Origin of the sequence: Kribbella sp. NPDC050459 (assembly GCF_040655315.1) — a bacterium.
GTDB lineage: Bacteria > Actinomycetota > Actinomycetes > Propionibacteriales > Kribbellaceae > Kribbella.
In genome coordinates this window covers 170220-280963 of the sequence record NZ_JBFAJQ010000001.1, presented here as the reverse complement: position 1 = coordinate 280963, position 110744 = coordinate 170220, and the positions used below count along the sequence as shown (strand labels likewise).

Below are 110744 nucleotides of genomic sequence, written 5' to 3'. Positions count from 1 at the left end.
AGCCTCACTCGCGACACCCGGTCCGCGAGCAGCCCTTGATCACCTGCGTGCCTTGGCCGCGAAGTCGACCGTGACGTTGCTGACCGCAACCAAGGACAGGGAGCACAGCCAAGCCGCCGTCCTGGCAGCACTTCTGCAGAAGACGCACTGACGCGGTCGACCGGGTCTACCTCGTGCTCGACGTACCAGAGCTCGTCGTGGACGAAGAACCGTGCCGGGCCGGCGCATACCGAGTGGCGAGACGGGCCAGTGCGACGGCGGCGACCAGGAGGCCGAAGTCGCGCAGGGCGACGTCGTAGAAGCCTGAGAGGGTCAGCAGGTTGAGGATGATGCCGGCGAGCCAGGCCGCGACGAGCAGGGCGCCGTAGCGCGGGATGACGGCGACGGCGATGCCGGCGACGATCTCGATCACCCCGACGAGGTACATCGCGTCCTGGCCGGAGCCGGGGACGAGGTCGTTGATCCAGGGGGCCAGGTAGTTCGGCCAGTCGGTCAGCAGGTTGGCGAACTTGTCCAGGCCGAAGACGACCGGCGCCACCGTGAAGACGGTTCGCAGGGCCAGGAAGGCTTGGTACGCCGGATCCGACAGCGACTCACGGCCGGTGGTGCGGGCTGTGCGCCCCTCAGTGCTCATGATCGACTCCTTCTAAAGTAGACGTATTTTGACTTTAGAAGGGGCCACCGTTTTCGTCAATGGGACTTGGCTTTAGAGTGGGTCGGGTGAACGACTCCAGGGACGCCCGGATCTCGGCGGTCGCAGCGTTGGAAGAACCGACGCGGCGCCTGCTGTACGACCACGTCGTACGCCAGGCCGATCCGGTGACGCGGGACGAGGCGGCCGCCGCGCTGGAGATCCCTCGCTCGACGGCTGCCTTCCACCTCGACAAGCTGGCCGAGGAGGGGCTGCTCGAGGTCGTCTTCGAGCGCCGCACCGGCCGCACCGGCCCGGGAGCAGGACGACCTTCGAAGCTGTACCGACGCTCCAGCGAGTACATCGGCGTCTCCCTGCCCGAGCGCCGCTACGACCTGGCCGGCAGCCTCCTCGCAACTGCCCTCGAGGACGTCGAGGCCTCTGGCGAAACCCCACGGGCTGCCCTCGACCGTCGCGCCCGCCAGTTCGGCATCGACCTTGCCGCCGCCGTCGGCGACACATCCGACCCGACCAGCTCACGCGCACTCATGCGTCTGCTCGAGGAGCAAGGATTCGAACCGCGCAGTCAGCGGGACGCGATCGTCCTCGGCAACTGCCCGTTCCACACTCTCGCCCGACAGCACACCGACCTGGTCTGCGAGATGAACCTCTGCCTCCTCGAAGGTCTCGTCTCAGGCCTCGGCATCACCGGCCTGCAAGCCCACCTTCGGCCGACCCCGGGCTACTGCTGCGTTCGCCTCGAGAGCGACGCGTAGGGCCACCAGAGGCGGAACGCCGAATGGGGTCCCGCGTCTGCTTGGCCAACGCTTCCTGATTGAGCCGGTACTCCCGTGCGGCAACTCGGATCGTGATGATGACCACCATCACCCCGAGCAGCATCAACAGAACGATGTCACTGCCACCCCATGCCTTCATGCTCACAATTCCTTCCTTCACGTCAGCTCCGGCTTCATCATCGCTACATGCTATGTAGCGTAAATAGCCGGTACTCGCCCGTGGCCATTCGGGCCAAGGCAGCTTCGACGTCGTTCAGTACCCTCAGCGCGCCGGCGGCCAAGTGGGCCTGGACCTCGATCCGCGCCGCGGTGCAACTCTCCTGGAACTCATTCAAGTTGCGCGAGGCAAACAAGTCCCGCGGTTGATTCCGGCGGAAGATGCGGTGTTCCTGCAGCCTGAGTTTCAGTTCAGCCAGCTCATGTTCCGATAGCTGACGCTTGTCCAGGGCAACAGTCTGTGCGGTGGCCATTGTCAGCCGTCCGGCCGGCTGTTGGACCGGGCTGCCGGCGGGATGATGACCACCGGGACAGTGGACTCATGGGCGACCTGCTGGCTGACTGAGCCGAGCAGCAGCCCGGCGAATCCGCCCCGCCCTCGCGAGCCGACGACCAGCAACGTCGCGTCCCGCGCGGCTGCGAGCAGAGCGGGCGCGGCGGGACCCTGGACGATCCGTCGTTCGGGCTCGCGGGCCAGTCCGGTGAGATCCACCGTCGCCAGGCTGTCGGTCATCGTCTTGTGTGCCGTCTCCACGAGACTCGCAGGATCGGCGAGCAGCGGAGCATACGGCGACATCAGCGCCGCCGTGGGTTGCTGCCAGGCGTGGACGACGACAAGACCTGCGCCACGCGCTCTTGCCTCGGCGACCGCCCATTCGAGTGCTTGTCGAGCACCCTTGCTGCCGTCGACGCCGACAACGATCTTCTCCATTGCGATCCTCCTAGACGTGGTTCGTACGCTTCGAGCGCGTCCTGGCCGAGGCCCGCTCCTGCGCCCGATGGGCGAGCCCGATACCTCCGAGGCAGATCAGGGGTGCTGCCACCCCGACGATGATCAGCAGCACCAGGTCGATCGCATCGAACGTCGACGTACTCATGTGACCTCCTCCTAACATTTTCGATACATAATCTGTAGCGCATATCGCCGCACGTCTGTTCTGGGCAGACTGGGCCCATGCCACCCACCACGAGCGGCCGCGGCCGGCCCCGGCTCGAGTCGACCGACCAGCGCATCTTCGAGGCGGCGCGCGAACTGCTCCGCCTGAAGGGGCCGGCCGCGGTGAACATCGACTCCGTCGCGACCCTCTCCGGTGTCGCCCGGACGACGATCTATCGCCGCTACCGCAGCCGGGACGAACTGATGCACGCGATCCTGGAGCACCTCATCGACCCGGCACCCCTGGCGCCTGACCTTCCCGTCGGCGAGAAGCTGCGATGGGTCATGGAGCGCATCAGCGACATCCTGGAGAACCGGCTCGGACCGGGCGCCACCGCGGCGATCATCGCCGACAGTGATCCCGAGTTCTCGACGGCTGTGCGGTCACGACTCGCCACTCGACTGAGCTCGCTCGCCGACCTGATGACCATCGACATGAAGGCCGGACGCCTGCAGCCGACGATCGATCCCGACACGGTTCTCGGCGTACTGGTCGGCGCCTACCTCGCAGAGGTCCTCAGGTTCGGCTCGCCGCGCAAGGGATGGATGGACCGCGCCGTCGGCCTTCTGGCTCCGGCCGTGGTGAAGAACTGACACCAGCCAGGAATGCCTGACTGCGCCACACCTGCGGCTTGTCTCGGTACCGTCGCGCGGCAACTCTGACCATCAGGAACACCGCCGTCGCGCCCACCGGCAGCACGAGGATTGTTTCCATCCCGCTCGAGATCGTCATACCCATGCCCCTTCTCGCGTGTGGTCACTGAAGCTTTTCGATACATCTAATGTAGCGTAATTGGCGGCAGATCCATTCCCGGGACCGGCCTATGGCTCAGATCACACGGGATTCAGAGGTTGCTGTCCGACGTGGGGAAGCCATCGGGCAGTGGCGCCGCAGGGCCCGCATCCGTCCCGACGGCCGCGTCACAGTCCAGCCCGAGGGTGTACGCCGCCATCGAGATCGAGCCGGCGGCATGTCCGTCGACGAGCAGATCGAACGGCTCGTCGTCGGCGAGCCCGGCCGCGTAGAGCAGCGGCAGGAAGTGATCCGGGGTGGGAACTGCGTGACCGAAGTCAGGATGGGCGTCGAGAGCTGCCACCTCCGAGGGTGAAGCCTCGAGCAGCTCGCGTGCGGCCTCGTCGAAACGGAGTGCCCAGACGTACCCCGAGTCCGGCTTGCGGTAATCGACGGCGCGCAGATTGTGGACGATGTTGCCACTGCCGACGATGAGAACGCCCTCATCGCGCAGCGGACTCAGCCTGCGGCCGAGTTCGAGGTGGTGATCGAAGTCCTTGAACGCGTTGAGAGACAGCTGAACGACCGGGATGGAGGCGTCCGGGAAGGCGTGCAGCAGGACCGACCAGGTGCCGTGGTCGATCCCCCAACTGTCGATGTCCTGCCCCACCCACCGGGGCTTGCAGACGTCCGCCACGAGTTCCGCGACCTCGGGCGCACCGGGCGCCGGGTACTGCACATCGAACAACTCCTGCGGGAATCCGTAGAAGTCGTGGATGGTGCGGGGACGCGGCATCGCGGTCACCGCGGTCGCATTGGTGTACCAGTGCGCGGAGATCACCAGGATCGCGCGCGGCCGCGGCACCGACGCCCCGAAAACCCGCCAGGCCTCGGTGTAGCGGTTCGTCTCCAGCGCGTTCATCGGGTTGCCATGGCCGAGAAAAGCAACGGGCATCCTGGTCTCGTTCACGGTCATCTCCCGACTCGACTCCAGCCCGACACTACTCCGCCTTGACGGGGTGGTTGGCGCGATCTAACGTACAACCAAATGGTTGTAGATGTGGACGAGTTGCTGCATGCCTTGGCGGATTCGACGCGGCGGGACATCGTGCGACGGTGTCTCGGCGAGGCGGCGTCGGTATCGCGCCTGGCCGCGGCGTACCCGATGAGCTTCGCCGCGGTGCAGAAGCACGTTGCGGTGCTGGAGCGCGCCGGTCTGGTGTCGAAGGAACGGCGTGGGCGGGAACAGCTCGTGCGGAGCCGGATCGACGCCGTACGGCAGGCCCGGGACGCGCTCGACCAACTCGAGTCCACCTGGCGTGCACGAGTCGAACGGATGTCGGATCTGCTGTCCGGCGAAGGAGATGAGCAGCATGAGCGTGACGAGCGTTGACAAGGACTTCGACGCGTTGACCCTGACCCTGGTCGCCGACTTCGAAGCGTCGACCGAGCAGGTCTGGGACTTGTGGGCGGACCCGCGGAAGCTGGAGAAATGGTGGGGACCGCCGACGCATCCGGCCACCATGATCGACCACGATCTGACGCCTGGCGGCCGAGTGTTCTACTACATGACCGGACCGGAGGGTGACAGGTTTCACGGCACCTGGCGGTTCACCGCGGTGGACGCACCGAAGTCGCTGGAGTTCGTCGACTACTTCGCGGATGCCGAGGGCAGGGTCGACGATGCCCTCCCACCGAACACGGTGCACGTCGAGCTCTCGCCGTACGCCGGTGGTACCCGGATGGAGCTGCGCGCCGCATTCGACACCCGCGAGCAGATGGATCAGCTGCTGGCCACCGGGATGGCCGAAGGCCTTCAGCAGGCCGCGACGCAGATGGACGCGTTGGTCGCCTAACCGAAGGGACTTCGTCGGCATTCCTGGCCGAACTCAGTAGGTGACAACCGAAGGACGTCCGGCGCGGAGGTCTTTCAGCAAGGCGACGTCGCGCGCGTGCGTCGGCGTTTCGACCAGGAGCGGGACGTCACGGAGGGACGGCACCGCCAGCACGGATTCCACACCCGTCAAGCCGATCGTGCCGAGCCCGATGGATTCGTGACGATCACGGCGCGAGCCGACCGGATCTCGGCTGTCGTTGACATGGACGAGCCCGATCCGCTGCGGCCCCAGAGCCGTCAACACACTCTCCATCGCCGCGACGTCCATGAGATCCTCGCCGGCCGCATGCAGGTGACAGGTGTCCAGGCACAGCCCGATGCGCTCGTCGTGGAGGGCAGCCAGGTACTCGATGCTGCTCTCGAACGTTGACGCCGCCGCCGCGCCCGCACCCGCCGTCGGCTCGATCAGGAGCTGCACCTCGTCCCAGCGGTCGACGACAGGCAGGACGAGGTCGCGCAAACCGCCGAGCACCTCCCCGCGGCGGCTCTCCGTCACGAGCGAACCGGCATGAACGACCACGGCACCGGCCCCGAGCGCCGCGGCCCGTCGCATGGTCACCTCGAGCAGGTCGGCCGAACGCTCCACCACGAGGCCGGACGGTGAGCACAGGTTGATCAGGTGCGGAGCGTGGACGACGACGGCAAGGTCTCGCTCCCTGCAGGCGGTACGGAACGCCTCGTCGGCTGCCGGGTCGACCGCTGCCCGCGCCCAGCCGCGGGGGTTGCCGGCGAAGAACTGGATGATCTCGGCGCCGATCAGGTCCGCCTCCCCCACCCCGGTCTTCACCAGCCCACCCGCCACGGCCACATGGGAGCCGATCCTGGACACCACCGTCAGCACCCTCCGGGAATCGTTGTTGACTTCAGGGTACAGAACTCTCTAGTTTTATACCTCCAGTTACACAACACGTGAGGACGAACGTATGGGCAGGCCGATGAGCTTCGACACCGACGACGTCGTCGACAAGGCCGTCGAGGTGTTCTGGCGCCAGGGATTCGGCGCGACGACGCCGCAGAACCTGGTCGACGCGCTCGGGATCGGCAAAGGCAGCCTCTACAACACGTTCAAGAGCAAGCATCAGCTCTTCCAGCTCGCGATGCGCCGCTACAGCGAGCTGCGCCTGGCGGAACTGACCGAAGGCCTCGACGGGCCGGGCGCCGTGCGACCCAAGCTGCGCCGAGCCGTTCACGGACTGGCCGGGATCAGCGAGCATCAGCGCGGCTGCCTGGTCGTCAACGCGGTCGCCGAGCTGGGTACGTCGACGCCGGAGGTCGCGGAGGTCTCGAAGGAGCTGTTCAGCCGTATCGAGGACAGGTTCGAAGCCGCGATCGAGCGCGGCCGGGTCAGCGGCGAGCTCCAGGCGGACACCGAACCGCGCGACGCCGCCGGCGCCCTCCTCGCGGCGGTGATCGGAACCAACGTCCTCACAAAGACTGGTCGCGGCCCCGGGCACCTCAGCCGGCTGCTCGACGCCGCCCTCGCCGCCCTCTGACGTGGCGAGCACCGACAATCGGCCATTGCCCGCGCTGCGCGGGCTCGGCCCGAACTGGTACGCCGTGATCATGGGGACCGCCATCATTCCCGGCGCGGGTATCGGACTTCCGCACCAGTTCCCCGGCGCGCTCCGGGTCTGGCAGCTCCTGACCGTACTGACGTTCCTCGAGCTCGTGGTGCTGGTCGTCGCCCGAGGCATCCACTGGTACCTGCACACCGGCCAGGCGCGCGCCGATCTCCTCGATCCGGCTGTCGCGCCGTTCTACGCCTGCGTGTCGCTGGCGTTCCTCGCCACCGGACTCGTGTCCTACTCCGTCGGACACACCTTCCTGCCGACCGGCCTGGCGATCGGCGTGAGTGCGACGCTCTGGGTCATCGGCACGGTGGTGGGCCTGGTCTGTTCGGTGGGGCTGACGGTGCTGATGATCGTCAAACACCAGCTGAGCACGATCGGTCAGTCGCCCGCCTGTCTGCTGCCGCCCACCGGGCCGATGGTCTCGGCAGCCTTTGCCCAGCCACTGCTCGACCACCTGCCCGCTGGGCAGAACAAGGCGCTGTTCGTGCTGACGCTGTACGGGATGTTCGGCGTCAACCTCGTGATGACGCTGGTGGTGCTGCCGCTCGTCGTGCAGCGCCTCCTCGTCCACGGCCCGCTCCCGGTCCAAGCCACACCGATGCTGTTCATCGGCATCGCGCCGTTCGGGCAGGGAGTCAATGCTCTGGGCAATCTCGGCGACCAGGCCACGAAGGCCGGGCTGCCCGCTCCGTTGGACGCCGGGCTGCAGGCCATGTCGATCGCTGCCGGCGTACCGATCATGGGCTTCGCGCTGCTCTGGGCGGCGATCTGTGTGGTCATGCTCGTCTGGGCCTTCCGGAACGGCCTCGGGTTCTCGATCGCGTGGTGGGCCATGCCGTTCTCCTCGGGCACCGTCGTCACCGGCATGAGCGTCATCAGCCGCCACACCGGTGTGAGAGCGCTCGGATGGCTGGCGACGGCGCTCTACGCAATTCTGTGCGCCCTCTTCCTCTGCGCCTGGCCCCGGACCGTGTGGGGTCTGGCCAGACGGACGCTGCCCGCCGCCACTCCCCCGGGACCGGCGGCCACGTATTCGCCCGGGACCTGACCAGGGACCTCCCGGGCGCGAACCCGCCCGTCGGCGCGGCACGGTGGCAGTGCGTCGGGCCGCGACGCACCCGGACTTCAGGACCCGAGAGGTGGCCACCATGCGCTCAGACATCGTCCCCCGGGGCGTCTTCCCCGACTACCAACTCCCCGACCACACCGGCACGCCGCGCCGGCTGAGCGAAATCCAGGGCGACGACCCGATGATCCTCACCCTGGCGCGTGGACACTACTGCCCCAAGGAGCACCAGCAGCACCTGGACCTGGCCGCCATGCAGCGCCGGATCGCCGTCGCGTACACGACGATCGCCACCATCGCGACGGACGACCACCACACCATCCAAGAGTTCCGAGCGTCCGTCGGCGCGAACTGGCCGTTCCTGTCCGACCCCGGGCGCTTGGTCCAGAAGGACCTGGACATCCAGGAGTACACCGATCCGGACAACGACCCGATGATTCCGCACACCCTGGTCCTCAAACCCGGTCTCCAGATCCACTCCGTCTACAACGGCTACTGGTTCTGGGGTCGGCCGTCGACCGACGAACTGTGGCGCGACCTGCGGGCCGCGACGGAGGAGATCCGGCCGGACTGGGACCTGAGCGCTCCGGGCCTGCGGGCCGCGTGGGACGCCGGCGACCTGTCGGCCTTCCACGGCTGGGAGAGCCGCGCATGACCACCGCGGCGCCATCGAGGACGGCGGCCATCGAGCAGCACTGGCGCGCCTCCGAGAGCGGCGACGTCGGCACCGAGCACGCCATCTACGCGGCGGACGCCGAACTCCGGTACCCGCAGTCGGGCGAACGCTTCCGCGGCCGCGCGACCATCGCCGCGCAGCGCGGCGGCCACCCCGCCGACCGGCACTTCACCGTCCTGCGGATCGTCGGCCGCGACGATCTCTGGATCAGCGAATGCACGATCACGTACGACGGCGTGCCGACCTACTCGGTCTCGATCATGGAGTTCGCCGGTGACGAGGTCGTCCGGGAGACGCAGTACTTCGCGGACCCGTTCCCCGCGCCCGCGTCGCGTGCCGCGCTCGCGGAGCCGCCGGCCTGACGCGCGGAAGGAACACTGATCGGGCCGTGCAACCAACTTCGGCGCTCGGGGCGTGTCTAACCCGGTACCGAGGATGGGGAGGGCAGATGAGTGATCGGGACGCCGCGTTCGAGGCGTATTTCGCGGCTCGTTCCGATGCCATGCGTGGTACGGCGTACCTGCTGTGCGGCGACTGGCATCGTGCGGAGGACCTGGTCCAGCAGACGTTCACCAAGATCTACCAGGTGTGGCGCCGGATCCAGCGGCAGGACGCGATGGACAACTACACCAGGCAGACGCTGATCCGGACGTTCCTGTCCGAGCGGCGCCGGGGGTGGTTCCGGTACGAGTCCGTCGGCGTCCCGCCGGCCGACCCGCCGACGGCGTCGGCAGGCCCCACCGAAGAACGGCTCATGTTGCTCGAGGCGCTGGTGAAGGTGCCGCCGAGGCAACGCGCCGTACTGGTGCTGCGGTACTGGGAGGACCAGTCCGTGGAGCAGACGGCCGAGCTGCTCGACTGCTCGACCGGAACTGTCAAGAGCCAGGCATCGCGCGGGCTGGCCGCGCTGCGCGGTCTGCTGGAAGAGGAGAAGGTTCGATGAACGAAGAGGATCTCAACGAGGCGTTCCGCGACGTGATGGTGCGCAGCACCCCGCCGCCGTCGATGGATCCCGCCCACGCGCTCGACCGGGCCCGCCGGACGCGTAAGCGGCGCAGGGTGAGGTGGGCGGCGGTCGCCGCCGTACCGCTGGTGGTCGGGGTCGGTGCCGCTCCCACCGTGATCGCGAACTACAGCGGTCACCGGTCGGTGGGCCAGATGGTGGCCGGCGACACAGGAACGGCCCAACCCACGACCCAACCCACGACGCGGCCGGTCTCCACAGTGACGCCGGTGGCGCCGAACACGCGGAAGTCGAAGGATCCCTGGCCGGAGGGCCAGGTGGACCGTACGGCGACCGCGGGCCCGCGCGCCACCCGGGCCGTGACGCTGATGCAGGACCTGCGCTCGGCGGTACCGGCCGGGTTCGGCACACCGGACCTGAAGTACCCCGACGGTCGCCGGATGAGCTACCCGCAGAGCCAATACGCGTCCAATGACGGGGAGCAGGACTACTGGGAGTACACGGCCACCATCCCGGTGCAGAAGGACGACCGGGTCGGCCAGCTGCTCGTGCAGTCCACCACGCCCGACGGGAAGCCGGCGACAACCCCGTGCAAGGCCGCGGAGAAGTTCTGGGGCGGGACCGGCACCTGCGCAGTCGTCGACGTCGGCGGCAAGAAGGTCGGCGTGCTCACCACCAAGGGCTCCGACGCACGGTACGACCAGTGGGCCGCCTATCGGTACGACGACGGCACCGTCGTGGTCCTCGCGCAGACCAAGAAGAGCGACAACGACGCACGGTCGCCGCTGAAGCAACCGGTGTTCACCGCCGACCAGCTGGCCGAACTGGTGACATCGCCGAAGTTCAAGATCAGCAGCTGACGTCGGCCAGGCACCGGCCTCTGGGAAGCCGGTGCCGCGCCGGAACGTGTGCGGGTCAGATCGGTAGCGGGTCGTAGTTGGCGCCGAACGGGGCGTCCGGCCTGCTGAACTCCCCCATCAGGGCGCGCCTGAGCGGGGTGGTGCGTTCGAGGAACTCGGGGTCGTTGCCGAAACGGTCGGCCATGCGCACCCACGGCGGGCTGTAGACATAGTGGGTGGTGAAGCGGTCGTAGTCGCCGTCGTGGCGGAAGGTCCGGTGCCAGACGCCGTTGTGGAAGACGAGCGCGGCGCCGGCCTCGGCACACACGACATGGCCGATCGCGATGTCGCCCTTGCTCTGCCGGATCGAATCAGGCAGGCCGACCCGCGAGCGGTGACTGCCGGGGATCAGTTCCATGTTGCCCATACCGGGCACCGTCTGGTCGGTGAGCAGGTACGACACCCGGAGTTGCAGCAACGGGACGGGGTAGCCCAGGTCCTTGAAGTCGAACGCGGAGGATCCGTCCTGGTGCCAGCCGCCGTTGCCCGCATGCGCCGGCTGCATGGTGTTCCAGCCGGCCTGCAGCACGAACCGGTCCCCGAGCAGACCCTGCACCTTGGGGAGGACGTCGGGGTGGTCGATGAGCCGCTCGAGCACCGGCTCACTCTCGTAGGTCCGGCCGATCTGACCGAACTCACGGTCACGGCTCTGGTGCAGACGCTGCGACACGTCGTACGCCTCGGCAGCCTCGTCCTTGGTCAGGACGTTCGGAATCAGGAAGTAGCCCCACGACTCGAAGATGAAGCGGTCGGTCTCGGTCAGCTGACCTTTGCCGACGACGGGATCAAGCATCGCTCTGTCCTTTCTTCATACTGTTCGGCACTGTGTGGAAACGTTTCACAGGTACGGCATGCGGCGACCGGGACGCCGGGAGGGATCACCACACCGGCCGACGGTCAGCGCGACGGCCACCGTCCCGGGGTGACCTGCGGGCGGTGACAGCCGGACTTCTCGGAGGTACTCAGAGCCTCAGCGCACGCCACCGCCACCGCCGGCTCACCAAGCCGTGGGTCAGGACGATGGTCGCGGTCATACCCCAATCCTGACCCGAAACCCACCACCCGAGAAAGAGCCGTCTCAGCCTCCGACGGGTTGACGCAGAGCGCCTGGTAGCCGAGGCCCGACGTCGATCGCGCGGCCGCCGGGCATCCGGTAGTCCAAAGGGACCTTCAACGTCCCGCAGTGTATTCCTGCGAATCCGCACGAACCTTTGTGTCCCAATTCGCCGTTGCGCGATCAATCCGTTGACAGCCTTGACCGCGCGGCGCACGCTCGATGACGAGGGTGCGGCTGGGGGGTCGCGGCGCCTGAGACCCCGCACTGGCAGGTCAGGCCTGTGTTCCGGGGGGAATCGCCATGAGCGAGACGATCCATGACCTGGTCGAGCCGGTACGGCACTTGCCGTTCGAGCCACGACAAGTTCCCACGACTGGAACCGCCATCTGCCTTTCCGGCGGAGGATATCGGGCGATGCTGTTCCATACCGGCGTGCTGCGCCGATTGTGTCAAACACGATGGCTGCAGCGAGCAGACCGCATCTCGTCGGTGTCCGGTGGCAGCATGACGGCAGCGATCCTGGCCTTGACATGGTCGAAGGTCACCACCAGCTCCGACCCGGATGCCGCGTTCGTCGAACAGGTCGAGGCTCCGATCCGTGCACTGGCCGCACGAACCATCGACCGCTCAGCAGTCGTCAGCGGCCTGCTCTCGCCGTTCAGCAGCATCGGCGAGGAAGTCGAGGGGGAACTGCGGCGACATCTTCTCGGCACCGCCACGCTTGCCGACCTGCCGGCCAAGCCTGTCTTCGTCTTCAACGCGACGAACACCGGCAGCGGCAAACTCGTTCGCTTCACACAGGACGGTGTGGCGGACTGGCGAGTCGGCCGAAATCTCGATCCGACCGTACGTCTGTCCGCGGCCGTCGCCGCATCCGCTGCCTTCCCGCCCTTCCTCTCGCCGTTCCGCCTGGCCATGGACGAGGCGGCCTGGGTCGATGACAACGGCAACCATCTCGACCCTCGCAAGTATCGGGACGAGTTCGCGCTGACCGATGGCGGAGTGTATGACAACCTCGGGCTGGAGACAGCCTGGAAGCGCTGCAGAACCGTTTTCGTCTCTGACGCCGGTGGACTGTTGTCGCCCGAGCCCGATCCCGCGTCCGACTGGGCTCGGCACATGGTGCGGATCACCCAAGTGCTGGATCACCAGGTCCGCTCATTGCGGAAGTTGCAGGTCGTCCAGTCGTTGAAGGACGGCAGGCGCGACGGTGCGTACGTCGGAATCCGCAGTCACAATCTTCCAGCGCCGACCGGCTACCCCTACGCACGGGGCGTGTCATGACGCCGCCTGCCGGCAGAATGCCGGCCGCCGTGAAGCGCGATCTCCAAGGCATCAGGAAGGCGCTCGACAAGCAACTACCGGCAAAGACCAAGAACAACCTGCTCATCGGTACCTGGAACCTGCGAGCGTTCGGTGGCCTGACCAACAAATGGCAGTCCACCGATGACGACCAACCCAAGCGCGACTGGCAGGCCGTGGCGTGCATCGCCTCCGTCGTGGAGAGGTTCGATGTGACGGCAATCCAGGAGACCCGGCGTGACACGACCGCGCTCTTCGCCTTGCTCGACCGGCTCGGCCCGCAGTACCGGGTCATCGTGTCGGACACCACCGAAGGCAGCCAGGGGAATCAGGAGCGGCTGGCCTTCGTGTACGACGCCGACCGGGTGAAACCGTCCGGTCTCGTCGGCGAGATCGTGCTCCCCGCGACCGCCACGGGTAACGCGAAGCAGTTCGCCCGCACGCCCTACGCCGCCGGCTTCGTCCGTGAGACGACAGACTTCATCCTTGCCACGGTGCATGTCCTCTGGGGCAAGAGCACAGCCGGTCGCCTGGACGAGATCAGCGCCTTCGCCCGGTGGATGCGTGACTGGGCCGATCAGCCGAAGGACTGGAACCGCAACCTGCTGGTGCTCGGTGACTTCAATCTCGACCGCATCGACAACCCTCTGTACCAAGCCTTCGTCTCCACCGGTCTCTGGCCGCCGCCAGAACTGGGACTGGTGCCCCGGACCATCTTCGACAATGACCGCACAAGTCATTTCTACGACCAGATCGCCTGGTTCAACGACCCCGCGGATCCCAACCTCCCGGCACTCCTCCAGGGGCTCACGTACACGCAGCGCTGCGGCAGCTTCGACTTCGTCCCGCACACTCAGGACGGACTCACCAGGTCGCAGCTCTCCTGGCGCATCTCCGACCACTTCCCACTGTGGCTGGAGTTCACGATCTGACAGCGGGGCTCGGCAAGAGCTCGCCACGAACGCTTCCCCGCAACCCTTCGGGATAAACCAGGCAATTCCCGAGCTATTTTTTGGACCCAGCGGTTTCGCTGAAGCGGATAAGCAACTCATTGTGAATGGCCGGATTCGCTCCGCTGATAATGGCTGCCCGACCGGGTGCAAACTCTTGCCAGCCACTTGGTCGCCTGATAACTGATTGATTTGACCTTCGGGAGAATTCAATGAGCTTGGCGAGTTCACACACTGTCTTCGTCACGGCGATCCGGCTCGAGCCTGGTCGAGAGGATGTATGCGGTATCACCGCGGTGCGCTGGTGCCGCCCCGACGGCGGCCGATCCGAGGAAACCTCGCCGGCCGATCTCGGGCTCTGGCTGATGGCAGGCCGGACGCGCGCGTTCGTCAAGTGGCCGGACGGCCGGAGGGGCCCCGAGCTGCGCGCCCTGCGTTGCCCGGATCTCTGCGTCGCCTGCGGTCCTGACGCGCAGGACGACCCGCTGCTGACGCTGCCACGCTTCGGGCCGAGGATGCGTCGCGGGCGTTCACGATCCCTCCAACGAGCCGGCGTCCTCGCGGCGACATTCACCTTGCGTTCAGGTTGATGGTGATCTCCTGGTCTGGCTCGACAGGAACCAGGAGGCCACCATGAACACTCGACGTTCGGCTGCCCTGCTCTCGGCAGCGCTGCTCCTCTGTCCAGGCGCAGCACCCTCAAGCGCACGGGCGTCGATCACCACGAGCTCGACAGTTGCTGCGCGGTGCAACCTGCCCGTGTTCGGTCCGGGTACGTCATACCGGCCGCGGATCGACACCGAAGACTTCACCGCGTCGGTGACCAACCGGTGGTTCCCACTCCCGGTCGGACGAACCATGGTCTACACCGGCACGAAGGACGGCGAACCGGCCCTCGACATCGTCAAGGTCAGCCCACGCACGAAGCTGGTGCGTGGCGTCCGCACTCGGGTGGTCGAGGATCGCCTCTATCTGAGCAACGTCCTGACGGAGCGAACGAGCGACTACTACGCCCAGGACGAGTGCGGCAACGTCTGGTACTTCGGTGAGGACACGGCGGAGCTGGATGCCCGGGGCCGCGTCGTCAGCCGCGAAGGATCGTTCCACGCCGGCGTCGACGGCGCACAGCCTGGTGTCGTCATGCAAGCACACCCGCAGCTCGGCCGGCGCTTCCGGCAGGAGTGGTACCGCGGGCACGCCGAAGACATCTTCCAAGTCGTCGACCGCTCAGCCCGGGTGACGGTCCCCTTCGGAACCTTCCGCCACGCGCTTCGCACCACAGAGACGACCGCTCTCGAGCCTGGCGTCCTCGACACCAAGTACTACGTCCGCGGAGTCGGTGAAGTCGCCGAGCTCAGCCTCCGCGGCCCGCGGGAGGCACTGCGGCTCGTCGAGGTCTTCACCTGAGATACCTCCCGAAGATCCAGAGGATTGCATCCCGGACTTCGGTGCGGATTCGTCGCATGACGCGGTCAGAACGTGCGACGGTATGCCGTGGCGGCCTGGAGTCGTTCCTGCGCCATCGTGCGCGCGGCGTTGCGTGGGGCCTCGCCTGACTCGGTGCGTGCGAGCCATTCGGTCATGGCGGCGCGCAGCCGCTCCGTGATGTCGGCGAAAGCCTGGGCCGCGGTCAGACCGCGGGACTCGGCGGCGGCACAGATCACGCCGCCTGCGTTCGCGATGATGTCCGGAACCACCAAGACGTTGCGCGCGGCGAACATCTGCTCGGCCTCGAGCGTGGCGGGGATGTTGGCTCCCTCGAGGATGATCGAGGCCCGGACCTGGGCGGCGGTGGCCCGGTTCAGGACATCGGGTTGCGCGGCCGGAATCAGTACGTCGCAGGGTACGCCGAGCAGCTCGTCGCGGATCATCGGCGTACCGCCGGGGAATTGGTTCAGCGGTCGCTCGTGCTGGAAGTCGACCAGCTTCGCGATGTCCAGCCCGTCCGGATTGGTCACCGCCCCCTCGATGTCGGACACCGCGACGACGCGGGCTCCCCGCTCGTGCAACTGCAACGCCACCGACCGGCCGACCGCGCCGAAGCCCTGGACCGCGATCCGGGCGCCGTCGATCTCCAGCCTGCCGGACGTCTCGAGTGCCTCGGCGCAGATCGCGAGGCCGAACCCGGTGGCCCCCAGGGTGTCGAGCGGGATGCCGCCGATCGCCGCCGGCCGGCCGACGGATCGCCCGATCTCGTCGTAGACCCACGCCATCGCGGTCTCGTCCGTCCCCATGTCCGGGCCGGGCCAGTAGTCGGTCAGATCGGCGATCCGCACCGCGAACGTACGGAGGAGCGCCTCCTTGGTCCGGACGTCCAGCCACGGCGGCGCGGCGATGCCCGCCTTCGCGCCGCCGTGCGGCAGTCCGACCGCCGCACACTTCAGCGTCATCCCGCGCGCCAGCCGGATCACCTCACCGGGTGTCACCTCCGGCCGCATCCGGACGCCGCCGATCGCCGGTCCGAGCGTCACGTTGTCCACGGCAACCACCGCCCGGAATTCCCCCGGCAGGCGGAAGATCGTCACCGACCGCGGCCCGAGCTCGTCGCCGCCCCAGTCCGGCCAGGCACCGCTCATCACGTGCTGCACCAACTCCGTCATACCTTCACCGTCCGACCGGCCATCGCCACCGGCCAGGGCCCAAAGTCCCGGGAATCGGGAGGACCACGCCGGTCAGTGCAGGGCGGTTGCGTCGATCACGAGGTCGGGCGGCGGGGCCGTCGGCGCCGGTACCCGGTCGTAGTCGGTGAAGGCGAGGCCGGTGCCCGCACCGGGGCTCGTTCCGCGGACAGGGCGGCCGCTGACCTGGTCGATCCACAGCGTCGAGCCGTCGTCGCCCACCAAGCCGATGCAGTTGACCCCGTCGACGACCCGCGGTCCGGTCTTCGCGGCCCCCGGAGTCTCCAGCTCCGCGACGAAGGCCTTCATGTTCGCCAGGTCGGAAAAGTCGCCGAACCGCTTGTCCCCGGCGGTCGTCTTCAGCCACTTGCCGCGGAACATGGCGGCGTACGCCGCTCCTTGCCGGGCGTCCGTGGCGCTCGCCTTCCAGAAGGCGTCGTCGCCCTGGAAGTAGGCCGTGCGCCCGATCACGATGACCGTCAGCCGCCCGCCGGAGAAGCCGATCGTGGACCTACCGGCGGTCCGGGTCAGCGCCAGGTCCATCGTCGTCGGCTTCCCGTCCTCGGAGGTGACGCTGCCCTTCACCCGGACGCTGCCGGCAGCGGCCAGCGCAGCCTTGGCGCGGGCGAGGATCGCAGCGGCCGGCAGCTTACCTACCCCGGTGACGTACGGCGTGCTCGGCGTCGCCGCACCGGCCGACGCCGAGCTGGACGCGGCCGGGGGCGCGGATGCCTTCCCGCCACCACAGCCGGCCGTGACGAGGGCTGCGAGGATCGTCGTGGCCGCGAGGACCGTGCGGATTCTGGACATGCGCTTCTCCCTCCGCTCACTTTCACACTCTGCACCGCCCCCCGGAGCAGCCAGGGGCGAAAGTCCCGAAGCTGGCCGGGCGCGGCGGCCTGCCGCACACGACAGGACCTTCGGCCCTGTGCCCGACGAGCCCGCCGGACCAGGCTGGATCGCGGCAACCGGGTGATCGGGAGGTACTGAGATGACGACCACGGTCAGTGGGCCGGAGAGGTTCAAGCCTTTCGCGGGTTTCGGCAGCTATCCGACGCACCACTGTGTCACCGGGTCGTTGAAACACGTGTACGACTTCCACGGCTATCCGATCAGCGAGGAGCTGCTGTTCGGGCTCGGGGCGGGTCTCGGGTTCGTGTACTTCCACTTCAAGGGCACCGATCCGTTCTTCGGCGGCCGCGCCAACAACGCGAGCCCGCGGGAAGAGGGCCTGGAGAAGACGGCGGGTCGCCGTACCGGCGTCGCGGTCACGTCCCGCTCCACGTCCAGCACCCACGTCGCGCAGGCCGAGCTCCGCAAGGTCCTGGAGGCCGGCGAGCCCGCGCTGCTGTACGTCGACATGGGATTCCTGCCGTACTTCGACCTCCCGCCGGACTATCACTTCGGCGGCCATGTCGTCGTGGCGGCAGGCTACGACCCGCCGACCGGACGGGTCCTGATCGCGGATCGGGACCGGGAACTTCATCCGGTCGACTGGGACGTCCTCGAGGCGGCACGCGGGTCGAGGTTCCGCCCGTTCCCGCCGCGGCACACCTGGTACACCTTCGACTTCGCCGGCGCGCGCGAGCCGCACGCGGACGACGTTCGGGCGGCCATCGACCAGGTGTGCGACGGCATGCTGACCCCGCCGATCGGCAACCTCGGCGTCCGTGGGATCCGCAAAGCTCTCCAGGAGACGCTGCGGTGGCCCGACGTCCTCGACGCCGCCGCGCTGCGTCGTACCTGCTTCGAGACCGCACTGTTCATCGACCGCCGCGGCGGCACCGGAGGCGGCATCTTCCGGTACCTGTACGCGCGGTTCCTCGGCGAGGCGACCGTCATCACGGGTGAGTCCCGGCTGGGCGAGCTCGGCAGCGAACTCAACGCGATCGGCGACCTCTGGGAAGGCGTCGCAGCCACCTTCGCCGCGGCCGCCGAACTCGACGATCCGGCAGACCTCCTGGAACCGGCCACGACCCCGCTGCACGAGATCGCCGACCGCGAGCAGCTCGTCTGGCAGAGCCTCAAGGCGCTGGTGACCGGTTAGGTGGCCCGCTGATGTTCCTGTGTGGTCGCGGGATCGCGGACATCACCGGCGAAGCGGCGGACACCGGCATGCTCGGGTACGGCAAGTCCCGGCAACGCAGTGACGGGATCCACCTGCGGTTGCGGTCCCGCGCGTTCGTGATCGCGGACCCCGCGAGCCGACGACGGGTGCTGCTGGTCGTGAACGACCTGCCGATGGTGTTCGACAACGTCTGCCGGGCTGTGCTCGACCGGCTGCGGCACGAGTACGGGACGCTGTACACCGAGCACAACACCATGATCACGGCCACGCACACGCACAGCGGTCCCGGCGGCTACTCGCACCATCGGCTGTACCACTCGAACACCGGCGGCTTCCGCCCGAAGACGTTCGAAGCGATCGTCGACGGGATGACGGAGGCCGTCGTCCGGGCGCACGGCGACCTGTCCCCCGCCGCGCTCACGCTCTCGCACGGCGAGCTCCGGGACGCGAGCGCCAACCGGTCGAAAGTGGCCTTCGACAACAATCCGGCGGCCGACCGGCAGTGGTTCCCGGACGGCGTCGACCCACAGACCACGCTGCTGCGGATCGAGCGCGCCGGGAGACCGCTCGGAGCGATCAACTGGTTCGGGGTGCACAACACCAGCATGACCAACGCGAACACGTTGATCAGCGGCGACAACAAGGGGTACGCCGCCTATCACTGGGAACGCCTGGTGGCCGGTGTCGACTACCTGGATCGCCGACCGGACGACTTCGTGGCGGCATTCGCGCAGACCAACGCCGGCGATCTCACACCGAACCTCGACCTGCGGCCCGGTCAGGGCCCGAGCTCCGACGAGACGGAGAACACGCGGATCATCGGCCTGCGCCAGTACGAAGCCGCCGCCCGGCTCATGACGGCGCCGGGATCCGTCCTGGACGGAGGTGTCGACCACCGGCTGACCCACGTGGATCTGGGCGCGGCCGTGGTCCGCCCGGAGTTCACCGGCGACGGCCATGAACACCGGACGGGCGCTCCGGTCGGCGGCGCCGCCGCGCTGGCGGGCAGCCAGGAGGACGGCCCTGCCTTCCGCGGCTTCCACGAGGGCCGGAACCCGTTGTGGGACACGGTGTCGCGAACGCTCTACCGGCGCAATCCGCGCCTCCGCGACGTCCAGGCGCCCAAGGCACTCGTGGTCGGCGGCCTCCGGGGGCACTACGTCGCACGGAACGCGCCGATCCAGTTGCTGCGCATCGGCCAGTTGTATCTGCTCGGCATCCCGGCCGAGGTCACGGTCGTCGCCGGCCTGCGGCTGCGCCGTACAGTCGCCTCGATCGTCGGCGCGGAGCTCGCCGACGTGCTGGTCGTCGGCTACAGCAACGGCTACCTGCACTACGTCACGACGCCGGAGGAGTACGACACCCAGCAGTACGAAGGCGGCAGCACCCTGTTCGGCCGGTGGACGCTGCCCGCACTGCAACAGGTGGCCGGACAGCTCGCCGAGGCCATGCGGGACGGCCGCCCGGTCCGCTACGGCGACGAAGGACCGGACCTGACCGGACAGGAACGACTCGCGCGGCCACAGATCCCCTACGACCGTACGCCGGCTGACCACGCGTTCGGCGACGTGGTGGTCGAGCCCCGGAGCCGGTACCGGCCGGGTGACCTGGTCACCGCGATCTTCGTGGCGGCGTACCCGAACAACGACCTGCGGCGCAACGGCACCTACCTGGAGGTCCAGCGCCGGATCGCCGACGGCTGGGAGACCGTGGCCGACGACGGCGACTGGTCCACGACGTTCCGCTGGCGCCGGACCCGGACCGCGCAGCTCGCCGTCGTGACCTGGACCGTACCCGCCGACGCCGCCGGCGAGTACCGCATCCGGCACCACGGAAAGGCACACCAGCAGGTACTTCGGCCCTACTCGGGGACTTCGCGGCTGTTCACCATCGGGAGCGAGGGAGGACGCCATGCGGAGCAGACTGCATCCCGGAGCGCGACGCCGTGACGGCCGGCTCGTCACCGACATTCCCGACGAGCGGGCGATCATGCCGTTCATCATGCGCCGCCGGACCGAGTCGACGGTGTACTTCGAGCAGCTCGTCGACATCGCCGCCGCGCAGGACTGGATCCAGCGGTGGAACACGGCCGGCGGACCCCACCTGAGCCTGTTCGTCCTGGTGCTGCACGAGGTCGCCGGCATGCTGCACGCCCGGCCGCGGATGAACCGCTTCGTGGCCGGCCGCCGGCTGTACCAGCGCGACGGCGTCCACCTGTCGTTCGGCGCCATGAAGGAGTTCGCGGACAACGCACCGCTGGAGATGATCAAGCGCCGGTTCGAGCCGCACGAAGGCCTGGCGGCGGTGATCAACGACCTCGACGGCGCGGTCCGCGACGCCCGCACGTCCGGCGTGGCCGAGGTCGACAAGGAGATGCGGCTCTTCCTCTCGTTGCCGGCGCCGATGCTCGACCTCGCCGTTTCGGTGTTCCACTGGCTGGACGCGCGTGGCGTACTGCCGTCGACCTTGACCCGGTCGGATCCGATGTACTCGTCGGCCGTCGTGTCGAATCTGGGCAGCCTCAAGACCGACGCCGCCTTCCACCACCTGTACGAGCACGGCAACTGCCCGCTGTTCCTGGTCGTCGGCCGGGTCCGTCCGACACCTGTCGTCCACGACGGGCAGATCCGGATCCGGCCGATCCTTCCCCTGCGGTGGACGTTCGACGAGCGGATCGAGGACGGTCTGTACGCCGCTCGCTCGGCCGAGCTGCTGCGCCGCCGCCTGGAGGATCCCCTCGATCACCTGGGCGTGCCGGAGGACGCCGCACGCCGTGACCTCGCCGCGGAGGCGCTGTGACCATGCAACAGGTCGACGACCTCGGCGCGATGTATCTCGCCGCGGAGAACGACCGGGTCCGGACGCATACGGCGATTCTCATGATCGTCGATCCGGCCAGGCTGCCCGGCCGCGTTCTCACGCTCGGTCGGCTGCGTGAGCTGGTCCGCGAGCGGATCGATCTGGTGCCCGCGTTTCGCCGGCGGCTCACCGGCGTACCGCTCGGGCTGGATCGGCCGTACTGGACGGAGACGGAGCCCGACCTCGACTACCACCTCAGGGAGATCGCACTGCCCCCGCCGGGCGACGACGAGCAACTGCGCGAACAGGTCGCGCGGATCTTCGCCCGTCCCCTCGATCGCGCGTGGCCGCTGTGGGAGATGTACCTGATCCAGGGCCTCGGCGGCGGCCGGGCCGCCGTACTCACCAAGGTGCACCATGCGATCGCCGACGGCCGCGCGGGAATCCAGATCCTCTCCGCCCTGACGGACACCGGACCACGGAGCGCCCGCCGAGCTCCGGAACCGTCGGAACCGCCGGAACCGCCACCCGCAGCACTGCCGATGCTGCTGCGCGGCCTCGCGGGCGTGGTTCGGCAACCGTTGCGAGCGCTGTCCGGCGTACCCGCGGCCTTGTCCGGCGTCGACGAACTACCGGTCTTCGGCACCATGCCCGGCGCGCGACTGCTCGGCGCCACCACCTCACTGATCCGCGGTCAGCGCCTGCACACCGGACTCGCGAGAGCGCCGCGTACGTCGTTCAACCGGCAGATCTCGCGGCACCGCCGGATCGGCATCGCCACGCTGGCGCTCACCGACGTCAAGGCGGTGAAGAACCACTTCGCGGTGAGCGTGAACGACGTGGTGATGGCGATCTCGGCGGGTGCGCTGCGCCGGTGGCTCATCGAGCACTCGGAGCTCCCGGAGCGCCCGCTCACCGCGGTCGTGCCGGTCGCGCTGCGGGATCCCGGCGCGACATCCTTCGGCAACCAGCTGAGCGCCGTCGTCGTGCCGATCCCGACCGATGTGGACGACGCGGCCGCCCGGCTGGCGGTCGCGCACCGGGCGATGCTCACCGCGTTGCACGACCTCGGTACGACGGCACCGGACGCGCTCGTCGACACGATCCGCATGGTCCCGCCGGCGTTCACCGTACGGGCCGTCCAGCTGCTCACCAACCTGAACACCTGGGCGCCGCTGACACCGGCGATGAACGTGAACATCTCGAACATCCGCGGACCCGGCCGGCCGCTGTACCTGGCCGGCGCGGTGGTGGAATCAATGGTGCCGCTGGCCGGTATCACCGACGGGCTGGGGCTGAACGTGACCGTGCTGAGCTACCGCGACCGCCTGTCGGTCGGCGTCGTCGCCGACCGCGATCAGGTCGCCGACGTGCAGCGGATCGCGGACTGGATGGGTGCGGAGCTCGAGCTACTGGTCGGCTTCGCCCGGCCATCCGGTCGGCGCTGAGCGATCGGCACCGAAGGTCCGGAGTCTGGCCGCGAGCAGCCGCTGGACGTGCCGGTCGGTTCCCATCCCGTTGTGGGTGCTGCCGACCTCGACGTGCTCGGCGGCCGGATCCAGACACGAGCGCCAGTCCACGACGCCGTCCTGCCGCGAGTACATCGACACGAACGGCAGTCCCGCCGGCCACGGCGATTCGAGCAACGCGCTCGTCCGTTCCGCACAGCCACCGAACAAGCACTCGGAGGAGAGCAACCACGGCCACCCACAGACGTTCAACCGAGCCATGAGCTTGACCTGACTCACCAGGCTCTGGGTCGCCGCGAGCTGGTGCAGCAGTGGCGACGCCAGCGTGACCACGCCGGCCAGCAAGTCCGGTCGCCGTACCGCCAGCATCCGGCAGAGCGTGCCGCCCCGGCTCTGTCCTACCAGCGCGACCGGACGACCCGCTTCGTCGACAACCTGCTGAAGGCGCCGCTCGAGCAGCTCGAGATGCATTTCGGTACAGCCCGAGTTCAGCGCCATACCGCTCGTGAACGTCGCGTGGCCGGAGCGACGCAGGTGCCGCGCGAGCGGGATCATCGACCAGTCACCGGTCAGGAAGCCGGGCACCGTCAGCACCGGAACAGGCGCGGACCGCCGAGCGTCCACCGCCGGAACCCGCGGCCCCACGGCCTGGACGTACCCGAGCCACCCGAACACCTCACGCCGGCGCAACGCGGCCGGCGGGGTGAACGGCCCCCACTCGGCCACATCCACCATGGAACTCACACTCCTACTTGAAGTGTAGGCATTCCGGCCGCAGTGGGAAGTCAGCTGGTCAACCTGCGTTGGTGGATGATCGAGGCCAGACCGAGCATGGCCACCGCGAAGGCCGCGAGGACGGCGAGGTTCGCGGCGATGTCGGCGACGCCGCCGTCCCGCGACAGGACGGTGATCCAGGCGTCGACCGCCCAGGCGTGCGGCGTGACGTGGCCGAGCGTCCGTACCGCGTTCGGGACGATCTCCAGCGGCCACATGCAGCCGCCGAGCATGGCGAACGCGATACCGATCACCGGGCCGATCGCGGACGCCTGGTCCGGTGTCTTGAACAGTGCCCCGCTGAGCATCCCGGCTCCGGTGCCGACCAGCGCCCAGGTGCCGATCAGGGCGACGGCCGCCGCCGGATTGCCCCAGCTCACGCCGAACAACAGCGCACCGACCGCCACGATCAGCACCGACTGCAGCAACGCGAAGACCAGGTAGCAGAGGGTCTCCCCCAGCACCAGGCTCCGCACGCGGATCGGCGCGGCCTGGGCCCGCTGGTAGATGCCGAGCTGCCGGGTCTGGATGATCGACGCCCCGCCGGCCAGCGCGTTGATGAAGACGAACAGGACGAGCATCGTCGGCGCGCTGTAGCTGAAGCCCAGCGGAAGGTAGTCGCTCCCGGTCGCGATGTTCTCCGTGCTGATGCCGATCCGCGGCGTCACCCGCTGCAGCGCAGTTGCTCTGGGCAACTGCTCCGCCGTCGTCGTACCCGTCGTCCGGGCCGCGAAAGCCGCCGCCTGGACGCGTTCGGCGTGCCGGGCGACCGCGGCGGCAACGGCCGACCGTACGGCGCTCTGCGTCGACTCTGCGCCTCCCGCGAGCACCGGGATCCGCACGTCCTTCCCGCTCAACAGGTCGGCGTCCAGGCCGGTCGGCACCAGCACGACCGCGTCGATCTCCCCTCGGCGCAGCGCCATCCGAGCGGCCGGCTCGTCCGCCATCGTGTGCAGCGGCCCGACCGACTTCAGCTCGTCGACCAAACTGGTCGCCAGCTGCGGACCCGAGAGCTGATCGGCGAGCACACCGATCCGGAAGCCGCCCGGGTTCTGGACGACGGTGCCGATGACGGTGATGATGACGACGGGCAGCACCACGATGAAGAACAGCGCGGTCCGGTCCCGCAACATCCGGCGCAGCGAGACGCCCGCAACAGCCAGCGCAGCCCTCATGTGAGCCTCCCTCGGCCGACGATCGCGGCGATCGCTCCCAGCACCGCCGCCATACCGAGCATGACCAGGACCGGGACGATCGCGCTGGTCGCGCCGGCCCCGGTCGCGAGATCCGTGAACCCGCGCAGCGCCCAGCCGTTCGGCGTGAGCAGGGCGAGTCTGCGCAGCGTCTCTGGTGCCTGGCTGAGCAGGACGAAGTTGCCGCCGAGCAGGAGCAGCACGAACGTGACGATCGTCGCCAGCCCTTCGGCCTGGCGCTCGGTGCGTGCCGTCGCGACGACGAGGGCCGTCAACGCCACCAGCACGGCCGACATCGCGAGGATCAGGGCGAACGCCGGAACCGGTGGCCCCCATTCGGCACCGAACGCGAGCGACGACACGATCGCCAGCGTGCTGAGGCTGACGACGCTGTAGACGAAGGCTGCGAGCGACTTGCCGAGCAGGACGACGCCGCGCGTCAACGGGGCCGCGCCGATCCGCTCCAGCGTGCCGGTGCGCTGCTCGGCGAAGTAGCTCCGCGCGGTGAAGCCGATCGCGAACAGCACGAACATGATCCCCATCGCGGGCGCGTAGTAGCTCGCGGTCCGGAGCTGGCGATAGCCGGTCGGCTGTGCCTGCACCGACTCGGGCGACTGAAGCTTCGCCACCGCCGCGGCCAACTCCGCACCGCGGCTCTCGGGGACCCCGGCGGCGAGAGCCGTATGCACCGCCAGCCGGTCGGCGTTGAGCTGAGCGACATACGCATCGGCCACCGCACGGGCGACCTGCGCCTGCAGCGGCTCGTCCGGATCGCCCAGCACCCGGAGGCCGATGGGCCTGTCACCGACCGCGGCAGCACTGAATCCCGCAGGAATGATCAGGCCGGCGCCGGCGTCCCCGTCGTCGACCATCCTGCGCGCCGCCGCGTCGTCGGACGCCTCCCGGATCGTCAGTACGTCGGAAAGCTCGGGACCGGTCAGCGCACCTCGCAAGGCGGACGCGATCTGGCCGCGGTCGTTGTCGACCAGTGCGATGTTCGCGTGGAAGGACTCCACGCCGGAGAACGCGAAGCTCATCAGGGCCGCGACCGCGACGGGCGCCACGAAGCCGAGGATCAGCGCCGACCTGTCCCGGAAGCGTTGCCGCAGATCCTTGGCAGCGATGACTAAGGCGCCGAACATGATCACTCCCGGAGCGCCGTACCGGTCAGATGCAGGAAGACGGCCTCAAGATCGGGCTCGTCCACCTCCACGGATCGCAGGGACAGCCCGGACCGCTCGGCGGCTTCCAGTACGCCGGGCAGCAGCCGCCGTCCGTCAGCGGCCAGCAGCTGGACCTCCCCGTCCTTCACGTCCGCCCGGTCCACACCGGCCAGACCCCGAAGACGCTTCGCCAGCACATCCAGGTCACCTGCGGCGGCCAAGGTGATGCGGTCCCGTTCGCCGAGCTCGGCCACCAGCTCACGGCGGGTGCCCTCGGCAACCAACCTGCCGTGGTCGATGATGCCGACCCGGTCGCACAGCCGCTCGGCTTCCTCCATGTAGTGCGTCGTGTAGAGCACCGCCATACCCGACGCGCCGAACGACCGCACGCTCTCCATCACGGCGTGCCGGCTCTGCGGATCGACTCCGACGGTCGGCTCGTCCAGGACCAGCAGCTTCGGCTCGTGCAGCAGCCCGGCGCCGATGTTCAGGCGGCGCTTCATTCCGCCGGAGAACGACTCGACCCGGTCGGTGGCGCGGTCCGACAGCCCGATCAGCTCGAGCACCTCGCCCACGCGCTTGTTGAGCGCCGTACCGCGCAGTCCGTAGAGCCGGCCGAAGAACCGCAGGTTCTCCCGTGCCGTCAGGTCCGGGTACAGCGCGATCTCCTGCGGTACGTAGCCGATGGAACGTTTCGCCGCGGTCGACGTCGCGCCGACCGGCGTACCGGCGACCCGGACCTCACCGGCGTCCGCGCGCAGCAGGCCGCAGACCAGGCGGATCGTCGTCGTCTTCCCGGCGCCGTTCGGCCCGAGCAATCCGTAAGTCTCCCCGGGCGCGACCTCGAAGCTGACATCGTCGACGGCCACCCGGTCCCCGAACCGCTTCCCGAGCTGCGACACCGCCAACACGGAATCAGTGGATTCGGCCATCTGCGCAGCCTCCTCTCACATCCATCGTCCGGACGCGGCCCGTGAGGTCGCCAGGGTCCTCCAGTCCCGATCCGGCAGGCACTTCAGCCCTGTGGCAGGCAGGCGGCACAAAGGGGTGGCGAAGGCCCTGGCGGGGATCCGATGCCGCATCGGGCGGCACCGGGAACGCAGAGCCCTCGCCACGAGTTCTTCCCCGAGTTGGTCAGGCTGTGATGGCTGTCATGCTGTTCCAGCCCGAGCCGACGAGCACCGGCGGCAGGATCCATCCGCCGGTCCCGCTACCGCGGTACATGTAGAGGTACCCGCTCGCGTTGCGGACCAGCAGGTCCACCTTGTCGTCGCCGGAGAAGTCCCACGGCGTGACGATCGCCGTGAGGTTCTGCCAGCTGGTTCCGATCAGGGTCCGGCCGGCCAGCCAGCCGCCCGTACCGTTGCCGCGGTAGAGCCACAGGTTCCCGTCTCCGTCGCGGGCCGTGACGTCGACGAAGCCGTCGCCGTCGAAGTCGCCCGGTCCGCGCAGCGAGGTCATGACGTTCCAGCCGTACCCGTAGCCGACGCGGGGCAGCCAGCCGCCCTTGCCGTCACCCGGGTAGAGCCACAGCTGGCCCGTGCTCTGTCGCGCCAGCAGATCCATGTGGCCGTCGCCGTTGAAGTCGCCTGGTCCGAAGACGGACGTCATCGCGTTCCAGCCGCTTCCGTAGCGCTTCCAGATCAGCCAGCCACCCGCGCCGTTGCCCGAGTACAACCGCAGGTAGCCGTCGCTGTCGACCGACATCAGGTCCGCGTTCCCGTCCCCGTCGAAGTCTCCGGGCGCCAGGATCGCCGTCATGGCGTCCCAGCCGTAGCTGTACCCGATGCGTGGCAGCCAGCCGCCCGAGCCGTTGCCCGGGTAGAGCCACAACCGGCCGGCCGTGTCGACCGACAGCACGTCGGAGTTGGTGTCGCCGTTGAAATCGTTGTCCTTGATCACGACCGCGGCCGACGTGGCGGCATTCGTCGACGCAGTTGTCCCCGTGGCGTTCTGATGGGTTGCGGAGGACACCGACGTGCCGGCCAGCAGCAGGCCGAAGCCCGCGAGCAGTGCCAGTCCTGTCCGTCCTCCGAGGCGCAAACGTCCGCGCATGTTGTTCCCCCTCGTCCTTCGAATGACGGCTGCCGCGGTAGTGGCCGCTCCGCGATCACCCACAGCAGCCCTGTCGTCACCCAAAAAACCGGACTAGCGCGCTACTCTCCAGGGCCAAAGGTCCCGAATCCGTTGCCTTTCGTGACCGCGGTCTCACCCGCCGGAGTTCGATCGACTTCAGCCGACCTCAACGAGCAAGGACGGGCATCGTGGTGAGGGCGCATTCGACCCAGGTCGTTCCCGGGGTCAGGAGCAGCGGCTTGCCGTCGGTGGTGGTGAACGTGAACGGTTCGTTCACAGCGCCTTTGCTCCACCGGCCGGTGACGACCTTGCCGCCGGTGAACAGCTTCAGCGTTCCGGAGGCGTCGAAGACGTCGAGGATCGTCATCGCGGGCTTGGCCTTGGCGAAGCTGGTGTCCCGCTGGGCCGTCAGTACGACGACGTTGTCCGCCGCCACCTGACCGGCGTTCTCGATCACGTGCGGCGACCACTTCTCCGCGCGCAGCCAGCGGTGCGACGCCTCGTCGTAGGTCCAGGTGGCGGTCGCGGAACCGCCGTACCCGATGGTGACCGAAGACGCCGGCGTGCCGGCCCGCTGTGCGGTCGACCGGTGCAGGTCCGCCGCATAGCTGAAGTACGGCGCAGGTGCGGCCTTGCGGTCGCTCAGGCTCAGGAGCTGGTCTGGGCGTGCGAACACGTGGTTGGGCGCACGCCTGGTGTCGTCGAGGCGATAGGTCCCCGGAGGCACTCGCAGAGTGCCCAGATCGTCGAGATCGGCGACCCGGTCGACGTACTCCAGCACCCACCGATCGGCCATCGTGTCGGCGATGATGCCTTTGGTCGGGCCGATCAGCGCCGCGTCCATCGGCCGCAGCGAACGCACCGGGCCGACCTGCGCCGGCAGCTTGGAGTGGAAGATCGCCGCGAGCCGCGTGGTGCCGCCGGTGATCGGCTCGACGAACACGATGTCGGCCTGGTCCAGTCCGCGCTGCGGATGCGCGTCGGGCGTGTTCGAGACCTTGACGGTGACGGCCGGCCGATTCAGCTCGTCCTTGGTCGGCACCCCGGTCAGCGGAGCACGGCCGGCCATGTCCACCGGACCGTCGCCGGTCGGAGCCGGCGCTGTGGGCGTCTCCGACGGCAGCGCCGACTCGCCGTCACCCCTCCAGAGGGAGAACCCGACGCCGGCGGCGACGAGTGCGACCATCACAACGGCAGCCGCGACCACTCGCGCCCGGCGGCCCGAAAGCCACTGCAGCACACGGTTCATACCCTGAGCATCGTGATCGGTGGATCGGCTGGACACCGGCCAAAGCCCCGTCCGCACCGTCCAACAGGCCTCGCTTCACCGGACTCACCACGGCCGGCGGCGCGCGACAGTCCCCGGCAGTCGGGACCTTCGGCTCTCCTGTTTGGTCTGCGGTCGCGCTTTACTGAAGATGGGCGAGGGAAGCCAGACCCAAAGGTACGGAGTAGCGGTCCCCACCGTTCACCGCACATCTCGGCCCGCTGCAGTAGCGGCGGTAGGCTTCCCCCGCTCTGTTGTGTTCGCGAGCAGCTCGCCGAGCACGGCCTCGACCAGCCGTGGCAGTGCGGCGGCGGCCGGGGTGGTCAGCTCGGTGCCGAACCCGACGTCGGCGGCCTCGACCGCGAAGACGACGAGTCGGCCTGGCAGCCGATCCAGCGCCGCCGCAAGCCGCAGCGCGTCCGGGATGCCCAGGCTGTGCGAGCCCGCCGAGTGCGCGTGGGTCTCGACGACCGGATCTGCTGGTTCCCGCAGCGACACGTCGGTCCGATGGATCTCGCCAGGTGCGGACGGCTCGCACACCACCGCATCGACCACCACGGCCAGCGGCACGGCGGCCCAGTCGTCCATCAGTCGTGCGGGTTCACCATCGGAGACAACCAGCCTCACACCCGGCAGCCAGTGGTCCGCGAGAGCGGCGACCAGAGCGGGCCCGATCCCGTCGTCGCGGCGGTACTCGTTGCCGACTCCGATCACCACGGCAGTCGGCACGGCTGTCTTCACCGGCGCTCCATTGTCAGGTCCAGGAAGTGCGTCGAGCAGGAGATGCAGGGGTCGTAGTTGCGGACAGTGCGCTCGCAGAGGCCGGTCAGCGGGCCGTCGCCGAGGTCGAGGTTGGCCGCGACCACCCGCCGGAGGTCGTCCTCGATCGCCGCTTGGTTCTGTGAGGTCGGCGGGACGATCGTCGCGGACCGGATCAGGCCGTCCGCGCCGATCTCGTACCGGTGGTACAGCAGACCGCGGGGCGCCTCGCTGACACCGTGACCCACACCGTCCCGGGCCTGTACGCCGACGGACGACGGTTCGGGTTGCTGGTACGACTCGATCAGCCGCAGCGCCTCCTCGACGGCGTACACGGTCTCGACCGCGCGGACCACGATGCTGCGGAACGGGTTGCGGCATTCAATCCCGAGCCCCGCGCCTGCGGCGAGTTCCAGGGCCAACGGGGACAGGTGCTGACGGTTGAGCGTATAGCGGGCCAGCGGTCCGGTGAGGTACCTCCCACCGTCGAGCCGGGCCCGTAGCGCGGTCGAGTGCGCGACGTGTTCCTCGACCACATGGTTGCTGAAGGCATCCACTGCGAAGGCGGGTCCCGCGCTGCGGCGCAGCGTCGTACCGCGCTCGATCGCGTAGCGCGCGGGGTCGTGGACGGCCAGCAGTTCGTGGTCGAGTTCCAGGTCGGGGAAGTCGAAACCGGCCACCCAGCGCACCGTCGCGACCGCCGCGTCGAGCGCCGGCCGGAGCTGAGCCGCGAGCTTGTCGAGCTGAGCCTGGCTCGGTGCGGCGTAGAAGCCGCCGACGCGGACGTTGATCGGGTGGATCGCCCGGCCGCCGACCAGTTCGAGGATCGCGTTGCCGGCCTTCTTCAGGGCCAGGCCGCGTTCGACGATGTCGCGATGATCGGTCGCCAGCGCGACCGCGTCCGGATAACCGAGGAAGTCGGGGGCGTGCAGCAGATAGATGTGCAGCGCGTGGCTCGAGATCCACTCACCGCAGTACAGCAGCCGCCGGAGGTCGGCGATCGGGCCGCCGACCACGACTCCGCAGGCGTTCTCGATCGCGGCGATCGCGCTGGTCTGGTAGGCGACCGGGCAGATGCCGCAGATCCGGGCCGTGATGTCGGGCGGTTCCGTGTAGGCCCGGCCGCGCAGCAACGCCTCGAAGAAGCGCGGCGGCTCGTAGATCTGCAGGTCCGCGCGCTCCACCTCACCGTCGCGGACGACGACGTGCAGCGCGCCCTCCCCCTCGACGCGAGCGAGCGAGCTGACTCGTAACTGGCGGGCGCGGTGGCTCACGACGACCAGCCCGGGGCCGCGGCGTTGAACGTGTGGAAGACGCGGTCGATGTCGTCGTCGCTCATCCCGGCCGCACGCAGCCGCGGCAGCAGAGCCGCGACGTTGGGCTTGGCCATCGGCCCGAAGCAGCCGAAGCAGCCCCGTCGGTACGCCGGGCACAACGCACCACAGCCGGCATGGGTGACCGGGCCGAGGCACGGCGTACCCTCGGCCACCATCACGCAGGTGAGACCGCGGCGCTTGCACTCGGTGCACACCGAGGTGTCCGGCAGATCGGGCTTCCGGCCGGCGAGGAAGGCGGTCAGTACCTCGAGCAGCTGCCGGCGATCGATCGGGCAGCCCCGCAACTCGAAGTCGACCCGCACGTGGTCGGCCACCGCCGTCGAAGTCGCCAGGGTCTCGATGTAGTCCGGCCGGGCGTACACCACGGACGCGAACTCGGCCACGTCGCCGAAGTTCCGCAGCGCCTGGATCCCGCCGGCGGTGGCACAGGCGCCGATCGCCACCAGCACCCGCGCCTCGGCCCGGATCCGGCGGATCCGCTCGGCGTCGGCCGGCGTGGTGATCGACCCCTCCACCAGCGCCACGTCGTACGGCCCGGGCTGGACCGCGCTGGACGCCTCCAGGAAGTGGGCGATCCGCACCCGCCCGGCCAGCGTGAGCAGCTCGTCCTCGCAGTCCAGCACGGTGAGCTGGCAACCGTCACACGAGGCGAGTTTGAAGACCGCTAGCGTCGGGGTGTCCATCATCTGCCAGCACACCAACTGACCGGGGCCGACGGCCAGGGGCCGAGGACAGCCTCCGCCGGGACCTTCGGCCCTTGGAGAGCTCCGGCTCCCGGAGGCACGATCGCGGGTATGACGCAGGCGATCATCGAAGGCCTCGACGACCTGGTCGAGGTCCTGATGAGCGACGGTTACCAGGTCGTCGGTCCGACGGTGTCCGGCAGCGCCATCGTGCTGGCGGAGCTCACCGACGCCGGCCAACTGCCGGCCGGGTGGGGTGTCGAGACCGGGCCCGGGCACTACCGCCTGCATCGCCGCGAGGACGACGCGATGTTCGCCCACTCGGCCGGGCCGCAGTCCTGGAAGACCTTCCTGCACCCACCCCGCCGCACGCTGTGGTCGACGGATGCGGACGGCTCGTTCCGTCCTGCCGACGAACCGGCCCGGCGGTACGCGCTGCTCGGCGTCCGTGGATGTGACCTGGCGGCGATCGGCAAGCTGCGCGACGTGCTCGGCGGCGGTCGTCATCCGGACGGCTCGTTCCAGGACCGGCACCGCGCGCTGTTCGTCGTGGCGGTCAACTGCACCGAGCCCGGCGAGGTCTGCTTCTGTGCGTCGATGGGCACCGGCCCGGCCGCCGGGCCGGGCGCGGACCTGACGCTCACCGAGCTGACCCCGACCGACAGCCACCGGTTCCTCGCCGAGGCCGGCACCGACGCGGGCGAGGCACTGCTGGCCCGGATCGACCATCGCGACGCCGCCGCGGACGAGACGGACGCCGCGCGTCTGGCGGTCGAGGACGCGACCCACAAGATGGGGCGCGCGATGCCGGAGATGGACCTGCGCGCGCTGCTGGTCGGCAGTCGCGAGTCCGCGCACTGGGAGGACGTCGCGGAGCGCTGTCTCACGTGCGGCAACTGCACCATGGTCTGCCCGACCTGTTTCTGCACGACCACCGAGGACGTCACCGACCTCACCGGTGACCACGCCGAACGCCGGCAACGCTGGTCGTCGTGTTTCGAGCTCGACTTCTCGTACCTGCACGGGGGCAGCGTCCGCAGCTCCGGCGAGAGCCGTTACCGGCAGTGGATCACCCACAAGCTCGGCACCTGGCACGACCAGTTCGGCGGATCCGGTTGCGTCGGCTGCGGCCGGTGCATCGCCTGGTGTCCCGTGGGCATCGACATCACCGAAGAGGTCGGCCGGCTCGCCGAGTCCGCGCATGGCTGACACCACGCTCTTCGACGACCTCACCGCCCCCGAACGGGAGGCGTTCTTCAGCACCGCCCATGAAGTCTCCTACGACGACGGCGACCGGCTGTTCGAGGAGGGCGGGCCCGCCGGCTACTGCTGGCTCATCCGGCACGGCCGGGTAGCACTCGACACGGCGGTCCCCGGTCGCGGCCACGTCGTCGTACAGACACTCGGCCCGGGTGATCTGCTCGGCTGGTCGTGGCTCGTTCCGCCGTACCGCTGGCACTTCGGCGCCCGCGCGATCGGCGCCGTCCAGGCCACGGCGTTCGACGCTGCTCGGCTCCGGGCGCTCGCGGACCAGGATCCCCGGCTCGGGTACGCCCTCACCCGGCAACTGCTCGCCGTCGTCCTCGACCGGCTGCAGACGACGCGGGCGCGGCTGCTCGATCTGTACGGCGATGCGATCCCTGAGGACAGCGCTCGTGGCTGAGCCGATGCTGCCGGTCCGGTACCGGGTCGTCGACCGCACCGTCGAGACCCACGACTCGGCCACGGTGTCGCTGCGATCTGTCGATCGTCCGCTGCCGCCGTTCCGCCCCGGACAGTTCGCGATGCTCTACGCGTACGGCATCGGTGAGGTGCCGATCTCGATCAGCGGTATCGGCGACGACGGCACGCTGATCCACACCGTGCGGGCGGTCGGCGCGGTCAGCCGGGCGCTGCACGACGCCGGTCCCGGAACGATCCTCGGTGCCCGCGGCCCGTTCGGTACGACGTGGGACCTTGACGATGCCGACGGCAACGACCTGGTCGTGGTCGCCGGCGGGGTCGGTCTCGCCCCGCTGCGGCCGCTGCTGCTCGCCGCGCTGAGCCGGCGCGCGGCGTACCGCAGGATCGTCCTGATCGCCGGCGCCCGGACGCCGGACGAGTTCCTGTTCCGCGCCGAGCTGGACCGGTGGGTGGATCGCGACGACCTCGACACCGAGCTCACCGTCGACCGCCCGGCGACCGGCTGGCCCGGCGCGGTCGGGTTCGTCACCGAACCACTCCGACGGCTGCGGATCGCGCCCGAGCGAACCGTCGCGTTCCTCTGCGGACCGGAGCCGATGATGCGGTTCAGCGCCCGCGTCCTGCTCGGTGCGGGGGTGCCGGACGAGCGGATCCAGGTCTCGCTCGAACGCTCGATGAAGTGCGGCGTCGGCCTCTGCGGGCACTGCCAGCTCGGCCCGCTGCTGCTCTGCCGCGACGGTCCTGTCGTGGACTACGCAACCGTCGAACCGCTGCTCGTCGTGCCTGAGCTGTGACTCAGGTCCTTACGCCTGCCTCCGGGCATCGCCGGTTCGAGTGCGCCGCCGACCGCGGGGCGGCCGAGGGCGTGGTTGACCAGCGTGAGCAGGTACGCCGTGGTCTCGCGCAGCGCGGATACCTGCGCGCGGGTCAGGACGTCGCAGATCCAGTTCCAGTGCACCGCGACGAGATCACCCGGTTGTGCCGAGTGGACCAACTGGCGGCCACGCGAGCCGCTCTGCACGCGCCGCACGGCCGGTTCTCCCAACCGGAGCCGGCCGTTGTCGTAGCGCAACGGGCGCACGCTCACGTCGGCCGCCTCGTTGTCGACGGCAACGACGGTGCCCCAGGAGATCCGGCAGCTGTCCAGCACCCGCAACGGATCGGCCGCAGGTCCGGCCCGCAGCAGGCCGGTCCACGGGTACACCGCGAACACGTGGAAGTTGTGGTGCGGCCGGCCACCGAGCAGCGCCAGTCCGACCGGGTCGGCCGCCCCGTGCTTGAGGGGACGGTCGAACCGGTCCGTCAGGTGCGCCGCCAGCAAGGAGCCGGGGACGTTGTCCAGCAGGCGGTTGCCCACCCAGTAGGCCTCCACCACATCGGCATCGAGCGGGTCGCGTGCGTTCGCCGCGGCGATCAGCGACAGGTACGGCCACGCACCGAGGAAGCGTTGCGCGATCGCCACCAGACCGCGGTCGGTCACAGCGCTGTCGGCGTACTCCAGCAGTTCGTCGGAATCCTCCGGGCCGCAGTAGCCGAGCGCGTTGGGCGGGTAGGCGTACTGCGCGAACAGCAGCGGACCCGATGCGCGGTTCATCGCGCCAGGACCGGTTGCGGCCGGGCCAGAGCCGCCAGGCCCGCGCCGGCCATCAGCAATGCGATACCGATGCCGGCTTGCGGTGTCACGACCGTGCCCTTGACGATCGCGTTGAGCAGGGCGGTGATCACGGCAGCGACCACCAGTACGGCGGTGACGTCGACCGCCGGAGCCAGGGCCAGCGCGCGGTACCAGGTCGCGACGTACCCTGCCAGCAGGAGTCCGGTGAGGGCCGCCCAACGCCAGCCCTCCGCGCTCAGCCCGATGAAACCGGACCAATGCCCGCTGACCGCGACCCAGCCGATCAGCAGCAGCACGCCAAGGCCCATCCGTGCTACCGCGAGCAGGTCTGGCGCCACCGTGACGAGGAGCCGCTTCACCACGATCACCTCGACCGCCCACAGCAGCGTCGCGGCCAGCAGCATCAGTTCCCCGGTGCCGAAGCGGAACCCACCGAGGCCTCCGTCGAGTGCGACCTGCCCACCGAGCAGCAGACCGATCGCCACGTACTGCAGGAGCCCGAGTCGCTCACCCAGCAGCGGTACGGCGAGCAGCGCTACCCACAGCACCAGCGTCTTGTGCACGAACGCCGCGTGGGTCGACGAGGCATGCGCCAACCCGTTGAAGAAGAGCACGAACGGCACCGATCCGCCGACGACGGCCACCGCCAGCAGGCCGGCCCATTGACGCCTCGAGAGGCGCGGCGCCGGCCGTCGTCTGCGGACACCGGCCACCAGCAGGATCAACACCGCCGCGGCGACGAGGTTCTTCGCCGTCGTGTACACCGTGGCGTCGCGAACGACCCGGACGCCGTACGAGTTGACGAACACGGACACGCCGCTGATCAGCGCCGTACCGAAGGCGAGCACGATCCCCTGTGCCCTTGGTCCTCTCATCGGCCTCCCCCATCACCGTCGGCATCGTCCACCCGATCGATCGCGTACCCCGAATGCACCAGCACCACGTCACCCACCGCGGCGTCCGGCAGGAACGCGAAACAGACCTGCCGCCGGCCGGCCTCGGTGTCCACCGTCCCGGTGCGGGCCACGGCCGGCCCGGCGGCGTCGAACTCGACGACCCGGCCCACGATGCCGATACACACCTGCGCCTCACCTCCCCCACGGACGTGTCCTCCAGCCTCCTCGCGGTCGACCGCGCTCAGCAGGGCCTTTGGTCCCGAATCCGTCAGGCCGCTGGGCGCCGGACTCACGTCGATCTCGACCCGTCCTGATCGAGGGCGCGCGCGACGTCGTACCCGGTGACCAGACCGACCAGCTGCGCGGCCTCGACGACCAGCGCGACCTCGTCAGGCCCGAGTTGCCGCAGGTCGGCGAGCGGTGCTCGTGGGTCGACGACGGGGAGCTCTTCGAGCGGGGTCTGGACGTCAGCGAGCACTGTCGTGGGGCGCAGCTCCACCGGTACGGCGGCCAGCCGGCCGAGGCTGACCACGCCGGTCGTGCGGCCGTCGGGTCCCTCCACGGGGAAGACGAGTTGCGGGATGTCCGGAAGCATCCCGGCGAGGAACCGGTCGATCGACAGCGATCCGGCACCGGACCTGGTCGCCGGCCGCATCACGTCACCTGCGACCAGCCGCTCACCCGCACTGCGCGCACGAGCCTGCCGGCCCTCGGCGGTCGCGGCGATCGCGATCACGTAACCCACCGCGATCAGCCAGAAGCCGCCCGCATCCCCCGTCACCAGCTGCACGATTCCCGCAACCGCCACCAGCCCGCCGACGGTCTGGCCGGCGACCGACGCCACCGCGGTCGCCCGGTCGGGGTCGCCGTATCGATGCCAGAGCCAGGCGCGAACCACCCGGCCGCCGTCCAGCGGTACGCCGGGCAGCAAGTTGAAGACACCGAGCGCGATGTTCATCACCGCGAACCACAGCACGGTCGCCTGCAACAGCTCCGGCGCATGGACGGCCGCGAGCAGCAATCCGCCACCACCGGATACGACACCGATACCGAAGCTCGTGGCCGGCCCCGCGGCCGCGATCATGAACGCCGCACGGGGGGTGGCCGGATCGCCGTCCAGCACACTCACGCCGCCCAGCATCCACAGCGTGATCCGCTGAACCGGCAACTGGTACCGGCGGGCGGTCAGCCCGTGCGCGAGTTCGTGGGCGAGCAGCGACGCCACGAAGGCGATCGCCGCGACGACACCCGTGGTCCAGTACGCCGCCGCGCTGCGGCCCGGAACGAGTTCGGGCAGCGCGGTCGAGGCCAGCGTGTAGCTGACCAGCCCCATCATCAGCAGCACCGACCAGTGCGCGCCGATCGGGATGCCGGCGATCCGCCCGAACCGCAGCGTCTCGTTCATCGTCGGAAGCGCAGCGGGCAGCCGGGCGGCGTCCGCGGATCGAGTGTCATCGGGGGCGCCATCAGTCGACGGTGCGGATCGCCGTGACCGCGAAGGCCTCGACGCCCTGGTAGTGGCCGCCGGTCGACGCCACGACGACGACCGCGGGATCCGTCGCGCCCTGGAAGGTCACCTGCGCCGACCACGGCTGCGACTGGCCACCCGCGGCCACGCAGCACAACGTTCCGAGCCGGGCTTCGGTCGACGCCTGACGTACGTCGACGCGGATGGCCTCGTCGACGCCCGTGATCCGCCCGCCGACCGTCATAGGCGAGTGGGCTGCGGCGCCGTACCGCGGTTGCGTCAGCGTCAGGCTGCTGTCCCGGGTCCCGACGACCTCCCACGGGGCGTCGTCGCCCTGCCCGAACCGGGCGAGGTGGATGACAGCCGCGACCGACGGCGGGTTGTGCTCGGCGCGGTAGCCGACCGACACGTAGGCCTCGTCACCGCGCACGGACTTCGCGACCACCAGGTCGATCTCGTGGAAGCCCAGGAACCCCGTCGTGAACGACAGCGCGGTCTGCGCCGGGTCGAGGTGCCAGGGTTGCTTGCCGCCGCTGCGGTAGGCCTGCTGCCAGTCCGCCACCGCGTCCTCCGACGTGAACGGCCACAAAGGCTGGTAGCGGAAAGTCTGGTGCGCCGGTGTGCTCGTCGTCGGCGACGGTTTCGGCGTCCCGGTCTGCGTCGGCCCGGTCTGCGTGACCGTCGGGGCCGGCGCCTGCGACGTACCGGAGTCCTTGCCGGAATCGTTGAACAGGATGACCATCGTCACCGCGAGCGCGATGATCGCCAGGCACGCGACCGCGATCGCCCAGCGTGCACGGACGTCGCGGACCACCCGGTCCGGAGGGCGCCCAGGCCCGTTCTCACTCATGGTCCGGTTCCTCCGATTCTTCGTCGTCCTGGTCTCCGGCCGCCGCCTTCGCAAGCCCGGTGTGACGGCGGGACCGCGGCCGTTCGCTGAGGTCGGTGAGCCGGCGACGGAGGCGATCCACTGCCTCGTCGACAGCCTCCGTCAGTACGGCCGCCGTCGCGTGCGCGTGCACCCGTGCCCCGCCGACATCCGCCTCGGCCGCGACACTGGCCGGCGCCTCGTGCGCCGGGTTGGCCGCAACGGCCAATACCACGTGCACGAGGTCGACGCGGTCTGCCCGGCGGCTCACGAGGTGGCGGAACTTGTCGCGCGCGTACTCCGCACTCGACTCCGGAACGTCGCCGCGGACAGTGAGTTGGACATTCACCGAGCTCATGGCATCCCCCTGGGATTCGACATCGACCGCGGGTCGCTGGCTGATGCCCTCATGCATCCAGCGTCTGCCGTCCCGTACCCGCGGAGCAGGGCCGAACGTCCCGTGCGGAGCGAGGCCGACGGCTGCGCGGCCGGCTCAGCGCCCTACGGCGTAGGCCTGGAGCTCGGTGATCAAGGCCGTCAGGACGACCTTCGCGTCGCCGAACAACATCGCCGTGCGCGGATTCGTGTAGAGCTCGTTGTCGATCCCGGCGTACCCGTGGCCGAGCGAACGCTTCACCACGATCACGCTGCGGGCCTTGTCGACGTCCAGGATCGGCATCCCGGAGACCGCGTTGCCCGGCCGGCGCGCGGCCGGATTCGTCACGTCGTTCGCGCCGACGACCAGGACGACGTCGGTCGCCGCGAACTGCGGGTTGATCTCGTCGAGGTCCTTGAGCAGCGGGTACGGCGCGTTCGCCTCGGCCAGCAGGACGTTCATGTGCCCCGGCATCCGGCCGGCGACCGGATGAATGCCGTAGCTGACGTCGACGCCGCGCTCGGCCAGGGCCTGTGCGAGCTCCACCACTTCGTGCTGGGCCTGCGCCGCCGCGAGCCCGTAGCCGGGCACGATGACGACCTTGCGGGCGTACGCAAGTTGCAGCGCCGCGTCGTCCGCCGTCACCGCACGGACGCTGCCGATCGCGGTCGTCGCGGACACGGCCTGCTCGTCGCCGGTACCGAAACCGCCCGCGACGATGTTCAGCAGCGACCGGTTCATCGCGACCGCCATCAGCTTGGTCAGAATGCCACCGGCCGCGCCGACGAGCGCACCCGCGATGATCAGCGGCGTACTCCCGATCACGAACCCCGCCATCGCCACCGCCGTTCCGGTGCAGGCGTTCAGCAGCGAGATCACCACCGGCATGTCGGCGCCGCCGATCGGCAGCGTCGCCAGTACGCCGACGGCCAGCGCGGCGCCGGTCAGGATCCCGAGGGCTCCGAGGCCGCCACGCGCCGTGTAGAGCACCCCAGCGGTCAGTGCGGTCAGACCGAGCAGGAGGTTGACGAGCCGTCCGCCGGCGAACGTCAACGGCCGCCCGGGCACGACACCGGCGAGCTTGCCCGCGGCTATCAAGGAGCCCGAGAACGTGACCGCGCCGATCAGCACGTCCAGGAACGTGGCGAGCGTCGTACTGGTCGGCCGGCCCGTCGAGCCGGGCAGCGCGTCGCCGAACGCGATGAGTGCTGCCGCGCCGCCGCCGACCGCGTTGAAGAGGCTGACCAGCTGCGGCATCGCGGTCATCTTCACCCGCCGGGCCGCGACCAGTCCGGCCGTGGACCCCACCAGCACCCCGATCGCGAGGACGACGGCGGCGGTGCGCGTGATCGTCCCTTCGTCGATCAGTACGACGACGGTGAGCGCGATCGCCACGGCCATCCCGAACGCGGACAACTGGTTGCCGCGGCGCGCGGTCGCCGGCGAGTTCATCAGGTGCAGACCGAGCACGAAGCAGACCGCCGTACCCAGGTAGAGCAGATGCGTCGTGGTGTTCATCGGCGGAACATCTCCAGCATGCGGTCGGTGACGACGTACCCGCCGACCACGTTGGCGGCAGCGAACGCGGCGGCGACGAACAGCAGTACGTAGCCGATCGTCGTGTCGATGCTGGCGGCAACGATCATCACGCCGACCACGACCACGCCGTGGATGGCGTTGGCGCCGGACATCAGCGGCGTGTGCAGGGTCGCGGGGACCTTGGTGATGACCTCGAAGCCGACCAGCACACTGAGCACGAAGACCGTGATGTCGGCGAGCAGTACCGGTGTCATGAGACTGTCTCCTTCGGGTGCACGAGCAGGCCGGCCGTGATCTCGTCGTCCGGGTCGAGCACGACGGAACCGTCCTGGGTCAGGTACTCGAGCACGGACGCGAGGTTGCGCGCCCAGGCGTGCGATGCGGCGCGCGGCAACTGGGCCGGCAGGTTGCCGGCCCCGAGGACGACCACGCCGTTCTCGGTCTCGGTCCGGCCGTCCGCAGGCGATCCCGCGACGTTGCCGCCGAGCGGACCGGCTGCCAGGTCGACCACCACCGATCCGGGCGCCATCGCAGCGAGCGCGGCGGCCGGCACCAGTTCAGGCGGACGATGCCCCGGCACCTGAGCGGTCGTGATGACGACGTCGAAGTCCCGGATCGCGTCCACCAGTGCCCGCTGCTGGGCGGCTTGCTCGTCCGCGGTCAGGGTTCGCGCGTAGCCGCCTTCTCCTTCGGCGTCCACCCCCAGATCGAGGACGGCGGCGCCGGTCGACGCGATGTCGGCGCGCGCCGCGGCCCGGACGTCGTACCCCGTGACCAGCGCGCCGAGCCGGCGCGCCGTACCGATCGCCTGGAGGCCGGCGACTCCGCCGCCGAGCACGAGGACCTTGGCCGGACGGACCGTTCCGGCCGCGGTCATCATCATCGGGAAGAACCCGCCGAAGGTGTCCGCGGCGAGTACGGCGGCCTTGTACCCCGCCACGTTGGCCTGCGAGGTGAGCACGTCCATCGACTGGGCCCGGCTGAGCGTCCGCGGCAGTCCCTCGAAGCTGAGCGCAGTGACACCGGCCAGCTCCTCGGGCGCGTCGTACGGGCGGAGCAGGCCGATCACGATCTGGCCGGGACGCAGCCGCCGGCAGTCCGGACGCTGGACCACCACCAGGATGTCCGCCTGAGCGAACACGTCCGAGCGCTCCGCGATCCGCGCGCCGGCCACGACGTACGCCTCGTCGGGGAAGCCGGCGGCGGTCCCGGCGCCGGCCTCGAGGACGACCTCGAAACCGGCCCGGCCCAGCCGCCCCACCACGTCGGGGGTGACGGCCACCCGATTCTCGTGCCAGCCCGTCTCCCGCGGGCAGCCGATCAACAAGCTCATCTCGCACCTTTCAGAAGGGGAACGGCGGGCGCGGCTCTCATGACGGTTCATTCACAGAGCACTTGACGGACCGGGTGACGAAATGGGTGCCGGGCCCGGCCGCGAGCGAGAACCCCTCCGGCTCCCCGGGCGCGACGTCGAGCTGGAACGTGGACTCGCCCCAGGCCTGGTCCAGCGCGTAGTCGATGTAGAACGGGCAGCCCTCGATGTCGCCGAGAAGCACGTCGCCCGCACCGATGAGGAACTCGCCGGACGGGTAACACATCGGGGCGCTGCCGGCGCAACAGCCGCCGGACTGGACGAACATGACCGGCCCGCGGTCCGCGCACAGGCGAAGAATCGCCGTGTGCGCGGCCGCGGTGGCCGTGATGCGCGTGACGGACATCAGGTCAGAACAGCCCGAGCGGCTCGTCGCTGTAGCTGACGAGCAGGTTCTTGGTCTGGCTGTAGTGGTCGAGCATCATCCGGTGGTTCTCCCGGCCGATACCGGAGATCTTGTAGCCGCCGAACGCCGCGCCCGCCGGGTACTGGTGGTAGCAGTTCGTCCACACCCGGCCGGCCTTGATCGCCCGGCCCATCCGGTACGCACGGCTGCCGTCCCGCGTCCACACGCCGGCGCCCAGGCCGTAGAGCGTGTCGTTGGCGATCGCGAGCGCCTCGGCCTCGTCCTTGAACGTGGTCACCGCGAGCACCGGCCCGAAGATCTCCTCCTGGAAGACCCGCATCCGGTTGTCGCCGCGCAGCACGGTCGGCTGGAAGTAGTACCCGTTCTCGAACTCACCGGCGACCTTGGCGCGCTCACCGCCGATCAGCACCTCGGCGCCTTCGTCGCGGCCGATCTCGACGTACGACGCGATCTTGTCCAGCTGCGCCTGCGAGACCTGCGCCCCGAGTTGGGTCTCGGTGTCGAGCGGGTTGCCCTGCTTGATCAGCGCGATCCGGTCCAGGCAGCGGCTCATGAACGCGTCGTAGATGTCCTCCTGGATCAGTGCGCGCGACGGGCAGGTGCAGACCTCGCCCTTGTTGAACGCGTACAGCACCAGGCCCTCGACCGCCTTGTCGAGGAACTTGTCGTCGTGTGCCATCACGTCGCCGAAGAAGATGTTCGGGCTCTTGCCGCCGAGCTCGACCGTCGACGGGATCAGGTTCTGCGCGGCGTACTGCATGATCAGCCGCCCGGTCACCGTCTCGCCGGTGAATCCGATCTTCGCGATCCGCGGACTGGTGGCGAGCGCCCTGCCGATCTCGGCGCCCGGCCCGGTCACGATGTTGAGCACGCCCGGCGGAACGAGGTCGCCGATCACCTCGGCCAGCTTGAGGATCGACCACGGGGTCGGCGAGGCGGGCTTCATGACCGAACAGTTGCCCGCGGCCCACGCCGGCGCGAGTTTCCAGGCCGCCATCAGCAGCGGGAAGTTGAACGGGATGATCTGACCGACGACGCCGAGCGGCTCACGGAAGTGGTACGCGACCAGGTCCTTGCCGATCTCCGTCGTCCGGCCCTCCTCGGCCCGCGCCGCGGAGGCGAAGTACCGGAAGTGGTCGACCACCAGCGGAATGTCGGCGTTCAGCGTCTCGCGGACCGGCTTGCCGTTCTCCCAGCTCTCGGCGACGGCCAGCATCTCCTTGTTCGCGTCCACCGCGTCGGCGACCGCGTTCAGAACCTCTGCGCGCTCGGCCGCGGACTTCTCACCCCAGGCATCCTTCGCGGCGTGCGCGGCGTCCAGCGCCAGCTCGACGTCCTCCGGCGTCGAGTGCGCCACCTCGGTGATCGGCTCGGCCGTGGCCGGGCTCAGGTCGACGCGATGCTCACCCTTCGACGGCTCCACCCACCTGCCGCCGATGAAGTTCGCGTACCGTGCCGCGACCTCGACCGGACTTCCGGGCTTCCCGGGTGCGACGTACTGCATGATCTTTCTCCTTCGACTCGACGAGTCCGTGCCTTTCGAGCGAACCGCCGCCCCGGCATCACTCGTAGGGCCGAAAGACCCGTCCGGCGGGTGATCGCTGTGATGTGGACGACAGATCGAGCCTCGTACGGGGCCGGAGAAGCTGTCGGTCGTGACGTTCGGCGGCGGCCAGAGGTCTTTCGTCACTGGCCGGCGGCACACCGACGACCGACGCTCGTCGTAACGGGAGGCTGACCATGACCACGCCCGACACCCAGGTGCCCGCGGCAACTGCCTGGCGCGCGATCCAGTGGGGCTTCGTCGCCCTCTTCGGCTCCGGCGCCGCCGTCCACACCTTCCTGGCGCTCTCCACTCCGGACTCGTACGACGGCTTCGCCGACGCGGCGCTGTTCGACTGGACGCACGACGCCTGGCAGCAGATCTTCATGGCGCACCCCACGGCCTGGGCCCTGCTCCTCGCCGCCGCCGAACTCACCATCGCCGTCCTGCTGGTGAAGTCCCCCCGCATCGGCTACGTCGCCGTGATCATCTTCCACCTGGCGCTGATGCTCTTCGGCTGGGGCTTCTGGCTCTGGTCCGTCCCGGCCCTGGCCTTCGCCGTACCGGCCGCCATCCACGCGTTCCACGAGCAGCGCAGGCCAGCGCTCGGTGCCTGATCGGCTCACCGCGTCAGCCGGCTCGGTAGAGGGAGCCGCCGCCGCTGATCGCGACGGTTGCCATCTTGCCGCCCACGTTCAGCGTGACGATGAACGTCGTACCAGACCAGCGGGTGCTGTAGGTGACCGCTCCCGACGCGCGGACCGGGACGACGAACGACAGGATCGACGCCGTCTTGCCGGAGCGAGCCATCATGATCGTCGGTGCGGACCGCCGGACGTAGCTGCTCGGGTAGGTCCAGCCCTGGATCGGGCTGGTCTGCCCCTGCTTCACCAACGTCGCTCCGGCCGGCAGCGCCTGCTTGAACGGGACCTGGAACAGCACCGTCCTCGTGCTGTCACCTGCCGCGATCGCGGTAGCGGTCGTCCGCGAGTAGACGGTCGCGCGCTGATCCGAGGGCAGGTGCCACAGTGTCTGGAACGCCTGGGCGGTCCGCGCCGACGCACTGTCCCACGTGACCAACAGGTCCGGGTCCTTCAGCACGAGCACCCGCCGTACCCGGCTGATCCCACTGCCCGGTGCGTCGGTGAACACGTAGGACTCCGACGTGGTTTTCACCGAGTACGCCGCCAGCCTGGTGGTCGGGTTCGTGTACGTCGACATCGGTGTCGTCATCATGCTGTGCGCACTGGGGCCGAGCGTCCAGGTGCGCCAGACACCCGCGTTGTACGCCGCGTATCCGCCGTTGATGACGATGTCGCGACCACGGGCGGTGTAGGTGATGCCGGTGTGGTCGAAGTGCCCGTGGAACGCCCGCGCCGGGCCGTACCTGATGCTGTACGCCGACTCGCCCGTGAACCCGCGGGCGGGATCGGTGCCCCAACCAGTGCGACCGAAAACATACCCGGCCGAGTAGACGCCGACCCGCCACGGCGGCGCGGTGCCCTTCGTACCGAGTGAACCGGCGTACTCCATCGGTGTGCCGCTCCAGGGATAGGTCGCCTGCAGTTCGGTGTCGCCGATCTGCGGGAGTTTGCCGACCGAGTTCGTCGCCAGCGTCAACCACTTCGCCAACAGGGCTCGGCGCGTCACCATCGTCGTACCAGGATCGACTCCGCCGTTCTGCAGGACCGTGATCGCACGACCCCACAGCGAGTAGTTGAACGAGGCGTACCCGGTCGACTGTTCGTTCGTGGAACCCTGGGAGTCGATCGACGTCGTGATCCCCGCCGCGAGACGTTGCACCGCAAGGTTCTTGTAGTCGCTGCGTCCCAGAGTCACGCCGACACCGAAGAGCGCGATGCTCTCGTCGGTGCCGTGGTTCCACGCGCCGCTCCAGTAGTTGGTGAGGAACCGCGCGTGACTGAGCAGCGCGGCGTCCACCCACGCGTACCGGGCCGGGACCGTGGTGACCTTCAAGCCGGACAGGATCGCCTGGCGCAAGCAGATCAGCACGTTGGTGCGGTGCATGGTGGACTCCCACGCGCCGACGTTCGCCTTCCATGAGTACGGATTGTCGCGGTACCAGTCGTAGGCGATCGTGTTCACCCGGGTCAGCGCGGTCAAGTCGCCTTTACCCGCGGCGATGATTCCTTGGCCGAGCCAACGAAGCGAGTGGAACCACATGTACCAGCTGGCGTTCTTGTACGGGTTCAACGCCCAGTTGATGTTCCCGCCGCCGTTCCCGACCTTGTACGCCGCATACGGCGACCAGGTGAACTTGTCGGCGTACAGGTTCGCCAACGGGTTCTGCGTCTCGAGACCGCTGAACCCGGGGCACGCGTAGAACGGCGCCGCCAGGGACTGAACCGCCTTCTTTCCGACGTCGGTGGCCGGCGCCGCCGTCGCGGGTACGACGTTGCTCGCGCCCGGTACGAACTGTGCCTCGCCCGGATCGGCCGGTGCCGCCACGATCGCGATCCCAGATGTTTGTGCTGTTGTCGGTGCATTTGTGGTTCCGGCTGCGGTGCCTGCCCCCAACAGCGCCACGACGATCCCCAGGACCACGCTGTGAGCTCGTTCGAATCTCATGAGTCCTCCCCCTGCATCGCCACCGAACGGCGACGATGCAATCGAGGGTCGGACTGATCACGCGCAGTCCCCAGAGACCAAGGTCCTGATCGGACTAGGCCAGTCAGCCGCGCAGGTGCACGCGTTCGTGCGCGGGAGCCACCGCTGAAAATCCACGAGCTACCGGACAGGGCCGTCCGGACCTGGAGCACGGGAACTTCTTCCCTCGCAGGCGCCCGCGGCCCGGCGTGTGCTGGAAGTAGGAGAAGGGAGCAGGCCATGAGCGACTACGAGAAGCACCGCACGCAGGCCGACGCCCGGCGCACAGTCGCTCGCCGGCGGACCAGCTCGGTCGCGGCCGAGCAGGCGATCCTGAGGCACCTCGGTATCGAGCTCTACAGGGAACGGCGCGAGACGCCCCGGGACGACGCCGAGAAGCCCGCTGACGAGAAGCCGTCGGACGGCTCCGCGGACTGATGACCTTCGGCTCTGCCGTGCGACCGCGTGCCGGCGTGGACTGAAGGTAGGCGGAGGGAGTCGCGCGAGGCCCGAAGCAGCGGAGCCCCTCTCCGCGAACCGTGCCCGCACAGCCGCGGCGGGCTCCCTTCGCCGCTGACCGAAGGAGGGTCGGATGAGCACGCGCCGGTCGGGGCCGGACACCGAGAAGCTCCCGTGGTGGAGCCGGCCGTTGCAGATCACGATCCGCGTGATCGCCATCATCGTGGTCGCTGTCTTCGTCACACTCACGGTCCTGCAGCTGTTCCCCTGATCCCCGACGGGCAACTCACGACCGGCTCAGCCGGCGCGTGCACTGCGCCTTGTGCCGTCGCCGGCCCGACGAGTTGCTTCGCGAGGTCGCCCGAGTGGACGCGGCGACTTGATCGCGGTCGGCTGCTCGGTGTTCTGCGACTCGGCGACGCGCGCGGCGCTCACTGTGATCGGGACCGGCGCCAGGCTCGGGCTGTCCTCGTCGTGCCGTTGGAGCGGCACAATCCTGTCTGCGAAGGTCTCGGTGTACAGCTCCGTCTGCGCGGTGACCAGGACGGCCGCGCCGCGAGCAGCTGCCTCGCGCAGGAGGGCGGGCAGCACCTGACGCGCCTCGTCGTCCAGCTCGGTCATCGGGTCGTCCAGGACGATCAGGTCAGGCTCGTGCATCAGAGCCTGCACGATGCCGAGCCGTCGCAGCTGACCACGCGACAGTCGCGCCATCGGGCGATCCAGATCCAGCTCCAGGCGCGCGGCCAGCTCATGCGCGTACGCCGCACCGCAGTCGCGAACCGCGGCGCAGATGTCGAGGACGTCGCGTGAGGTCAACGACCCCATCGTCTCCAGATCCTTCACCAAGAACCCGATCCGGCCCTTCAGGTCGGCGGTGAACGGGTCCGCCCCCAGCACCCGCGCCGTCCCGTCGGCGGCCACACCTCTCCGGGCCGGAGGCCCTGAAAGCGGCCGCGCCCGACCTGTCAGGGCCGCTGACTTCCGGAGGCTGTCCGCGCGACGTCCGCCTTGTAGGCGGCTTCGAGTTCGTCGTCCCAGGGTTCGGACTCGGCGGCGACGGAGTCGAGGATCGTGGGAGGTCGAGTGGCACCAGAGACGACCGACAGTACCGGCGACGATGCGAGCAGGGCGCGCAGCAGGAGGCGTTGGAGCGAGACCCCGCGGGCTTCGGACAGGGCGGTGAGGTGTGGCGCGGCGGCAGAGTTCCGCAGTGGTGAATAGGCGAAGAACGGCACCTGATGCGACTCGCACCAGGCGAGCACGTCGGCGGACTCGCGGCCCAGCGCGCTGTGCTTGTTCTGCACCGCATCGATGCGAGTAACGGCCGCTGCCCTCTCGAGCTCGGCCACACTCACGTTGGACAAACCGATCCGCGCGACCTTGCCCGCCTCCCGAAGTGAAGCGAGTGCCGAGACGCCTTCCTCCACCGGTTGCCCGGCCAGGTCGACCCTGTGCAGGTAGAACAGGTCGAGCTGCTCACCTCCGAACACGCGCAGGCTCGCGTCGACATCGGACCGGATCCGGCCGGCGCTGATGTCGGCGTCCCACGTGGTCGGGCTCGTCCGGGTGTGGCCACCTTTGGTTCCGACCAGTACACCCGTACCGCGCGCGGCCTCGGCGGCCAGCTCCTCGCCGTACGACGGGGTGTCGACGCGGGTGTACGCACGGGCGGTGTCGAGGACCGAGGCTCCGGCGGCGATACCGGCGCGGAGGGCGGCAATGTCGGCACATCGATCGCGAGACTCGAACGACAGCCCCGCGACGCCGAGAGCGACGCGCCCGGTCAGCCTCACGAGCCGTCCCTGTTGTCGACGTGCATTCCCATTCACCCCTTACCGGTCTCCACGGACGTTGACACCGTACAGACCTACAACGCGCGCTGCGCGAGCGGTTTCGACGATCGCTGCGGTATCTTGCTGCTTGGTGTGCCGGGAAGCCTGGTCGGCGGCAGAGGTGTTGTTTGCCGATCGGAGGGCGCTCTTATGGTGGTGCGGATTCTGCTTGCCGTTGCAGGGCTGGTCGTTCTGACCTTCGCGGCCGATCATCTGGTGCTCGGTTCGTCGCGGCTCGCGCAACGGTTGCGGATCAGCCCGGTCGTCGTCGGTGTGGTCGTCATCGGCCTTGGTACGTCGGCGCCTGAGTTCCTCGTCTCGGGTGTCGCGGCGGCGCGCGGGGACACCGGGCTGGCGATCGGCAACATCGCCGGGTCCAACATCCTGAATCTGACTCTCGTGCTCGGCATCGCAGCGCTGGCCGGTCGGGTGGCGGTGACCTCGCACGTGATTCGCCGCGAAGTGCCGCTCGCCGTGGGCGCTGTCGTTCTGTTCTCGTTCCTGGCGTGGGTGGGCCTGCGCCCGGTGACCGGCGCGGTGCTCGGCGCCGCGGGGGTGTGTGCGGTGTTCGTCCTCGTCCGCTGGGCCCGCGAGGGACGCAGCAACGAGGAGGTCGCGGAGGAGGCAGCGGAGTTCACCAAGGCACCCGCGACGGTTGACGTTCCGGTGCAGGCGTCGACGCTACCGGCCTGGTTCGAGCCGGTGCGCGCGGTCCTCGGTCTGGCCGGAGTTCTCGCCGGTGCTCAGCTGCTCGTCTCCAACGCGTCGGCGATCGCGACCGATCTCGGCGTACCGCAGGTCATCATCGGCTTCACCCTGGTCGCGCTCGGGACGTCGCTCCCCGAGCTCGTCACCACGGTCCAGGCCCAGCGCCGCGGCGAGTCCGAACTCGTCGTTGGGAACCTGTTCGGCAGCAACCTGTTCAACAGCCTGGTCGGCGGCGCCGTCGTCGGTATCGCCTCCGGTTCAGCCGCGGCCGAACGCGCAGCCGTCGCCCTCAGCGTCACGATGATCCTCATCGCCGTACTGGCCTGGATGCTCCTCCGCCGCGGTCTCGCCCTCACCCGCGTCGAGGCCACCGTCCTCCTCGGCGCCTACGCCCTCACGATGCCGCTGCTGCTCTCGTCCTGACGCTTGTAACGCGCGAGCCCCTTGCGCGGATAGTGCTGTTGAGCTCGGCACCATCGAGCACGGTGTGCCGGGAAGCCTGGTCGGCGACGTACTTGTCGTCGGCCGAAGGAAGCACACCATGCTGAACGTTCCCCGCTGGGCCTCGGTGCTCGGCATCTACGCGCTCCTGGCGACGCTGTTCGGTGTCGTCGCCGTCCTCGACATCCACCATCAGCAAACCGTCGCGCAGGAGTTCCTGGACGCCGGTATCGCGACCACGGCCGACGGGGTCGACGTCGACGTCCGGTACGGCAAGGGTGGAAGCTCCATCGACACCGTCGAGGTGACGTTCGTCGTGGCGGCGCAACGACACATGGCGACGTTGTCGAACAGCCTGGGCGACCCCGAGGGCAATTCCGAGGGCCGGCATCCACCGGCGGCCGGAACGCGGTACGCCCCGCCACTGCGGATCCTCTACAAACCCGACGACCCGTCGCAGGTCATGGCTCTGGTGGACGCCGAGGACTTCGCCGCCGACACCGGGATTCCATCCGGCGTCTCGGGTCTCGTCGCGATCGGCGGAACCGCCAGTGTCGCGATCGCCGGCGCCTGGCTCGCGTACTCACGGCTGCGGTCCGCGGGTGGTCGTCGTGGTCACGGGTAGACACCGAGACGGCGGTCCGTGGCTCGAGCGCGTCGTCCTGTCCTCGCCGATCGGCGAGTGGTCAACGCTGCGCCTGGTCCTGAGCCTGCTGTGGGTGGCTGTCATGGCAGGCATCTCGACTTCTTTCGTGTACGACGAACTGGTCCTCAACCACCGCGGTGAAGTGGTGACCGCGCTCGTCACCCGCACCAACTACGACCAGCGCGGCCCCACCTTCAACGCGGAACTGCAGTCACGCTTCCCAGGCGTCCGAGTCCTCGTCGAGAACATCCACCAGCACCCACACACCGGCGACCTCGTCACTCTGCAGGTCGACCCGCGCAAACCCACCCGAGTCCGCGACCCGCAATCCTGGCACTGGCATCTGTTCGAAGTCGCCCCCATCGCGCTCGCGCCTACCGCCGTACTCGTCGCCTGGGCGCATCTCAACCGCACCCTCCGCAGACGCAGGCAGCGCAGGTGACCCCACTGCGACCGCCGCACCTTGTGACCACCGAATGTTAGTGACTAACATTCGTCCTGTGGCATCACGCATGGAACGGACACGCGAACGGCTACTGACTGCGGCATTGGAGCTGTTCACCGAGCGCGGATACGAGGGAGCGAGCGTCGGTGAGATCGCCACGCGTGCAGGGGTGACGGAGATGACGTTCTTCCGGCACTTCCCCAGCAAGGCGAGTCTGCTCGTCGACGATCCGTACGATCCGCTGATCGGCGCCGCCGTCCGTGAGGAGCCGACGAGTCTCGATCCGATCAGCCGTGCGGCCCGCGGAGTCCGCGCAGCGTGGCGGCAGGTGCCGCCTCCGTCGGTCGAAGAGGTGCGGGTACGGCTCCGGATCGTCGCGCGGACCCCGGCCTTGCGTGCGAGCCTCGCGGCAGCGACGGCCGCGACCGAAGCAGTGATCGCCAGCGCGCTGGCCGACGGGACCACTGCTCCGACGGAGGCATTGATCGCAGCCGGCGCCGTCATGGGCGCCCTCAACACAGCCCTGCTCGAGTGGAGCATGACCGACAACGACGACCTCGGACAGGCTCTCGAGAACGCCCTGAACGTCTTGGAGGACCGCCATGGCTGACGCGGTCGCCGCGCACGACCTGATGCGCACGTTCGACGACGGGACCGGCATACGGGGAGTGGACATCAACGTCGCGCCGGGCGAGATCCACGCCTTGGTCGGTCTGAACGGCGCCGGAAAGTCCACACTGATGCGGCTCCTGCTCGGGATGCTCAAACCGGATCGCGGCGCCGTGACGATCGCCGGCCGAAACCTCGGACAGGCCGACTGGACGGCGGTCGGACACCTCGTCGACTACCCGTTGGCCTATCGCGAGCTCACCTGCCGGCAGAACCTCGTGCTCGGCGCCAGACTCCACGGCGTCACCGCCGCCGTGCCGGCCATCGTCGACGCCGCCATCGAAGAGCTACATCTCGGCCAGTACGCCGACCGCCGCGCCGACAAACTGTCGCTCGGCAACAAGCAACGCCTCGGCCTTGCATCCGCGCTGCAGCACGACCCCACCTTCATCGTGCTCGACGAGCCGACCAACACCCTCGATCCGGCCGGCGTGATACTGCTCCGCGAGGCACTGCTGCGCCGCTCGCGCACCGGAGCGGGCGTCCTGGTCAGCAGCCATCACCTCGACGAGGTCGCCCGCGTGGCCGACCGGATCTCGGTTCTGAACGCCGGGCGGATCATCGGAACGCTGGATCCGCATGGCATCGACATCGAGCGCTCCTTCTTCGACCTCGTCCACAGCGACGACACAGCACCATGATCGCCGGCCTCGTCACCGAGTTCACCAAGCTGACGCACGCGACCGTCGTACGAGTCACCTCGGCCCTCATCGTGCTCGGGATCTCGCTCATCTGCTCGTCGATGCTGTTCGCCGTCCGCACCGACGACCCCCAGCTGGCCGCGAAGCTCGGACCACTCATCGACCCCGGCGGATGGGCAGGCTACCTCGCCGTCGCTGTACAGGTGACCGGAGCTGCCGGCTTCGTCGGGTACGGCGTCGTCCTGAGCTGGCTGTTCAGCCGGGAGTTCGCCGACGGCACCATCACAGGCCTCTTCGCGATCCCGATCTCCAGACGGACGATCGCGGCGGCGAAGCTCGTCGTCTACCTGGCCTGGGGCACCGTCACCGGAGCGGTCCTCTTGCTGGCCCTGATCCTCCTCGGCCTGGCCGCAGGACTCGGCCCGATCCCCGCCGAGGCGGCACCATGGATGGGCCGGCAGCTCGCCCTGTCGCTGTTCAGCATCGTCATCGCCACCCCCGCCGCCTGGGCGGCGACCGTCGGCAGATCGGTTCTGGCCGGAATCGCGACCACCGTCGTCATCCTGGTGACGTCCCAGGTCTCCGTGATCGCCGGAGCCGGCGGCTGGTATCCCTTCGCCACACCGGCGTTGTGGGCCATCCACAGCGACATCGCCGTCACACCACTCCAACTCAGCCTGATCGCCCCAGTCGTCGCCGCCGCCGTCGCCCTCACCCTTCATTCCTGGAAGACCCTCCAACTCGACCGCTAGCTGTACTTGCGCGGTGCCGGCCACCGTCTCCGCCCCATCCGTCACAGTCGGATCACGGGTGTAACGGTGGGCCGGGCACGCCGATGTAGGCAGTAACGCGCAGCCCGGTGATCCGCGGCTGTTCGCTGGTGTGCCGGGAAGTCTGGTCGGCGACGTACAAGTCATGTCCCCGACCAGGAGGCCAACTCCATGCCCAGCCGTTTCCTTACTTCTGCCTGCCTGAGTGCCGCCTTGCTCCTGACGGCGACCGGGTGCTCCGACGGATCCAGCACCGGCTCCCCCGCTCCGTCCAGTACGCCGACGCCGTCGGCGACCGCGTCGTCCACACCACCGCCGGCCACCACTGCGGCACCCAGCACTCCACCGGCGACCACACCCGCGCGTACTCCGGCGCAGCTGACCAAGGGCTTGCTGGCGCTGGCCGACCTGCCCGCGGGGTTCTCGATCGAGAAGGCTGATGACTCGGGTGACGACGACGTGACGCTGTCCTCGAAGGACGCCAAGTGCGCCAAGCTCGTCGCGTTCTCCAACGCCGATGTACCGCCGGGTTCCAAGGCGTCCGCCACGCAGTCGTACTCCGGCGGTGCGGAGGGACCGTTCATCGACGAGAGCCTCGACGCGATGGGGTCGGCTGCCGCGGTCGGCGCGCTGCAGAAGTCCTTCAAGCAGGCCATCGTTTCCTGCCGAACCATGACGCTGACGATCCCCGGCGAAGGCCGCTCCCCGATCAGCGTGCGCGAGGTCTCGGCCCCGAAGTCCGGAACCGACCCCGTCGCCGTTCGTTTCAGCGCGACGTCCGGACCTCTCGAAGGCCTCGAAGTCACGATGATCACCACCGGCGTCGGCGACGTCGTCCTCGCGCTCACGATCGTCAACGGCCTGCCCGAGGACATCGAGGGCGCGACGAGCGCCGCCGTACGCAAGGCCCAGTCGGTGCTCGGCTCCGGCACCTGAGTTCCACATCCTGTCCTCCGGAGCGGAGGCAGTGGACCGGCCGCGCCGAAGGACGGCGATCGTTTGCGTTCGGCGCGGTCGATGGGGGAAGCTGGCCACGGTGTGCCGGGAAGTCTGGTCGGCAGTACCCGTCCTCGACCTGGGGTGCGGGCAGACCGGCGATCCCAGGAGGCACTGTGACGTGGACGGCCACGAGCCCGGGCTCCGGGGACAGATCCTGTGCGTCAGTCGCCGTCGGCGTATCGTGCGAATGTGCACGCAGAACAGATAGCCGAGCCGTATCCAGTGGTCAGGCTGGACACGAACGCTCGCGAGGCAGCCGAACTGCTCGCCGCACAGCGGCTGCCCGGCATCATCGTGGTGGACAACGAACAACGCCCGTACTCGGTCCTGCCTGCGTCACAAGTGGTCCGCTGTCTGGTGCCGAGCTACGTGCAGGACGACCCGTCGCTCGCCCGGGTGATCGACGAGTCGCTGGCGGATCGGGTCGCCGACAAGCTGGCGCAGGTGACCGTCCGGCAGATGCTGCCGGACGAGCCTGCGGAGTTGCCCGTGGTGAACCACGACGACACCGTCCTGGAAGTGGCTGCGATCATGGCCCGCCTGCGGTGTCCGTTGGTTGCCGTCGTCAAGGACAAGGACATCGTCGGAGCGATCACCGCCCCGAGGCTGCTGCAGCTGGTGATACCGCACTAGGGCCGGCTGACCGCTTGGCGGTGGCGGCGTGACGGCTCTCACCGTCGTCGTCTTCCTCGTCGCCTACCTTCTGATCGCGACCGAGTGGACGCACAAGCTCCTTGCCGCGCTCGGTGGTGCAGCGGTCCTGCTCGCAGTGGGCGTCACCGATTCCGAGCATGCCTTCTACTCCCACGAGACCGGCATCGACTGGGATGTCATCTTCCTCCTGCTCGGCATGATGATCATCGTCGGCATCCTGCGCCGCACCGGCGTCTTCGAGTACGTCGCGATCTGGGCGGCCAAACGCGCCAAGGGATCACCCCTGCGGGTGATGATCCTGCTCACGCTGATGACGGCGCTCGCCTCGGCGTTCCTCGACAACGTCACCACCGTCCTGCTCATCGCGCCGGTCACGCTGCTGGTCTGCGACCGGCTCGGGATCAGCCCGGTCCCGTTCCTGATCGCCGAGGTGATGGCGTCCAACATCGGCGGCACCGCGACCCTGATCGGTGATCCGCCGAACATCATCATCGCCAGCCGGTCCGGGCTGACCTTCAACGACTTCCTGATCCACCTCACGCCGTTGGTCGTGCTCGAACTCATTGTCTTCGTTCTGGTGTTGCCGCGACTGTTCAAAGGCGCGTTCGCGGTGGACGAGGACCGTGTGGCCGATGTACTGCGCCTCAACGAGCGCGAAGCCATCCAGGACACCCGCCTCCTGATCAAGTGCGGCGCGGTCCTGCTCCTGGTGTTCACCGGATTCATCGGGCACACGGTGCTTCACATCGAGCCGGCTGTCGTCGCATTGCTCGGTGCGGGGTTGCTCGTACTGATCTCGAAGGTCCCCACGCGCCACTACATGTCCAGTGTCGAGTGGCAGACGCTCCTCTTCTTCGCTGGTCTGTTCATCATGGTCGGGGCCTTGGTCAGGACCGGGGTGATCGCCGATCTCGCCCAGGCCGTCGGCGAGGTGACCAACGGCAGACCCCTGCTGGCGACGATGCTGATCCTGGTCGTGTCCGCCGTACTGTCCGGCGTCGTCGACAACATCCCGTACGTCGCCACAATGAGCCCGGTCGTCCTGGAACTGACCAAGACCGTCACCGACCCGGCGCACGGCCACGCCCTGTGGTGGGCCCTCGCGGCCGGCGCCGACTTCGGCGGCAACGCGACCGCGATCGGCGCCAGCGCGAATGTCGTGGTGATCGGCATCGCGCTGCGCGCCGGCCACCCGATCAGCTTCTGGGAGTTCACCCGCAAGGGCGTTGTGATGACCGCAATCACCATCGCTGTCGCAGCGCCGTACCTCTGGCTGCGGTACTTCGTCCTGTCCTGACACCATCCTGCCGGCCGCAGCCCTCGCCGGCAGCACCTCCTTGCGGCACCGCGACATCGACACGAACTGATCTCCCGGGTCACGATCTCGTCACCGGCGTAACGTCTGCCCGCCGGGACCGATGTGACCTTTGCGTGCGAGCCCGAAGGTCCCCCCGTGCCATCGGGCTCGCACCGGCCAAGTCGCCGACGCTCAGGGGTGCTTGACGAGGACCGCCCGGGTGTAGAGAAGGTCGAAGCCGCTCCGTTGGGCGTTTTGCTGGGACTTGGATGCCGGTTGCGTGGTGATCACTCCGACGTCGCAGCCCGCGGCCGCCGCGCCGGCGAGGCGGGTGGTCAGGAACGCTGACTGGATACCGTGTCGTCGGTGCGCCGGAAGTGTGGCGGCGCCTGCGAACTGAGCGATGCCCGCGACCGTGCGCAGCCCGGCCCCGCCCGCGATCTCACCGTGCCGCACGGCGACGTACCGAGTGATGTCCGCGGCGGCCGCGTCGCGTTCCGCGTCGATGTAGGTCTCGCGCGGAAACTCCTCGCGCCACGGAACCCCTTGCGTGTCCGGTGCGGCGACAGCATCGGCCATGACGTCCAGCCACTGGTCGAGCTCGTCGTCACCGCTCACCCGGATCGTGATCCCCTCCGGCGGCGTCACGTCGTACCGCTGCTCGATCACGAGCCCCAGTACGTTCTCGAACGATTCCAGTTGATACCCGCGCCGGCTCAGAAGGATGCCGATCTCCCGGTCGCCGAGATGCGCGAGCTCGACCTGCACCGGTGCCCCGACCCGGGCGTAGGCACGCTCGATCTCGTCCAGCTCCCCCTCGGCAGGTACGCCGCCGAAGCCGAGCCCGACGACCTTGTTGTACGGCGAGTCGTCATCCGCGAAGCTCGCCAGCCCGCCGCTCACCGGGATCACGAATCCGCGTCCGTCGCCCAACCGGCGATGTGTGGCCCGGGCGCTGGCCTCGATCAGCCCGGCTTCGGCCCGCTCGATCCGCTCCGCGAGCCCGACGTCGCAGAAGAGCCTGCCGGTCATGACTCGTCCGCCACGAGCTCCCGATCCAGCCAGATCCGATCTCGCAACGGGATGCCGTCGATGACGATGCCGTCCGGATAGCCGGACGCGGAAGTGAAAGCGTCCCGCTCGACCCGAAGCATCCGGAATCCCTGGCGCTGATAGAACCGGAGATTCCCCACATCCGCAGTCGCGGTGGAAACCACCATCCGGGAAGCCCCACCGCGCCGGCAGTGCTCCACGGCAGCCTCCACCAACGCCCGGCCCACACCAGTCCCCCGTCGCTCCGCCAGCACCGCCATGCTCTTCAACTCGACAGCGCCGTCACCGTCCACGACCTGGAGATGCCCGACCACCAGTCCGTTGTCCTCAGCAACGAGAATGTCCCCGGATCCCAGGTACCGATCGACCTCCGCCGCGGAGTCGTCCGCCTCCAGGAACAGTCCTCGCAACACCTCACGGTCCCCGTCCCACCACCGAATCACCATCTCCCCACCTTCGCACGCCACCGGCGAAACCGCGCCCCTGCACTCGAAAGGGTGAGTGACCCGTAAGCCCGCCACCGCCGTCCGTGCCGGGCGCTAACGGCCGGCTTACCGATCGGCGGATCCGGTCGCGGCCGGCGATTTCGGATCTACCGTCGAACGCGTTCATCCCTTTCCTGTCGGAGGAATCGATCATCATGCGCAATCCATTCGTCCGTTCCCTGCCGCCACTGCTGCTCGCAGTCACGGCGGTTGCCGCCGGCGGCACCGGCGTCGCCAACGCTCAGGGGCCGACAGCAACCAATGACGCGCAAGTCGTTGGCCATGTCTACGAAGCGACCAACACCGCGGCCGGCAACGCGGTTCAGATCTTCGACCGGCTCCGCGACGGCCGGCTGCGTACAGGAAGCGTCGTCGCCACCGGCGGACTGGGACTCGGAGCGTCGCTGGCGTCGCAGAACGCGCTGGTCCGTCAAGGGGACCTGTTGTTCGTGGTCAACGCCGGCGACGACACGATCTCGACGCTGGCGATCACTCCGCGAGGTCTGGTCCAGCGAGACGTCGAGCCCACCGGCGGTGACCGGCCCGTGAGTGTCACGGTCCACGGAAGCACCGTGTACGTCCTCAACCAGGGCGACGGAGCCATCAGCGGCCTTCGCCTCGGTCCGGACGGTCAGCTGAGCCCCCTCCACGGTTCGACCAGACAGCTCAGCAAGGTCGGCGACACGGACGCGGCCGCCGCGCAGGTCTCCTTCACCCCGGACGGGCGCCAGCTCCTCGTCACGCACAAGGGCGATCAGACGATCGACACCTTCGCGGTGTACGGCCGGTACGCGGGCCGCGCGGTCCCGACTCGCTCCGCCGGCTCGACGCCGTACGGCTTCGACTTCGACCGCCGCGGCCACGCGATCGTGTCCGAGGCAGGCCCGAGTGCGGTGTCGTCGTACGCCGTCCGCTTCGGCCGGCTGAGCACGATCAGCCCGTCCGTGAGCGACACCCAGGCGGCTGCCTGCTGGCTCGTCACCACGCGGGACGGCCGCTACGCGTTCACGGTCAATGCCGCGAGCTCGACCGTCTCGTCGTACCGCATCAGCACCGACGGGCAGGTCTCCTTGCTACAGGCCGTCGCCGCGCGCACCTCCGGCGGTGGCACCGACGCCGCCCTCAACCCGGACGGCACGACGCTGCAGATTCGCCTCGGCAACGGGAACATCGCGTCGTACGCCGTATCGCACGACGGTGACCTGACCGCCCAGCAGGACACTGCCGGCGCCGCCACGAGCGGAACCGCAGGCCTCGCCACCGACTGACGCCACAGGCGACCACGGCTTCGGCCGTCGGCCCGATGAGTGGTCGTCGGAGCGACCCCGCCTGGTTCGAGGAGATCGGGACTTTCGGCCCTGGAATGCGCGCCCACACGGCAGCATCGTGATCAGGTCAACCGTACGAAAGGACCCAGACCATGTCCGCTCGATACGGCGATCTTCGCGGTCTCCAGGCATCCGTCGACGAGGCGAGGCACCTGGTCGAGGTCGATCGCCAGGAAGCAGTCGCCCTGCTGGCGAGCGTCCGCGTCGGTCGCGTGGTGTTCACACGCAACGCATTGCCGGCAATTCGCCCGGTGAACCACGCTGTCATCGATGGGCGGGTCGTCATACGCACCCGACTGTCAGCGAGCCTCAGCAGGGCGGCAGGAGAAGTGGTCGCGTACGAGGCCGACGATCTCGACACCATCCGCAGGCTGGGTTGGAGCGTTGTCGTCACCGGCACGGCGCGGACCATCGACGATCCCGATCGAATCGCCCACTACACCCCACTGGTCCAGCCGTGGGCCGACCTCCCGTTGGACGTCCTGATCGGCATCGACCTCGAACTCGTCACCGGCTGCCGCTTCGTCACCGGGCCCTGAGTTCCGGGCGATCGGCAGGGGCGTTCGGTACTCGCGGCCAGGCATTTGTGCCCTGTTCCGCATGACGTCGCCGGGCTGGCTGGAACCTCGAAGGGGTGAGCACCATGACGAACAACAAACCCATCACAGCCCTGCTGATCGACCACGTGCCGGTCGCCTGGACTCGCTGACTTCCTCAGCTTCGTGGAGCTGCTCAGCACCGGCTCGGGTCGCCGGAACGACGAGGACGACTACCCCGCACTTCGAACGATGACCGATTGCATCACGTTCCTGCGTACGGGACAGCTGGTCCCGCGCCTCGGTCGCCGGCGGGTACGACGAGCACCGGAATGCCGGTGAACTCCAGCAGATGGGCCAGGTTCACCGAGGAATTTCCACCGGGATCGCGGCCGACGACGATCAGGTCGGCGGCGGACCGTACGGCGGTCGCCAGCACCTGCTCCGCGCCGCGGCCGGACAGGATCTCCTGGTGCGTCCGGAGACCCCGCAGCGATGCACGAGCGGTCATCCGCGTCAGCATCGCAACCGCGCCCTGAGCCCGCCGTTCAGCGGCCTCCGGTATCGACGCCGCTCCGAGTCGCGCATCGAGCACGTGGTCCTCGACCACCGTGACCAGCGTCAGCCCGGCGCCGACCACCGACGCCAGGTCGATCGCCAACTGCGCCGCGCACAAGGCCGCGGCAGAGTCGTCCACCACCGCAAGGATCTGCCTGATCATCTCTCCCGTCCTCTCCGCCCGGCCGCCCACCGCAGTCGCAGGTTCTCCTCCCGCTCGGCTTCGTCCAGGCGCTGCGCCAGCACGGTCAGCTGCCGTTGCAGTTCGGGGATCCAGCGCATCTCGAGCGCCCGCTGCTGCTGACGGGTGAGTGCCAGCTCTTCCGAGATCAGGACGACCGAGCGCCGGGCAGCGGCGAGCTCGACCGTCGCGACGAGCGCCGTACGGTGTGCACGCATCGCCTGAACCAGCGCGGACGAGCCGGCCGTCTGCAATTCGGGGCCGAACGTGATCTCCGCGCCGGTCGGATGCCGCACGCCCATCGTCACGTCGTAGGTCACGACGACTTCGACGGCCGCCGTCGGCGCCGAGACGAGCAACCTTTGGTGGCCGTCGAGCGCGAGACTGCGCCGCAACCAGAGGGCAGCCGTTCGTGCCTCCCGCTCGAAAGTCTCGGCGGCACGTCCCGCGACGAGCTCGAGCCGCTCGTGTTCGATCGCCAGGGCACGCTGCTTGCGATCCAGCAACTCCACCGCCCGCTGCGCGGTCGCCAGCCGGCCGGTGAGCACCAGCCGTCCCGATCGCCCGGTCACGCCGCGGCTCATCGGGTGCCCGCCAGGTGCTCGGCCAGTGACGCCTTCGAAACCATGGTCAGCTCGCGCCGGGGCAGCACGGACACTGCTTGCCACAACCGGTCGAGGGTCTCCTCGAAGGTACGAGCCTCATCCGGCCGCTGTCGCAGCAAGGAGTCCTCGAGCGCGGTGGCGTAGGCCAGATAGCCATGATCGGTGTCGTTCAGCGCGCCCGTACCGATCAGGTCGGCCAGCTCGGCCGCCTGCCGGGCCCGGGCCAGCGCCGCGATAGCTTGTGCGGCGATCTCGAGATGATCGTCCCGGGTCCGTCCCGGGCCGGCGCCATGGCGCATCAGCCGCGACAGCGATCCCAGGACATCGAGCGGGGGGTACAGGCCGCGGGCGTACAGATCCGCTGCCAGCACGATCTGTCCCTCGGTGATGTAGCCGGTCAGATCCGGCACGGGATGGGTGATGTCCCCCGCCGGCATGGTGAGCACCGGCATGATCGTCACGGATCCCGGGCGCCCGCGGACCCGGCCGCACCGCTCGTACAGCGAGGCCAGGTCACTGTAGAGGTAGCCCGGATACGCCCGCCGGGCCGGGATCTCCTGGCGTGCCGCGGCGACCTCCCGGACCGCCTCGCAGTAGCTGGTCATGTCGGCCATCACCACCAGCACGTGGCTGCCCTCGACGAACGCCAGGTGCTCGGCGATCGTCAGGGCGATCCGTGGTGTGAGCAGACGCTCGATCACCGGGTCGTCGGCACCGTTCAGCACCATCACCAGCTCACCCGCGGCGGCCCGCTCCTCGAGCGCCGTCCGGACGAAGTCGATCTCGGCGTGTGGCAGTCCCATCGCCGCGAAGACGACCACGAAGGGGTCGCCGGCGGCCGATGACTGGGCCGCGATCTGAGCAGCCAGCTGCAGGTGCGGCAGGCCGGGCACCGAGAAGATCGGCAGCTTCTGGCCGCGGACGACTGTGGTCAGTGCGTCGATCCCCGACACTCCGGTGAGCACCGGTTCTCGCGGCGGCTCGCGCTCGACCGGATTGAGCGGCCAGCCGTTCACCGCCGCCACCGTCGCTCCGAGGATCGGCGGGCCGCCGTCGAGGGGCTGGCCCCGGCCGTCGCACGTCCGGCCGAGCCAGCTCCGGCCGAGCGGAATCCGGAACGGGCTGCCGGTGAATCGCACCCGGACCCCGCCGGGCCGCATGCCCGCGGTACCTTCCAGCACCTGCAGTACGGCGAGGTCACCGGCCACCTCCAGCACCACACCATGACGTTCGCTGCCGTCGTCGACCCCGATCACCGCCGACTCGTCCCAGCCCACCCCGCGGACGCCACGCACCACCAGGAGCGATCCTTCCAGCGAGCGGACGTCGCCGTACTCGAGATCCTTCATGCCAAGGCCTCCAGCGCCGTCATGAGCGTGCTGCGGCAATCGTCCAGCTCCGCCGCGGAGGGGGCTTCCTCCCGCGCCCGCACCAGCGCACCGAAGTCGAACTGCTCGACCTCGGCCGCGGCCACACCCCGATCGATCAGGCTCACACAGCGGTCGATCACATCGAGTGCGAACTGCAGCAAGCTCGCGCCCCGCTCGGCGGAGCAGGTCGCGTCGACCGGGCTCAGCGCGCTCTGCGCGAGGACGGCGTCCCGGAGCAGCCTGCCCCCGAGAATCGTCATCCGCTCGCGGCCCGGCAGTGTCCTGGTCCCGACGATCTCGGCGAGTTCGCTCAGCCGCGCGGCCTCGGCCAGCACCGTGATCGCCCGTGCGCGGCGCGCCGCCCAGCCCGGATTGTCGTGGCCGGCCTGCCACGCGCCCACCGCCTCCGCGTCGTGCGAGTACGACGCCGACCAACTGACCGCCGGATAGTGCCGCGCGTAGGCCAGATCGCGATCCAGGCACCACACCCCGCGGACGAACCGTTCCGTCGCGGTGGTGACCGGCTCCGTCAGGTCCCCGCCGGGCGGCGAGACCGCACCGACCACAGTGACCGCCGCGATCCGCCCGCCTTGGGTCCGTACCCGTCCCGCGCGCTCGTAGAACGCCGCGAGCGACGAGGAAAGATCGGCTGGATAGCCCTCCTCCGCAGGCAACGCACCAGTGCGGGAAGCGAACTCGCGCAGCGCCTCGGCCCACCGCGACGTCGAGTCGGCCACCACGACCACGTGATGTCCCATGTCCCGGAAGTACTCCGCCACGGTGAGCGCGGTGAAGACGCTTGCCTCCCGCGCCATCATCGGCATGTTCGAGGTGTTGGCCAGGATCACCGTGCGATCGATCATCCGGCCGCCGGTCCGGGGGTCGGTCAGCTCGGCCAGCTCGCCGAGCACGTCGGCCATCTCGTTGCCTCGTTCGCCGCAGCCGACGTACACGATGACGTCGGCGTCACACCACTTCGCCAACTGCTGCAGCAACACGGTCTTCCCGGTCCCGAAGCCACCCGGTACGGCGGTACTCGAGCCGGCGCCGATCGGGAAGAGCAGGTCCAGCACCCGTTGTCCGGTGTGCAGCGGCGCGAACGTCTCCTCCCGCGCCGCGAACGGCCGCGGCCGCCGGACCGGCCACTGCTCGAACAGGCCGAGCTCGACCTCTCCGACCTTCGCAACCACCGCTCCCTCGGGCAGCTTTCCGGCGTCGGCCAGGAACCGCAGCTCGCCGCGCACTCCAGGCGGCACCAGTACCCGATGCTCGATCGCCCCGGCGTCGGCCACCACACCGAGCAGAACGCCCGGCCGGAGCTCGTCGCCCTGAGCGGCCCTGGGCTCGAAGTACCAGCGGGCAGGAGCCTGCTCGCTCGGCGCCAGCGCCTGTGGCGACAACCAGGTCGGTGCCGACGACAACGGTCGCAGCAGGCCGTCGAAGACCCGGCCGAGCAGACCCGGCCCCAGCCGTGCCGACAGCGGCCTGCCGGTCCGGCGGACCACGTCGTCCGCCGTCAGCCCGCCCGTGTACTCGAACGCCTGGAGGGTGAGCGTCTCATCGTCGATCGCGACCACCTCGGCCGGAACCCGCTGCTCACCGAGCTCCACGACCTCGTACATCGCTACGTCCGGGATGCCGGTCGCCGTCACGAGCGGACCGTTGACCCGGTAAATCCGGCCGGCCCTGGCTGCCGGTCGAGTCAAGCCGTCCACAGTGCGGCCACCTCCGGCCCCGACCGCGCCAGCGCTCGATCCGCCAGCGCAGGCAGGCTCAAGTCCACACGCCTGCTCCCGACCGACGCCAGGATGCCTCCGTCCGGACTGTCCACCACGTCCGCCTCCATGCCCAGTTGCTCCCGCGCCCGATCGACCAATCGCCGCCGAAGCAGTTCGTATTCGGCGGTCCCGGCGATCGACGCGGCGGCTTGCCGGCAACGGCGGCGGAGTTCCTCGTACAGACCGCGCTGCGCGGACAGGGCCGATCGGCGGGCTTCCCGCCGGCTTCGCGCCAACCGGACCGCGAGGGCCGCGGTCGCGGTCGCTTCGCCCGCCGCGCGAGCATCGGCGATCATCCGGTCGGCGGCACAGCGTGCCTCCTCGCGCAGCCGGTTGCTCTGAGTCTCGGCCTGGCGCGCGACGTCAGCCGCTTCGGCACGAGCCGCGGCCAGCAACGCCACCCGGACCGGTTCGAGGGCCGCATCGGCGGCGGCGGACAGCGGCCGGCTCACGGCGGCAGCACCACCGTCAGCACCGCAGCGGTCCGCAGGCATTCCTCGCCGAGCACCCCGGCCGCCGCGCCGGTCAGCAGCACGACCCCGACGTCGGCGGGCAACTCGCGCCACTGCCGACGTACCTCTGCCTCTGTGGTTGCTGGAAGCAACGTGACGCCCGCGAGCCCGTAGCCCGCCGTCCGGGTCGGCTCGCCCAGGACGGCCACCCGGGTCATCGTGCTTCTCCGACCAGGATGACCGCGACGATCAGGCCGTAGATCGCGATCCCCTCGGCAAGTCCGACCACCACCATCGCGCGCCCGAACAACTCCGGCCGCTCGCTCATCGCCGCCAGCGCCGCGGCGCCGGTGTAGGCGACCGCGATCCCGGCCCCGATCGCCGAGCCGGCCACCGCGATCGCCGCGCCGAGCAGTGCGGATCCGTTGGCCTGCACGGTCTGGCTCCCGGCCGCATCCGGGCGGCCGGCCGCGAACCCCCAGTCAGCGGTCACGATGACGATCAGCAGGGCGACCGCGCCGGTCAGCAACAGCAGGTTCGCGACGGTCAGCAGCACCGCCGCCCGGGGATGCCGCCGCAGGAACTCCCTCATGAGGTCACCTCCAGGTCGTCCGCCGGCAGTCGCCAGGGCCGGAACGGACGTCCGTCCGTGGCGAACACCCGGGAGAACAGTTCGTAGTACTCGAGCCGCAACGCCTGAATACCTGCCACCAGAGCCTCGAGCGCGAACGCGATGCCCGTCCCGGCGATCAGCACCAGCCCCGCGCCCAGGCGGCCCGGCACCGAGCCGCTGTTCCACAGCGCGACGGTGCCTGCCCAGACGATCGCTCCCAGCGCTGCGTGCGTGAGGCCGAAGGCGGCCAACCGCGCGAACGACACGACGTTCGATCCCAGCCGGACGACGACATCGAACAGCTCGACGCTCGCCTGCAGCACACCGGCGCCGCCGCCGCCCGAGCCGGCCAGCAGACCGAGGAAGGTGAGCACGAGACCCGCGATCCCGAGCAGGACCGCACCGATCAGCAACCAGCCGCTGCCGAAGTAGGCGCCCCCGGCCACCGCGCCGAGCGCGAGGAACAGCAGCGCACCGGCGATCCCGGTCCGGGCGTAGAGCGCGAACGCCCAGCCACCTTCGCGGTACCGGTTGACGATGCCCAGCGCATAGGCGCCGGCGAGCAGGACCGCCCCCACCCCGATCGCGGTCAGCAGCAAAGTGGTGACGTCGTCCACCGGCGAGAGCCACACCACCGGGACCAGACCGGTCGGCCCGAACATCTCGCCGTACAGCACGCCGAACACGACGCTCGCGGCGCCTGCCCCGGCGAGGAACGGCCAGGCCGGCCGGAGCTTCGCCAATCGAGCCAGACGTCCGCTCCGGACGATCACGGCGCCGAGCAGGAGCAGCATCCCGTGGCCGACGTCGCCGAACATCATCCCGAACATCGCCACGTAGGCGAGTCCGGCGACGAGTGCGGGGTCGACATCGGCGTACGGAACCGTGGTGTACGTCTGCACCAGCAGTTCGAACGACCGGCCGCGTCCGTGCTGGCGCAACAAGGTCGGCGGTTGCACGCCGGGTGGCGGCGGCAGCGGTACGGCGGTACCGCCGACGGGCGTCAAGGCCTCCGTCAGCTCGGAAAGCGCCGACGCCGGCGTCCAGCCGAGGAGCGCCACCACGGGGCCGTGCGGAGTCGCCTGGGCCGTCCGCCGGCGGACCTCCAGTTCGCGATCCGACCAGTCCGGCTGCCGGTCGGCCGCGACCGCCAGTTCGATGTCGGACCGCACCGGATCGAGCTCGACGACGCCCGCGGAGCTCAGCCGAGCGAGCAGCTCGCGCTCATGCGCACCGGGTGCGACCAGCGCGATCCGTTGCATGCGCACGGGCCGGACGGCGTCACGCCAAGACATCGAGCACTTCCCCCGGACCGGCGCCGTACGACGCGTCCCCGAGCGCGGCCCGCACCCGCCAGCCGTCGACCGCCAGCACAGCGACTGCTCCCAGGACCGGATCCAGGCCGGGCGTTCCCTGTCGCAGCAGGCGGAACCCGTCTGCCTCGATCCGGCCGGCAAGTCCCGCCTCAGCGCGCCAGAGCTCCGCCGGCGAGCCGACTCCCTCCAGAACCCAGCGTCCGGCGACCGGTACCGCCGGTCTCAGGGCCGCCACCGACCGCGCTCGCAGCCAACCGTCCCCGATCAGTGGCGTCGCGGCCCTGCCGACGGCGTGCCCTCCTGTTGCCACCAGCAACTGTTTGGCGGCCAGCAGGACCGCGGCGCCGGACGCCCATCCGATCGTCTGCGGCGCCTCGGCGACGACCATGCGCAGCCAGCGCAGCACCAGTACGTCGTGCAGGTTCTCGGCCATGGAATCACCGGGATCGCCCCAAGGTGACGCGGCGAGCGCACGCCGCAACCCGTCCGCCGAGGTCGTCACCGCGATCCTGGGCCAGGACATCGCCAGACTGCCCAGCTCGAGGTAGGTCCGCCGCCGTCCATCCGCCAGCGCCCCGGCGTGCGCCTCGATGTTAGCGAGTTCGTAGCGTCCGGCGAGCGCCCGAGCCAGGCCGCTCGCGGATCCGGGCATCCAGCCGGACAGCACCCGCAGCTGCCACAGCTCGGCAGCCGCGACCAGTTGCTCGGCCTCGGGCAGCGTCGTACCCGGTACGGCGGCCCGCGCGTACGCCGTACCGTCGAGCAGGCGGAGCGCATCGGGCAGTCCTGCAGACGACGCGAGCCGCCGTGCCGCGCCGGCCCCCATCCGGCGGCGGGCCATCGCCTTCGCCCGGACGGTCGCCGCCACCCAGCCCGCGCCCATCAGGTCGTCTCCCACAGATCCGCACGGAGCCGGTCCAGGACCGCCTCGACCAGGTTGTCCATCCGCTGCGATCCGGCCTCCTGCAGCTGCACCGCGGCGGCTGTTGCGGTCGTCAGCAGCTGCTCGACCGCCGAGTCGGCCCGGGCCTGGATCGCGGCGGTCACCTCCGCCTGCTCGCCGGTCGCCCGCGCTCGAGCGTCCATGACCATCCCTGCGGCGTCGGTCCGGGCGGTCGCGATGAGGCGGGCAGCCTGTTCGCTCGCCCGTGCCCGGATCTCCTCGCTGTCGGCGATCGCGGCGTCGAGTGCCCTGAAGACGGGGACAAGCTCGGCCGGTACGCCGGTGCGGCTGTCCATCGGCACGCCGACAGGCCCGGCGCCGCCCGGCGTACCGACCGGACGGAAGCGCCGCAGCCGATCCAGCATCGTGCTCACCCTCCGAGCGTCCCGGCCCGAACGGCCGCCCGAGCAGGGCCCAATGGCCCGACTTCGGTGACAAACGGTCCTGGCCCGCGGCGAGCGGAAGCGTCAGCGTGCAAGTGCCAGAAAGGAACGCGGAGCAGCTCGAGCGACGAAGCGAGGTGCGGACGATGCGGGTCCGGGACGTGATGACCACACCGGCGACGACCGTGACCGCGGAGACCTCGATCGGCGCGGCATCGCGGCTGATGGGCGCTGAACAGCTGACGTCGATCGTCGTCGTCGACGACTCCCGGGCACTCGTCGGTACCGTCGAACTGAGCGACTTGCTCACGCACGAAGCCGAGCAGGGTGCCGACCAGGGCGTGGCGCCGGCCCACCGCGTCGGTGAGGTCCGGGTCCGCCGTACCGCCTGCGTACGGTGCGACGACGAGATCGCGGTGCCCATCGACCTGATCCGGTCGACCACAGCGGCTTTGCTGCCGGTCGTCGACAAGGATCGAGTGGTCGGAACGCTCAGCCGCGACGATCTGCTCGACCTTCTCGCCGACCGCGATGTCCGCGCCGACCTGCTGGCCGGCTCGGCGTGCGGATCCGCCTACCGCGGATGACCGCAGTCACGAGGTGGAAGACGCCGACACGCGCGATGCAGGGTGCCGAGCAGCCGGTGAGGTTCGGTCGGCACCCGGCGGCTGGAGCGGCAATCCCCTCGACAGGCCGGGACCTTGGGTCCTGCCGACATCCCACTGGCGGAGCCCGATCAGGAGCAGCTGACGTTCCCGCCAAGTCGGCCGTAGCCTGTGCAGGTATGGGACGACTCGACTCCTGGACGCCGGGGAGCTACACCGCCGGCGGCACGACGCATCCGACCTTTCGCAAGGGCGCCGGTCCGGGGGTGATCGTGATCCACGAGATCCCGGGGATCACACCAGCGGTCATCGCGTTCGCCGAGGACGTGGTCGGGCGTGGCTTCACGGTGGTGATGCCTTCGTTGTTCGGGCACCCCGGGGCCGGGGCGACCGTCCGGGAGTCCGTGCGGAGCATCGCTCAGGTGTGCGTCAGTCGGGAGTTCAGCCTGTTCGCGCTCGGTCGTACCAGCCCGGTGGCGACGTGGTTGCGGTCCCTGGCGCGCGATCTCCACACTGAGCTGGGCGGATCCGGGGTGGGGGCCGTGGGCATGTGCCTGACCGGAGGCTTCGCGCTCGCGATGCTGGCCGACGCACCCGTCGTCGCGCCTGTGCTCGCTCAGCCGGCCTCGCCGGCCCCGGTGGGACAAGCGCGGAAGGCCGACCTCGGACTGAGCCCGGGAGACCTCGGCGCTGTCAAGGCCAAGGTCGCCGCCGGCTGTCCGGTGCTCGGCCTGCGCTATGCGGGTGATCCTGCGGTCGGGACACGCTTCGACACCCTTCGCCGTGAGCTCGGCGACAAGTTCATCGCCGTCGAGTTCCCCGGCCGCAGACACGCCACACTGACCGAGCATCGCCAGCAGGAAGCCGTGGATCGCGTACTGACGTTCTTCGAGCAGCGCCTCAAGCCGTAGCGGGTGTCGTAGCGCCCTTGCGGCCGAGCGCGCCGCTCTAGTGATCGTGGAAGATCGCGACCGGAATCGTCGCGTGATGCAGGACGCCGCGGGCCACCGACCCGACGACTACGCCGGGCAGTCGGTGCCGACGGCCGCCGGTCACGACCAGCTGGGCTCCCGCCGACTCGGCAGTCTCCAGCAGCACGGCCACGGGGTGCGACCGCAGCAGCTTCCGCTCCACCTCGATGTCGGGCTGAAGGCCGAACGGCCCCGAAGCTCGGGACTCTCGCCCGCTGCCTCCGCCTCCTCCCACCGGCGAACCTGACGACACCGGCATGAGAGGAGTGGACATGACCGCGCTCACGTTCCTCGGCGCGGCCGGCACGGTGACCGGCAGCAAGTTCCTGCTGGAACACGGCGACGAGCGGATCCTGATCGACTGCGGCCTGTTCCAGGGCGAGGCGCGATGGCGACGTCGCAACTGGGACCCGTTCCCGATCGACCCGGCATCGCTGGACGCCGTCGTACTCACCCACGCGCACCTCGACCACTGCGGCTATCTGCCGAGCCTCGTCCGGCAAGGCTTCCACGGACCGGTGATCTGCACGCCCGGTACGGCGGACGTCGCCGCGATCGTGCTCCGTGACGCCGCCCGTCTCCAGATGGAGGACGCTCAGCACGCCCGCGCCGGCGGCTACTCCAAGCACGATCCACCGCAACCGCTCTTCGACTCCGAGGACGCCGAACGGGCGATCCGGCTCTTCCGCCCCACGACCGACGGCGTCCACCTGGCCGGCACCTCCGTACGACTGCACCGGGCCGGCCACATCCTCGGCTCGGCCTTCGCGGAGCTCGAGTTCGACGGGCGAAGACTGCTGGTGAGCGGGGATCTCGGCCGGCAAGAGCATCCGCTGCTCCGCCCGCCCGAGCCACCACCGGCCGTCGACACGGTCCTGATCGAGGCGACGTACGGCGACCGCCACCACGACGCGCTCGACCACGCCCAGCTCGCCCACCTGATCTCCACCACCGCGGCACGCGGGGGTGTCGTCCTGATGCCGGCCTTCGCGATCGACCGCACTGCGATCCTGCTGCACGAACTCGCCGGCCTGATGCGCGACGGTCTCATCCCCCACCTGCCGGTGTACGTCAACAGCCCGATGGCATTGGCCGCTCTCGACGTCTACCGCGCAGCGGTCGCGAACAAGTCGCCCGAGCTCCGCCCCGGGATCCTCGGCGGGCCGGACCCGTTCGACCCCGGGACGCTGCGCCTGGTCCACTCCGTCGAGGAGTCCATGCGGATCAGCGACCCGGGCCGCCCGTCGGTCGTGATCTCGGCGTCCGGCATGGCGACCGGAGGACGGGTCCTGTACCACCTGGCGCGTCTGCTCCCCGGGAGGCGCAACACCGTCGTACTCCCGGGCTTCCAGGTTCCCGGCACCCGCGGCCGCGCGCTGCTGGACGGCGCCCGCGCGCTCAAGATCCACGGCCGCTACGTACCGGTCCGCGCGCAGGTTGTCGGGCTCTCCGAGTTCTCCGCCCACGCCGACTCCGACGAACTCATCGGCTGGCTGTCGGCGGCGCCGAGCGCTCCCGAGACCGTGTACGTCGTCCACGGCGAGGACCACGCTCGCGCCGTACTGGCCGGGCGGATCCACGACGAACTCGAGTGGACCGCGGTGACACCCAGGCACCTTGAACGCGTCCGCGTCTGAGACCTTGGCCGACATCGGTCGGGAGCAGAGGGACGTCTGCGGACGGAGGTCGGGACCTTCGTCCGTTCGGTCGGCGGTACGCCGGACGGACGATCGACGTACGGTGCGGCGTTCGTGGCGAGCCCGCCGACGGTCCGGAGGTGCACGATGACTCGAGTCCGATCAACCATTGACGTGACGAGCACCTTGCCTCGGTGGTCGTCCGTGCTGGCGGTTGTCGCGCATCCCGACGACGAATCGTTCGGGCTCGGCGCGGCACTGGACGCCTTCGCACGGGCCGGCAGCGACGTCTCGGTGCTGTGCCTGACGCACGGGGAGGTTTCGACGCTCGGACCTGCCGGCGACCTCGGCGTACTTCGTGCCAAGGAGCTGCAGATCGCAGCCGGCGCACTGGGCGTCGACTCGGCCGTCCTGCTCGATCATCCCGACGGCGCCTTGGCCACCGTCGACCTGAACACGCTGAAGAGCGACATACTCGCCCAGATCAGAGCGTCGAGCGCAGACGGCCTGCTCGTCTTCGACCCGTCCGGGGTGAGCGGGCACGCCGACCACTCAGCCGCCACCGCCGCCGCGCTGGCAGCTGCTCGCTGCGTGGACCTGCCCGTACTCGGCTGGACGATCCCGCGCCTGGTCGCCGACCGGTTGAACCGGAAATTCTGGACGGCCTTCGCCGGGCACGACTCGCGAGACATCGACCTGGTGGTTCCGGTCGACCGGGAGAACCAGCGCATCGCAAGCCTCGCGCACGCCTCGCAGGCCGTCCCCACGAGTGTGCTCTGGCACCGCCTCGACCTGCTGGGAAACCAGGAGCACTTCCGTTGGCTGCGCCGAACTACGCCGCCGGCCACCGAGCCGAACGGCACCACGACGATCCGGGTCGGCCATCTGGACGGCGACCGTTTCGGCATCCAGATCCGCGAGCACACGCTCGCCGTCGATCAGCCGAAGGACGCCGGCGGCGAAGACACCGCCCCCACGCCGACGGAACTCTTCGTCGCGTCCCTCGCCGCATGCGTCGCGTTCTACGCCCGACGCTATCTGCACCGGCACAACCTCGACACCACCGGCCTCAGCGTCGAGACCAGCTTCGCACTGGCGCAGAAGCCGGCGCGGGTCGACCGGATCGACGTCACCGTCAAGCTCGCGGCCGACCTCCCGCCCGCGCGGCGCGACGCCCTGCTGGCCGTCGTCAACCACTGCACCGTCCACAACTCGATCACCACCCCGCCGGAGATCTCGATCACGCTGGCAGGGTGAGGTTCACGGCAGTTGCACGTACCCGTGGCGCATCTTCCACAGGAAGTACTTCTCGAAGCCCAGCTTCATCAGATGGGCCTGCGGACCGGGGATGAGTACGCCGTGCTTGCGCGGCGGCAGCATCTTGTCGGCCAGGATGATGACACCGTTGTTCCCGGCATCCATCACGCAGACCGCCTTGATGTCGCCGAACGACTTCGTGTTCACCGGCTCCTCACCGCGGATCTGCGCGGCGATGTTCGCAGCCGCGGTGTGCGCCATCACCTCGGTCGGGAAGCCCGTCTTCGGGATCCCGACCGGCGTCGGCGTCTGCCACGGTACGTCGACCGCGGCCGCCACGCCGACCGCGTACACGTCGTCGTGCTTCTCGCTCTGGTACGTGTCCCGCACCACGACGTACCCCTTCTCGTCGGCCAGCCCGTTCGAGTCCTTCAGGAAGCGCTGCCCGAGGAACGGCGGGATCACCATGCCGAACGAGAACGGCACCGTCTCGCCGTCCGCCAGCACGAGCGCGCCGTCGTCGACGTGGTCGATACCGACCGAGATGCGTGCCTCGATCCCTTCCTTCTTCAGGAACATCCCCAGCAGCTGCTCGCCGTGCGGCAGCCCGCCGATCCCGAAGTGCCCGAGGAACGGCTCCGCCGTGACGTAGGTGAGCTTCACCTTCTTCTGCAGACCGGCCTTCCGCAACTGGTACGCAGTGTTGAACAGGAACTCGTACGCCGCCCCGAAGCAGCCCGCACCCTGCGTGGCCGCGACGACCACGTCGCCGGGGTCATCGAGGAACCGGCGCCAGGCGACAGCGGTCCGTTCGGCCTCCCGGAGAGTGGTGATCGTGTTCGCGTTCTCCTTGAACCCGGGAACGACGTCGTCCTTGTTGCGGTAACCGGTCGCGATGACCAGATAGTCGTAGCCGAACTGCCGGCCGTCGTCGATCGTGACCTGCTTGGCCACCGGGTCGACCGCGGTCGCGGCCGCATGGACGAACTCGATGCCGTGCGCATCCAGCGTCGGCGCCACCGGGAACGTGATGTCCGCCTCGTCCCGTTTGCCGAACGGAAGCCAGATCAGGCTGGGATTGAAGAGGAAGTGGTCGCTCGCGGACACGACCGTCACGTCCACGTCGCCCTCGAGCTCGTGCTTGACCGCCAGCGCCGCGGTCATCCCACCGAAATTGGCGCCCAGCACCAGGACCTTCCGACGCATCTCCAGCCTCCTCGATCAACCAACCGTCACAGTCATTGAGCCGCGGCAGGCCCAGCGGAGGGAGAGGCGATCGGCCCGCAACCCGTGGGCCGCAGGTCCTTGAAGTGTCAGGCCAGGGACAGGAAGAGCTTCTCCATCTTCGCCACGTCGACGTCACTGTCCTCATCGGTCAGGCACTGCTGCAGCCCCGTGGCGACGATGGCGTAGCCGGCACGGGCCAGCGCCTTGTTGACCGCGGCGAGCTGGGTGAGGACCGACTCGCAGTCAGACCCTTCCTCCATCATCCGGATCACGCTGCCCAGGTGTCCGTGAGCGCGTTTCATCCGGGTCACGACCGGCTTGATCTCAGCGGGCTCGAGTTCCATCACTGCTCCTTCTCCATTCGTCCGAACACTCCGATCATATCCCCCTGGGGGGATATGTTACTGTTTCAGCATATCCCCCCGGGGGGATACAACGACAAAGAAAGGACTCTTGATGCCAGAGATCGACACCGATCAACTCGCCGTCGTCCTGGACTCCGGCGTGACCGTGCTGGACGTTCGTGAGCCCCGCGAGTACGCCGCCGGCCATGTCCCCGGCGCGGTGAACATCCCCATGGGCCGCCTGACCGGCCGCCTCGACGAGCTCGACCGATCGGCACCGGTGTACGTCGTCTGCGCCACCGGCAACCGGTCATCGGCGATGACCAGTCTGCTGATCTCGGCCGGATTCGACGCTCACAACGTCGCCGGCGGAACCAGCGCCTGGGCCCGGTCCGGGCGCCCGATCCACCAGTGAGAATCCGATGAGCAACCACCGCACCCGCCTGACCGTCCACACCATCGACACCCCCTCACTCGGCGACCGCAGCTATCTCGTCCACGACGGCACGGTGGCCTTCGTCGTCGATCCGCAACGCGACATCGACCGCGTCCTCGACCTGGTCCGGGCCGACGACGTCCGCCTGACGCACATCTTCGAGACCCATATCCACAACGACTACGTCACCGGCGGCTTCGCGCTGGCCCAGGCCACCGGGGCGACGTACCTGGTCAACGCCGACGACCAGGTCAGCTTCGACCGCACCCCGATCCACGACGGCGACACGATCGACATCGGCACCCGGATGCGGGTGCGGGCGATCCACACGCCGGGACACACCTTCACACACATGTCATACGCGCTGACCGATGCCGGCGAGCCGATCGCGGTGTTCACCGGCGGCTCACTGCTCTACGGCGCGACGGGGCGGCCCGACCTACTCGGCCCGGAACACACCGACGCCCTGGCGCGTCACCAGCACGCCTCGGCGCACCGGCTCGCCGGCGACCTGCCCGACGCGACCGGCGTGTATCCCACCCACGGCTTCGGTTCGTTCTGCTCCGCGACCCAGTCCGAGGCCACCGCCTCCACCATCGGCCAGGAGCGGGTCGCGAACCCCGTCCTGACGCAGAACGAGGAGGACTACGTTCGCAACCTCCTGGCCGGGCTCGGCGCCTGGCCCGCGTACTACGCGCACATGGCACCAGCCAACGCCGCCGGCCCCGGCGCACCCGATCTCTCCCTGCCCGAGCAAGCCGACGCCGCCGAACTGCGGCGCCGGATCGAAGCAGGCGAATGGGTCGTCGACCTACGGACCCGCACGGCGTTCGCGGCCGGGCATGCGCGCGGCACCGTGAACTTCGGGCTCGATGGAGCGTTCTCGACGTACCTGGGCTGGCTGATCGAGTGGGGAACCCCACTGACCTTGCTCGGGGAGACCGTGGCCGACGTCACACAGGCGCAGCGCGAACTCGTCCGCATCGGAATCGACCGCCCCGCGGCACATGCGACCGGCGGTCCGCAGGACTGGAGTCTCGACGCCCCGGTGTCGTTCCCGACGGCCACCTTCGCCGACCTCGAGCAGGTCCGCCACCACCGCGACGTCGTCGTCCTCGACGTCCGCCGCGCCGAGGAACACCACGCCTCCCGAATCCACGACGCGGTCAACATCCCCATCCACGAACTCGTACGGCGACTCGCCGAGGTCCCGCCCGGCGAAGTGTGGGTGCACTGCGCCGCCGGCTACCGCGCCTCCATCGCCGCCTCGATCCTCGACGCCGCCGGACGCAAACTCGTCGCCGTCGACGACCAGTTCGAGAACGCGGCCAAGGCCGGCCTGCAGCTCGTCGGCACCGAGGCCTGACCGTACCGTGCTGATCATCCTCGCCGTCGTCGCCGGGTCGCTCATCGGGCTCAGCCTGGGCGCACTCGGTGGCGGCGGCTCGATCCTGGCCGTACCGGTGCTCGTCTACCTGCTCGGCCAGTCGGCCGCGCAGGCGACCACCGGGTCGCTGGTCGTGGTCGGCGTGACGTCGGTGATCGGCGCGGTTACCGCCTACCGAGCAGGCAATGTCCTGGTCGGGCGTGGCGTCGCGTTCGGCGTCACCGCGATCGGCGGCGCCGTGGTCGGCGGCCGGGTATCGACCCTGGTCCCGGACACGGTACTGATGGGTGCCTTCGCGCTGCTCATGGTCGTGGTCGGAGGCTTGATGGCCTGGCGCCAGCTGCGGCACCCACGGCGGCTCGCCGACCGGCCGGCGCTGGACGATCCGATCATCACCTTCACACCGGCCTTCGCCTGCGCCTGCCCTCGTGCGCTCAAGGTACTCGTCACGGCCACCGTCGTCGGTCTGCTGACCGGTTTCCTCGGCGTCGGCGGAGGCTTCCTCGTCGTACCCTCACTGATCCTCGCCTTGGCACTGCCGATCAGGTACGCGACAGGGACCTCGCTCGTCGTCATCACCATCACGAGTACGGCTGCACTGGCGGTCCGCGCGGGATCCGGCGCGAGCCCCGCGTGGAACGCCGTACTCATGCTCACCATCGTCTCCGCCCTTGCCGCCGTCGCCGGCGCTCGCGTTGCCACCCGCGTCAAGAGCGCTCATCTGTCGGCCGCGTTCACCGTGCTGGTGCTCGGCGTCGCGGCCTACACAGCGGTCCGGTCAGTGCCGGCCCTGCTCTGATTCCACTCACCTCAAGGAGAACCACAATGTGCCGACCCGTCACCTGCAAGACCTGCACCAAAACCACCTGGGCAGGCTGCGGCCAACACGTCGCCCAGGTCAAGGCGATGTTCCCCGCCGACCAGTGGTGCCCCGGCCACCCGAAGGCCGAGCGCAGCGGAGATAATTGGCTCAGCAAGTTGCTGGGTCGCTGATCGCTTGTGGTTGCCACGGTCACGCGCCACTGCTGCGGACGACTACCACCGGGCAGGCGGCGCGGTGGAGAAGACTCTGGCTGACGGAACCGAGCAGCAGACCGCGTACGCCGCCGCGACCGCGGGAGCCGACGACGGCCAGCGACGCCCCGTCGGTCAAGGTGGCGAGCGCGGCAGCGGGCCGTCCTTCGACGACCTCCGCTCGGGCGCGGACGCCCGGGTACTTCCGCCGATACGGCGCCAGGCTCTCCGCCACCCAGTCGCGGAGCAACTCGTGCGTGTCGTCGATCGCGGCATCCTGCAGATCGGGAGGCTGCCAGCAATACGCCGCGACGATCGGCAGACCGGACCCGCCTCGCTCTCGGCCGAGCCATCGACACCAACGACGACGAAGCGCTGCATCACATCACCCCTTCTCATCAGCTCAATCCCGCAGCCGCGGACACCCACGAGGCAGAGTCGTCCTCCCCCTGCCGGGCAGGACCTCCCGCCCTACCAGCACGACCGGGCCGCGGAGATGCTGGCGACGAAGCCCGGGTTACCGGCTGAAGAAGGGACGAGGTGAGGACGATGCTGATTCGGGACGTGATGACCAAGCCGGCGATCACCCTGGATCCCGCGACCGCGATCGCGTCGGCACTTCACCTGATGGACGATGCGAAGATCACCTCGATGCCGGTCGTCGACCGGCATGGCAGGCCGATCGGGATCGTCAGCGAAGCAGACCTCGTGGAGGACGAGAACCTGCTCAGCGATCGCGTCCCGGTCACCGTCGTACGGCTGCCCGGTCCCAGGCCGCCCCGGAGGGTAGGCGAGGTCATGACGCAGCTCGTCGTCACGGTCGAGCCCGACGAGGAACTGGAGGCGGCGATCGACCTGATGCGTTCGACGATGGTGAAAAGCCTGCCGGTCGTCGAGCACGACCGAGTGATCGGGATGATCAGCCGCAGCGACGTGATCCACCTGCTCGCCGCCCGCGACCGGCGCGTCCAGGCCGAGGTGACAGAGCTGCTCCAGGCTGAGGAGCCGGACTGGCAGGTTCAGGTGCAGGACGGCATCGTCACCATCACCGGCCCGGCCGACCACCGTGAACGCCACCTCGCGGAGGTGCTGGCCGGCACGGTCCGCGGCGTCATCGGCGTACAGATCAACCGCCTGAGCACCGACTGATGGCACCACAGCCCAGATGCCCGATCCGCCCTGGTGACGCCTGCTCGCTTTGCGTGCCAGGCGCAACCGGCCCACAGGACTGCCCGCTGGTCTACTTGGTCATGTCGGACCCAGTGCTCCGCGAGGAGCTGCGCCTGTCCACCGGCGCACGGCGGAAGGTCAGCCGCCGGCGGTCGATGCCGTGAACAGCATCAGGCCAGGGACAGGAAGAGCTTCTCCATCTTCTTGGTGTCGAGGCTGTCGGGGCCGTCACCGTTCACGATGCACTGACGGAGCCCGGCGGCCACGACGGCGAAACCCGCGCGATCGAGCGCCTTGGACACGGCCGCCAACTGGGTGACGACATCCTCGCAGTCGCGTCCTTCCTCCAGCATCCGCAGCACTCCGGCCAACTGGCCCTGGGCTCGCTTGATCCGGTTGACGACCGGACCCAGCTCGGTCGGGTCGAGCGCTGTCATCTCGTCTCCTCGGTCACAGCGGCGAGGACGGCGGTGAGCCGATCCTTGGCATCCTGCGCGACGGGCTGCAACGCGGACGTATCGCCGAGTTCCAGCATCACGTCAGGGTTGAAGGCCTCCACCACCGAGGTCGTCTCGTCGACCGCCCGGACAACCACGTTGCACGGCAGCATCACGGCAATCGACGGGTCCACTTGCAGCGCCTGGTACGCCAGCGGCGGCCGGCATGCTCCGAGGATGACCTGTGCAGGCACGTCGACCCCGAGCTTCGCTGCCAGCGTCGCCCGCAGGTCGATCTCGGTCAGAATGCCGAATCCCTGCTCAGCAAGCGCGGAGCGGACCGCTTCGACGGTCTCGCCGTACGGCCTGGCCACCTCCGCGGCAAGACTGTAGTCGACCATCAGGCGCTCCTCGCCTCTCGGCGAGCCTTCGCCATGTCCAGCTCACGCACCGCGGCGACGACCTGCTCCAGTGCCTGCGCCGGCAGCGCGCCCGGCTGCGAGAAGACCAGCGATCCGTCCTTGAAGGCCATCAGGGTCGGGATCGACGTGATCCCCGCGGCCGCGGCCAATCCCTGCTCGGCCTCGGTGTCGACCTTAGCGAAGACGATATCGGTGTGCCGGTCCGAGGCCGCCGCAAAGATCGGCGCGAACATCCGGCACGGCCCGCACCACGACGCCCAGAAGTCGACGAGAACGATCTCGTTCTCGGTGATCGTCGTTTCGAAGCCGGCAGCTGTCAGGTCGATCGTGCTCATGATCTCTCCTCCCGAACCCGGGTGAACGCGCTCGTCGCGATACCCCCGGGGGTGTTCTCAGAATCCCATTCTATATACCCCGGGAGGTATTCCAAAGGCCGGCCCGAGGCAGCATGGCCCGGGATGTCCTGCCCCATGCGTTCACCGTCGCAGTCCGATCGCGCGGACGGCAGTGACCAAGGTCCTCTCGAACGGCGCGTTCGCGCCGCAGGGATCGCTGCTCCGCGCGATCGGAGGCATGCCGGACGCGTCCACTGTCGACGCGGCGGTCGAGCGCCTGATCGCGCCGACCCTGGTGGACGCCTCGACCGGCGCGAACCAACTGCTCGTCCCCGGTGAGGTCGTCGGTATGCCGTCGGGATCTTCGCCGGTGAACGCCTTGTACGTCGACCGCGGCCAAGGCCTCGGTGCGCGCGGTCCCGCCTCGGCGGTCGCCGTCCTCGAGTCCAAGTCCGCCTCCGGCCACGGATTGCCCCCGACCGGCAGGCTCCTGCTCGGCACCGGCACGACCCTCGAGTACGTCGGAACCGGTTACACGCCCGAGTACTTCCAGGTGACCGGCCGCAGCGGGATGGTGCTCGGCGAGACCAGCTTCGCGGTCAGGTGAACGACCTCGTCGTCCGGCTGAGGCCCGGCGCGGATCACGCGGCGGTACGCCGGCAACTGACCGCTGCCGTCGCACCCTTCGGCGGAACGGTCACCACCCGTGCCGAGGATCCCGTCCACCGCGCACTGTACGAGAACGCCAGGAACGACCAGACCACCTGGAACGTCTTCGCGTTCCTGATCCTGTTCGGTGCGGCGTTCGCCACCTTCAACCTGGTCAGCCGGATGATCGAGTCGCAGCGCCGGGAGATCGGCGTCGGGATGGCGCTCGGAGTGCCACCGCGGATGCTCGCCGTCCGGCCGATGCTCGTCGGCGTCCAGATCGCGACCGTGGGGGTGGTGGCCGGGATCGGCGTCGGCTGGCTCATCGGCACGGCCATGGGCAACGTCATGGCCGATCTGCTTCCGCTGCCGATCTGGGTCACCCCGTTCCAGGCCGGCCGCTTCGCCCAGGCCGCCGTGCTCGGTCTCCTCCTCCCCGTGATCGCTTCGGTCGTGCCTAACATGCGAGCCGTTCGGATGCGTCCCGTCGAGGCGATTCGCACCGGTGCGTACACGTCGGCGCTGCCCGGAGGACGCCTCCTGACCCTGCTTTCCAGGGCAGAGCTCCCCGGTCGCACCTACGTGTCGATGTCGTTGCGCAACGTCCTCCGGACACCCCGCCGTACCGCGTTCACCGCGCTCGGTGTCGCCGCCGCGATGACATCGCTGGTCGCGGTCCTCGGTCTTCTGGACACGTTCAGCGCTGCCGGAGACGCGCACGCCGAAGAGGTGGGGCACAGCAGCCCGGGCCGGCTGGTCGTCACCTTCGACACGTACTACGCGCTGGACTCCGCGCCGCTGCGAGCGATCCGCGACACTCCCGCCGTCGCGGCGTCACAGCCGCAGTTGGCGGTTCCGGCAACGCTCCTCGGCCACGGCGCCGACCTCGATTCGATCGTCCAAGTCGTTGACTTCACCAACAGAATCTGGACCCCGACGCTGCTCGGCGACCGCGGCCCGAAGAACGGGATCGTGCTGTCGGAGAAGGCAGCAGAAGACCTCGGCGTGGCCCCTGGCGACAGCGTCGAGCTCCGGCACCCGCTCCGATCCGCCGACGGCCTCCGCCTCGTCACCAGCCGGGTTCCGGTCCGCGCACTCCACCCCGACCCCTGGCGGACGTTCGCCTACCTCGACGCCGACGGTGCCGCACGGTTCGGGTTGACCGGCACCGCCAACCAAGTCCTCGTGCTGCCGTCGGGGACCGCCGCCGACCTCGAACGCGCGGTGTTCGGGCAGCCGGGAGTCTCCTCCGTCGATGCGGCCGCCGCCTTCGCCGACGTCCTCGACAACGCCCTCGCCCAGTTCACCGGCATCCTTCGCGTGATCGAGGTCGCCACCCTGCTGCTCGCCCTGCTGATCGCGTTCAACACCGCCGGCATCACCGCGGACGAACGCACCCGCGAGCATGCCACGATGTTCGCCTTCGGCCTGACGCCACGGGTCGTGCTGGGCATCGCGGTCGCCGAGAACGCGGTCATCGGCCTGCTCGGCACACTCGCCGGGATCGCGGGCGGGTACGTGGGACTCAGGTACATCGTGTCCGGCTTCGGCGAGGTCACCCCGGACCTGCTGGTACGACCCACTCTCTCGACCACGACGATCGTCGCGGTCCTGCTCCTCGGCACCTCGATCGTTGCACTCGCGCCCCTGCTCGGCCTCCGACGCCAGCGCCGGATGGACATCCCCGCAGCCCTCCGCGTCGTCGAATGACACTTCCCACGTCGGATCCGGACAGCGCTCGCCACGAGGATTCCTGGTGATGCCGGCCGTTACGAGACCGTCGTACCGATCAGGCTGCCGACGCCGTACGTCACGGCGACGGCCAGGGCACCGACGACGACCTGGCGGAGGCCTGAACGGAGGGCTGCGCGGCCGTTGAGGACGCCGATGCCGGCGCCGACGGCGAACATGGCGACGAGGGCGGCGACCAGCGCCGCGACGAACGCCGCTGTTCCGCCGCCGATCAGGTACGGCAGCACCACGACGAACGCACCGGCCGCGAACGCGATCATGCTCGATGCGGCGGCCGTCCAGGGGCTACCGAGCGCGTCGGGATCCAGACCGAGCTCTTCACGGACCAGCGAGTCCAGGGCCGCAGGCGGGTCGGCCATCAGTTGGTCGGCCAAGCGGGCGGCCTCGTCCTTCGGAATGCCCTTCGCCTCGTACAGCAGCGCCAACTCGAGTCGCTCCTCCTCAGGATTCTCGTCGAGTTCGGCCGCCTCCAGGCTGATCTCACGCTCGAACATCTCCCGCTGGCTGGACATCGACACGTACTCTCCCGCAGCCATCGAGAACGCCCCGGCGAGCAGACCGGCCACGCCGGCCAGCAGCACCGTCGATCGCCCTGCCCCTGAGCCGGCGAAACCCATCACCAAAGCGGCGTTGGACACCAACCCGTCGCTGACGCCGAACACGGCAGCACGCAGACCGCCGGACCGATCGCCACGGTGCCATCGCTCACGCTGCGCGATCTGCTCTGTCGGCGTACCCGCACCGCCGGAGCGCATCCGCGCGATGCGTCGTCCATGGCGGCGTTCCTCAGCGGCCATCCCCTCCGCGGCCTGCGGGTCGGCGTCGTACTTGTTCGCATCGGCACGCTCCATCCGCTCGACGTACGGCAACAGCGGCCCGGCACCGACCCGGCGCGACAGCCAGCCCAGCAGGCGGGTACGCAGCCCGGGCCGGCCGGCCACCGGCACCTCGGCACCCGCCTCGCGAAGCTTCGCCTCCCAATGCGAGGCATGCCGCTCCTCGATGGCGGCCAACTCGGTGAACGCGTCCCGCCGCGTCCCACTCTCGACCGCCGCCAACGCCTGGTAGAGCGCAGCCGCGTCCCGCTCGGCCGCAAGCATTGCACGGTAACGACGGACGTCGGCCTTCGTGAGCCGGGCTTCAGACATGGCCACTCAGTCCCTTCACGATGCCACTGCACCACTGTCAGGATCAGACTAGGTCGGCTGACACACTCACATGACGCGACGAGCGCGAAGGCTGCGTCCTCGCGGCGCTGGTCCGCCAGTTACGCCGCGTACAGGCCGACACCGAGAAGTGCCGCCCAGATCAGCCCGGCGACGAGCAGGACACGGTCGCGGAAGATCTCGTGCTCAGGCTCCTCTCCACGGCCGGTGGAGACCAGAAGGGCATAACGGAGAAGGCCGGTGAGGAAGGGCACGAACGAGATGGCCAAGAGCTCGCGGTAGACGTCATGACCGAGGTTCTGAAAGGCCCACATGCCGTACGACAGCGCGGTTCCGAGCAACGCGACTGCCATGACCTGGTCGAGCCAGGAACTCGGGTACGCCGCCAGCACCGGACGGCTGACCGCATTGCCGGACGTACTGTGCTCCGCCTTGCGCTTGCCGGTGACGAGGAAGATCGCCCCGAACAACGAGACGAGAAGGAACCAGTTCGACACCGGCAGTCCGGTTGCCGTGCCGCCCGCGGCCGCTCTCAGTACGAAACCCAGCGCGACAATGATCAGGTCGACGACTGCGATGTGTTTCAGCCCGGCGACGTACAGCGCTTGAGTGGCGAGATATACACCGGCGATGCTGAATGTCTGCCAACCGAGGCCGCTCATGACCGCGAGGCCCAGCAACGCAGCGCTGACACCGAATACTGCGGCCGTCGCCGGGCTGAGCGCGCCGGAGGCGACCGGCCGCAGGCGCTTGCGGGGATGCCGACGGTCGTCGGATGCGTCCCGGATGTCGTTGAAGGCGTAAATGGCGACCGCGAGCAGCACGAACCCGGCGGCGGCGATCGCAGCCCGCACCACGATGGCCGGGGACTCCAAGGCCCCGGCAGCGGCCGGTGCAGCAAACAGCATGACCGCCTTGTGCCACTGCTGCGGCCGGCTCAGCCGCAGCAGCGCCCGCACCCTACTTTCACCCTGCGCTGCAGGCCGAAGACGTGTCCGGACGCTGGTCATTTCGCGGTCACATAGAAGAAGTCGCGCTGGTCGTCGACCAGGTAGCGATCGGCCGGGGAGTTCATCGAGTTCAGCAGCCGTTGTCCGGTGACCGTTCCGGCCGGGCCGGGCTGCTCGATGTCGAAGCTCACCATCGCCGCATGGATGTCGAGCTCCATGCCCTGGACGATGCCCGCCTGGTGCATCGCCGAGGCCAGCGTCGCGAGCGTCAGCTTGTTGCCGGCGACGTAGATCAAGTTGCCATGAGCATCTGTTCCGAGACCGGACCGCCAGGTGTATTGGAACTGACTGCGGACGGTGCCCCAACGCCCGTTGGCGTTCGCGGTCAGCCCGTCGACGACCTTGCCGTCGACGATCACCGGATCGAGGTTCTGGCGGACCGCAACGACATCTTTGGTCATCGTGACCGTTCGGTTCCAGACACCGATGCGTGCCGAGCCGTCGCGGAGGATCACCACGGACGCCCGTCCGTCGACCAGCGGGACGGCCGGAGACTGGTTCGTCCACCACCCACCGTGCGAGTCCTTCATCTTGAAACCGGCGTTGAACGTCGCCACGAGGGCCGGGAGGTCTGCGGTTGGTACCGAGTACCCGGCCTTGGACGCCATCCCGACGATCGGCTCCCGGGTCCCCGGCATCAGGTGCAGCCGGTAGCTGCCGCGCGGCAGCAACGCCGCGGCGACAGAAACGGGCAGGTGGACCGGGTCAGGCCGGAACCAGGTCGTCCAGACCAGCGGTAGGCCTGACCTGGACTGCCGTGCGACCGACCACTTGCCCTCGTGGTCCAGCACAGTCACGCCAGGCAGCAGTTGAACAGTCGGCAGTTCAGTTGCACTTGGACGAACCCTGGCCTGACCCGCTCTCGGCGCACCGCCCGGCTCGGGGGCTGTCGTGTCAGCCGGCGCGCCGGTCGCCGGCGGTTGCTGGTGGGAGTACTTCCAGGTCTCGACCGTGTCGATCACGAATCCGCCGCCGTGATCGCGAAACCACTCCACGGTCCGGACCGTGAAACTCGCGTTCCCGGGATACAGCAGCGCCCGCACGTAGGACACGGCGGGAACAACCAGGAGCAGGCAGAGGGCGACGGCGATCCACCGCTTCCGCACCCGACGCCGCTTGCGTTCGTGGGCGTTCTGCTTCATGACACCAGTAGATCGAGATCGACCTGAGAGGACGCGGAGAAGCCTCATCGCCAGGAAGGCGGGAGCACCCGGCGCGGAAGGATGCCGAGGACACGTACGACGGGGCCCATGACTCGCGGCACCCAGATGACTGTCTTGTGGCTGTCGACGGCAGCCGCGACTCGCCTGGCGACACGATCGGGATCAGTAGCGAGGGGCGGCTCGGCAAGGTCGGCCGTCATCCGCGTCCGGACGAATCCCGGGCGGACAACCAGAATCCGTACGCCGGTGTCCGCCGCCTGTCGCGCGAGCAGCAGCGCGGTCGAGTCCGCCAACTGTTTGCCCAGCGAGTACTCGGCGATCGATTGCCGCGGCCGAACCGCAGCAGCTGAGGACAAGAGCACGATCTGCTGTGGTCTCCGCTGCATCAACGCACGCAGCAGAAGCGCGACGGCCAGGCCGTTGACAACCAAGCCTTGTGCGAACGACTTCGCCGACATCGACCCCACCGCGACGATTGCGAGCTCGAGTGGATGGCCTGCGCAGGCATGCTCGAGCATCCCGTCGAGTTCGGCGACGTCGAGAGCCGCGTCGTACTCCGTTGTCGACACGGTGTACCCGGCATCGCGGAGCTTCTCGGCGTTGCACTTGAGTTCCCCGCTCGGACGGCCGGCAAGGATGACCCGACGCGGTGCCGATCCGAGCAGCCGGAGGAGCACAGCCATCCCGATCTCGGACGATCCGCCGACCAGAAGTACCGATCCGGTCATGTCAGCAGACCGAGCCGCTCGGCGAGGCCGGACGTCCATCGTCCTGCCGGATCCAGGCGCTGCCGGGTGCGGCGCCAGTCCGCCAGCCGGGGATACATCATGGGTATCAGCTCCGGAGTCGTGATCGCGTCCTTCGACAGGTAGATACGCCCTCCGGCGCCGGCTACCAGTTTGTCGACCGGCCGCAGCGTGTCGTGGTCAGTCAGCCAACGCGCGGGAAGGTCCAGAGCGAGCGTCCAGCCCGGGATCGGGAACGACAGCGGGCCTGCGTCGCCGAACCCGAGATTCTTCAGCGTCACCAGCGCGGGCGTCATGCCCCGAGTACTGAAGAACGCGAGCACGTCGTGCAGCGTCCCGGCCTGGTCCGGCGGAACGGCGAACTGGTACTGGATCATCCCCCGGCGTCCGAACGCCGCCGGCCACCCGTTCGCGCGATCGAGCGGACACAACGCAGCGCGCAGCGCGACGAGTTGCGAGTTGCCGGACCGGCTGAGATGCCATCGTGCCGCCGAGGCTGCCGCGATGGTCGCGTTCGAGACCACACCGGTTCCGGGCAACGACCTTCGGTGGCCGGTGCCCGCCACTCGGGGCTCTGGAAACGGCGCGACCACACCAGGCAGGTCGAGTGTCGACGCGCTGTAGTACTCGTCCACGATCCCGCGTCCCAGACGCGCGCCGCGCACGTGTGCGTCCAGCCACGCGATCGCATGCCGCCCTGGTTCGAGCTCCTGTCGCTCGGCTGCCGCTCGCATCGCCTCGATGGTCTGATCCAGCGAGTACGTCCGGCAGCGGTTCCTGATCATCCACCCGGTGTCCACCCGCTGGAGCTGGAGCGCCGCCCGGAGAATGACGCCGGTCAGCCCCATGCCGCCGATCGTCGCCCAGAACGCGTCCGGATCCTGACTCGGTGACAGCTGAGCCATGGTCCCGTCGGACCGCAGCAACGCCATCCACAGCACATGCTGGCCGAAGGATCCCGCACCTGGGTGATTCTTGCCATGGACGTCGCCGGCGATCGCTCCCCCGACCGTGATGTACTCACTGCCCGGTACCACCGGAAGGTTCCAGCCGAGCCAGAGCGTCTGGTCGATGAGATCCTTCAGGAGGGTGCCGGCTTCCACGACGATCACGCCGTTTCCCTGGTCGAACGAGCCGATCCGATCGAGCGCGGTCAGGTCGAGCACGACGCTTGTACTGTCACCTGGGAGCGCCGCATCGCCGTAGCTCCTGCCGGCCCCGCGCACAGTGATCCTCGGTTCGGCCAGCACCGCATCGACGACCGCCCCGTCGAATTCGGGCCGCCGCACCCGGCACGTTCGATGGAGCGTCCGGCCCCAGCCGGACAACGACTGCAGGCCGGGAGCTTCGTGGATCATGATCTCGACGCTAGGTACTGCTGACTGAGAGCGTGCTGAGTCGAGTAGGCCGTCAGGTGCTGGGCGACCACGTGCTTCCAGGACATCCCGGGCTCGGTGTGCCGATTGAATGCCTGGATGCGCGACAGTGTCGCTCCGTCGCACAGCAAGGCTGCCGCGGCCGCCGCCATCTCGGAGTCGGTGCGCACCAGGTATCCCTCGATGTCCGGTCGGACGAACTCTCCGACGCCGCCCGAAGCCATTGCGATGACAGGCAGGCCCGCGCAGCGGGCTTCGAGCGCGGCGACGCCGAAGGACTCTAGCTCCGCGGGTGCCAGATAGACATCCGCAGACGCGTACAACTGCTGGATCTCGAAGCGGGTCAAGCGTCCCGGTAGGTCGACCCAGTCGCCAAGACCCCGACGTTGCACCGCCCTGGCGACCGCCCCGGCCTGCGGTCCGTCTCCGACAACGATCGCTCGAAGATCGATGGCGGCCGGTACGCTCGCGCGGATCTGCTGCAGAATCGACAGTACGGCCATCGGGCGCTTCCGCCTGGCCAGCCGCATCGTACTCACGAGGGTCAGCGGATGGTCCGTACGCCGGGCTTGACGCCACAGTGCCGGATCGACGCCGTTGTGCAGCACGCCGACCTGCCGACGCGGCAGAAGCCTCTCCAGGACGCGCGCCACTACCTCGCTGACGGCAGTCCACTGCGCGTCGCCGACGTACCGGTCAATCCGCGCAACCGGCCACGGCGTCGACGAGCTGGGTAGTGAATGCAGCGTCAGGAGCGGACTGTCGGCCAGTCGCGCGGCGCACCAGGCAAGCGGAGACACCAAGGAGGAGTGGCAGTGCACGACATCGAAATGTCGCAATGCGGCACGCAGACGGTCGACAGCTGACCTGAGGGGTACTCCGGCAACCGCAGGCAGGCGCACAACGGGAACGTCTCCCCCGGCCACCGGTCCTTCAGCGGTTGTGAAAACCGTGACCTGGTGACCGGCGCGTATCAGGTGGACGGCAAGATCGTGGACCTGGAGCTCGATACCGCCGAGCCGGGGAAGGTAGCAGTCGCTGACCAGCGCGATCCTCATCCGGCCGGCTCCTCGAGCGCCGCTGGGCTGGCGCGGGACTGAAGCCATGACCACGCGGCCAGCAGCACGCCGCCGACCGGGATCTCCATCAGGTACGTGAACCCGCGGAACAACAGCAATCCGGCGGCGACTCCGGCAGGATCACCGCCGAGCGCGACCAGAGCGGCCGTCGTCCCGACCTCGACGACACCGGCGCTTCCCGGTGTGATCGGCACCAACGTCAACAGTCGTTCCACAGCCAGCGCAGTGAAGAGGACGGGAAGGCCCAGTGGAACGTGAAGCACGGCGAAGCAGAGCCAGAGCAGGGCGAGCTGCAGGGCGACGTACGCGACCATCCCGACCGTCATCGGCTGCCACCCGGCGCGCATCACCTGGAGGATCCGGCGCCGCAAGTCGGGCAGCCGGTCCTTGAAATCTGTGCGCCGGAACACGCGGGCCACCTTGTCGAGCAGACTGCCGACTGCCACGGCCGCCCGTTCGTCGACAAGGATCCAGAGGCTCGCGACGACCGCGGCCGGCACCGGCAGGAGCAGCAGACTCGCCGACCCGAACGCATGACCGCTGTGCAGGATCGGGATCAGGCCGAGAGCGAGCGCGACGACGCCGAGCTTCGAGGCGACGTTGAGTAACGTCGTCACAGCGAGAGAGGCGCCGAACGCGCCTGGGCTGAATCCCCAGCGACGGACCATCGCGAAGTTCAGCGCCGTGCCTGCTGCACCGCCGAGCGGCAGTACGTTCGCCACGGCACTTCCGGTCAGGTTCAACGTCAGGCCTCGCCGTTTCGTCAGTCCCGGGAGCGATGCGGCCAGTACGAACGAGTGCGCCCACAGTCCGGCGATCCAGACGACCGCCAGCACCGCCAGCGATCCAGCGGACACCTGGCCGAGGACGGTTCCGACCTGAGTCCAGGTGGCGCCAACCGCACGGGGAAGCAGGACCACCAGTGCAGCGGTGATCAATGCACTCAGGACGGAGGTCACCAGCCGCCGTCGTCGTCCGCGGACAATGGCCGATACGGCCGGCCGCTCTTCGTTCTCACTCATCGAATCAAGCGTGTCGTCCGGACGCTGAGAGGGTGCTGAGAGCAACTAGAGCGGTCCGGCAGGGCGTGTCATGCTGTCAGGATGGCGAGGACTTTCACCTTGGTGGCGTTCCACGCGCACCCGGACGACGAGGCCTTGCTGATGGGCGGGTCGCTCGCTCGCCTCGCCGCCGAGGGGCACCGCGTCGTACTCGCGGTCGCCACGGACGGCGAGGCGGGGGCGGCCGCTTCGCCGTACCGTTCCGGGCCCGGACTGGCGGCGTTCCGGCGCGACGAGCTGGAACGATCTGCCGCCGCTCTCGGCTGTGCGCGGGTGGTGCGATTCGGGTTCAAGGATTCTGGGTCGTCGGAGCCGTTCAGCGGCGAAGGGTTCAGCGCGCTCCCGGTCGAGGATGCGGCGAGACCACTCATCGATCTGCTGCGGGAGGAGCAGGCCGATGCGCTGACGATCTACGACCCGGCCGGCGGGTACGGGCATCCGGATCACCGGCAGGTGCACACCGTCGGCACCTATGCCGCCGACCGGGCCGGGACCGCCTTGGTGCTGGAGGCAACCATCGACCGCCGGCTGATCCGTCGGCTGGTGCGGATCGTCGAGGCGATCCCCGGCGTACTACCGGCGGTCTCCGCCGCGGCCTACGAGCAGGCCTACTCCCCCAGCGCGGCGATCACCCATCGAGTCGATGTGCGGCCTTTCACACCTCAGAAGCGAGCCTCGTTCGAGGCACATGCCAGTCAGGCGAGTTCCGACGACGGCGCGCGCACGCTGGCTCTGCTGCTCAAACTGCCCCGGTGGCTGTTCCGGTCGTTGCTGGGCCGGGAGTGGTACGTCGAGCACGGCCGCACGCCCGGTCGTCCGCTGGACGACTTGTTCGCATCCCTTCGATGACCTCCCGGACGGCCTGGACCGACGCGGGTCCTCAGGTGCCACTCAGCTGGGAAGCGTCACGCTGATTCGGTTCGAGCATCCACGCTGCCAGGAATCGGCCTGCGACGATGGGGGCGGAGGTGTGAACGAGCAGAGGATGGAGAGGTTCAGTTGTCGGCGCTGCGTAGCACGATCTCACGGCTGAGCCGTGCCAGCGTTCGGAGCAGGTCCGCCGCAGCCGCGATTGTCGTCGTCGCGGGTGCGATGGCCTTGGGCGCTGTCTTGCTGCTGCTTCTGCTGCAGCGGGCGCTCATCACGACCGTCTCCGACGCGGCGGACGTGCGAGCCGACGATGTCGCCGGTCAGATCGACGAGGAAGGCGTGGCCAAGCTGAACGACGATCTCGTTCAGTCGACCAGAGCGAGCCAGATCGTGCAGGTGCTCGACAGCTCTGCTCGGGTCGTCGCGGCGTCGTCTCCACGGGCAGAATCAGCTCCGCTGACCCACCTGCGTCCCGAACCCGACGCGGTACTGCGTGCGGAGGTCGGCGACATGCCGTTGCTGGACGACGACCACGACTACCTGATCGTCGCACGTGGTGTCGAGTACGGCGGGCGGAACTACACCGTCGTGGTCGCCTCATCGATCGCAACTGAGCGCTCGACCGTCACCACTGTCGCGCAGTACCTCGCGATCGGCGTTCCCGCGCTGCTGGTCGTCGTCGGCGCGGCGAGCTGGATGCTCACCGGCCAGGCGCTGAAGCCCGTCGAGCGGATCCGGACCCGCGTGCAGGGCATCGAGTCCAGCGACCTGACCGAGCGCGTTCCGGTGCCGCAGACCGAGGACGAGATCGCGAGGCTCGCCGCAACCATGAACGAAATGCTCGATCGTCTGCAGGCCGGCCAGGCGACCCAGCGCGCGTTCGTCGCCGATGCGAGCCACGAACTCAGGTCGCCGCTCGCGACGGTGTCCGCCGGCCTGGACGTCATCGAGCCGTCGGCCCGCGGTCAGAGCTGGCAGGAGTTGCATCGGTTGATGCAGGGCGAGGCCGAGCGGATGCGCCGACTGGTCGAGAATCTGCTGCTGCTCGCCAAGGCCGACGATGCCGCGCTGCCCCTGCACCGCACCGAAGTCGATCTGGACGACCTGGTCGACGCGGAGATCCTGCGGCTACGGGAGTCCGGCCTGCTCACCGTGATCGGCGATGTGAAACCTGTCAGGGTGCTCGGTGACCCGCTCCGGCTGAGTCAGCTGCTCCGCAATCTGGTCGAGAACGCCGCGACCGCGGCACACAGCACGGTGCGCCTGAGCACGGCCGAGCGCGACGGTCAGGCGGTCCTCACGGTCGAAGACGATGGCGACGGGATCCCCGAGAACGACCGCCTGCGCGTTTTCGAGCGATTCGTCCGCCTGGACACCAGTCGCGCACGGGCGAGCGGCGGCTCAGGACTCGGTCTGTCCATCGTCCAGGAGATCGTCAAAGCACATCACGGAACCGTCACCTTGACTCCGGGCGCCTCACGGGGCACCGTCGCAACAGTCACGTTGCCGCTACCGGCGCAGTGACTCAGCTTGCTCTCAGCAAACCGGCAGGACACTGGGAAGATGCGGGTTCTGGTGGTCGAGGACGAGGTCCCCCTGGCAGAGACGATCCGGCACGGCCTGACCGAGGACGGGTTCGTGGTCGAGGTCGTCCACAACGGCGAGGACGGCGTCTGGGCGGCGACCGAACATCCGTACGACGTGATCGTGCTCGACATCATGTTGCCGAAACTGAACGGCTACAAGGTGCTCGAGCAGATTCGCGAACGTGGTGTCTGGGCCCCGGTGCTGATGCTGACCGCGAAGGACGGCGACTACGACCAGACGGACGCCTTCGACCTCGGGGCCGACGACTACCTCACGAAACCGTTCAGCTTCATCGTGCTGATCGCCCGCCTGCGCGCCCTGATCCGCCGCGGGGCACCGGAGCGGCCAGTGGTCATGCGGGCCGGCGACCTGGTCCTGGATCCGGTCCGGCGGCGGGTGGAGCGGGCCGGGCAGGAGATCGTCCTGACCCGCCGCGAATACGGGCTGCTCGCGTTCCTGATGCGCCACCGCGGCGAGACGGTCAGCAAGACCGAGATCCTGGAGAATGTCTGGGACCCGGCCTTCGACGGCGACCCCAACGTCGTCGAGGTCTACATCCGGTACCTGCGGCTCAAACTGGACGCACCGTTCAATCGCACTGCGATCCAGACGGTCCGCGGCATGGGATACCGCATCGATCCCGACGGCGGCTGATCCTCGAAACCTGATGTCCGGTCACGTTCCGACGACCCGAAGGCTGTGAGTCCACTGTCACGATGCACGCTATTCGGTCTGCTGGCAGCCGCCTTGGGGACAATCGGGTTCGTCGTGCAGGCCGACGCCGTGATCGAAGGCGACGGGCTCGCAGCCTTCGACCCGCAGTTGACTCAGGCATTCATCGTGCACCGCACCGCGGGCCTGAGCAGGCTCGCGCAGGCAGTCACCTTCTTGGGCCAGGTACCGGTCCTTGCCATGATCACCGTGATCGTCGCTGCCGTGTTCCGGATCGTGACCAAACGCTGGTTCGAGGCCGTCGTCCTGGTCGTCGGCATGGTCGGCGCGGCGATCCTCACCTCCGTCCTCAAGCTCCTGATCGGACGGCATCGACCGGACTCGAGCGTCGTGCTGGGCACGGTCACCAACGGCTTCTCGTTCCCGTCCGGCCACACTCTCAGCGGCAGCACCTTCTTCCTGCTGCTGGCCGGACTGCTCTGGTATTCGAGCGCGTCGCGAGCGCTGAAGATCGCCGGCGCAGCTGGTGCTGTTCTGCTGAGTATCGCCATGGGGCTCAGCCGGGTGTACCTCGGGTACCACTGGGCGACCGATGTCCTGGCCGGCTGGACGATCGCACTCACCTGGCTGTGCCTGCTCGCCACCCTGACGCACCTGATCGTGGCCCGCCGGGCAGCTACACAGGCAGCCGCCGCAGGACTCCCTGAAGCCCCTGACGACAGCGACCACGACGTCGGGCCGTAGCTGCTCTGCCCGCCACGAGATGGTTGGAGGCGGTGACAAGTCAGGGCTGGAAGCGGTAGCCGATACCTGGTTCGGTGATGAGGTGCGTGGGGCGGGAGGGATCGAGTTCGAGTTTGCGGCGGAGTTGGGCCATGTACACGCGGAGGTAGTTGGTCTCGGCCTCGTAGGTCGGGCCCCAGACTTCCTGCAACAGTTGCCGCTGGCTGACCAGCTTCCCGGTGTTGCGGACGAGGACCTCGAGCAGGCTCCACTCGGTCGGTGTCAGCCGGACCGGTCCGTCGGAAGTCGTGACTTGCTTCGCGGCGAGGTCGATGGTGAAGCCGGCGGTCTGCACGGTCGCGATTCCGCCGGTGGTGGGCGCCGTACGGCGGAGTGCGGCGCGGACCCTGGCGAGCAGCTCGTCCATGCCGAACGGCTTGATGACGTAGTCGTCCGCCCCGGCGTCGAGGGCCTCGACCTTGTCTGCCTGGGCCTCGCGCGCGGACAGGATGATGATCGGGGCCGAGCACCAGCCGCGGAGTCCGTAGACGACGTCGACACCGTTCATGTCGGGCAGGCCGAGGTCGAGGATCACCAGGTCGGGCGGCCGTCGGCTCGCGGCTTCCAGCGCCGAGGTGCCGTCGGCGGCGGTTTCGACGTCGTACTGACGCGCGCGCAGGTTGATGGCCAGCGCACGCAGCAGCTGCCGGTCGTCGTCGACGATCAGAACCTTGCTCATGGCATCAACCGTCCATCAACGGCAGGCGGACGGTCATGGTCAGCCCTCCACCTGGGGTCGAGGAGGGCGTGAGCGATCCCCCGATCGCCTCACTGAAGCCGCGGGCGATCGCCAGCCCGAGACCGACACCGGTGTCGGACCGCTGGTCGCCGAGCCGCTGAAACGGCGTGAACATGCGCTCCCGGTCCGCGTCCGGGACACCAGGCCCGGAGTCGGCGATACTGAGATGCGCGGATCCGTCTGCCCATGCCGTGATCCGAACCGGCACCCCACTCGGCGAGAAGCGGCGGGCGTTGTCGACAAGATTGGCGATCACCCGCTCGAGCAGACCCGGATCGGCGAGCGCGAGCGGAAGGTCGTCCGGTACGTCGAGCACGACGGCGTCCGCCGGAACACCCACCAGCGCACGCGCCACAACCTCCTGCAGGACGACCGCGCGGTTGTCGACCGACAGCGCGCCGGCCTGCAACCGGCTCATCGCCAGCAGGTTGGCGATCAGGTCGTCGAGGCGATCGGCGGACTCTTCGATTGTCGCGAGCAACTCCTCGTGCTCGGCGGGGCTCCATTGCACGTCTTGCTGGCGGAGGCTGGACACAGCTGCCTTGATGCCGGACAGCGGGGTTCTGAGGTCGTGGCCGACCGCGGCGAGCAGCGCGGCGCGCACTCGGTCGATCTCGGCGAGCTGTCGCGCTTGGGCTGCCTCACCGGCCAGCTGCTGCCCTTCCCAGGCCCGCGCCGCCGCCGCTGCGAGCCGGGTCAGCAACTTGCGGTCCTCGGCGAACAATTCAGGGCCTTCGGCAACCAGTCTGAGGCCGTCCCGGGCAGGCACCGCGATCACGGGTCGGCCGTGGAAGGGACGGCCGACGTACGCCGCCACGTGGTCGACATCGCCTCGGCGTTCGAGCAGCGCGACCGACTCCATGCCGAACGAGTCCCGCACCTCCTCCAGGACCGCCGTCAGCGAATCGTCCGTCACTGGTTCGGTCGTCAACCGGGACAGCACCTCGGCCTCGCTCCGGCTCCGCACTGCCGCGATCCGGTACCGGGTCGCCACCTCGACCGTCACGCTGACCGTCACCGCGACCAGGACGAACACGAACAACGCGATGATGCTGTCACGCTGGTCCACGACCAACGTGTGGTACGGCGTGGTGAAGAAGAAGTTCGCCAGCAACACGGCCGCGAAGGCCGCCGTGACACCTGGCAGGAGCCCGCCGATCACTGCGATCAGGACCACGGCGAGCAGGTACAGCAGGAGGACGCTTTCCAGCGCCAGACCGTCGCGGACAGGCAGCAGTGCGACAGTCAGCGCCGGAAGGCCGGCCACCAGCAGGGCGAGTCCTGCCCAGAGGCGTCTTCTGAGACCGGAGCGCCGAGCGACCCGTCGCTCTGGACGCGCAGCCGTGGGCTCGTCGTTCTCCACCACGGCTCAACTCTGACACAGCGCCGTCCTGCCTCGAAGCAGGCTCAGACGCGCTCGGCCCGGGCGCGCTCGGAGTCCGGTTCCATCCGTCGGGACTCGAGCACCGCCGCCGACCCCAGCTGCCATGGGACGTTGATGACCATGACCCCCGGCTGGAACAGCAGCCGCGCCTTCAGCCGCAGCGCGCTCTGGTTGTGCAGCAATGCCTCCCACCAGTGCCCCACGACGTACTCGGGGATGAACACCGCGACGAGATCACGAGGGCTCGTTCGGCGGACATCCTTCACGTAGTCCAGCACCGGGCCGGTCACGTCACGGTACGGCGAATGGAGCACCTTCAACGGCACCGGGATGTCCCGCTCCGTCCAGTCCCACAGCAACGCGTCCGACGCGTCCAGGTCTGTACTGACGGTCACTGCCGTCAGCGTGGTCGGGCGGGTCGCCCGAGCGTACGCCAGCGCGCGCAGCGTCGGGGTGTGCAGTTTCGACACCAGGACGATCGCGAAGACCCTCGGCGGCAGCGTCGTACCTCCGGGCGTCGGGAGCAGCTCGGCCTCCACTCGGTCGTAATGCTTCCGGATCCCCTTCATCAAGAGGAACAGACCGGGCATCGCCAGGACCACGATCCACGCACCATGTGTGAACTTCGTGATCAGCACGACAACCAGCACTACTGCCGTGAAGACCGCACCCAGCGCGTTGATCGCCCTGGAACGCAACAGGTGCGCGCGGACCGGTGACAGGATGTCACCGCGCAACAGGCGCGTCCAGTGCACCACCATGCCTGCTTGGCTGAGTGTGAACGAGACGAACACCCCGATGATGTACAGCTGGATCAGCCGGGTCGTACTCGCGTCGAACAGCCAGATCAGCAAGCAGGCCAGCGCGGACAGGATCACGATGCCGTTGCTGAACACCAGCCGGTCCCCGCGCCGGGAGAACTGCCGAGGCAGGAAGCCGTCGTGTCCGAGCAGCGACGCGAGGATCGGGAAACCGTTGAATGCCGTGTTCGCGGCCAGGATCAGGATCGCCGCGGTGAACGCCTGCACGGCGAAGAACCCGATCGAGTGGTACCCGCCGAACACCGAGCCCGCCACCTGCGCGATGACGGTGCGCTGCTCGTACCCCTCCGGCGTACCGGTCAGCCGGGCCGGATCGGCGACATGCACGTGCGCGACCATCGCCAACGCGGTGATGCCGGCGAACATCGCGATCGTGATCGACCCCATGATCGCGAGCGTGCCGGCCGCGTTCTTGCTCTTCGGCGGTTTGAAGTTCGGCACACCGTTGCTCACGGCCTCGACGCCGGTCAGCGCCGTACACCCGGAGGCGAACGCCCGCATCCCGATCAGCAACGCGACGAGGCCGGTGGCATGCGTCGCCTGAGTGATGCCGTACGGCGCGGATTCCGCGCGCGGTGTATCACCGGCGAGGATCTTGACCAGTCCGACCGCGATCATCGTCAGCACCACCGCGATGAAGCCGTACGTCGGAATCGCGAACGCCGTGCCGGACTCCTTCACGCCGCGCAGGTTCATCACCGCCAGCAGCGCGATCATGCCGATCGACACCAGCACGGCATGCGGCCCGAGCCCTGGAATCGCGGAAACGATGTTCTGCACGCCGGCCGCCACCGAGACGGCGACTGTCAGCACGTAGTCCACCAGCAGCGCGCTGGCCGCGACCAGCGAAGCGTTACGTCCGAGATTTGCCCGGCTGACCGCGTAGGCACCTCCGCCGTTCGGGTAGGCGTAACACGTCTGCCGGTACGACGCGACGACCACGACCAGCAACGCGATGACTACTGCGGCGAGCCAGGGTGTCAGATGCAGCAACGACAGCCCGCCGAGGCTCAGCATGAGCAGGATCTCCTCGGTCGCGTAGGCGTTCGAGGACAGCGGGTCGCTGCAGAACACCGGCAGCGCGAGCTTCTTCGGCAACAACGTGTCGCGCAGCCGCTCGCTCCGCAGCGGTCGTCCGACCAGGAATCGTTTCGGCAGCTCCAGCACCTTCACACCACCAGCCAAGCGTTGCCTGACCACTCAACCGCTCGATCTTGACGCCGTCTTGACGCCAAGCCGGTGCATCTTGACGAGTTCTTAGCGCCCGCTCCCTCCTAACCCCTCGTAGGCCTGGCCGTCACCGAAGTCGCGCTCTGGGGCCGCGGGCAACAAGCCCGTGCCGGGCAGCGGGCCGGGTATCTCCAGGGCGTCCGCACCCAGCACGACGGAATCACCCGCGGCGGCTTCCTCCTCGTCGCCCGCCCCTCCCCTGCTCAACGCCAGGTGGCCGTCGCCCTCACTGTCGACCGACGCGTCATTCGCTCGTACCAATTGGTGAACTTGACGTCGTCGCGGACGAGCTCGTCGTACAAAGCGCGCGCTTGGCGCTGCAATGGTTCGGAGTCCCATCGCTCGGCGAGGGCGGCCAGTGGGGCATCCTGCACGTTTCCGAGCGCGTAGTCGCGACCGAAACCGTATGACAGCGGGACCACAGTTCCATCGGTCTCGAGGACCAATGGAGTCAGCCAGCTCGCCAGCGAGGCGCGCGGATCTCGCGGGGCGACAAGGAACCGGTCGGGGGCGGACCGCAGGTCCTTCTGCGTGACGAGATCGATCTGGACGGGGATGTCGTGCACGACGCTCAGTCGCGTGGTCTCGAAGAACGCGAAGCCGAGCTCGGTCGAGTCCGGCACGGAGGTCCGGAGCGCGGCGCCGGCGCCGTCGGGTTCGAGCGGGTGGACCTGCACGAGGGCAGCGCCATACTCAGCTGCCAACTGAAACACGAACTCGAGCTCGTGGACATTGTGCAACGTGAGGGTCGTGATGAACGCGAACGCGATGCCCGAGTCACGTACTGCAGGCAGGCGTGAAGACATCTGACCGAACGCTCGTCGATCATCCCGCATCCAGTTGTGCGTCTCGGGGCGGCCGTCGAGCGAGATGGCAAGGACGTCGACGAGGCCCACGAGCTCGGACAGCCGCCTCTCAGTGAGCAGCAGCCCGTTGGTCGTCACGGCCGTGCGCATGCCCAGTTCGTGTGCATGCCTCAGCAATGGCAACAGCTCCCGGAAGAGAAGCGGTTCGCCACCGGAGACGGCAAGCACGTCGTACCCGAGACCACGGGCGTCGGCGACGGTGCGTCGCAGAACCTCCAGGTCGGTCGTGTCCGCGATCCAGGGCCCGGACGACGAGTAACAATGACGGCACCGAAGGTTGCACCGCCGTGAAGGGTGAATCTGGAGGATCGCACTTGCCCCAGTGAGACCCATGACGATCCGGAGTCAGCGCTTGCCGATGTCCACTTGAACGCTGAAGGCCTCCGGCCAGGGGATCCCCTTCGGAAAGACCTTCACCACGCCCGGAATTCCCGTCGCGCCTCGCTTGCCGAGGATCCCGGCGATCCCCTTGACGATGGTCCCGCAGCGATCGATGTCGTCGGCATCGACGGTGATGTGCAGGTAGTCCGGCTTGGGAAGACCTTTGATGAATACGTGACGGAGCTCGAACTCGTCGAGGACCACAGCCAGTTCCTCGATCATGCCGTCGTCGAGCACGAAGCCCCCTGACCGATATTGCTCCATCAGAACTTCAGATCCACGCCGCTCCATGACTTCCCCTCCCGAATGAGCGTGAACGTCAGGTCTAGTCAAGTATGACCCAGGTCACATTTCCTGAGAAGGTGCTCGTCGCCCCCAGCTCGAGCTCCGGCCGGACGCGCCCATCGTCAGGGGTCGACCAGTGGCATCCGGGCGTCGGCCGGGTGGGCCAGATCCGCTGCCAGGGTGGCGACGCCGGGTTCGCCGGCGTAGAGGCTGTCGCGGACATCCGGGCGTACCCGGGAGATCACCTGCGCCGCACCTTCGGCGATCCGGCGGCTGGACTCCAGCCATCGCGCCTCGCCGCCGGCCCGGTACAGGGCGAGCAGCGCGTAGGCCTGACCGCCGAGACCGCAGCAGAGGTCGCCGGACATCAGGTCGGGGCCGTGTTCGACCGTCGTACCTGCCTGCTCGGCGAGACGGACCCATCGGTCGTCGCCGAACACCCGGTGCGCCGCGAGCCAGAGGTGCACGAGTCCGGCAGCGCCGTTGCACCAACTGGCGACGAGTGAGTGACCGGCACTCCGGCCGTCGCCCGTCAACGCCCACTGCCGACGGCGCCCCGCGCCGGCGAAGGCACCGGCCAAGGTGTCGAGGCGCTCCGCCACACTTTCGCGCGGCGAAGCTCCCGTCGCCTCCGCCCACCGGAGAAGCGCGAGCAGCCGGCCCGCGGCCCCGTGCGCAACGCCGTACGGGACCGCATCGCTATCTTCCTCAAGGCCGTCGGCAAGCCGGGCTCCGAGCCCGGCCAGCAGCCGGCGTTCTCCAGGCGCGGCGTCCTGGAGCACGGCGCAGCAGCCCAGCAGGAGCCCTGCACGTCCGTGCGTGACGTCCGCGCCCTCCGAGGGCTCGGATGCCGCGGCGACGAACGCAGCTGTCGCCGCCGCCCGCTCCTCCTCATCGGCACGCGCCCGCGCCACGGCGAGACGTACGGCGTGCACACCGGCAGCTCCGTGCAGCAAGGAAGCCTGGCCCCGGATGTTGGCGGCCGCCGCCTCGGTCGCCCACACGTCCGCCACGGCCAGCAACTCAGGATCGCCGCGTGACTCGGCGTACCGCAACATCGCCCAGGCCCGCCCCGCCAGGCCATGCATCACCGTGGGATCAACAGACGAAGGCAGATCGAATCGCGCATCCTTCGGCACCAAGCGGTCGAGGACAGCCGCCATCAGGCGATCCGAAGCAGTCGGTCGGGCCCTCATCCCGCCCGCTGGACGAGCACCGGCACGTGCTGCGACGGCCGCTCTGAAAGCGTCGAGCAGAGCGGCTGTGGACGCGTGACGATCTCCCGGACGCGGCTGCAGCGCACGGCCGATAACGCGCTCGACCCCCGCCAGGCCAGACAGCCGATCGTCGAAGGACCGCGGCCGATTCAGTATGCGGCCGAGCAACTCGCGAGGGTCAGCCGTGAAGCCGTAAGGATGGTCCCCCGCCAGGAGTACGAACACCAGAACGCCCAACGAGAACTGCTCGCCGGCGGCAGTCGGTGGGGGCAACGGCGCGCCTGTCAGCGCCGCAGCGGCGACCTCCGGCTCCGCATAGATATCGACTCCTGGACGGCGATCCGCGTGGTCATCCGCGCGGACGCCATCGAGCACGGAGCTCCCGAAGTCGAGCACGGTGACGCTGCCGCCGCCGTCGATGACGAGGTTGCGGGGGTGCACGTCACCATGTACGACGCCGTGGGCATGGAGTCGGCAATAGGCGTCCAGGACCGCCTCAGCGAGGCGGAGCAAGGCAGCCGGCGCTGTCTCGGCATCGGTTCCACGCAGGGCCGCTGCGGCGGTCGCTGCGTCGACGCCTTCGCACCACCGGGTAGCGATCCACGGGCGACCATCCAGGTCGCCGGACGCGATCAGTTCGGGTGCGACGTCTCCCCCGAGCCGGTCGAGGACGCGGGCCTCATGCGCAAGGGCCGCGAGGGCGCTGGCGTCGGCCGCCCGACGGGCCAGCTTGACCGCGACTGGGGTGCCATCGGCCGCCCGGCCGCGGTGTACCTCGACATCGACGAGGACTTGGACCGGCTCGAGCACCTCGGCCTGGCCGAGCCGGTCCCCGGGGGCCAGCTCGGCGACGATCGGCGCGGCGAGCGGGCTGCCCGCCGGAGCCAGTACGCCCTCGTCGGCGAAGCGCCGAACCATCTGCGCGGCGTCATCGAGGATCGCGCGCGGGTCGAGGCCCTCCTCCACGCTGAGCTCGAGCACCGCGTCGACGATCGTCTTGGGTTGCCGGAACCGCTCCAACAAAGCTGCGGTCCGTGCGTCGACGACGGTCGATGGAAGCCGTGACCTGGGCCGCGTCACGGAGTAGTCGTCCGCCCCGGCCTCGATCTTCTCTCGGTAAGCCGCCACCAACCCGGACAAGGGCCTGATGAGGGCGTCTGCAGGAAGCACGTAAAGGTCGAGATAGCCCATCAGACCATCACCGGCGTCCAGCGCACTGTGTCGACACCATCGAGCCCGAGGCGGTCGAGGGCGAAACGTCCGGGACCAGGAACCCCCGCATCGGCGGCGGCATGCAGATGCTGGGCCAATCGACCAGCCAGCCACTGTCGCCAACTTGCGCCCGACGGACGGTCGACCGCCCACGACAGCATGCCGTCCGGCGTCAGCGCGGCGGTGAATGGAACGCCGTCTGCCGGACACCCTGCAAGCCGCCCGCGGAGGAGGGTACCGAGGTTCGGGAGATCCTCGAACGCCGAGACGTAGACGACGAGTCGGTCCGGGCGGCAGATGCCGGCCGCACCGGCGGCGACCTTGAAGGCGGCGATGCTCGGCGCCCGGGCCAGCGCCGCAATCGTGGCGACCGCTTCGGGCAGCGCTTCCGGAGCGACACTGACGTAGAGCTTGCCCTCGATCCGGCTCGATGCGCCTACCACCGCCCAACGTCGCCAATGCGGCGTGCCGGGGAGCTCGTGCCAATCCCGCCGGAGGGCTGGTCCGCACGAGGACTCGACAAAGGCTGACATGGCGGCAGCGTCTGGGAACTGACGACGGAGGCGGTCCGTCAGCGGCCGACGGCCAAAGTCATAGATCCGCCCCGCAAGCCTAGGTTCCGGGAGCGCCATGACCCGCTCGCCGTAGCGCAACGCGGAGCGAGACAGTTCAGCGATCCGGCCACCGTCAGCAGGGTCGGGGTCGTCGACAGTCAGTGATGGTTCAACCTCGGTCAACGCCGGGAGCCAGATTCCCGCGCTCGGCCTCGTCGAGCTGGCCGAGCCGTTCCTCGAGTTGGGCTCGCATCGCCGGGATCTGTTGAGCGTCGAACGAGAATGCCCCTTGCACAATCAACGCGGTCGTGAAGAAGTCGAGGCAGCTGCCGACGAGGTTGCTGGCCCAGTCGAGGCACTGGCCCTTGATGATTGGTTCCTCGGCGCTGACGACCGACTCCTCGCCCCCGTCCCACGGAATCTCGATGCGCAACCGCTTTGCCTGAAACGACATGGCCCCCTCCGCTTCTCCAGTCGTAACACAGGTGCTCACTCGAGCGTACGCCGGCGAAACTTACGTGGACAGATGCAAAGGCCGCCCGATAATCGGCGACCTGCGGTGCGCAAAGGTGTCACTGGAGCAAACTCAATGCGTGTAGCCAGTGCAGAACTGGGTGCGCAATCCGTCGTCAGCGGGCGATCACGCCGTGTCGTTCATCCCACCCGTGGGATCACCGCGACGAGGGTCGGTCCTACTCTTGTTCGCCATGATGTGGCTGGGCAGATGGTTGGAAGCTTCCGCGCGGCGCGACCTGGGTGTGCTGTCCAGGCTCGTCCTCAGCAGGATGGTTGTCACGCCGGCCGTTCAGGCCGCGATCGACCAGCACGCTGCGGCGGTCCGCGACATCCTCACCCTCAGCCCGGGCCGGATCGGACCGGTTGAGCTGGCCGGGTATGCCCAGGGTGTCGAGGACGGCGCTTTTGGCCGGGGTTGGCGGCCCGGCGCCGACCTCAGCACCGACTGGGTCGGCCTGCGACTTGCGGCGGCGTGTTCCCTCGTCACCGCAAGTGCAGGAGATGTGACCGCGACGGTTCAATAAGTTCCGTCGTCCCGGGCAGATCCAGTCGAGGAACCGGGCTCCTTGGGCCTGTGCCCCGAACGCAGGCTGTCCGCCGTGCCCTCCGCGCCGTACGCTCCGTACGGCGCGGCCGACTCGCGACCGCTCGCCGGCGTCGCCCAAGCGTCGCGTTCAGCGTCTTCGCGCCCGCGCTGGTAGGCCTCGTCACGGGCGCGCGCCTGGGGCAGGTCACGCTCGGCGCGACCCAGCCAGCGCTCCCAGCGCTGCTGCATCGGCCGAATCAGCCCGCCGCCCATGCCGACCACGATCACGCCGCCGACAGTCGCGAGGACCGCGATCAGGACCGGAGTGGTGACCGTGGTGGCGATGCCCATCTGATTCAAGGCAGCGATGATGCCCAGCGCGATGACGAAGACCTGAACGATCCGCGCCACGAGTTGGCCCCAACTCAGCCCGCTGAGCGCACTGCCGACCAGGTCACGCAGTGCGTTGGCGATCGCTGCCGCGACGACGACGATCACGATCGCGACGACTGCCTTCGGCAGCCAGCCGACGATGGCCGCCAGCAGATCGCTGACGGGGTTGGGTCCGAACACGCCGAACGCGAACTGTAACGCGATCAACAACACCGCGTAGTACACCAACGCCGCGATCAGCCCGCTCGCGTCGTACTTCGACCGCTCCAGCGCGCGTCCGACCCCGCCGCGTTCGACTGCTCGGTCGAAGCCCACGCGACTCAGTACGACGTCGACGAGCTTGCGCAGCGCTTTGGCGATCAGCCACCCGACCAGGAGGATGACCAAGAAGATCGCGAACTTGGGCAGGAACGTGATGATCGCGCCGACCGCGTCGTTCCATGACTGGGTGAGATTCATGGGTTTGCGTCCCTTCGACCAGCCCGGCCGATCTCCCCAGCCGATCTCGGGCAATCTCAATCTGTGCGCATTCCGGTACCCCCGCGAGCCTGAAACAATCGCTCCGAATGCTCACGCAGATCACGGCTATTTCAGCGCAGCTGACGTCTTCCCCAAGAGGCGCCTGGCGACGAGCCCTGGCCGCGATCTGCTCGGCCGGCGCTGCCCAGCTTGCGGATCACGGCCTACCCGCGCGGAGTTGACTGGTGCGTTGATCGGTCGCGCGTCTGGTCGACGAGTTGGGCCACCAGGAGCGGCAGGACGAAGCCGATCATGATCGCGGGCAGTAACACGCCGAAGTCGTTGAGCAGCATCGCGACCAGTCCGCACAGCGCGAGCGCGAGCAGCACGGGGTGGTTCAGCGGCGAGGCGTTCACCCATTGCCGGTACGCCACCGATGGCACGCGTTGTGGCCATAGCGCCGCGGCGAACGCGGCGAGTACGGTGACCAGCAGTACCCACCCGCCGGGGTTGTCGAGGTACCCCAGCGACAGCTCCAGCTTGCGGATCAGCACGTCGGTCACGTCACCGTCGAGCAAGCGGGCCACGAAGGTGCCGAAGTGCGTCCGGTTCTGCGGCGCCCGCTGGTAGTCCGCGATCGCGAGAACCGCGACCGCAGCGAACCCGGTCAGCCCGAGACCGAGGACGGTTCGGAGCGTGACCCGGCTGCGCCAGGTGTACCAGGCCAGCAGCAGCACGGCCGGTGTCAGCGCGATCACGCCGCCGAAGTCCGTACCCCAACCGGGCATGCCGTCCACGATGATCGCGACGCCCCCGATGAGCAGGACCGCCAGGGCGGCGTACGAGCGCGAGCGCGGCACAAGCCGATTCCCTGCTGCACCGGCCAGCACAAGCGTGGCGACTGCCAGCGTGGGAAAGGTGGAGTTGCCGAACCCGTAGAACCGGCCCCCCACGACCGGCCCCTGCGTGAACATGCTGCCTAGCTGCATCGGTGTGCCCAGGACCCCGTCTACGAGAAGGACCAGGTACGCCACGGCTGCCACGCCCACCGCCGCGTTCCTGCGCAGGATCGCGTACGCCGCTATGCCGATCAGCGCGCTGATCCCGAGCGTCACGACGTACAGCGAAACGCCGGGTCGCGGCCAGCGCCACCATTCGGTCGCCGTGCTGAGGAACACCGCAGAGAAGAACCCGCCCATCGCGAGCAACGTCACCACCGCAGTACGCCGGGAGGCCCGCGAGTGCCGCAGCAGGTACCAGCCGAGCGCGAGCAGCTGAACGGCCACCAGGGTGAGCACGACCGGCAGCACCACATGCCTCGGCTGCTCGAACCGCTCCTTGGCATCCAGGCGGTTCTCGATCACTGCTGCGGCGTCGGTGTGCAGCGGGCCGGTCGAGTGGATCTCCGCGCCGTCGATCGGGGCGCCCGGCGCGCTGTCGGACAGCAGCGTCGCGGTCAGGTCGGTGAGCTGGATCAGGCCGGGCCGCCGGGTCGAGTTGCTGGTCAGCCAGCGCGGCCCGTTGTCCGGTGACAGCTGCATCGCCACCAGCGCCTCGCGCCGCGCGCCCGGTGCCTCCTCGGCGACGCCGGCCAGCACCACCCACCTGCCCTGGTCGCGCGCCTGGGTGACCAGCTCTGCGACCATTTTGACCGCGTCCGCCCTGCCTGCACCGGTCGGCAACGCGCCGGCATCAACAACCGCATCGTTGCACTTGGCAAGCACCGCTGGGTCGAAGTGTGGCCACCACTTCGACACGCTGCCGTCCTTGCCGGCCGTCGCGACCGCACCACCTGGGCCGAACCCGCAGAGCTCCTTGCCCAAGGCACCTAAGCGGCCAGGTTCGGCGTCGGTGTGGTACTTGTGCTGCTGGTCGAGGTAGAACTGCCAGTTTGCGACGGTGCCGTTCACGGCCGGCAGCGCCGGGCACTCTCCGACGGACTCGCTGACCCGGGCCCGGGTGCCGGCGCTGATCGTGAGCCAGCCGTCGATCGGGCAGGTCCGCGGGCCGGCGGTCCTGACCGAGATCGAACCGGCGTTCGCCTGGCCGACCAGCGCTGTCAGCTCGGGCGACGCCGCGACATCAGACCAGCGCAACCCTGGCACACCGATCACCACGACATCGGCGAGCAGGCTGTCCGGTTGTGCGTCCGCCGGGGCCGTGGAGGCCGAGGTCATCGCGAATCCAACCAGCAGCATGCGAACAAGCCACGCCGCAAGGGACCTCGGACGCACGCAACAGATCCGGAGAACGCCAGGCCGTCGGCGACTGTCTCGACTCAGCGCTTCTGGGGCGGCATCAGGCCGACGACGTCGCGGCGCAGGTTGGTGATGGCCGCGATGTCGCGCCGTCGCCCGAACGGCTGTGTTCGGCTGGGTCCTCTGCGCCCTGGTTGGGGTGCAGTCGATTCGTGTCGAGGTGGATGACCAGATCGATGAGTAGCCGGGTGCCGAACCCGGAGCATCCTTCGGGGTGCCAGGTGTCTTCGGTCGCGAGGGTGAGCGCCTCGGCCAGGACCAGGCGGCCGCGGCACCCCCAGGTATCGCCACGGTCAGCCCCTTTCAACGCCCAGATCCGGACCAGACTGGTCCGGTCCGCTCGGACAGGCATCACCCGGTTCGGGTGAGATGACGCGCAACCCGCAACCTCACCGAGAACGGCTGTCCGCGCCCGCGGATGGATACACGAGAGCTACGTCGCATAAGGCGGGCAACGGCCGGGCCGCCACCATCGGCGTCTCAGGCCGTCGACCTCCACTGGGTCGCCACCGCACCACGGTGGGCTCGACTGGGTCCGGCTGCATCTGACCATGCGGACCCACACCGTGCTGCACCGGCCCGCACTGGATGTGCGCTCAGCGGTCTTCGACGTTGACAACGGCTGTCGGCTTCGCGGTCGTTCCGGTGACCGTGCCGCGGACCGTGAACCAGCCCGGCGCGGCCACCATGTCCGCCGTGACCGGGTCCCAAGTCACGTCGACCAGGCCGGTGGTGCCGTCACTGGAGACGGCGTCGACCTGCCCGGGCAGCGCTGGGAGCTCGCCGACCCCGGTGTCGACGGCGACCGGCCTGAAGTCGACGACGGACTTCGGCGGCGGCACCTCGTACACACCGAACTCGGCCAGTCCGCATTCCGCCCCGCTCGGATTGGCGTAGACGCTGCCGGGGTCGATGGTGAACTTCACCCAGCTGGTCCGCACCGGGGCGTCGAGCTTCACGACGTTGTCCGGCTGACCGTCCCACTGGATACCGGTCACCTTCTTGCTGCCACCTTCCCACTCCAGAACGCCTTCGACGATCTGGTTGACCTCGTGACCGCGGTCGACGAGATTGACCCGGTCGAGCTCGACCGGAGCCGGGAACTGCAGCTTGATCCACGGGCTGCTGTCGGACTGCTTGGCCGCCCACGACGTCGCCTTGTTCGCGTCCGTCGCCTTCGTCCCGAGGTAGCGGTCGTCCTGGTTGTTGCCGTCCGGTACGCCATTGCGGTCACGGACCGAGGACACCGTGACCGTCGCCGTACTCGCGATATTTTCCGCGAGGGCCGTGATCGTCGCGGTGTTCGACTCGACGGCGACCCCGTCCAGCGTCACGATCGCCTTCGCCGTGGCCTGGAACCCGGTGGGGATCGGTTCCTTCAGCACGATCGTGTTGCTGCCGGGTACCGCAGCCAGTCTGCTGTCGCTGAGAACGTACTCGACCTTCGCGTGCGACAGGTTCGCCTTCGCGCCGGTGTTGAGCGTTCCCTCGATCGTACCGACGGCCGGCTCGTTCACCTTGACCGAACTGTTGCTCAGCGCAAGCTTGGCCTGCTTCAGGAATGCGGGGAACGAGATCCGCCCGTCCGTGTCCACATCGGCGTACAGATGATCCTCGGCGCGATACCCGGCCAGCTCCGCGGAGACGGTGATCCGCGCCCTTCCCGCCGCGCCGGACGACAGACCCCCCTCGGCGCCGACCTCCACTACGGACGGGTTGTCGCTGGTGATCGTGATGGCGGCGGTTCTCAGGTCGAGCGGCGCTCCCAGGAAGGAGTAGCCCTGGACATCGATCGTCGCCGTCCGGTTGTCCGTCCCGGTCTTCGGCTGCAACTCGAGACTGCCGAGCGCGGTCAGGTCCCGCAACGAGAAGATCTGGGCTTCCAGTACGTCGACCGGGCTACCGCCCTGACCGCCGCCCGGAAAGGAGACTCTGACGTACCGGGCGTGCACGCTGGGCTTGGCCGAATCGACCGGGTAGTTGTAGTACAGCCCGTCCTGCTCCCACCCGTACAGCGTCGTATCGCTGCCCGGCACCGCCAGCGTGTTCCTGGCCGTCGGCAGCCCGGCGCCCGACACGGTGTTCGTCTCGTGACCGGCGGTCCAGTGCGTACCGTCCTGGCTGTACTCGATCTTCACCTTCTTCGGCACGTTGTAGTAGGTGACGTTGTCGGCGTTCGGCATGTGGTGGTTGAAGAACAGGTTGACCCGCGAGAGATCGTGCATCCTGCCCAGGTCGTAGGTGATGCTGGGATTCTCCGCACCCGCCGGCGCCGACCACTTCGCGAGGTTGCCGCCGGTCGCGTCGTTGATCGTCCCGTCGGAGAGCAGCCGGGCATTGCCGGTGTCGTTGGTCGCCTTCGGCGTGATCCCGCGCGCCACATCGGCGTCCGGGATCAGCGTGATGTAGTTCCGGGTCGAGGTGTAGGTCTTTCCGCCGACCGTGACGTCGGCCCAGTAGCTGTACATCGTGGAGGCCGAGACCTTCCGGGTGAACCGCATCCGGTTGCCCTCCACGACGAAGGGCGACTGGTCTGCCGGAATCTCCGTGACCACGACCTTCCCCGCGGCGTTGTCCCGTCGGCCGTCGACGGTCGCGTAGTGGAACTTGACGTTCGTGGCGTCGAGGATGTCGGTCTCGCCGCCCTTGCGGCTGAAGCCCTTGAACGCGACCGGTACGTCCTTGCCGGTCGAGAACTGGCCCCAGAACAGCGCGCCGTTCGTCAACAGGTTCACGCCGACCAGGGGTAGGGCGGCCGCAACCTTGTGAGCTCGTACCTTGACCGGGTACGTGTCGGTCATGACCTGTGCCGGGTTCACTCCGTCGTCGTACGTCGCCGTCACGGTGATCGTCGCGGCGCCGTCCGCGACGGCCGTGACCAGGCCCGTTGCCGCGCTCACCGTCGCGACACGCTGGTTGCTGCTCGTGTACTTGAGCTTCGCGGGCGCCAGGACGTTGGTGTAGTTGTTCATGTAGCTCTCGGCCCGCAACTGCAGGTGGTTGGCCGCGGTCTGGCTGCTGAAGAGCTTGACGCCCGTCATCTTGTACTTCCGGACCGGGCTGTCGGTCCGGATCTTGATGACGGTGTCGATCGGATCCGCCGTCACACCGGACGTGTCGATCGTGACGTAGTACTTGCCGTTCTCCGTCTCGGTGCTGAACGGCAGTGTCGTGCCCTTGTTCAGCCACTCCACCTGGTTGACCCGATGGTCGAAGGGACCGATGTGACTCATCGATGCTTGGCCGGCGAAGCCCGTCTTCGCCGTTCCCGCGATCTGGTTCTTGATCAGGTGCAGGTAGACGTACTGGTCCCGGGACATGGCGTAACCCCAGTCGGGTCCCTGGCCGTGGGCGATCGCCTTCTGCGGATCGGTGTACCAGCCGGGCTTCAACGCGTAGTCCATGGTGTACGGCGTGGTTCCGTACAGCGACTCGCGCAGATCGGGGCCGGACCCGTTGTCCATCCACCGCACGATCGACGCCCGCATGTCCGACAGCTGCTGCGAGGAGATCGGGACCATCGAGAAGATGTTCGTGTTGTCCAGGTTGCTGCTCAGGTTGTCCATGCCGCGGGTCACCGTGATGGACGAGTCGTAGTTCATCACGTAGCCGTGGCCGTACTGGTTGATCAGTTCCTTGGTCGCCTCGCCCCAGTCGTCCCGTTCATTGCCCTTGGCGTATTGCGTCCACACGTCGAGCGCCGTCGTGTAGGGGTCGTTCCACTCCTCGTGCGCGACCTTCCTGCCCTGCGGCAGGATCCCGGTTCGCCAGCCGCCCTCGTTGTACGGCTCGGCGTTCCAGAACGGGCGCTCGTGCAGGGTGATGTCCTGGTCGCCGGTCTGCGCGTTCGGGTTCGCGTCGATCAGTACCCGGTCGTTGTAGTTGCGCGCGGAGCTCCACGCCACGTCGATGTTCGAGTAGCTCTCCGGACCGCCGTCAGCGAAGACGTACCAGGGGTCGTAGCGTTCGACCAGGCCCTGGATGTCGCTCTCGAGGATCTCGGATCCCTCATACAACGACGACACGTAGACCCCGAACTTCAGCCCGTAGCGCTCGGCCGCCTCCTTGGCCTGTTGCACCCGGTCCTTGACCTGCCAGCTACCGTCCGGAGCCTGGAACAGGGCGCCGTACTTGTAGAGCTTGTTCGAGTTGGCCGGGGTCAGGTTCGCGTTCGGCGACGGCCAGTAGTAGACGGTGTTCTGCAGGCTCTCGGTCGAGAGCATGGTCATACCCATCTCTTTGGCCGTCTGGGCCCACTCGTCGTAGTTGAAGTTCGGGTCGTACAGGTTCGGCATCGTGCCGGTGGTGTGCGACAGCGCCGACATCTTCCCGTCGATGAACCAGTCGACCGGGTTCTGCTTCACTGTGATCGTGTATGGCTTCGTCGCGGTGGCCCCGGCGGCGTCGGTGACCTTCAGGGTGAACGCGTAGTCCTTCTGCTGTACGCCGTGGGCGCCGTCCGCGACCTTGCCGTCGAGATGACCGTCCGCGGCGAGTGTCAGGCCGGGCGGCAGCTGGCCGGCGGCGATCGTCCAGGAGTATCCGGGGCTTCCGCCGGCCGCCTGGAACGTGAACGGCGCCGCCTGCGGGGCGATGCTCGACGTGTTCCGGTTGCCGTCGATCGTCGCCACCATGCCGACGTACGGGTTCTCGTCGTACGCGTACGGCAGGGTGTTCGACGGGTAGTCGTTCGCCGGGACCTTCGCGTTGCGCGCGGCGAAGGCCTGCCGGTCGATGTCCAGCCCCTTCGTGACGATCCCGAGCTGGTGGTCCGTCACGTTCGGTCCGCTGACCGAGTACGTGAGTCCGGGGACGGTGTTGCCGACGCCGTCGCTGATCCTCGTGTAGAAGCCGAGGAAGTTCTTGTTCTTGCCGGGGTTCTTGTGCTGGATCTCGATGAGCAGCTTGTTCCAGCCCTGGTTCAGCTGGATCGGGTACTTCATGCCCGCCTTGCTGACCCGGCCGGCGACGCTGTCCTGACGCCCGGCCTCGACCTCGTTGGCGAACAGCCGGTAACGCCCCGATCCGCCGACCTGCCACTCCACGGTCTGCGCGACCGGGCTGTACACGTAGCTCGCCGCCGCCACCCACTTGTCGACGGTCGACTCCCCCCGCTTGACGTCGAAGTACCCCATCAAGTCGTTGTAGTCGTCGTAGTTTCGGTTGAAGATCCGGTCGTCGAAGTACTGCCAGCCCGACGTGTCCTTGCCGATCGCCTCAGCGTCGGCGTACGGCCCGGACACCACCCATTGATTCAGGTACGGCGCGGTACCGCCGGTCTGCGCCGCCTCCGCACGCGGCTGAGACAGCGCGCCGCTACCCGCGGCGAGACCGAGCGCGGTCACAGCCG

118 protein-coding genes and 2 pseudogenes (1 of these 120 only partly in view) are annotated in these 110744 nt (G+C 68.9%); 51 read left to right on the top strand and 69 right to left on the bottom strand.

The features are described 5' to 3' along the window. Positions 1-13 precede the first annotated feature (13 nt). A pseudogene (locus AB0I12_RS01380) lies at positions 14-151 on the top strand (DUF488 family protein); the annotation flags it as partial. A 15-nt stretch (positions 152-166) separates the two neighbouring features. Here AB0I12_RS01380 and AB0I12_RS01375 read toward each other — a convergent pair. Then, entirely contained in the window at positions 167-634 is a 468-nt protein-coding gene (locus AB0I12_RS01375; RefSeq protein WP_359922893.1) for a hypothetical protein, read from the bottom strand. Positions 635-720: 86 nt separating this feature from the next. On the opposite strand from AB0I12_RS01375, the gene AB0I12_RS01370 reads away from it, so the two are divergent. After that, complete coding sequence (locus AB0I12_RS01370; protein WP_359922890.1) at positions 721-1407, top strand: helix-turn-helix domain-containing protein; 687 nt, start codon at positions 721-723, stop codon at positions 1405-1407. A gap of 203 nt (positions 1408-1610) precedes the next feature. Here AB0I12_RS01370 and AB0I12_RS01365 read toward each other — a convergent pair whose 3' ends face one another. From AB0I12_RS01365 to AB0I12_RS01355, 3 genes are read right to left on the bottom strand one after another with little or no spacing between them, the layout of a single operon-like run. Further along, on the bottom strand, positions 1611-1898 hold the full coding sequence (locus AB0I12_RS01365) for a hypothetical protein (protein ID WP_359922887.1): 288 nt from the start codon (positions 1896-1898) through the stop codon (positions 1611-1613). A 2-nt stretch (positions 1899-1900) separates the two neighbouring features. Next, positions 1901-2356: a universal stress protein gene (locus AB0I12_RS01360; RefSeq protein ID WP_359922885.1), complete on the bottom strand. Its 456-nt coding sequence runs from the start codon at positions 2354-2356 to the stop codon at positions 1901-1903. A gap of 10 nt (positions 2357-2366) precedes the next feature. Then, a complete protein-coding gene (locus AB0I12_RS01355; RefSeq protein ID WP_359922882.1) occupies positions 2367-2522 on the bottom strand; it encodes a hypothetical protein in 156 nt (51 codons plus the stop codon). Between the two features lie 77 nt (positions 2523-2599). Between AB0I12_RS01355 and AB0I12_RS01350 the strand changes: the two genes are divergently transcribed. Beyond that, the gene (locus AB0I12_RS01350) at positions 2600-3175 is read left to right on the top strand and encodes a helix-turn-helix domain-containing protein (protein ID WP_359922880.1); all 576 of its coding nucleotides are present in this window, start codon (positions 2600-2602) and stop codon (positions 3173-3175) included. A 251-nt stretch (positions 3176-3426) separates the two neighbouring features. Here AB0I12_RS01350 and ygiD read toward each other — a convergent pair whose 3' ends face one another. Then, positions 3427-4290 (bottom strand): 4,5-DOPA dioxygenase extradiol, encoded by an 864-nt coding sequence (gene ygiD, locus AB0I12_RS01345; protein WP_359922877.1) that lies wholly within the window; start codon positions 4288-4290, stop codon positions 3427-3429. A 72-nt stretch (positions 4291-4362) separates the two neighbouring features. On the opposite strand from ygiD, the gene AB0I12_RS01340 reads away from it, so the two are divergent. Together AB0I12_RS01340 and AB0I12_RS01335 are read left to right on the top strand one after the other, a co-directional pair. After that, positions 4363-4707, top strand: coding sequence for a metalloregulator ArsR/SmtB family transcription factor (locus tag AB0I12_RS01340; protein ID WP_359922874.1), 345 nt, complete (start codon positions 4363-4365; stop codon positions 4705-4707). Further along, the gene (locus tag AB0I12_RS01335) at positions 4688-5170 is read left to right on the top strand and encodes an SRPBCC domain-containing protein (protein WP_359922872.1); all 483 of its coding nucleotides are present in this window, start codon (positions 4688-4690) and stop codon (positions 5168-5170) included. Before AB0I12_RS01340 ends, AB0I12_RS01335 begins: the two co-directional genes overlap by 20 nt. Positions 5171-5203: 33 nt before the next feature. Here AB0I12_RS01335 and AB0I12_RS01330 read toward each other — a convergent pair whose 3' ends face one another. Next, on the bottom strand, positions 5204-6043 hold the full coding sequence (locus AB0I12_RS01330) for a deoxyribonuclease IV (protein ID WP_359922870.1): 840 nt from the start codon (positions 6041-6043) through the stop codon (positions 5204-5206). A gap of 91 nt (positions 6044-6134) precedes the next feature. Here AB0I12_RS01330 and AB0I12_RS01325 point away from each other — a divergent pair, with 91 nt between their 5' ends. The 6 genes from AB0I12_RS01325 (at position 6135) to AB0I12_RS01300 (ending at position 10348) form a co-directional block, all read left to right on the top strand. Next, entirely contained in the window at positions 6135-6704 is a 570-nt protein-coding gene (locus tag AB0I12_RS01325; RefSeq protein WP_359922868.1) for a TetR/AcrR family transcriptional regulator, read from the top strand. Between the two features lie 25 nt (positions 6705-6729). Continuing rightward, a complete protein-coding gene (locus AB0I12_RS01320) occupies positions 6730-7830 on the top strand; it encodes a hypothetical protein (RefSeq protein WP_359922866.1) in 1101 nt (366 codons plus the stop codon). Between the two features lie 100 nt (positions 7831-7930). Further along, positions 7931-8503, top strand: coding sequence for a redoxin domain-containing protein (locus AB0I12_RS01315; protein ID WP_359922863.1), 573 nt, complete (start codon positions 7931-7933; stop codon positions 8501-8503). Further along, positions 8500-8886, top strand: coding sequence for a nuclear transport factor 2 family protein (locus AB0I12_RS01310; protein ID WP_359922860.1), 387 nt, complete (start codon positions 8500-8502; stop codon positions 8884-8886). The genes AB0I12_RS01315 and AB0I12_RS01310 overlap by 4 nt, the downstream gene beginning before the upstream one ends. Positions 8887-8972: 86 nt before the next feature. Next, positions 8973-9467, top strand: coding sequence for a SigE family RNA polymerase sigma factor (locus tag AB0I12_RS01305; protein WP_359922857.1), 495 nt, complete (start codon positions 8973-8975; stop codon positions 9465-9467). After that, on the top strand, positions 9464-10348 hold the full coding sequence (locus AB0I12_RS01300) for a hypothetical protein (protein WP_359922854.1): 885 nt from the start codon (positions 9464-9466) through the stop codon (positions 10346-10348). Before AB0I12_RS01305 ends, AB0I12_RS01300 begins: the two co-directional genes overlap by 4 nt. A 55-nt stretch (positions 10349-10403) precedes the next feature. On the opposite strand, the gene AB0I12_RS01295 is transcribed toward AB0I12_RS01300, so the two are convergent. Then, a complete protein-coding gene (locus tag AB0I12_RS01295; RefSeq protein ID WP_359922851.1) occupies positions 10404-11180 on the bottom strand; it encodes a phytanoyl-CoA dioxygenase family protein in 777 nt (258 codons plus the stop codon). A gap of 564 nt (positions 11181-11744) precedes the next feature. Between AB0I12_RS01295 and AB0I12_RS01290 the strand changes: the two genes are divergently transcribed. The 3 genes from AB0I12_RS01290 to AB0I12_RS01280 all read left to right on the top strand — a co-directional run bounded on the left by AB0I12_RS01290 (position 11745) and on the right by AB0I12_RS01280 (position 15103). Then, positions 11745-12728: a patatin-like phospholipase family protein gene (locus AB0I12_RS01290; RefSeq protein WP_359922849.1), complete on the top strand. Its 984-nt coding sequence runs from the start codon at positions 11745-11747 to the stop codon at positions 12726-12728. Positions 12729-12757: 29 nt separating this feature from the next. Beyond that, positions 12758-13678 (top strand): endonuclease/exonuclease/phosphatase family protein, encoded by a 921-nt coding sequence (locus tag AB0I12_RS01285; RefSeq protein WP_359922846.1) that lies wholly within the window; start codon positions 12758-12760, stop codon positions 13676-13678. A 651-nt stretch (positions 13679-14329) separates the two neighbouring features. Further along, the gene (locus AB0I12_RS01280) at positions 14330-15103 is read left to right on the top strand and encodes a hypothetical protein (RefSeq protein ID WP_359922844.1); all 774 of its coding nucleotides are present in this window, start codon (positions 14330-14332) and stop codon (positions 15101-15103) included. A 65-nt stretch (positions 15104-15168) separates the two neighbouring features. Here AB0I12_RS01280 and AB0I12_RS01275 read toward each other — a convergent pair whose 3' ends face one another. After that, positions 15169-16296, bottom strand: a complete 1128-nt coding sequence (locus AB0I12_RS01275; RefSeq protein ID WP_359922841.1) for a Glu/Leu/Phe/Val dehydrogenase — start codon at positions 16294-16296, stop codon at positions 15169-15171. Between the two features lie 72 nt (positions 16297-16368). After that, complete coding sequence (locus AB0I12_RS01270) at positions 16369-17124, bottom strand: hypothetical protein (RefSeq protein WP_359922839.1); 756 nt, start codon at positions 17122-17124, stop codon at positions 16369-16371. Between the two features lie 181 nt (positions 17125-17305). Here AB0I12_RS01270 and AB0I12_RS01265 point away from each other — a divergent pair, with 181 nt between their 5' ends. From AB0I12_RS01265 to AB0I12_RS01250, 4 genes are read left to right on the top strand one after another with little or no spacing between them, the layout of a single operon-like run. Then, a complete protein-coding gene (locus tag AB0I12_RS01265; RefSeq protein WP_359922836.1) occupies positions 17306-18361 on the top strand; it encodes a BtrH N-terminal domain-containing protein in 1056 nt (351 codons plus the stop codon). 11 nt (positions 18362-18372) lie between these two features. After that, complete coding sequence (locus AB0I12_RS01260) at positions 18373-20331, top strand: neutral/alkaline non-lysosomal ceramidase N-terminal domain-containing protein (protein ID WP_359922833.1); 1959 nt, start codon at positions 18373-18375, stop codon at positions 20329-20331. Further along, positions 20294-21181: a 2-oxo acid dehydrogenase subunit E2 gene (locus AB0I12_RS01255; protein ID WP_359922830.1), complete on the top strand. Its 888-nt coding sequence runs from the start codon at positions 20294-20296 to the stop codon at positions 21179-21181. Before AB0I12_RS01260 ends, AB0I12_RS01255 begins: the two co-directional genes overlap by 38 nt. A 2-nt stretch (positions 21182-21183) precedes the next feature. Further along, entirely contained in the window at positions 21184-22629 is a 1446-nt protein-coding gene (locus AB0I12_RS01250) for a wax ester/triacylglycerol synthase family O-acyltransferase (RefSeq protein WP_359925100.1), read from the top strand. Here AB0I12_RS01250 and AB0I12_RS01245 read toward each other — a convergent pair. From AB0I12_RS01245 to AB0I12_RS01205, 9 genes are all read right to left on the bottom strand, one after another. Then, positions 22591-23385, bottom strand: coding sequence for an alpha/beta fold hydrolase (locus AB0I12_RS01245; protein ID WP_359922827.1), 795 nt, complete (start codon positions 23383-23385; stop codon positions 22591-22593). The two genes, AB0I12_RS01250 and AB0I12_RS01245, sit on opposite strands and share 39 nt — an antisense overlap. Positions 23386-23435: 50 nt before the next feature. Further along, the gene (locus AB0I12_RS01240) at positions 23436-24599 is read right to left on the bottom strand and encodes an ABC transporter permease (protein ID WP_359922824.1); all 1164 of its coding nucleotides are present in this window, start codon (positions 24597-24599) and stop codon (positions 23436-23438) included. Beyond that, positions 24596-25759: an ABC transporter permease gene (locus tag AB0I12_RS01235; protein ID WP_359922821.1), complete on the bottom strand. Its 1164-nt coding sequence runs from the start codon at positions 25757-25759 to the stop codon at positions 24596-24598. The genes AB0I12_RS01240 and AB0I12_RS01235 overlap by 4 nt, the downstream gene beginning before the upstream one ends. A gap of 2 nt (positions 25760-25761) precedes the next feature. Then, positions 25762-26712, bottom strand: coding sequence for an ABC transporter ATP-binding protein (locus tag AB0I12_RS01230; RefSeq protein ID WP_359922818.1), 951 nt, complete (start codon positions 26710-26712; stop codon positions 25762-25764). Between the two features lie 202 nt (positions 26713-26914). Continuing rightward, the gene (locus AB0I12_RS01225; RefSeq protein WP_359922816.1) at positions 26915-27835 is read right to left on the bottom strand and encodes a VCBS repeat-containing protein; all 921 of its coding nucleotides are present in this window, start codon (positions 27833-27835) and stop codon (positions 26915-26917) included. A 187-nt stretch (positions 27836-28022) separates the two neighbouring features. Then, complete coding sequence (locus tag AB0I12_RS01220) at positions 28023-29105, bottom strand: DUF3048 domain-containing protein (RefSeq protein WP_359922813.1); 1083 nt, start codon at positions 29103-29105, stop codon at positions 28023-28025. 219 nt (positions 29106-29324) lie between these two features. Continuing rightward, positions 29325-29864, bottom strand: a complete 540-nt coding sequence (locus AB0I12_RS01215; protein WP_359922810.1) for a hydrogenase maturation protease — start codon at positions 29862-29864, stop codon at positions 29325-29327. Next, entirely contained in the window at positions 29861-31156 is a 1296-nt protein-coding gene (locus AB0I12_RS01210; protein ID WP_359922807.1) for a nickel-dependent hydrogenase large subunit, read from the bottom strand. The genes AB0I12_RS01215 and AB0I12_RS01210 overlap by 4 nt, the downstream gene beginning before the upstream one ends. Then, positions 31153-31905, bottom strand: a complete 753-nt coding sequence (locus AB0I12_RS01205) for a hypothetical protein (protein ID WP_359922804.1) — start codon at positions 31903-31905, stop codon at positions 31153-31155. Before AB0I12_RS01205 ends, AB0I12_RS01210 begins: the two co-directional genes overlap by 4 nt. 108 nt (positions 31906-32013) lie before the next feature. On the opposite strand from AB0I12_RS01205, the gene AB0I12_RS01200 reads away from it, so the two are divergent. Genes AB0I12_RS01200 through AB0I12_RS01190 form a run of 3 tightly spaced genes read left to right on the top strand, consistent with a single transcriptional unit; the run spans position 32014 to position 34379 of the window. Further along, a complete protein-coding gene (locus AB0I12_RS01200) occupies positions 32014-33111 on the top strand; it encodes a 4Fe-4S dicluster domain-containing protein (RefSeq protein WP_359922801.1) in 1098 nt (365 codons plus the stop codon). Continuing rightward, on the top strand, positions 33104-33565 hold the full coding sequence (locus AB0I12_RS01195; protein WP_359922798.1) for a cyclic nucleotide-binding domain-containing protein: 462 nt from the start codon (positions 33104-33106) through the stop codon (positions 33563-33565). The genes AB0I12_RS01200 and AB0I12_RS01195 overlap by 8 nt, the downstream gene beginning before the upstream one ends. Beyond that, complete coding sequence (locus AB0I12_RS01190) at positions 33558-34379, top strand: FAD/NAD(P)-binding protein (protein ID WP_359922795.1); 822 nt, start codon at positions 33558-33560, stop codon at positions 34377-34379. Before AB0I12_RS01195 ends, AB0I12_RS01190 begins: the two co-directional genes overlap by 8 nt. Here the strand turns inward: AB0I12_RS01190 and AB0I12_RS01185 are convergent. From AB0I12_RS01185 to AB0I12_RS01135, 11 genes are all read right to left on the bottom strand, one after another. Beyond that, the gene (locus tag AB0I12_RS01185; protein ID WP_359922792.1) at positions 34337-35179 is read right to left on the bottom strand and encodes a DUF6390 family protein; all 843 of its coding nucleotides are present in this window, start codon (positions 35177-35179) and stop codon (positions 34337-34339) included. The two genes, AB0I12_RS01190 and AB0I12_RS01185, sit on opposite strands and share 43 nt — an antisense overlap. Next, positions 35176-36075 (bottom strand): DMT family transporter, encoded by a 900-nt coding sequence (locus AB0I12_RS01180; RefSeq protein ID WP_359922789.1) that lies wholly within the window; start codon positions 36073-36075, stop codon positions 35176-35178. The genes AB0I12_RS01185 and AB0I12_RS01180 overlap by 4 nt, the downstream gene beginning before the upstream one ends. Next, positions 36072-36389: a HypC/HybG/HupF family hydrogenase formation chaperone gene (locus AB0I12_RS01175; protein ID WP_359922786.1), complete on the bottom strand. Its 318-nt coding sequence runs from the start codon at positions 36387-36389 to the stop codon at positions 36072-36074. Before AB0I12_RS01175 ends, AB0I12_RS01180 begins: the two co-directional genes overlap by 4 nt. Then, a complete protein-coding gene (locus AB0I12_RS01170; RefSeq protein ID WP_359922783.1) occupies positions 36386-37501 on the bottom strand; it encodes a site-2 protease family protein in 1116 nt (371 codons plus the stop codon). Before AB0I12_RS01170 ends, AB0I12_RS01175 begins: the two co-directional genes overlap by 4 nt. A gap of 61 nt (positions 37502-37562) precedes the next feature. Then, on the bottom strand, positions 37563-38414 hold the full coding sequence (locus tag AB0I12_RS01165) for a hypothetical protein (protein ID WP_359922780.1): 852 nt from the start codon (positions 38412-38414) through the stop codon (positions 37563-37565). Then, positions 38407-38790, bottom strand: a complete 384-nt coding sequence (locus AB0I12_RS01160) for an HPF/RaiA family ribosome-associated protein (RefSeq protein ID WP_359922778.1) — start codon at positions 38788-38790, stop codon at positions 38407-38409. Before AB0I12_RS01160 ends, AB0I12_RS01165 begins: the two co-directional genes overlap by 8 nt. 135 nt (positions 38791-38925) lie before the next feature. Next, positions 38926-40326 (bottom strand): NAD(P)(+) transhydrogenase (Re/Si-specific) subunit beta, encoded by a 1401-nt coding sequence (locus AB0I12_RS01155; RefSeq protein ID WP_359922775.1) that lies wholly within the window; start codon positions 40324-40326, stop codon positions 38926-38928. Further along, positions 40323-40601 (bottom strand): NAD(P) transhydrogenase subunit alpha, encoded by a 279-nt coding sequence (locus AB0I12_RS01150; protein ID WP_359922772.1) that lies wholly within the window; start codon positions 40599-40601, stop codon positions 40323-40325. The genes AB0I12_RS01155 and AB0I12_RS01150 overlap by 4 nt, the downstream gene beginning before the upstream one ends. After that, a complete protein-coding gene (locus AB0I12_RS01145; RefSeq protein ID WP_359922769.1) occupies positions 40598-41680 on the bottom strand; it encodes an NAD(P) transhydrogenase subunit alpha in 1083 nt (360 codons plus the stop codon). Before AB0I12_RS01145 ends, AB0I12_RS01150 begins: the two co-directional genes overlap by 4 nt. 37 nt (positions 41681-41717) lie before the next feature. Next, the gene (locus tag AB0I12_RS01140) at positions 41718-42065 is read right to left on the bottom strand and encodes a DUF779 domain-containing protein (RefSeq protein WP_359922766.1); all 348 of its coding nucleotides are present in this window, start codon (positions 42063-42065) and stop codon (positions 41718-41720) included. Positions 42066-42069: 4 nt separating this feature from the next. After that, positions 42070-43590, bottom strand: coding sequence for an aldehyde dehydrogenase family protein (locus AB0I12_RS01135; RefSeq protein ID WP_359922763.1), 1521 nt, complete (start codon positions 43588-43590; stop codon positions 42070-42072). 236 nt (positions 43591-43826) lie between these two features. Between AB0I12_RS01135 and AB0I12_RS01130 the strand changes: the two genes are divergently transcribed. Beyond that, positions 43827-44246: a hypothetical protein gene (locus AB0I12_RS01130; protein ID WP_359922761.1), complete on the top strand. Its 420-nt coding sequence runs from the start codon at positions 43827-43829 to the stop codon at positions 44244-44246. Positions 44247-44259: 13 nt separating this feature from the next. Here AB0I12_RS01130 and AB0I12_RS01125 read toward each other — a convergent pair whose 3' ends face one another. Continuing rightward, positions 44260-46098 (bottom strand): heparinase II/III family protein, encoded by a 1839-nt coding sequence (locus AB0I12_RS01125; RefSeq protein ID WP_359922758.1) that lies wholly within the window; start codon positions 46096-46098, stop codon positions 44260-44262. Positions 46099-46476: 378 nt separating this feature from the next. Between AB0I12_RS01125 and AB0I12_RS01120 the strand changes: the two genes are divergently transcribed. Both AB0I12_RS01120 and AB0I12_RS01115 read left to right on the top strand, forming a co-directional pair. Next, a complete protein-coding gene (locus AB0I12_RS01120; protein WP_359922755.1) occupies positions 46477-46674 on the top strand; it encodes a hypothetical protein in 198 nt (65 codons plus the stop codon). Positions 46675-46828: 154 nt separating this feature from the next. Then, positions 46829-46966 carry a hypothetical protein gene (locus tag AB0I12_RS01115; protein WP_359922753.1) on the top strand — a complete coding sequence of 46 codons (138 nt, stop codon included), beginning with the start codon at positions 46829-46831 and terminating at the stop codon, positions 46964-46966. A gap of 26 nt (positions 46967-46992) precedes the next feature. Here the strand turns inward: AB0I12_RS01115 and AB0I12_RS01110 are convergent, their stop codons facing one another. Together AB0I12_RS01110 and AB0I12_RS01105 are read right to left on the bottom strand one after the other, a co-directional pair. Continuing rightward, the gene (locus AB0I12_RS01110; protein ID WP_359922751.1) at positions 46993-47616 is read right to left on the bottom strand and encodes an ATP-binding cassette domain-containing protein; all 624 of its coding nucleotides are present in this window, start codon (positions 47614-47616) and stop codon (positions 46993-46995) included. A 44-nt stretch (positions 47617-47660) separates the two neighbouring features. After that, positions 47661-48488, bottom strand: coding sequence for an aldo/keto reductase (locus tag AB0I12_RS01105; RefSeq protein WP_359922748.1), 828 nt, complete (start codon positions 48486-48488; stop codon positions 47661-47663). Positions 48489-48677: 189 nt separating this feature from the next. Here AB0I12_RS01105 and AB0I12_RS01100 point away from each other — a divergent pair, with 189 nt between their 5' ends. From AB0I12_RS01100 to AB0I12_RS01060, 9 genes are all read left to right on the top strand, one after another. Beyond that, a complete protein-coding gene (locus AB0I12_RS01100) occupies positions 48678-49658 on the top strand; it encodes a calcium/sodium antiporter (protein WP_359922747.1) in 981 nt (326 codons plus the stop codon). Positions 49659-49776: 118 nt separating this feature from the next. Beyond that, a complete protein-coding gene (locus tag AB0I12_RS01095) occupies positions 49777-50301 on the top strand; it encodes a hypothetical protein (protein WP_359922744.1) in 525 nt (174 codons plus the stop codon). Continuing rightward, entirely contained in the window at positions 50288-50764 is a 477-nt protein-coding gene (locus tag AB0I12_RS01090; protein ID WP_359922742.1) for a hypothetical protein, read from the top strand. Before AB0I12_RS01095 ends, AB0I12_RS01090 begins: the two co-directional genes overlap by 14 nt. Before the next feature lie 70 nt (positions 50765-50834). Further along, entirely contained in the window at positions 50835-51377 is a 543-nt protein-coding gene (locus AB0I12_RS01085) for a helix-turn-helix domain-containing protein (protein ID WP_359922739.1), read from the top strand. Beyond that, complete coding sequence (locus AB0I12_RS01080; RefSeq protein WP_359922736.1) at positions 51370-52077, top strand: ATP-binding cassette domain-containing protein; 708 nt, start codon at positions 51370-51372, stop codon at positions 52075-52077. Before AB0I12_RS01085 ends, AB0I12_RS01080 begins: the two co-directional genes overlap by 8 nt. After that, positions 52074-52829 (top strand): ABC transporter permease, encoded by a 756-nt coding sequence (locus AB0I12_RS01075; protein ID WP_359922734.1) that lies wholly within the window; start codon positions 52074-52076, stop codon positions 52827-52829. The genes AB0I12_RS01080 and AB0I12_RS01075 overlap by 4 nt, the downstream gene beginning before the upstream one ends. A gap of 189 nt (positions 52830-53018) precedes the next feature. Beyond that, positions 53019-53783, top strand: a complete 765-nt coding sequence (locus tag AB0I12_RS01070) for a hypothetical protein (RefSeq protein WP_359922731.1) — start codon at positions 53019-53021, stop codon at positions 53781-53783. A gap of 252 nt (positions 53784-54035) precedes the next feature. Next, on the top strand, positions 54036-54479 hold the full coding sequence (locus AB0I12_RS01065; RefSeq protein WP_359922729.1) for a CBS domain-containing protein: 444 nt from the start codon (positions 54036-54038) through the stop codon (positions 54477-54479). 28 nt (positions 54480-54507) lie between these two features. Beyond that, positions 54508-55797 carry an ArsB/NhaD family transporter gene (locus AB0I12_RS01060; RefSeq protein WP_359922727.1) on the top strand — a complete coding sequence of 430 codons (1290 nt, stop codon included), beginning with the start codon at positions 54508-54510 and terminating at the stop codon, positions 55795-55797. Positions 55798-55989: 192 nt separating this feature from the next. On the opposite strand, the gene AB0I12_RS01055 is transcribed toward AB0I12_RS01060, so the two are convergent. Together AB0I12_RS01055 and AB0I12_RS01050 are read right to left on the bottom strand one after the other, a co-directional pair. Further along, positions 55990-56829: a GNAT family N-acetyltransferase gene (locus AB0I12_RS01055; protein WP_359922725.1), complete on the bottom strand. Its 840-nt coding sequence runs from the start codon at positions 56827-56829 to the stop codon at positions 55990-55992. Further along, complete coding sequence (locus AB0I12_RS01050; protein WP_359922723.1) at positions 56826-57296, bottom strand: GNAT family N-acetyltransferase; 471 nt, start codon at positions 57294-57296, stop codon at positions 56826-56828. The genes AB0I12_RS01055 and AB0I12_RS01050 overlap by 4 nt, the downstream gene beginning before the upstream one ends. Before the next feature lie 194 nt (positions 57297-57490). Here AB0I12_RS01050 and AB0I12_RS01045 point away from each other — a divergent pair, with 194 nt between their 5' ends. Next, positions 57491-58603: a beta-propeller fold lactonase family protein gene (locus tag AB0I12_RS01045; protein ID WP_359922720.1), complete on the top strand. Its 1113-nt coding sequence runs from the start codon at positions 57491-57493 to the stop codon at positions 58601-58603. A gap of 152 nt (positions 58604-58755) precedes the next feature. Then, the gene (locus AB0I12_RS01040) at positions 58756-59202 is read left to right on the top strand and encodes a pyridoxamine 5'-phosphate oxidase family protein (protein ID WP_359922719.1); all 447 of its coding nucleotides are present in this window, start codon (positions 58756-58758) and stop codon (positions 59200-59202) included. 262 nt (positions 59203-59464) lie between these two features. Here AB0I12_RS01040 and AB0I12_RS01035 read toward each other — a convergent pair whose 3' ends face one another. Genes AB0I12_RS01035 through AB0I12_RS00990 form a run of 10 tightly spaced genes read right to left on the bottom strand, consistent with a single transcriptional unit; the run spans position 59465 to position 67389 of the window. Next, positions 59465-59920: a universal stress protein gene (locus tag AB0I12_RS01035; protein ID WP_359922716.1), complete on the bottom strand. Its 456-nt coding sequence runs from the start codon at positions 59918-59920 to the stop codon at positions 59465-59467. Continuing rightward, complete coding sequence (locus AB0I12_RS01030; protein ID WP_359922714.1) at positions 59917-60510, bottom strand: V-type ATP synthase subunit D; 594 nt, start codon at positions 60508-60510, stop codon at positions 59917-59919. Before AB0I12_RS01030 ends, AB0I12_RS01035 begins: the two co-directional genes overlap by 4 nt. Before the next feature lie 8 nt (positions 60511-60518). Next, a complete protein-coding gene (locus AB0I12_RS01025) occupies positions 60519-61892 on the bottom strand; it encodes a V-type ATP synthase subunit B (protein ID WP_359922712.1) in 1374 nt (457 codons plus the stop codon). After that, positions 61889-63619, bottom strand: a complete 1731-nt coding sequence (locus AB0I12_RS01020; protein WP_359922709.1) for a V-type ATP synthase subunit A — start codon at positions 63617-63619, stop codon at positions 61889-61891. The genes AB0I12_RS01025 and AB0I12_RS01020 overlap by 4 nt, the downstream gene beginning before the upstream one ends. Further along, complete coding sequence (locus AB0I12_RS01015) at positions 63616-64143, bottom strand: V-type ATP synthase subunit E family protein (protein ID WP_359922706.1); 528 nt, start codon at positions 64141-64143, stop codon at positions 63616-63618. The genes AB0I12_RS01020 and AB0I12_RS01015 overlap by 4 nt, the downstream gene beginning before the upstream one ends. Next, on the bottom strand, positions 64140-64361 hold the full coding sequence (locus AB0I12_RS01010; RefSeq protein ID WP_359922703.1) for a V-type ATP synthase subunit F: 222 nt from the start codon (positions 64359-64361) through the stop codon (positions 64140-64142). Before AB0I12_RS01010 ends, AB0I12_RS01015 begins: the two co-directional genes overlap by 4 nt. Then, positions 64358-64735: an ATP synthase subunit C gene (locus AB0I12_RS01005; protein WP_359922702.1), complete on the bottom strand. Its 378-nt coding sequence runs from the start codon at positions 64733-64735 to the stop codon at positions 64358-64360. The genes AB0I12_RS01010 and AB0I12_RS01005 overlap by 4 nt, the downstream gene beginning before the upstream one ends. Then, positions 64732-66051 (bottom strand): V-type ATPase 116kDa subunit family protein, encoded by a 1320-nt coding sequence (locus AB0I12_RS01000; RefSeq protein WP_359922699.1) that lies wholly within the window; start codon positions 66049-66051, stop codon positions 64732-64734. The genes AB0I12_RS01005 and AB0I12_RS01000 overlap by 4 nt, the downstream gene beginning before the upstream one ends. Then, on the bottom strand, positions 66038-66970 hold the full coding sequence (locus tag AB0I12_RS00995; RefSeq protein ID WP_359922696.1) for a hypothetical protein: 933 nt from the start codon (positions 66968-66970) through the stop codon (positions 66038-66040). Before AB0I12_RS00995 ends, AB0I12_RS01000 begins: the two co-directional genes overlap by 14 nt. Continuing rightward, positions 66955-67389 (bottom strand): hypothetical protein, encoded by a 435-nt coding sequence (locus tag AB0I12_RS00990; protein ID WP_359922694.1) that lies wholly within the window; start codon positions 67387-67389, stop codon positions 66955-66957. Before AB0I12_RS00990 ends, AB0I12_RS00995 begins: the two co-directional genes overlap by 16 nt. A 155-nt stretch (positions 67390-67544) precedes the next feature. Here AB0I12_RS00990 and AB0I12_RS00985 point away from each other — a divergent pair, with 155 nt between their 5' ends. Then, entirely contained in the window at positions 67545-67985 is a 441-nt protein-coding gene (locus AB0I12_RS00985) for a CBS domain-containing protein (protein ID WP_359922692.1), read from the top strand. 197 nt (positions 67986-68182) lie between these two features. Continuing rightward, positions 68183-68914, top strand: a complete 732-nt coding sequence (locus tag AB0I12_RS00980; protein WP_359922690.1) for a dienelactone hydrolase family protein — start codon at positions 68183-68185, stop codon at positions 68912-68914. A 37-nt stretch (positions 68915-68951) separates the two neighbouring features. On the opposite strand, the gene AB0I12_RS00975 is transcribed toward AB0I12_RS00980, so the two are convergent. Next, the gene (locus AB0I12_RS00975; protein ID WP_359922687.1) at positions 68952-69209 is read right to left on the bottom strand and encodes a universal stress protein; all 258 of its coding nucleotides are present in this window, start codon (positions 69207-69209) and stop codon (positions 68952-68954) included. Between the two features lie 37 nt (positions 69210-69246). Between AB0I12_RS00975 and AB0I12_RS00970 the strand changes: the two genes are divergently transcribed. Both AB0I12_RS00970 and AB0I12_RS00965 read left to right on the top strand, forming a co-directional pair. Beyond that, positions 69247-70611: an MBL fold metallo-hydrolase gene (locus AB0I12_RS00970; protein WP_359922684.1), complete on the top strand. Its 1365-nt coding sequence runs from the start codon at positions 69247-69249 to the stop codon at positions 70609-70611. Positions 70612-70815: 204 nt separating this feature from the next. Next, entirely contained in the window at positions 70816-71868 is a 1053-nt protein-coding gene (locus tag AB0I12_RS00965) for a PIG-L family deacetylase (protein ID WP_359922681.1), read from the top strand. Between the two features lie 3 nt (positions 71869-71871). Here AB0I12_RS00965 and AB0I12_RS00960 read toward each other — a convergent pair whose 3' ends face one another. Further along, complete coding sequence (locus tag AB0I12_RS00960; RefSeq protein WP_359922678.1) at positions 71872-73074, bottom strand: FAD-dependent oxidoreductase; 1203 nt, start codon at positions 73072-73074, stop codon at positions 71872-71874. A 107-nt stretch (positions 73075-73181) separates the two neighbouring features. Further along, entirely contained in the window at positions 73182-73439 is a 258-nt protein-coding gene (locus AB0I12_RS00955; RefSeq protein WP_359922676.1) for a metal-sensitive transcriptional regulator, read from the bottom strand. 112 nt (positions 73440-73551) lie between these two features. Between AB0I12_RS00955 and AB0I12_RS00950 the strand changes: the two genes are divergently transcribed. Genes AB0I12_RS00950 through AB0I12_RS00940 form a run of 3 tightly spaced genes read left to right on the top strand, consistent with a single transcriptional unit; the run spans position 73552 to position 76061 of the window. Further along, the gene (locus AB0I12_RS00950) at positions 73552-73854 is read left to right on the top strand and encodes a rhodanese-like domain-containing protein (protein WP_359922673.1); all 303 of its coding nucleotides are present in this window, start codon (positions 73552-73554) and stop codon (positions 73852-73854) included. Positions 73855-73861: 7 nt separating this feature from the next. After that, positions 73862-75241 carry an MBL fold metallo-hydrolase gene (locus AB0I12_RS00945; RefSeq protein WP_359922670.1) on the top strand — a complete coding sequence of 460 codons (1380 nt, stop codon included), beginning with the start codon at positions 73862-73864 and terminating at the stop codon, positions 75239-75241. Positions 75242-75248: 7 nt separating this feature from the next. Continuing rightward, positions 75249-76061, top strand: a complete 813-nt coding sequence (locus AB0I12_RS00940) for a sulfite exporter TauE/SafE family protein (protein WP_359922667.1) — start codon at positions 75249-75251, stop codon at positions 76059-76061. A gap of 213 nt (positions 76062-76274) precedes the next feature. Here the strand turns inward: AB0I12_RS00940 and AB0I12_RS00935 are convergent. Beyond that, positions 76275-76619: pseudogene (locus AB0I12_RS00935) on the bottom strand (universal stress protein); the annotation flags it as partial. A gap of 206 nt (positions 76620-76825) precedes the next feature. Between AB0I12_RS00935 and AB0I12_RS00930 the strand changes: the two are divergent. Together AB0I12_RS00930 and AB0I12_RS00925 are read left to right on the top strand one after the other, a co-directional pair. Next, positions 76826-77425 carry a CBS domain-containing protein gene (locus tag AB0I12_RS00930; RefSeq protein WP_359922665.1) on the top strand — a complete coding sequence of 200 codons (600 nt, stop codon included), beginning with the start codon at positions 76826-76828 and terminating at the stop codon, positions 77423-77425. Further along, on the top strand, positions 77425-77610 hold the full coding sequence (locus AB0I12_RS00925; protein ID WP_359922663.1) for a DUF6767 domain-containing protein: 186 nt from the start codon (positions 77425-77427) through the stop codon (positions 77608-77610). Before AB0I12_RS00930 ends, AB0I12_RS00925 begins: the two co-directional genes overlap by 1 nt. A 6-nt stretch (positions 77611-77616) precedes the next feature. On the opposite strand, the gene AB0I12_RS00920 is transcribed toward AB0I12_RS00925, so the two are convergent. Genes AB0I12_RS00920 through trxA form a run of 3 tightly spaced genes read right to left on the bottom strand, consistent with a single transcriptional unit; the run spans position 77617 to position 78640 of the window. Further along, positions 77617-77883, bottom strand: a complete 267-nt coding sequence (locus AB0I12_RS00920) for a metal-sensitive transcriptional regulator (protein ID WP_359922661.1) — start codon at positions 77881-77883, stop codon at positions 77617-77619. Further along, a complete protein-coding gene (locus tag AB0I12_RS00915) occupies positions 77880-78284 on the bottom strand; it encodes a DUF302 domain-containing protein (protein ID WP_359922659.1) in 405 nt (134 codons plus the stop codon). The genes AB0I12_RS00920 and AB0I12_RS00915 overlap by 4 nt, the downstream gene beginning before the upstream one ends. Further along, positions 78284-78640, bottom strand: a complete 357-nt coding sequence (gene trxA, locus AB0I12_RS00910) for a thioredoxin (RefSeq protein ID WP_359922658.1) — start codon at positions 78638-78640, stop codon at positions 78284-78286. Before trxA ends, AB0I12_RS00915 begins: the two co-directional genes overlap by 1 nt. A 172-nt stretch (positions 78641-78812) precedes the next feature. Here trxA and AB0I12_RS00905 point away from each other — a divergent pair, with 172 nt between their 5' ends. After that, positions 78813-79247, top strand: a complete 435-nt coding sequence (locus AB0I12_RS00905) for a hypothetical protein (protein WP_359922656.1) — start codon at positions 78813-78815, stop codon at positions 79245-79247. After that, a complete protein-coding gene (locus AB0I12_RS00900; RefSeq protein ID WP_359922654.1) occupies positions 79244-80998 on the top strand; it encodes an FtsX-like permease family protein in 1755 nt (584 codons plus the stop codon). Before AB0I12_RS00905 ends, AB0I12_RS00900 begins: the two co-directional genes overlap by 4 nt. A 59-nt stretch (positions 80999-81057) precedes the next feature. Here AB0I12_RS00900 and AB0I12_RS00895 read toward each other — a convergent pair whose 3' ends face one another. From AB0I12_RS00895 to AB0I12_RS00865, 7 genes are all read right to left on the bottom strand, one after another. Beyond that, complete coding sequence (locus AB0I12_RS00895; protein WP_359922652.1) at positions 81058-82188, bottom strand: VIT1/CCC1 transporter family protein; 1131 nt, start codon at positions 82186-82188, stop codon at positions 81058-81060. A gap of 119 nt (positions 82189-82307) precedes the next feature. Next, the gene (locus tag AB0I12_RS00890; RefSeq protein WP_359922649.1) at positions 82308-83216 is read right to left on the bottom strand and encodes a decaprenyl-phosphate phosphoribosyltransferase; all 909 of its coding nucleotides are present in this window, start codon (positions 83214-83216) and stop codon (positions 82308-82310) included. Then, positions 83213-84358, bottom strand: a complete 1146-nt coding sequence (locus tag AB0I12_RS00885) for a phosphodiester glycosidase family protein (protein ID WP_359922646.1) — start codon at positions 84356-84358, stop codon at positions 83213-83215. Before AB0I12_RS00885 ends, AB0I12_RS00890 begins: the two co-directional genes overlap by 4 nt. A 44-nt stretch (positions 84359-84402) precedes the next feature. Next, positions 84403-85107, bottom strand: coding sequence for an SDR family NAD(P)-dependent oxidoreductase (locus AB0I12_RS00880; RefSeq protein ID WP_359922643.1), 705 nt, complete (start codon positions 85105-85107; stop codon positions 84403-84405). After that, on the bottom strand, positions 85104-86483 hold the full coding sequence (locus AB0I12_RS00875) for an FAD-binding oxidoreductase (protein WP_359922641.1): 1380 nt from the start codon (positions 86481-86483) through the stop codon (positions 85104-85106). The genes AB0I12_RS00880 and AB0I12_RS00875 overlap by 4 nt, the downstream gene beginning before the upstream one ends. After that, a complete protein-coding gene (locus AB0I12_RS00870; RefSeq protein ID WP_359922639.1) occupies positions 86480-87559 on the bottom strand; it encodes a glycosyltransferase family 4 protein in 1080 nt (359 codons plus the stop codon). The genes AB0I12_RS00875 and AB0I12_RS00870 overlap by 4 nt, the downstream gene beginning before the upstream one ends. Beyond that, entirely contained in the window at positions 87556-88602 is a 1047-nt protein-coding gene (locus tag AB0I12_RS00865; RefSeq protein ID WP_359922636.1) for a lysylphosphatidylglycerol synthase transmembrane domain-containing protein, read from the bottom strand. Before AB0I12_RS00865 ends, AB0I12_RS00870 begins: the two co-directional genes overlap by 4 nt. 81 nt (positions 88603-88683) lie before the next feature. On the opposite strand from AB0I12_RS00865, the gene AB0I12_RS00860 reads away from it, so the two are divergent. From AB0I12_RS00860 to AB0I12_RS00845, 4 genes are all read left to right on the top strand, one after another. Then, the gene (locus tag AB0I12_RS00860) at positions 88684-89490 is read left to right on the top strand and encodes a PIG-L family deacetylase (protein ID WP_359922634.1); all 807 of its coding nucleotides are present in this window, start codon (positions 88684-88686) and stop codon (positions 89488-89490) included. Positions 89491-89739: 249 nt separating this feature from the next. Continuing rightward, positions 89740-91035, top strand: a complete 1296-nt coding sequence (locus AB0I12_RS00855) for a HAMP domain-containing sensor histidine kinase (protein WP_359922631.1) — start codon at positions 89740-89742, stop codon at positions 91033-91035. Between the two features lie 39 nt (positions 91036-91074). Beyond that, positions 91075-91752 (top strand): response regulator transcription factor, encoded by a 678-nt coding sequence (locus AB0I12_RS00850; RefSeq protein WP_359922629.1) that lies wholly within the window; start codon positions 91075-91077, stop codon positions 91750-91752. A gap of 93 nt (positions 91753-91845) precedes the next feature. Continuing rightward, complete coding sequence (locus tag AB0I12_RS00845) at positions 91846-92514, top strand: phosphatase PAP2 family protein (protein WP_359922627.1); 669 nt, start codon at positions 91846-91848, stop codon at positions 92512-92514. Between the two features lie 40 nt (positions 92515-92554). On the opposite strand, the gene AB0I12_RS00840 is transcribed toward AB0I12_RS00845, so the two are convergent. The 8 genes from AB0I12_RS00840 to AB0I12_RS00805 form a co-directional block, all read right to left on the bottom strand. Continuing rightward, positions 92555-93232, bottom strand: a complete 678-nt coding sequence (locus AB0I12_RS00840) for a response regulator (RefSeq protein ID WP_359922624.1) — start codon at positions 93230-93232, stop codon at positions 92555-92557. 4 nt (positions 93233-93236) lie between these two features. Continuing rightward, complete coding sequence (locus tag AB0I12_RS00835; RefSeq protein ID WP_359922621.1) at positions 93237-94658, bottom strand: ATP-binding protein; 1422 nt, start codon at positions 94656-94658, stop codon at positions 93237-93239. 41 nt (positions 94659-94699) lie between these two features. Next, positions 94700-96670 carry an APC family permease gene (locus AB0I12_RS00830; RefSeq protein WP_359922620.1) on the bottom strand — a complete coding sequence of 657 codons (1971 nt, stop codon included), beginning with the start codon at positions 96668-96670 and terminating at the stop codon, positions 94700-94702. A 260-nt stretch (positions 96671-96930) separates the two neighbouring features. Beyond that, entirely contained in the window at positions 96931-97926 is a 996-nt protein-coding gene (locus tag AB0I12_RS00825; protein ID WP_359922617.1) for a radical SAM/SPASM domain-containing protein, read from the bottom strand. 12 nt (positions 97927-97938) lie between these two features. Then, positions 97939-98265 (bottom strand): hypothetical protein, encoded by a 327-nt coding sequence (locus tag AB0I12_RS00820; protein ID WP_359922614.1) that lies wholly within the window; start codon positions 98263-98265, stop codon positions 97939-97941. Positions 98266-98381: 116 nt separating this feature from the next. Next, positions 98382-100667, bottom strand: coding sequence for a lanthionine synthetase LanC family protein (locus AB0I12_RS00815; protein ID WP_359922611.1), 2286 nt, complete (start codon positions 100665-100667; stop codon positions 98382-98384). Then, positions 100667-101425 carry a hypothetical protein gene (locus AB0I12_RS00810; RefSeq protein ID WP_359922609.1) on the bottom strand — a complete coding sequence of 253 codons (759 nt, stop codon included), beginning with the start codon at positions 101423-101425 and terminating at the stop codon, positions 100667-100669. The genes AB0I12_RS00815 and AB0I12_RS00810 overlap by 1 nt, the downstream gene beginning before the upstream one ends. Beyond that, positions 101412-101675 carry a hypothetical protein gene (locus tag AB0I12_RS00805; protein ID WP_359922606.1) on the bottom strand — a complete coding sequence of 88 codons (264 nt, stop codon included), beginning with the start codon at positions 101673-101675 and terminating at the stop codon, positions 101412-101414. The genes AB0I12_RS00810 and AB0I12_RS00805 overlap by 14 nt, the downstream gene beginning before the upstream one ends. Positions 101676-101844: 169 nt before the next feature. Here AB0I12_RS00805 and AB0I12_RS00800 point away from each other — a divergent pair, with 169 nt between their 5' ends. After that, complete coding sequence (locus AB0I12_RS00800) at positions 101845-102282, top strand: DUF6401 family natural product biosynthesis protein (protein WP_359922603.1); 438 nt, start codon at positions 101845-101847, stop codon at positions 102280-102282. Here AB0I12_RS00800 and AB0I12_RS00795 read toward each other — a convergent pair. From AB0I12_RS00795 to AB0I12_RS00785, 3 genes are all read right to left on the bottom strand, one after another. Continuing rightward, entirely contained in the window at positions 102276-103136 is an 861-nt protein-coding gene (locus AB0I12_RS00795) for a hypothetical protein (RefSeq protein WP_359922600.1), read from the bottom strand. The genes AB0I12_RS00800 and AB0I12_RS00795 overlap by 7 nt on opposite strands. A gap of 224 nt (positions 103137-103360) precedes the next feature. Next, on the bottom strand, positions 103361-105334 hold the full coding sequence (locus tag AB0I12_RS00790; RefSeq protein ID WP_359922598.1) for a hypothetical protein: 1974 nt from the start codon (positions 105332-105334) through the stop codon (positions 103361-103363). A 656-nt stretch (positions 105335-105990) separates the two neighbouring features. Beyond that, positions 105991-110744 carry the 3' portion of an Ig-like domain-containing protein gene (locus AB0I12_RS00785; protein ID WP_359922596.1) on the bottom strand. The gene runs 37 nt beyond the window's last position, so only the last 4754 of its 4791 coding nucleotides appear in the window; the start codon falls outside the window, past its right edge; its stop codon occupies positions 105991-105993.

Bases quoted from the DNA above. Each gene is read 5' to 3' on its own strand.
- AB0I12_RS01375 (WP_359922893.1), bottom strand. From the start codon at position 634: ATGAGCACTGAGGGGCGCACAGCCCGCACCACCGGCCGTGAGTCGCTG.
- AB0I12_RS01365 (WP_359922887.1), bottom strand. From the start codon at position 1,898: ATGGCCACCGCACAGACTGTTGCCCTGGACAAGCGTCAGCTATCGGAA.
- AB0I12_RS01360 (WP_359922885.1), bottom strand. From the start codon at position 2,356: ATGGAGAAGATCGTTGTCGGCGTCGACGGCAGCAAGGGTGCTCGACAA.
- AB0I12_RS01355 (WP_359922882.1), bottom strand. From the start codon at position 2,522: ATGAGTACGTCGACGTTCGATGCGATCGACCTGGTGCTGCTGATCATC.
- AB0I12_RS01350 (WP_359922880.1), top strand. From the start codon at position 2,600: ATGCCACCCACCACGAGCGGCCGCGGCCGGCCCCGGCTCGAGTCGACC.
- ygiD (WP_359922877.1), bottom strand. From the start codon at position 4,290: ATGACCGTGAACGAGACCAGGATGCCCGTTGCTTTTCTCGGCCATGGC.
- AB0I12_RS01340 (WP_359922874.1), top strand. From the start codon at position 4,363: ATGGTTGTAGATGTGGACGAGTTGCTGCATGCCTTGGCGGATTCGACG.
- AB0I12_RS01335 (WP_359922872.1), top strand. From the start codon at position 4,688: ATGAGCGTGACGAGCGTTGACAAGGACTTCGACGCGTTGACCCTGACC.
- AB0I12_RS01325 (WP_359922868.1), top strand. From the start codon at position 6,135: ATGGGCAGGCCGATGAGCTTCGACACCGACGACGTCGTCGACAAGGCC.
- AB0I12_RS01315 (WP_359922863.1), top strand. From the start codon at position 7,931: ATGCGCTCAGACATCGTCCCCCGGGGCGTCTTCCCCGACTACCAACTC.
- AB0I12_RS01310 (WP_359922860.1), top strand. From the start codon at position 8,500: ATGACCACCGCGGCGCCATCGAGGACGGCGGCCATCGAGCAGCACTGG.
- AB0I12_RS01305 (WP_359922857.1), top strand. From the start codon at position 8,973: ATGAGTGATCGGGACGCCGCGTTCGAGGCGTATTTCGCGGCTCGTTCC.
- AB0I12_RS01300 (WP_359922854.1), top strand. From the start codon at position 9,464: ATGAACGAAGAGGATCTCAACGAGGCGTTCCGCGACGTGATGGTGCGC.
- AB0I12_RS01295 (WP_359922851.1), bottom strand. From the start codon at position 11,180: ATGCTTGATCCCGTCGTCGGCAAAGGTCAGCTGACCGAGACCGACCGC.
- AB0I12_RS01290 (WP_359922849.1), top strand. From the start codon at position 11,745: ATGAGCGAGACGATCCATGACCTGGTCGAGCCGGTACGGCACTTGCCG.
- AB0I12_RS01280 (WP_359922844.1), top strand. From the start codon at position 14,330: ATGAACACTCGACGTTCGGCTGCCCTGCTCTCGGCAGCGCTGCTCCTC.
- AB0I12_RS01275 (WP_359922841.1), bottom strand. From the start codon at position 16,296: ATGACGGAGTTGGTGCAGCACGTGATGAGCGGTGCCTGGCCGGACTGG.
- AB0I12_RS01270 (WP_359922839.1), bottom strand. From the start codon at position 17,124: ATGTCCAGAATCCGCACGGTCCTCGCGGCCACGACGATCCTCGCAGCC.
- AB0I12_RS01265 (WP_359922836.1), top strand. From the start codon at position 17,306: ATGACGACCACGGTCAGTGGGCCGGAGAGGTTCAAGCCTTTCGCGGGT.
- AB0I12_RS01260 (WP_359922833.1), top strand. From the start codon at position 18,373: ATGTTCCTGTGTGGTCGCGGGATCGCGGACATCACCGGCGAAGCGGCG.
- AB0I12_RS01255 (WP_359922830.1), top strand. From the start codon at position 20,294: ATGCGGAGCAGACTGCATCCCGGAGCGCGACGCCGTGACGGCCGGCTC.
- AB0I12_RS01250 (WP_359925100.1), top strand. From the start codon at position 21,184: ATGCAACAGGTCGACGACCTCGGCGCGATGTATCTCGCCGCGGAGAAC.
- AB0I12_RS01245 (WP_359922827.1), bottom strand. From the start codon at position 23,385: ATGGTGGATGTGGCCGAGTGGGGGCCGTTCACCCCGCCGGCCGCGTTG.
- AB0I12_RS01240 (WP_359922824.1), bottom strand. From the start codon at position 24,599: ATGAGGGCTGCGCTGGCTGTTGCGGGCGTCTCGCTGCGCCGGATGTTG.
- AB0I12_RS01235 (WP_359922821.1), bottom strand. From the start codon at position 25,759: ATGTTCGGCGCCTTAGTCATCGCTGCCAAGGATCTGCGGCAACGCTTC.
- AB0I12_RS01230 (WP_359922818.1), bottom strand. From the start codon at position 26,712: ATGGCCGAATCCACTGATTCCGTGTTGGCGGTGTCGCAGCTCGGGAAG.
- AB0I12_RS01225 (WP_359922816.1), bottom strand. From the start codon at position 27,835: ATGCGCGGACGTTTGCGCCTCGGAGGACGGACAGGACTGGCACTGCTC.
- AB0I12_RS01220 (WP_359922813.1), bottom strand. From the start codon at position 29,105: ATGAACCGTGTGCTGCAGTGGCTTTCGGGCCGCCGGGCGCGAGTGGTC.
- AB0I12_RS01205 (WP_359922804.1), bottom strand. From the start codon at position 31,905: ATGATGGACACCCCGACGCTAGCGGTCTTCAAACTCGCCTCGTGTGAC.
- AB0I12_RS01200 (WP_359922801.1), top strand. From the start codon at position 32,014: ATGACGCAGGCGATCATCGAAGGCCTCGACGACCTGGTCGAGGTCCTG.
- AB0I12_RS01195 (WP_359922798.1), top strand. From the start codon at position 33,104: ATGGCTGACACCACGCTCTTCGACGACCTCACCGCCCCCGAACGGGAG.
- AB0I12_RS01185 (WP_359922792.1), bottom strand. From the start codon at position 35,179: ATGAACCGCGCATCGGGTCCGCTGCTGTTCGCGCAGTACGCCTACCCG.
- AB0I12_RS01180 (WP_359922789.1), bottom strand. From the start codon at position 36,075: ATGAGAGGACCAAGGGCACAGGGGATCGTGCTCGCCTTCGGTACGGCG.
- AB0I12_RS01170 (WP_359922783.1), bottom strand. From the start codon at position 37,501: ATGAACGAGACGCTGCGGTTCGGGCGGATCGCCGGCATCCCGATCGGC.
- AB0I12_RS01165 (WP_359922780.1), bottom strand. From the start codon at position 38,414: ATGAGTGAGAACGGGCCTGGGCGCCCTCCGGACCGGGTGGTCCGCGAC.
- AB0I12_RS01160 (WP_359922778.1), bottom strand. From the start codon at position 38,790: ATGAGCTCGGTGAATGTCCAACTCACTGTCCGCGGCGACGTTCCGGAG.
- AB0I12_RS01155 (WP_359922775.1), bottom strand. From the start codon at position 40,326: ATGAACACCACGACGCATCTGCTCTACCTGGGTACGGCGGTCTGCTTC.
- AB0I12_RS01150 (WP_359922772.1), bottom strand. From the start codon at position 40,601: ATGACACCGGTACTGCTCGCCGACATCACGGTCTTCGTGCTCAGTGTG.
- AB0I12_RS01145 (WP_359922769.1), bottom strand. From the start codon at position 41,680: ATGAGCTTGTTGATCGGCTGCCCGCGGGAGACGGGCTGGCACGAGAAT.
- AB0I12_RS01140 (WP_359922766.1), bottom strand. From the start codon at position 42,065: ATGTCCGTCACGCGCATCACGGCCACCGCGGCCGCGCACACGGCGATT.
- AB0I12_RS01135 (WP_359922763.1), bottom strand. From the start codon at position 43,590: ATGCAGTACGTCGCACCCGGGAAGCCCGGAAGTCCGGTCGAGGTCGCG.
- AB0I12_RS01130 (WP_359922761.1), top strand. From the start codon at position 43,827: ATGACCACGCCCGACACCCAGGTGCCCGCGGCAACTGCCTGGCGCGCG.
- AB0I12_RS01120 (WP_359922755.1), top strand. From the start codon at position 46,477: ATGAGCGACTACGAGAAGCACCGCACGCAGGCCGACGCCCGGCGCACA.
- AB0I12_RS01115 (WP_359922753.1), top strand. From the start codon at position 46,829: ATGAGCACGCGCCGGTCGGGGCCGGACACCGAGAAGCTCCCGTGGTGG.
- AB0I12_RS01100 (WP_359922747.1), top strand. From the start codon at position 48,678: ATGGTGGTGCGGATTCTGCTTGCCGTTGCAGGGCTGGTCGTTCTGACC.
- AB0I12_RS01095 (WP_359922744.1), top strand. From the start codon at position 49,777: ATGCTGAACGTTCCCCGCTGGGCCTCGGTGCTCGGCATCTACGCGCTC.
- AB0I12_RS01085 (WP_359922739.1), top strand. From the start codon at position 50,835: ATGGAACGGACACGCGAACGGCTACTGACTGCGGCATTGGAGCTGTTC.
- AB0I12_RS01080 (WP_359922736.1), top strand. From the start codon at position 51,370: ATGGCTGACGCGGTCGCCGCGCACGACCTGATGCGCACGTTCGACGAC.
- AB0I12_RS01075 (WP_359922734.1), top strand. From the start codon at position 52,074: ATGATCGCCGGCCTCGTCACCGAGTTCACCAAGCTGACGCACGCGACC.
- AB0I12_RS01070 (WP_359922731.1), top strand. From the start codon at position 53,019: ATGCCCAGCCGTTTCCTTACTTCTGCCTGCCTGAGTGCCGCCTTGCTC.
- AB0I12_RS01055 (WP_359922725.1), bottom strand. From the start codon at position 56,829: ATGACCGGCAGGCTCTTCTGCGACGTCGGGCTCGCGGAGCGGATCGAG.
- AB0I12_RS01050 (WP_359922723.1), bottom strand. From the start codon at position 57,296: ATGGTGATTCGGTGGTGGGACGGGGACCGTGAGGTGTTGCGAGGACTG.
- AB0I12_RS01045 (WP_359922720.1), top strand. From the start codon at position 57,491: ATGCGCAATCCATTCGTCCGTTCCCTGCCGCCACTGCTGCTCGCAGTC.
- AB0I12_RS01040 (WP_359922719.1), top strand. From the start codon at position 58,756: ATGTCCGCTCGATACGGCGATCTTCGCGGTCTCCAGGCATCCGTCGAC.
- AB0I12_RS01035 (WP_359922716.1), bottom strand. From the start codon at position 59,920: ATGATCAGGCAGATCCTTGCGGTGGTGGACGACTCTGCCGCGGCCTTG.
- AB0I12_RS01025 (WP_359922712.1), bottom strand. From the start codon at position 61,892: ATGAAGGATCTCGAGTACGGCGACGTCCGCTCGCTGGAAGGATCGCTC.
- AB0I12_RS01010 (WP_359922703.1), bottom strand. From the start codon at position 64,361: ATGACCCGGGTGGCCGTCCTGGGCGAGCCGACCCGGACGGCGGGCTAC.
- AB0I12_RS01005 (WP_359922702.1), bottom strand. From the start codon at position 64,735: ATGAGGGAGTTCCTGCGGCGGCATCCCCGGGCGGCGGTGCTGCTGACC.
- AB0I12_RS01000 (WP_359922699.1), bottom strand. From the start codon at position 66,051: ATGTCTTGGCGTGACGCCGTCCGGCCCGTGCGCATGCAACGGATCGCG.
- AB0I12_RS00985 (WP_359922692.1), top strand. From the start codon at position 67,545: ATGCGGGTCCGGGACGTGATGACCACACCGGCGACGACCGTGACCGCG.
- AB0I12_RS00980 (WP_359922690.1), top strand. From the start codon at position 68,183: ATGGGACGACTCGACTCCTGGACGCCGGGGAGCTACACCGCCGGCGGC.
- AB0I12_RS00970 (WP_359922684.1), top strand. From the start codon at position 69,247: ATGACCGCGCTCACGTTCCTCGGCGCGGCCGGCACGGTGACCGGCAGC.
- AB0I12_RS00960 (WP_359922678.1), bottom strand. From the start codon at position 73,074: ATGCGTCGGAAGGTCCTGGTGCTGGGCGCCAATTTCGGTGGGATGACC.
- AB0I12_RS00955 (WP_359922676.1), bottom strand. From the start codon at position 73,439: ATGGAACTCGAGCCCGCTGAGATCAAGCCGGTCGTGACCCGGATGAAA.
- AB0I12_RS00950 (WP_359922673.1), top strand. From the start codon at position 73,552: ATGCCAGAGATCGACACCGATCAACTCGCCGTCGTCCTGGACTCCGGC.
- AB0I12_RS00945 (WP_359922670.1), top strand. From the start codon at position 73,862: ATGAGCAACCACCGCACCCGCCTGACCGTCCACACCATCGACACCCCC.
- AB0I12_RS00930 (WP_359922665.1), top strand. From the start codon at position 76,826: ATGCTGATTCGGGACGTGATGACCAAGCCGGCGATCACCCTGGATCCC.
- AB0I12_RS00925 (WP_359922663.1), top strand. From the start codon at position 77,425: ATGGCACCACAGCCCAGATGCCCGATCCGCCCTGGTGACGCCTGCTCG.
- AB0I12_RS00920 (WP_359922661.1), bottom strand. From the start codon at position 77,883: ATGACAGCGCTCGACCCGACCGAGCTGGGTCCGGTCGTCAACCGGATC.
- AB0I12_RS00915 (WP_359922659.1), bottom strand. From the start codon at position 78,284: ATGGTCGACTACAGTCTTGCCGCGGAGGTGGCCAGGCCGTACGGCGAG.
- trxA (WP_359922658.1), bottom strand. From the start codon at position 78,640: ATGAGCACGATCGACCTGACAGCTGCCGGCTTCGAAACGACGATCACC.
- AB0I12_RS00895 (WP_359922652.1), bottom strand. From the start codon at position 82,188: ATGTCTGAAGCCCGGCTCACGAAGGCCGACGTCCGTCGTTACCGTGCA.
- AB0I12_RS00890 (WP_359922649.1), bottom strand. From the start codon at position 83,216: ATGACCAGCGTCCGGACACGTCTTCGGCCTGCAGCGCAGGGTGAAAGT.
- AB0I12_RS00885 (WP_359922646.1), bottom strand. From the start codon at position 84,358: ATGAAGCAGAACGCCCACGAACGCAAGCGGCGTCGGGTGCGGAAGCGG.
- AB0I12_RS00880 (WP_359922643.1), bottom strand. From the start codon at position 85,107: ATGACCGGATCGGTACTTCTGGTCGGCGGATCGTCCGAGATCGGGATG.
- AB0I12_RS00875 (WP_359922641.1), bottom strand. From the start codon at position 86,483: ATGATCCACGAAGCTCCCGGCCTGCAGTCGTTGTCCGGCTGGGGCCGG.
- AB0I12_RS00870 (WP_359922639.1), bottom strand. From the start codon at position 87,559: ATGAGGATCGCGCTGGTCAGCGACTGCTACCTTCCCCGGCTCGGCGGT.
- AB0I12_RS00865 (WP_359922636.1), bottom strand. From the start codon at position 88,602: ATGAGTGAGAACGAAGAGCGGCCGGCCGTATCGGCCATTGTCCGCGGA.
- AB0I12_RS00860 (WP_359922634.1), top strand. From the start codon at position 88,684: ATGGCGAGGACTTTCACCTTGGTGGCGTTCCACGCGCACCCGGACGAC.
- AB0I12_RS00850 (WP_359922629.1), top strand. From the start codon at position 91,075: ATGCGGGTTCTGGTGGTCGAGGACGAGGTCCCCCTGGCAGAGACGATC.
- AB0I12_RS00840 (WP_359922624.1), bottom strand. From the start codon at position 93,232: ATGAGCAAGGTTCTGATCGTCGACGACGACCGGCAGCTGCTGCGTGCG.
- AB0I12_RS00825 (WP_359922617.1), bottom strand. From the start codon at position 97,926: ATGGGTCTCACTGGGGCAAGTGCGATCCTCCAGATTCACCCTTCACGG.
- AB0I12_RS00820 (WP_359922614.1), bottom strand. From the start codon at position 98,265: ATGGAGCGGCGTGGATCTGAAGTTCTGATGGAGCAATATCGGTCAGGG.
- AB0I12_RS00815 (WP_359922611.1), bottom strand. From the start codon at position 100,667: ATGGGCTATCTCGACCTTTACGTGCTTCCTGCAGACGCCCTCATCAGG.
- AB0I12_RS00795 (WP_359922600.1), bottom strand. From the start codon at position 103,136: ATGAATCTCACCCAGTCATGGAACGACGCGGTCGGCGCGATCATCACG.
- AB0I12_RS00790 (WP_359922598.1), bottom strand. From the start codon at position 105,334: ATGCTGCTGGTTGGATTCGCGATGACCTCGGCCTCCACGGCCCCGGCG.